Below are 108,507 nucleotides of genomic sequence, written 5' to 3'. Positions count from 1 at the left end.
GGTGATATCGGAAGAACAGCGCCGGCTGGACACGCTGACCATGTCGCGCGAGGCGCTGATCGGCGAATGCGTGGCCATCGTAAGGCGGCGCCTCGAGGATCCCGACATTGACGTGCGCAGCGTCGCCCGCATCGCGTTGGCGATCCAGGGCATCACCGATACCGAGGCCCGGGCGATGCTGTGGTCGCCGATCACGCCGCAGACCGACATCGCCTTCGCCGACATACTCGAAGCCGAGTTCGGCATCCCCGCCACCATGGAAAACGACTGCAACATGATGGCGGTGGCGCTGCGCAGGCGCGATCCCGAGCGCTACCGCGACGACTTCATCGCCATCCTGCTTTCGCACGGCATCGGCATGGGGCTGGTGCTGAAGGGCGAGCTGTTCACCGGCACCCATTCCTCGGGCGGCGAGTTCGGCCACATGATCCATCGGCCCGGCGGCGCGCTCTGCCGCTGCGGGCGGCGCGGCTGTGTCGAGGCCTATGCCGGCAATTACGCCATCTGGCGCAATGCCAGGCAGCTCGGCGAGGACACCGAGCCGGTGGCCGATGTCAGCGACGCGCAGATGCGGGCGCTGGCCGCGACGGCACGGGAACGGGACGGGCCCGAGCGCGAAGCCTATCGCAAGGCCGGCGAGGCACTGGGTTACGGCCTCGGCAGCCTGTTCGCGCTGATCGATCCGGCGCCCGTTGCCATGGTCGGCGTCAGCGCCGCCGCCTTCGATCTGATCGAGCCGGCATTGCGCGAGGCGATCGCCCAGACCGCCGGTGGTCAGCACTCGGAATCGATCTCCTTCGACACCGAACCGAACGAACTGCCGCTGATCCGCGAAGGTTGCGCCATGCGCGCGCTGACCTTCGTCGACCAGGAGATTTTCGCGCCGGGCGTGCAGGCAAGAACGGGTGCCGGAAAGAACGTTGCCTGACGGTCAGGGCGAAACTCGATCATTCTGAACGACCGCGTTCGGCCCGTTGCGACATCAATTGGCAATGTGTCTGCCTGTATGATCTGCTGATGTCCCGTTCGTTGGTGATCAACTTCAACATAGATCAGGCCGAGTTTTACGGCCTCGTCCATCGTGTTCGCAACTTCGGCGAGGACGTCTACCGCTTCCTGCGAACCAACGGCTGGGGCGAAATTATTATCGGCGAGGTCGACGCGGCCACTACGCAGCTGATCATTCGAGACATCAAACATTCAAAGCTCCAGCGCGTTGCTGTATGGGTCGAAGAGGAGATGAGGCGGCAACATCTGTTGGGAGAAGTCGAAGTCCGCTGATCACCCTCTTCACGGCATTGGCGACTACCTGCTGATTGGAGTTTCGATCTTGGAGCCTCATCCCGATTTTATCGGGATGAGGCAAGCTCTAGTCTTCCCGGATCGCGTAGCCCGCCCCACGAATGGTACGGATGACATCCGGCATGCGACCATTGTTGACCGCCTTGCGCAACCGGCCGACATGCACGTCCACGGTACGCTCGTCGATGTAGATCGTCTCGCCCCAGACATTGTCGAGCAGCTGGCTGCGCGAGAACACGCGGCCAGGATGGCGCATCATGAATTCGAGCAGGCGGAATTCGGTCGGCCCGAGCCGGATCTCGCTCTTCTTGCGGTAGACCCGGTGCGATTCACGGTCGAGCACGATATCGCCGACCTTGAGCACGCTGGACAGCACTTCCGGCTTGGCGCGGCGCAGCAGCGCCTTGATGCGGGCCATGAATTCCGGCGTCGAGAACGGCTTGACCAGATAGTCGTCGGCGCCGGTGGAAAGCCCGCGTACACGGTCGCTTTCCTCGCCCCGCGCGGTCAGCATGATGATCGGCAGCCGCTCGGTCTCGGGCCGCATCCGCAATCGCCGGCAGAGTTCGATGCCGGATACCGCCGGCACCATCCAGTCGAGCACGAGCAGGTCGGGCACGTTCTCCTGCAGGCGGATTTCGGCTTCGTCGCCGCGTGTCACCACCTCGACCTGGTAACCCTCCGATTCCAGATTGTAGCGGAGGAGCACGCCGAGCGGCTCCTCGTCCTCCACCACCATGATGCGTGGTGCGATCATCGGTTGGTTACCCCTGCGCTCAGGCCGCCGGCGCCGACATCGCCGTCTCGTCCTGTTTTGGACGGTTGGCGGGCAGCTGCGTGCCGGTCAGGACATAGTACGCATTCTCGGCGATATTGGTCACGTGGTCGCCGATGCGTTCGAGATTCTTGGCGCAGAACAACAGATGCGTGCAAGCCGTGATGTTGCGCGGATCTTCCATCATATAGGTCAGCAGTTCGCGGAAGACGGAGGTGTATTTGACGTCGATGCGCTCATCGTCGGCGCGCAGCTTCGCCAGTGCCGCGGCATCGCGCGCCGCATACTCCTCGATGACGCCCTGCACCTGGATCAGCACCAGCTGCGCCATGGCGTCGATGGAATGCGACAGGTCGCGCGGCGTGGCGCTGAGGCCGACAGTACCGACGCGCTTGGCGATGTTCTTGGCAAGGTCGCCAATGCGTTCGAGGTCGCCGGCCATGCGGATCGAGCCGACGACATGGCGCAGATCGTCGGCCATCGGCTGGCGCTTGGCGATCAGCGTGATGGCGCGGTCGTCGAGTTCGCGCTGGCGCGCATCCATGATGGCGTCGTCGGAGACGACGCGCTGGGCGAGCGCATTGTCGGAGTTCAGCAGCGCCTTGGTGGCGCCGCCGACCATCGAGCCGGCGAGATCGCCCATGTCGCTGATCAGCCTGCTGATCTGTCCGAGATCCTCGTCGAAGGCTGCGACTGTGTGTTCGGCCATGATCCTGGTCCTCGTATGCGTGCGATCAGCCGAAGCGGCCGGTTATGTAGTCTTGCGTGCGCTTCTCGCGGGGCGACGTGAAGATCTTCTCGGTGCGGTCGAATTCGACCAGTTCGCCCAGATACATGAAGGCGGTCTGCTTCGAGACGCGCGCCGCCTGCTGCATGTTGTGGGTGACGATGACGATCGTATAGTCGGCCTGCAGCTCGTCGATCAGCTCCTCGATCTTGGCGGTCGACAGCGGGTCGAGCGCCGAGGCAGGCTCGTCGAGCAGGATGACTTCTGGCTTCACCGCCACGGTGCGGGCGATGCACAGCCGCTGCTGCTGGCCGCCCGACAGGCTGAGGCCGCTAGCATTGAGCTTGTCCTTGACCTCGGTCCACAGTGCCGCGCGCTTGAGCGCCTGCTCGACGCGGCCGTCCATCTCGGCCTTGCTGATCTTCTCGTAGAGCCTGACGCCGAAAGCGATGTTCTCGTAGATCGACATCGGGAACGGCGTCGGCTTCTGGAACACCATGCCGATCTTGGTGCGCAGCAGGTTGAGGTCCTGCGAGCGGTCGAGAACGTTCTGGCCGTCGAGCAGCACCTGGCCCTCGGCGGTCTGCTTGGGATAAAGCTCGTAGATGCGGTTGAAGACGCGCAGCAGCGTCGACTTTCCGCAACCCGACGGGCCGATGAAGGCGGTGACGCTGCGCTCGGGCAGCGACAGCGTGATGTCCTTCAGCGCCTTCGACTGGCCGTAGTAGAAATTGAGGTTCTTGACCTCGATCTTGGCCTTGGTCGCCGCCTCTGCGGCGATCGTCATGTCTGGAGACAACATCTGGCTCATTTGTCCTCTCTGCGTCCGGTCAGGCTGCGCGCAAAGATGCTGAGCGCGAGAACCGTCAATGTGATTATGAGTGCACCGGTCCAGGCCAGCTGCTGCCATTCCTCATAGGGGCTGAGAGCGAACTGGAAGATGGTGACAGGCAGGCTGGCCATCGGCGCGTTGAGATTGCTCGACCAGAACTGGTTGTTCAGCGCCGTGAAAAGAAGCGGTGCGGTTTCGCCGGAGATGCGGGCGATGGCCAGCAATATGCCGGTGACGATGCCCGAAAGCGCGGCACGATAGGCAACCGAGCGGATGACCACCCAGCGCGGCGCGCCGATCGCGGTGCCGGCTTCGCGCAAGGCGTTGGGCACCAGGTTGAGCATGTCCTCGGTGGTGCGCACGACGACGGGGATGACCAGGATGGCGAGTGCCACGGCACCGGCGATCGCCGAGAAATGCCCCATCGGCCGCACCATCAGCTCATAGACGAACAGGCCGATGATGATCGACGGCGCCGACAGAAGGATGTCGTTGATGAAGCGGACCACCGTGGTGAGCTTCGAGAAGCGGCCATATTCGGCCATATAGGTGCCGGCCAGCACGCCGATCGGCGTGCCGACGATGATGCCGATGATGGTCATCACGATGCTGCCGTAGATGGCATTGAGCAGGCCGCCGGCGTCGCCGGGCGGCGGCGTCATTTCCGTGAAGACCGAGAGGGAGACGCCGGCCAGGCCCTTGTAGAGCAAGGCGCCAAGGATCAACGCCAGCCAGGCAAGGCCGATGCAGGCGGCGATGACGCACAGCGCCATCATCACGCCATTCTTGCGCTTGCGGCTCTGGTGAAGCGATGCGGCTGTCGACATCGGTCAGGCTCCCGTGCGGGCGTCGATGCGCATCAGCATGTAGCGGGCGATGGCAAGGATCAGGAAGGTGATAACGAACAGGATGAGGCCGAGCGCGACCAGCGAGGAAGTGTAGAGGTCGCCGACCGCTTCGGTGAATTCGTTGGCGATGGTCGCCGAGATGGTCGTTGCCGGCGCAAACAGCGACGTCGAGATGCGGTGCGCGTTGCCGATGACGAAGGTCACCGCCATCGTTTCACCGAGGGCGCGGCCGAGGGCGAGCATGACGCCGCCCATGATGCCGATGCGGGTGTAGGGAATAACGACCCGGCGCGTGACCTCCCAGGTCGTGCAGCCGATGCCATAGGCCGATTCCTTCAGCACCGACGGCACCGTATCGAAGACGTCCTTGGTGATCGAGGTGATGAAAGGCAGAATCATGATGGCCAGGATCATCGCCGAGGTCAGCAGGCCGATGCCGTAAGGAGGGCCTGCGAACAGGCTGTTGAGGCCCGGAATGCCGTGGAACACGCTGATGATGAAGGGCTGCACCGTCGTCTGCAGAAACGGCGCCAGCACGAACAGGCCCCAGATGCCGTAGATGATCGAAGGGATGCCCGCCAGCAGTTCAACCGCCATGCCGATCGGACGCCGCAGCGGGCGTGGGCAAAGCTCGGTGAGGAAGATGGCAATGCCGATGCCGAGCGGCACGGCGATCAGGATGGCGATGGCCGAGGTGATGATGGTGCCGTAGATCGGTGCCAGGGCGCCGAACTTCTCCGTCACCGGGTTCCAGCTTTCGCTGGTCAGGAAGGAAAAGCCGAAGGTCGACAGGGCTTGCCAGGAACCGGCAAACAGCGAGATCGCAACGCCGCCGAGCAGGACCAGCACCAATATCGCGGCGGCGCGGGTTGTCGCGTGGAAGATTGCGTCGGTCAGTGCGAACCGTCGAACGGTGGCATCGCGCGAACTTCTAACGGCTGGCAAGGCTTCCTGGACAGCGCTCATGTCAAGCTCGGCTCTTTCGGTTGAAGGAAAAGGAGCGCCGCGGGCGCGGCGCTCCTTTGGAGGATGTTACTCGCCAACGTAGACGGGCTTGCCGCCGGCCTGGATGTCGGCCTTCCACGAAGCCTTGACCAGGTCGACGACGCTGTCGGGGATCGAGACGTAGTCGAGCGCCTTGGCGGTTTCCTTGCCGTCCTTGTAGGCCCATGCAAAGAACTTCAGGGCTTCGCCGGTGGCAGCGGCATCATCCGGAGCCTTGTGGATCAGGACCCAGGTCGAGGCAGCGATCGGCCAGGTGGTGTCGCCGGGCTCGTTGGTGATGATGACGTTGAAGTTCTTGGCGCCCTTGAAGTCGGCATTCGAAGCGGCAGCGCCGAAGGATTCGAGCGACGGCTCGACGACCTTGCCGGCTGCGTTCAGCATCTTGGAGTAGGACAGGTTGTTCTGCTTGGCATAGGCGTATTCGACGTAGCCGATGCCGCCGTCCGTCTGCTTGACAGTGTTGGCAACGCCTTCGCTGCCCTTGGCGCCGACGCCCGTCGGCCATTCGACGGCGGAGTCCGAACCGACCTTGTCCTTCCAGTCGGGCGAGAGCTTCACCAGATAGTTGGTGAAGTTGAAGGTGGTGCCCGAGCCGTCCGAACGATGCACGACGGCGATCGCGGTCGACGGCAGGGTGAGACCGGGGTTCAGCGCCTTGATCGCGGCATCGTCCCAGGTGGTGATGGCGCCGAGATAGATCTGGGCGAGCGTCTTGCCGTCGAGGACGAGTTCGCCCGGCTTGACGCCGGTCAGGTTGATGATCGGCACGATGCCGCCCATCACCATCGGGAACTGCACGAGGCCGTTCTTTTCCAGATCGGCGTCGGACATCGGCTTGTCGGTGGCGCCGAAGGTCACGGTCTTGGCGATGACCTGCTTGATGCCGCCGCCCGAACCGATCGACTGATAGTTGAGGCCGATGCCGGTGTCCTTCTTGTAGGTGTCGGCCCACTTGGCGAACACCGGATAGATGAAGGTCGAGCCAGCGCCGGAAAGATCAGCTGCGATGGCTGCGGAAAGGGTGAAGGTAGACGCTGTAGCCATTGCGATCGCAACGGCCGCCGAGCGGATGAAATGTCTCATGTGGCCTGCTCCTGTTCGGAAGATGGTCTCTCGGCGCCATTCCAAACCAGCGCCCGCTGAGGCCAATAGCCTTGGATTATTACAGTCGCATGACAGTTTCGTGTCAGCCCGGTAACGCGTCGCCGGCTGTGCAAAAGGCGGTCGCGTCGGATGGCCGTGGCCTGATCCGGGTTTGCGCCCGGAATCAGGGACTTGAGCCATCCACCGGCCGGAGCCGCCGCCGGATTCGACGGGGCTTTCTCGGATGAAGAAAATCCGGACGGGAGCGCGTTGCTCAAGGCCAGAGCGTGTCATGGCCGGGCCATCGCCAAAAACAGGTCCGTTGGGGTAGGTTGACGCTGTTTGTTGCCGGCGGTCGCTGCTCCCGCCCGTAACTGCAAGGGCGGAATTCGATTTTGCCATTGTCCCGGCTCGGCGCCGGCTTTGGTATGGTGCGATCGCACCATAGGCATTGCACGCAGGGGTAGCAGCATCATCCGCGATTGATTCGGATCCTTGGAACCGGGCGACGCCGGGCTATCCCGCGTTGCGCTGGACCTGGCGGCCGGCGCCGAGCCAGCGCTCGACTTTGTCCAGCAGGGCCCTGGGGCTGATCGGCTTGGGCAGATAGTCGTCCATGCCCGCCTCCAGGCAGCGTTCGCGATCGCCCTTGAGCGCATGCGCGGTCACGCCGATGATCGGCACATGCGTGCCGGTTTCCTGCTCCAGCCGGCGGATCGCGGCGGTCGCTTCGAGCCCGCTCATCTCCGGCATCGAGACATCCATCAGGATCATGCATGGATTGAGCTTGCCGAAAGCCTCGAGCGCCTTGCGGCCATTGCCGACGATCTCGAAACCATGGCCGGTCTCGCCAAGGATCTGGGTGAAGACCATCTGGTTCACCTCATTGTCCTCGGCCACCAGTATATCCAGCCTGTGTCCATCACCGCCAGTGACGGGCAGCCGAGGCCGAACCGGCGGCGGCTGCAATTGCGCGCGTTGTTCGGACAGCGCCAGCGGCGGCGGCTGGGGAGCATTGGGCCTTTCGGCTGCGAGCGGCTGGACGGCCTGGCTGTCCGTGGCGTGGCGATGACGCTGGATAGTCGCCACCAGCGTCTCCAGAAGCACCGAGGAGCGCGCCGGCTTGATCAGCTGGGCGTCGATGCCGAGATCGCGGTAGCTGGTGTTGGCGAGCGACTGGTCGACCGAGGTCAGCATGATGATGGGCGTGTCGGCTAGGCCTTCGGTGCTGCGCACGACACGCGCCATTTCGGCGCCGCTCATCTCGGGCATCTGGTAGTCGAGCACGACGCAATCCACACGCACGCCATAGGCGGCGGCCGCGATCAGCACCTTGAGGCCCTCCGCGCCGCTTTCGGCCGCGCAGGAATCGAACGTCCACGAGGTCATCTGCTCGGTCAGGATGGCCCGGTTGACGGCATTGTCGTCGACGATCAGCACGCGTGCGCCCGTCACATCCACCGGCATGATGCGCTGCCCGCTCTGTTCGGCCCTGGGCAGCGTCACGGTGAACCAGAAGGTCGAGCCCTTTCCCTCGGCGCTCTCGACGCCGATGGTGCCGCCCATCAGTTCGACCAGCCGTGAGGTGATGGCAAGGCCAAGCCCGGTGCCCTCGTGCCGCCGTGTCGAGGAGGTGTCGACCTGGCTGAATTTTTCGAACACCAGCTTCAGTTTTTCCTCGGGGATGCCGATCCCGGTGTCGGTGACCGAGATCGTCAGCCTGGTTCCGGTCGGAACCCTCTCACCGGTCACGTCGACCAGCACATGGCCTTCGTCGGTGAATTTCACCGCATTGCCGACCAGATTGGTGACGATCTGCCGGATGCGGCCGACATCGCCGATGAACAGGCTTTCGAGCCTCGGCTCGACACGCACGATGAGTTCGAGATCCTTTTCCTTGGCGCGTGTCGACACCAGCGTCGCCACGTCCTCGATCGCCTCGGCAAGGTTGAAGGGCGCCGGATCGAGCACCATCTGGCCGGCATCGATCTTGGAGAAATCCAGGATGTCGTTGATGATCGTCAACAGCGCGTTGCCCGACTTGACGATGATGTCGGTGAACGTTTTCTGCTTGGGATCGAGATTGGATTTGGCCAGGAGTTCAGCCATGCCCAGCACACCGTTCATCGGCGTGCGGATCTCATGGCTCATATTGGCGAGGAATTCCGACTTGGCGCGGTCGGCGAGCACGGCACGCTGGCGCGCCTCGCTGAGCTCCGCCTCGCGCATTTTCAGTTCCGTGATGTCGGTGGTCGATCCGATCAGGTAGAGCGAACCGTCCGACGCGATCATCGCGCCCTTGCGCGCGAACTGATGCCTGACGCTGCCGTCGGCAAGCCGCACCGTCTCCTCGACCTCCTGGGTGTCGCCGGTGCGCAGCACGGCGAGATCGCCGGCCACGAAAGCCTCGCCGTCCTCCCCGAAAATCTCGATGTCGGTCTTGCCGATCGCATCTTCCCTGCTGAGACCGGTCAGATCGCACCAGCCCTTGTTGACATAGAACTGCCTAAGATCGGAGCGCTTGGCGTAGATCGACACCGGTACATTGTCGATCAGGCTGCGGAACACCTCGTTCTCGCGCATGCTCTCTTCCAGAGCCTTCTCGCGCGCCTTGACGTCGGTGATATCGGTGCTGGAGCCGACCAGATGCACCGATCCGTCTGTCGCCACCAGGCGGCTCTTGCGCGTCATCAACTGCCGCACCGTGCCGTCGCTATGGGTGACAGGTTCTTCGACCTCGAGGCCCTTGCCGGTTACGACGACCTGGGTGTCGTCATGGCTGTAGCCTTCCGCGTCTTGTGTGCCGAACAGCTCACGGTCGGTCCGGCCGATGACGTCTTCCTTGGCGATGCCGGTCAGCGCACACCAAGCCTTGTTGACGAATTCGATGCTCAGGTCCTGCGCCTTGATGAAGGCGGCCACCGGCAACTCGTCCATCACGTGGCGGAAGAGATCGATCTGGCGCATCGAGTCGCGCAGCGCCGCCTCGCGGCTCTTGATGTCGGTGATGTCGACGCGCACGCCGATGAACGTCCCGTCATCGGTGCGCATGTCGTAGACCTGGTACCAGCGTCCATCGGCATTGAGGCGCTCGTAGGAAGAATTCGGCAGGTGGTAGCGGGCCAGTATGCTGTCGAGCCAGCGTTCGGGTTCGACCCCGTACAGCCTGTCGATCCCGGCATCGCCGCTCGAGCGGAAATAGCCGACCGACTGGCCGAATTCCAGCGCCTCGCGGAAGCTGCAGCCAGGCTGCCAGAAGGGCTTCAGCGCCGGCAGCGTGTCCTGCAGTTTGCGGTTGGCGAAGACGAACTTGTCGTCGCGGTCGTAGATGATGACGCCGGCCGGCAGCGATTCCAGCACGCTGGCTAGGTACTTGCGCGCGTCCTGTGCCTCGGTCTCACGCCCCTTCATGTCGGTGACGTCGACATAGGAGATGAGCCGCTTGCCGCCGGGCAGCGGTGCCAGCGACGCGACAAGCGTGCGCCCGTCATTGTGCGGCAATTGTCTGGAGCCGGCGACGCCGGCCCTGATTTCGGCTTCGCGCTCGGCGGTATGACGTTGCCAGGCAGCGTCATCGGCGCCGTAAGGGTCAATGGCGCGGCTGGCTTCCATGAGTTCGCGAAAGGCCGAGCCGATCCCGGCGCGGCCTGGATCGATCCTCCAGAAGTCGTAGAAGGCGCGATTGATGACTTCGGCGCGCATATCGGCATCCAGCACGAGAACACCGATCGGCATCTCATCGACCATGGTGCGGAGATTGACGAAGGTCTCGGCGATTTTGGCGTTGGCGCCTTCGATCTCGGCGTCGCGACGCTTGAGTTCGGTAACCTCATAGTAGGTCAAGAGCCGCTTGCCGCCGGACAGCGCCGTCACCGAGAACATCATCGTCCTGCCGCCGGCATGGACAAATTCGCGAGGCGCGACGGAGCCGGCGCGAATCTCCTCGATACGGCCGGCGAGGTAGCGCTGCCACTGCTGTTCGTCGATATCGCCATAGATGCCGTTGCGGCGGTTGAGTTCCATCAACTGGCTGAAGGGAGCGCCAACGGTTACAACCCCGTCCGGAATGCTGGACAGGTCGCGATAGGCCTTGTTGACGATCAGCGTGTCGAGCTTGCCATCGAGCAGCACGACGCCCATGTGCATGGCGTCCATCGTCCGTTCGAGGTCGGCAAGATGCCGGTCGGGATCGCTGCCCGACGACCGGTTTTGCTCCATGGTCTCGAAGGCGCCGGCCAATGCGGTGACGTTGCGGCCTATGCCGCGGTAGCCGGCAAATTTTCCTTCGTTGTCGAACCGTGGGAAGCCTGACGTCAGCACCCAGCGGCAGGCGGCGCCGCCTCCCTTCAGTTCATAGACGAAGTCGCGGAACGGCCGGCGCGCCTGCAGGTCCTCCAGATGCGCCGTCGCGCTGTGGTTACCCTTCAGGACCTGATTGAGGAAATCGAAGCGGAACCGACCCAGCACATCAGCCGGATCGATGCCGGTGGCCGCCTGGTAGGTGGGTGAAAGCCAGGAGAACCGCAGTTCGGCATCGGTCTCCCAGACCCAGTCCGAGCCTGCATCGAGCAGTTGGCGAAGCGCGTCGGGCGAATCCATGTCCGCGCGTGGCGGCGCGTCGCCGCGATGCACTGGCTTTTCGGGCCCACGCTTGCCGCGCGCGCCGACTTCGTCCGCTTCCGCCATCCTGTCCCCACCCCGAAAATCAAGGCCGAACCCTCCCTCCGCGGTTCGTCGGCGGAATGTGCCCGAGAAGCATTAACGATCCGCTAACCTTAACGGCGCAACCGGCACACTCTTCCTGCGTTATTCCGTCCGGTTGTCGGGCGGCCCGAGGCCGCGTTATAAGCCGCGCAGGGGTGTTGCTAATGTATCGACGGATAGGGCCTTTCTTGCTGGGCGTGGCGCTGCTTTTCGGCAGTGGCTGTGCGCGCAGCTATGACGGCACGGTCATCATCCCGCGGCCGCTCGACGCCAGGCGCTTCTGGGACCGGCCGCCACCCAATGTCGACTACACGCCGCCGGCCGACAACGGCGCCTTTCCGGTGCCGCCACAGCCGCCCGGACAATTTGCCGAACGCAAGGTTTCGAAACCTGCCGGGCACAGACGGCATCAGACGCGATATTCACCGCCGCCTCCCCCGCCGTCGAGCCCGGAAAAACAACTGGCATGCAGGAACGTGAGCGCACCAGGCGAGCGCGTTCGCATGGTTTGCGAATAGGCGCAATTCGGGGAGAGTTCCCCGCAGCCTTACAGCGATGCCGCGCCCTTCTTCGGTTGCTTCGCGCCAAGCTTGTCGAGCGCAAGGCGAACCTGGCGCAAATCGTCCTGCCAGCCGTCATCATCACCCATGGAACTCTCCGACGCGGCCCGTTGCAGGCCGCGCGCCTCGGATTCGATCTTACGCAGTTCGGCGACCTTCTCGTCATGGGTCAGGGAGCCGTCTTCGACGATCTCCAGAACCCGCATTTCCCTGAACGTGGCCATGGTTTTTCTCCCGACTGATGTCGATCACAACGCCGTGAGCGCCCCTCCGTTCCAGACGGGCCCCATAGCCGGCTTCATCATGACGGCGCGCTGCAGCGCCTATCCCGGGCCGGCGACTATCGGAATTGCCGGGCCGTGGGCTGCCCGAGCGAACGATCAATCCGATGTTACCGAAGCTTGACGCTGAACCTTTGCCTGACTGCCGCGTTCAAGGCATAGGGAGAACGCAGATGTCGATCCACTTCACGGTATCGGAACTGACAAGAGACCTTCTTCATTCTCTCGGGCTGGACCACGAGCGCGCGCCACGACCGCTCAATCCCGAGGAAAACCTGTTGCTTGAGTGCTATCTGGCCGGGCACATCCCGGAATCGGCCTGGAGCGACTATGTCTTCGAGACCCCGGATCTGGCGCGGCACGCCAAGGCACGGCGCCGGAGCCACTGAGCAATTGGCTCCGAAGCGGCCGCGCCAGCCGCTATTTCTTTGGGGAAACCAGTTGCAACGTGAAGACGTTGCCACCAATGCCTTGCGCCAAAGCCGGTGAAAAACTCAGAGGCGTGCAATTCTTGACGGCGGCGATGGCCGCGTCGATGAACGCTTTTCGCGCCTTGTCATCGCCGGTCACCTTGGCGGCGGTCGGCCGCGGCGGACCGATCAGCGAGCCGTCGCGCTTGAAGCTGAAACTCAGGGTTACTGTGGAATTACCCGCGTCCGCCGGCGGCGTCCAGCATGCCTGGATCGCGTCCCCGACATCATCCATTGTGTTGAGCACTGCTGCTTGTGCAGGCAGGAGCGTCCCAGCCAGCATTCCACCGGCGATCGTCAGCATTGCCGCCACGCATTTCATCGCAAGCCCTCATCTTATTCCAAGCCGGATCCGCTCAACGGGATGTTAGAGGCAACGTCGGCGATGACAATATCCCGACGCGAAAAGTTGACGTTCCGGCGCGGCCCTATCATCGCCGCGCGAGGTCCCGGCATGGGGTCCGAAAAAGCAAAAAAGGCCGGCACGGAGCCGACCTTTCCTTCCACCGATAATGCGCCAGTACATCCGTGGTCGCGCGGTGAATTCCCGCCAGTAGACAGGGCTTTGGTTAACGAATCCTTAAGCTGAAGCCTTCGCCTGCGACCGCACATAGGCGATATAGCCGCGCACGTCGCCGGCCGGCTCGGCATAGGCCTTGCCGAGCTTCTTCTCGATGGCCGCCATGTACTCCTGCGCCCATTTGGGCAGCGGGTAGTCGATGACCGCCAGGAATTCGAGAGTCGCCGCCAGCCTTATGTCGGCGATCGACGGGTTCGTACCGCCGATGAACGGCTTGCCGTCCCTGAAGAAGCTGTGGAAGACCTCCAGCGGCTCAGCGATCGCCGCCATCGCGGCCTTCTGCGCTTCCGACTTCTTGTCGGGATGGGCATCGCTGTGGCCGACCTCGCCGGCATATTGCGGGAAACCCAGCGCCGGATAGGTGGCGCGCGCCACATAGGGGTAGAGCGTGCCGATCAGATAGAACATGGCGCTGTCGATCATCGCCCGTCTGGCCGGCGCCTTGGGATAGAATTTCTCCAGCCCGTGCTTGTTGGCGAGATACTGCATGATGGCGCAGCTTTCCCAGAGCACGCCCCTGGGCAACCCCTTGTCCTCGATCATCGGCGTCAGATGCGCCGGATTGCGCGCCAGATATTCAGGCGAACGCGTGTGGCCCCAGGCGTCGGTCTCGGCGGCGTCGAAGCCGGCCGCGCGAGCAAACACCCGCACCGTCATGTTGTTGACGCTCGGCTTCAGCATGCTGAGCTTCAACGCCGGCTTTTTCGCCGACTTGGCCTTGGCGGTCTTGGCCGCCGACTTTTGCGTCGCCGGTTTTGCCGCGGCTTTCGCGGCCACCTTCGGCGCAGCCTTTGCGGCTGCCTTCACCGCCGGCTTCGCCTTTGCCTTTGCCTTGGCAGCCGATTTCCCAGCACTTTTGGTCACTGTCTTTGCCATTTTTTGTCCTCCCTTTGTTTCGTTGGCCGTCAGTATGGATTCTTCGGCGCCCGGTCATCCGACAAGGTCGCGCGGGAGCTCTCGACAAGCGCCTGGATCGCGTCCGCAAGATGCACCTCGGCGATATTGTAGTCGCCGCGCCCGACACGCAGCCTGTGCGCCTGCATCAGCACATCGGCATGAGTGAAACCCGCCGGCGGTTCGAAGCGGTAGGACGCGAGTTCGATCAAAAGGCCAAGCGGATCCTCGAAATAGATCGAATCCATGAAGCCGCGATCCTTGACGCCGCTGTGCTTGATGCCGCGCTCGTCGAGCCGGGCGACCGCCTGCAGGAAGGTGACCCGCGACACCGCGAACGCGATGTGGTGGACGCAGCCCGGATCGGTCGGCGTGCGCCGCTTCAGCGGCACGCGGCTTTCATCGGTGAAGATGGTGATCAGCCGGCCGTCGCCCGGATCGAAATAGAGATGGCTCTCGCTGGCCTTGTCGAGGTTGGGCTGCTCGAAGACGAAAGGCATGCCGAGCACGCCTTCCCAGAAATCGATCGAGGTCTGGCGCCCGGCGCCGACAAGGGTGATGTGGTGGACGCCTTGTGCTTGCAGTTTCTGCATAGGCCTTCTCCCCGCGGCATCGATTGGTCGTCAGGATCTGCCTGGCACCAGGCGTTCTGCGCGCCGCCTGAGCCGTGCCCTCGAAATCCATGACGTGATGCTAATGCAATCGGCCCCGCCGCGCCAGAAGCCGCAGGTCCCATCGTTGCAGGACGGCGATATCGCCTTGAAATTTGGATAAGGCTGTTTCCTTCATCTATTCGGCCGATGCGGCATCTCATCTTGAGGACTACATTGAAAAATGATCCTACGGATCTATGAGTAGTCCGAAGCCAGTCCCCTTTTGCGGCTACTCCAAGGGCCCCGCTTGACTCCCGGTCGGCGGGGCTTTTCCGTGCATTCGCCTGCACGACCTTGCGGCGCAAAAGCCGATGGTCGAGCAGCCCGGAATGAGCCCCCCGATCAAGGATTGAAGACGTGCGAAGCGGTCAGCCCGGCAAGCAGCACGCCCGCAAGGAGAGCGATGATCGAGGCGAGGAACCAGCGCAGCGTGACCTGATAGACCGGCTCGTCGTCGTCGCGCGGGAGCAGCGAACGCCACAATGCGACGAGTTGGAGGACGATGGCCAGGGCGAGCAGGAGCGTCGCCAGGATCGAGGCCGTCGTCCATCCGCCATCAGCTTCGAAATTCCAATAGCGCAGGAAAAGAAGCGAAAACCCGAGCAATACGGTGATGGCGGAGATCACACCCTGTCGGTAGCCGACCGGCAAGGGAACTCTGCGCGCCTCGGTCGCCTGGAAACCCGGCTCGTTGGTCTCATCGGGATCCTGACGCTTGGGTGTGTCGATCATGGAGGCAACATCTATTTTGACAGGCCCTTGGAAGTCGGCGCAGGTCTTGTTCGATCGATACGACCGGGGAAGCGCTGCGGGCTGTCATCATCATCCCTGTGCCTTCCTCGCGCAAGGTGAGCGACGTGATGGAGGCGATTCACCTGGAACCTACTGAACATAAGGAAAGGAACGATTCGACCGGCGTTCGCGTTATTTACGATCGAACCGATGGAGGTAACCGTGAGGAAGCTGATACTCGTATCCGTGCTCGCGTTTGCTACCACAGCAGCCGTCGCTTCTCCGACCCAGGCGCAGTTCCTCTTCTCGCCCTTTGGCGGCTATTATGGTGGTTTCGGAGGGTTCCCTTTCCCCTATCGCTATAGCGGTCCGTACTACGATGACCCGTACTACGAGCCATATCGCCCATACTACCGATACCACCACAGGTACTACCACCGCTACTACTACCCGCAACGGTACTATTACCACCATAGACACTACTATCACCATAGGCACTATTACCACCACCACCACAGGTACTATTAGAGGTAGTCCATTGGGCATATGCCCGCTTCACCGTCGGCCGGCTTAAGCGCCAGGTTAGGCGCGTGGCCGACTTGTGTTTCCAGTATCAGCCGCGAGAAGGTCGGACCTCACCTCACGGGCATGAGCTATGTCTTTGCGGGGATCGCCCTCATCAGCTTGCCGGCTGCCATCCAGGTCGGAGTAGCGACGCTGATCGCCTGGATCGCGCAGACATTTTTGCAGCTGGTGCTGCTGTCGGTAATCATGGTTGGCCAAAAGGCTTCGGTCGCCGCCTCAGACAAGCAGGCGCCGCAGACCTACAAGGATGCCGAAGCGCTCTTGAAAATCCAGGATGAGGTGCACCGGCTCGTCGAGGTCAACAACAGCCTGACCGAGGAAATCCATCGCGCCGTTACGGCGAAGGGGACGCCGGCCGCTAGCCGCCACCCGCAGTTCCCACCTGGGCAACCCCCTGAGCGGTATCGACCAGACAGCATATTTGACCGTTACTTGACGGTCTTGATCCACATTCAGCTAAATCATTGAGTCTCTTGGTACGCCCAAGGGGAATCGAACCCCTGTTCCCGCCGTGAGAGAGCCGTGTTCGGAGCCGATTTTGGGCGCCCGTGCACGACGCTGGAAAAGTTAACCATCTGATTCTATTGAAAATATTTATTTTGCCGTCCATATGGGCTTAGTGTGGCTGACTGTCGTATAGCTCCGCATATTACACAGAAGTTACACAAGAGACCAAACGGAGGCATCAATGGCAAAGGCAGTTCGCGACTCAAAACTGGACAGCAGAGCGGCGCGCGAGAAGCTAGTTCCGAGGGGCGACCCCTACTACCGCAACGTCGATAAGGGGCTCCACGTTGGCTATCGCAAAGGCACACGCGGCGCCGTATGGGTGATGCGCACCTACGACGGAAAGAAATACGTGGTCGAGTCGATCGGCCAACCTGACGATCTGCTTGAGGCAGACGGGGTGAACGTACTCAACTGGTGGGAGGCGGTTGAGAAGGCTCGTCGCATCATCGCGCAGAAGGGGAGCGCAGAGCCGAAGCCTGCTTACACTGTGGGCGCTGCGCTGGATGACTATCTCGCGCACGCCAAGCAGAGGCAGAAGTCCTACAGGGACACCGAGCTAACGGTTGAGAAGCTCATCCGACCAGTCTTTGGTGAAATTGAAATCGCCAAACTGACGAAGCGCGATATCAGCAACTGGCACAACAAGCTCGCTTCGACGCCCCGCCGACTCCGCACCAAAAAGGGCGAGGAGCAAAAGTTCGCCCAAGGCGAGATGGACGACTCGACTAAGCGCCAGCGCAAGAGTACCGCGAACAGAGTGCTCACCGTGCTAAAAGCCGCTCTCAACCTCGCGTTCCACGATGAACATGTGGTCGACGACAAAGCCTGGCGTCGAGTTGAGGCATTTGAGGATGTCGACAGCGCTCGCCAACGCTTCCTGTCCATCGGCGAAGCGCAGCGCTTGATCAACGCCAGCGCGGCCGACTTGCGCAAGCTCGTCCAAGCTGCATTGCAGACAGGGTGCCGGTATGGGGAGCTGTGCCGCCTGCATGTCCACGACTTCAATGCCGCAGCTGAAACGCTGGCGATCCATGTGAGCAAGACCCGGAAGCCGCGACACATCAATTTAACCGACGAAGGGGTAGAGTTCTTCAAGTCCATCACGGCGGGCAGGGAAGGCTCGGAACTGATGCTAACCAAGGCGGACGGAACGGCGTGGCGCGAGTCGCACCAGTCACGTCCTATGGCCGAAGCATGCAAGCAGGGGAAGATCACTCCTCGTGTGAAGTTCCACGAGCTGCGCCACACGTGGGCAAGCTTGTCGGTTATGAACGGAATGCCGCTCATGGTCGTGGCGAACAATCTTGGGCACGTCGACACGCGCATGGTCGAGAAGCACTATGGCCACCTAGCACCCTCGTACGTGAAAGAGGCAATCAAGGCCGGCGCCCCGCGCTTCGGTTTGGTGGAGAAGTCGAATGTCGAAGCGATCGCTTAGCGAGGAGCTACTGCAGCTCGTTCAGGATGACGGCATTCGGTTTTGGCTCGGGCGTGACAGCGCCGAGGTGAAGCGGCGTTTCAAAGCGAAGGATGAGTTACTGGACAAAGGGCTCCACTACCAGTTTCTCAGCAAAGGCAAGGCATTCGTCTTCCCACCAAAGCCACCCCCTGGACGACCGAAAAAGAAGAACCCGCTTCTTATCTCCACAATGGAGAGACGGAAGCGTGAGGCAATGAGACATTATTTCGACTCGCGTCGCTGGTTGAAAGATAACGGACATTGGAAGCACGGTATCAAAGCCGCGCTCATCATTTTCATCGCCGATAAGCACGGCATTGCGAAGGACTACGTGCGAAGTGAAGTCGAACGTGGCCCTGGAAAAGTCCGCAAATAATTCGACGAAAACGCTGAGATTCATTGCTGTAGTTTCAAGGTCCAACAGCGTGCACAGTCATGCGTGTCCACTGAGGAAACGCTATGACAAACCACTTCAAACGCGGTTCAATTGACGACTTCTGCGCCCGGCGCGGGTTCTGTCGTTCGACCTTTTACAATCACCTCGCCACCATGCCAACGATCACCAAAGTCGGTCGACGCGTGATCATTCTCGAAGAGGATGAGGCCGCATGGGTTGAGAAGCGGCGCGAAGCCGAACCGGCTCTGGAAGCAGCATAGACATCAGACTGCCACGGCGCGCGTGAGCGAGGGGTTTTGGTGCTGTTCCCCTTGCAAGGTCAGCGACGTGGCGCAGGCGCCCGCTCTCGGGTTTGTCCTGGCCCTTGGAGAGCGGGCGCCGCTCAAAAAAACCGCCGCGAACTGGTTCGAACGCGGCGGGCTAAGCTAAGGAGCTTGCGGGGTCCTTGTTGGGACAATAGCCGCGAAAAATAACCATAACAAGGACTTGCGGCACATGGGCCAATATAGCGACGACACCATTCTGCGCTTGTCGAAGCGTTTCGAAGGCTATGACAAAGCCTTCGGGCGCTACGAGATCAATCGCGTCAACGACAAGGGCAAAAATGAGGGCAAGGCTGTCACGTACAGCGCGCCGCCAACGGTTGACCTTTGGAAAACCCATGTCGAGGGCAGTGGGGCAGGTCTTGGTATCATCCCACTCCGCTCAGACAACAAGCTTCTGTTTGGCTGCATCGACATCGATGTGATCAATATTGACCACAAGCAGCTTGAGACGAAGTGCAAGGGGCTGAAACTACCTCTCGTCATCTGCCGCTCGAAGTCTGGGGGCGCGCATTGTTTCCTGTTTCTGAAGGAGCCAATTGATGCCACCATCGTTGTCAGCGCCCTCTCTGTGTGGTCGGCAGCCCTTGGATACGGCGGGTGCGAGATCTTCCCAAAGCAGACCACGCGCTATGACACGGGCGACGGTACGCAGAAAGACATCGGCAACTGGCTCAACATGCCATACTTCTACGCCGACAAGACCAACCGCTACGCCATCAGGGAGGGCGAGACTCTTTCGCTACCCGAGTTCCTCGACCACGCGTCGGATATGAGCGTCAACGAAGCGGAACTCACAGCGATTGAAGTATTGCCTCCCGACACGCCCGGAGGCTTACTTGCTGACGCGCCCCCTTGCCTCCAGCTCATTCACTCCAGCGGCGGCTTCCCTGACGGCACACGGAACGACGGCATGTACAATGTCGGCGTCTACCTCAAGAAGCGCTTCCCCGACGACTGGAAGGACAAGCTTACCGTCTACAATGCAGAAATGTGTGACCCGCCGCTCACGTTGGATGAAGTCAACGTCATAGCGAAGAGCGTCGGGAACAAGGATTATTTCTACCGATGCCGAAAGCCACCGATCGCTGCGCATTGCAACCGCGCCGTATGCGTGACGCGTGCATGCGGGATTGGCGACAACGGGCCTGCGTTCGGGCATCTGACCAAGTACGTGAGTGATCCCGTCCTGTGGTTTCTAGGGGTCGATGACAAGCGCATAATGCTTGAGACACGGGAACTGACCAACCAGCGCATGTTTCAGGAGAAAGTCAGCGCGGTGATTAACCGCTACCCTCGCACCATGAAGCAGCCCGATTGGGAACAGTGGCTCGACGAGAGCATGCGCAACTGCACCGAAGTGGCTGTGCCCGAAGACGCTTCGGTATTCGGCCAGTTCAAAAGCGTTGTCCACATGTACTGCCGGGGGCAAGCGCGTACGACGACAAAGGCCCAACTCGCCGAGAGCAATTCACCCTTCTTGGATGAAAACGGCGATGTTTGGTTTAAGGCGATTGGACTGCAGAAGTTTCTGAACAACCAAGGCTTCAAGTTCAAGTCGATGGTTCATGTTTACGACATGCTCCGCGACATGGGTTGCAGGCACGATACTGTGAGGGTGAAGCCCGGCCCCAAGGGGACAGTCAATGTATGGGTGATCAAAGCGGAAGCGATGCCCCCTGAGTCCGAGGACGAACCAAATCCGAAGTTCGGAGTGACAGAGGAGTTCTAGTGGTTGTGACGGTTGTCGCGGTTGCGGTGTTAATGCGCACGTATAGCAAAAAATAATTTTTATTTTTGCAGCGTGTTTTTGCGATAGCAGGATAGCCGATACCGTCTAAGCTTTTGTGTTTCCAGTGCTTTCAGTGGTTATAGCAGTTGGCTATCCAGGGCCTTGTATCCATAGCTGCCATAACCTGAACCCATATCCAGCGTGTGCAGGGAATTGTTTCTGAAGATGCTTCCCCTGTGTGCGCATTATGGGAGCGGCGCTGCGCAGCGACGTATCCCTCTGGAATGCCGGTGGCTTGCCGCCTAGGCGGGCGCTACACCGTGGAACAGCACATTGCCCGAGTACTGCACTGGAGGCCAGCGAAACGCGCTGTAGGGCGGCTGCAAATTCGAAGACGAAAGATGCTCGATGAATCGGCACTTTTTCTTGCGGATCAGTTTCACCCCTTGGCGCTATGCGCTGCTCCCCTCGACATCAGCCCCGAAAGGCCAGCTTACCGCTATAGCAAAGCCGTAACTTGGACGCTGCTGGACGCCAATATACCAATAAAAACAATGCTTTAGTCCGCGCGTTGGGCTATGCTTTGCGCGACTTGTCAAACGTTTGTGCGATATGGCGTCCCAAACATCGGCAAAACAAGCAGGCAGATAGCTAAGCGATAGGACATGAATAGGAACGGGAAAGCTATCAGGAAGCCGATGGCGCGTGCTGCCACGACGAATGGTGCGGTCATCCTGCCCAACACTGACGGACGCACCGTCTGGGTGCGTCGCCTCGCAGACTTGATGGCACTCATCACCCTCGACTTGGGCGGCGAGGACGCGATAAGCGAGATGGAGCGTGGTCTTGTCCGCCGCATCGCCACCCAGCAGGTAGCTATCGAGAAGCTTGAAGCAGCGTTCGCACAGGACGGCGCGGCGGACGACAAGGCCCTTGATCTGCACCAGCGCCTGTCCAACACGCTGCGACGCAATCAGGAGGCGCTGGGACTGAAGCGCCGGTCGAAGGACATCACCCCGACACTCGACGCCTATCTCGCTCGACAGGGGCAGGCATGAACATCCTGCAAGCGTGCGACGACCCCAACCTGTTCGCCCCATGGTTCAGGAGGCGCGAGTCGTACGCGGCATGGTTCGTCTTCCTCGCCGCGCTCTTCGCCCTGCCTCTGGACGCGTCGCAACTCGCTCTCTACCGCGAGCACACAGGCAGGAGCGAGCCGCCCTCCCAAGCGTCGGATGAGGCATGGCTCATCGTCGGGCGGCGCGGCGGCAAGTCGTTCATGATGGCGCTTATCGCCGTCTACTTGGCGTGCTTCAAATCCTATCGCGAGTACCTGGCCCCCGGCGAACGAGCGACAGTGCTCGTCATTGCCGCCGACAGGAAGCAGGCGCGCATCATCGTCCGCTACGTGCGTGCGATGCTTGAATCCATCCCCCTGCTAGCCAAGCTCTTGGTCACTGCGAACGCCGAAAGCTTCGACTTGTCCAACAGCGTTTCCATTGAGATCGGCACCGCCAGCTTTAGAAGCACAAGGGGGTACACGTTCTGCGCCGTGCTGGGTGACGAACTTGCGTTTTGGCGGACGGGTGATGATTCCGCCAATCCTGACTTTGAAATCCTTGCCGCTGTGCGCCCCGGACTGGCGACGATACCCGGCAGCATGTTGATCTGTGCCAGTTCACCCTATGCGCGCCGTGGTGCCCTGTTTGACGCGTGGAAACGCTTCTGGAGCAAAGACGGCGCTCCCCTTGTCTGGAAAGCACCAACGCGGGCGATGAATCCGACGCTGCCGCAGCGTGTCGTCGATGAGGCGATGGAGCGCGACGCCGCCAGTGCTAAAGCTGAATATCTGGCGGAATGGCGCGAGGACATCGAGGCCTTCGTCAGCCTTGACGTTGTGGAGCGGTGCATACGGACCGACGCGCAAGTGCGAAAGCCTGAAAGCGCGCTGCTGGGAAGCTATGTCGCGTTTGTCGATCCAAGCGGCGGCAGTTCTGACGCCATGACGCTGGGTATCGCCCATCTGGATTCCGACATGGCAATCCTTGACGCACTGCTTGAGGAGAAACCGCCATTCTCGCCCGAAAGTGTGGTGAAGAAGTTTGCCGACTTCCTCAAGACGTATGACATCAGCAGTGTTGAGGGTGACCGATACGCTGGCGAATGGCCCCGTGAAGCGTTCCGCAAGCAGGGCATCGAGTACCGGCTGGCGGATAAAACGCGCTCCGAACTGTATCTCGATCTGCTCCCTGTCCTGAACAACGAAACCGTCGATCTTCTGGATAACCCGAAGCTTGTGAATCAGCTGGTGGGTCTTGAGCGACGCGTGGCGCGAGGGGGGCGCGAAAGCATCGACCATCCGCCGGGGGGACACGACGACATCGCCAATGCGGCGGCGGGCGTCATCAACATGGTTGCGCGTCCCAGCCGCAGCACCATCACCCGCACTCTAGCGATTCCGATGTGAGGGCAACTATGCGCATTGGTGACTACGTGAAATCAAATTCAGGCAAGACGTGGGTCGTCGCCTTTGTCATTCCTGAGGGCATGTTCCCCTGTCTGGGCGACGGCAGGCATGTGTTCCTAATCCGTGACGAGAAGAACGCTGATGGGGACATCGATCTCGTTGCGACGATGCAGGACGAGGATGACATCTACATGGGTTGGCGCACCGGACCGGCCTTCGAGAAAGGGCAGCGGTTCATAGTCGAGGGCGAGCGGGTCGAGGTGCACAGCGCCACTCCCCTGTTCGTCTTCTTCCGTTTGGCAGACCAGTCGTTCACTGCCCTGTGGCGCTGGCAAGCGTCGCTCCTCGTGCAGCGCAAAAAGACGATGAGCTTTGAGACGGCAGACATGACAACGCTTGAGGGGGCAATCTGATGGTAGCTGTTGGCGATGTCGTCCTGTTGAGTACCGGACTGAGATATTGCGTCCTTGAATTTCTAGGAAACGCCCGAGGCGGCAGGGATGCAAGGCTGATCCGCAAAAACGCGGATGGAACATACTCAAGCTTTCAGAAAAATGCCGAAATGCTGATCCCGGCAGAGACCCCGGTCTTCAACCCGGGTGACGCAGTGACCATCGACGGCTTGAAGGGAACGTACATGTCCCGCGAAGCTGACGGCGATGTCGTTCGCATCATGCTGGAGCCACGCCGACGCCAACTATCCGGCGGCGGCTTCGTCCAAATCGAAGCCGGGATTGCTCGCGCAAGCTACGCCCTACTCGTCCTCCAAAACCGCAAAGTCTAATCTGAAGGAGAAGAACATGGCACTGAACGTCCCAATTGACCTTGATGAGCGCATGATCGACCAGTTTGCTGAGACTGACCCGCTGACTGGCAAGCCTGTCGCCGACCCTGTGGTTTCCGGGTTGTCGGACGCCGTGCGCCTCGCCCGTGAACAGGCAAAAAGCCTGGCTGCTCTTGAAGCGGCTGCGCTCGCCGACAAGACGACGGCATTTGAAGCCAGCATTCTGCGCGTGGCGAGTGCCGCTGAGAAGTCAGGCGGACGCGTCGCAACGCAACTGGACGCGGCGCGGACGAAGGCAATGACTGAGATCGCCAACATCGAGCGGCGCACCGGCTCCCCGCCGCCACCGAAGGACAGCATTGCACTGGGTATCGAGGCTGAAATCAGGGCTCGCCTCGCAAGCATGACGCCCAAGGACAGGGACGCAGCTATCTCGAAGGCAAAGGCCGAAGGCAACGAAGTGATCATTGCTGCCGTGCTGCGTGGGCCAGCTATGCTCGTCGGGCTGAGTGAGGCTGAGCAAAATCTGATGAGGCACGCCTATCGTGAGCGCTTTCACAAGGCCGATTACGCCCGCCTTACCCGCTTGAACAAGGCGCTGGAAGCCACGGACAGGTCGGGGCGCCTCTTCGTCAAGATTGTGCGCACCGCCATCGACTCGCCAGCTGCAATACTGGCCGCCACCAACCGGGCGCGGCTTGAGGAATTAGCCGCCGCCCATGCAAGGGAGGCATGAATATGGACAAACGTGCGCTGCATCTTGAAGATGGGACGTTCGCCTTCCCGCTCTACGTCAAGAGCATTGTGGACGTGCCGGAAACCCACCGCGATTGGTACAACCCCCAGGCCGATGGGGACTACAAGCTGAAAGACCCTTACTGGACCGAACTGCGCCTGCCGTTCGAACGCGAAATCGAGCGGCTTGAAAAAGCGCAAGCCGACCTAGCCGCAAAGCATGAAGCTGACATGGCGCAGGAGAAGCAAGCGAGGAAGCAGGAGCGGATCAATGCCACTCTGCTAAGCACCTGCGAGGCTGCTGGGATCCCCTCTGGGTTGATCGAGGGCGCTATCGCTATGTTGTCGAAGCAAGCGACGTTCGATGTTGATGATTCATATGCGTTTGGCAGTGCTCCTGTCATCGCCAATAGCGGCGGTACGCTGAATTCGATTGAGACGCTGGTGGAGAACTTCCTCGACAGCGATAGTGGCGCAGCGTTCCGTGGAAAGCGCCGTGCCGCTCCGTCTGATGGCTATTTCAGTTCGCTTCTGGCGGATTTGAAGGCGCGTCGCTAGACGCCAGTTCACGGGATTTTTGCAGGGACAAGGCCAGAAAGCCAAGTTACGTCTACCGCATTATAAAGTGACGCAATTGCAAGAATTCCGAGAAAGACGGGCAATACTCCGTCAATCGCATAGAGTCTGAACATGTACAACATGTGGACAGAGTAAAGCCACGGCATCATCCTAATTCTGTGTATACGAGCGCGAAAACCAAATCTAAGTATTGTGTCAAAGCAAAATTCTTCCATCTTGGAAAACTTATCCGGATCCTCGGTCTTTGTGATCCATGCCCCTGACGTTGCATTCGGGGCAGTATATAGAAGCTGGATGATGTCACCGCTATAAGGGCCCGTAGCGAATGCTGCTGACTTGTCCAACTTTCGAGGCCACATAGCATCTGCCTTGGACAAAACAGAACTGAAAATCTCACTAAGAACGACTCGATATCCTGCACCTAGCGTCGCATTAATGATGTTAGCCAAGCGCCCAATCTCTGCGCTCCGGAAACGAGCGACCTTTTCGGCATATAGTTTGTCCGTCACCGCGAGGTGATTTGGAACCTCAAAATCCTTCAGGTCTATGATATAGTACAATAGAAAAACGATGATGAAATACACCGTGCTTATCATCAGAAGAAACGAAAAAACACCTGGTGAAAAATGCATGGACAACCCAGCCACCGGAATGGTGTCTACAACTATACTGAAGGCCCTTGACGTAATCGCGATGGTAGAAACTGCCAGTAGATTGCGACGCTCAACTCGAGTTGTGTTGGAGAGCGGATCGATTGCCATCTGCGCGCCTTCTGCGAATCATCCACTTTAAATGAAAGAGAATAGTACAACGGGAAGGTGCCCTCACATAGGGTGACTTAGCGCGTCGCCCCAAGTGTGCGGGCGCGCATGCTTGTCGCCCTAAAGGCGGCGGCTTTGGCCGCGCTTCCCCACGTAATGGCCGATTAACTGCCCGGCGGTAGGGTGCTTAAAACGGAGCGCGCTATGCCATGGCCAAAATGAGCGATGATCAGCGGACGGAAAAAGTGATCAAGAAGCTCCAAGCGGCCGTCGCTGAGCTTAAGACCGTCCAGAGCCTATTTCATTCGCAAAGGCGGGAATTGAGGCAAGCTGTCCTTGAGATAGAGGATCAACTAAAAAGCATCCACGGCCTGTGGGACGAGGATGACAATCACTAAGCACTGTCCACGCACGTATATTAGACAAAAGTTCCACAAAATCGGGTTAGACAGCGCTAAGTGCTTGATTTTGTTGGTACGCCCAAGGGGAATCGAACCCCTGTTCCCGCCGTGAGAGGGCGGTGTCCTGACCGCTAGACGATGGGCGCGTTCAAGAACCGGCGATATAGGCTGATGGCTGGGAAAAAGCAACTGGGGTTTGGCCAGCTTTACCACATCCAAGAAAAGCTGGCCGCAAGCCTAGCGTTTCGGCTCGATCAGGTCCCAGAGATTGCCGTGCAGATCGGCGAAAACCGCGACCGTGCCATAGGGTTCGAAACGCGGCGCCTCGCGGAATTCGACACCCTTTTCCAGCATCGCCGCATGGTCGCGCGCAAAGTCGTCGGTTTCGAGGAACAGGAAGACCCGGCCGCCTGTCTGGTTGCCAATGCTTTGCCTTTGCGCCTCATCCGCGGCCTCGGCCAGCAGCAGCCGGGCGCCCTGCCCGTTGGCCGGCGCTACCGTAACCCAGCGCTTGCCGCCGCCGAGATCGACATCCTCGAGGAGCAGGAAACCCAGCCGCCCGACATACCAGGCGATCGCCTCGTCATAATTGGCGACGATCAGCGCCACGGTCGCGACGCGACGATGTCCGGCGGAGCCTGTCATGCCAGAGGTCCATTCATTGGTTGCGGCCGGCCTATTTGTTGCGAATTGCGAACTGCCCGATCAGGCGGCGCTCGGCGATATCATAGACGAAGATCGCACGGCCGCCGTCGGCAAGCTCGGCGTCGATCGAGACGCGATTGCCGGACAGCGACTGGCTGACCACTTTCGCCCCGACCGGCAGCACGATGTCGCCGCTGAGCGGTTCGCCGGCCGGTACCTGGATGTCACCGGCCAGCGGCGGGTTTGCCGGCGGTGCCTTGCGGGCTTTGTAGACAATCGCCGCGATCACCACCATAAGAGCCAGCAACAGCAGGCCGAGATTGATGGCCATGAAGCGGACGAGTTTGCCACGCATCTTTTCGACCTCGGGGTCGAGCGGCTTTTCCTGATCTTCGTCGGCATCGGGCCGGGCCATGGCAAATATTCCGGAACGGTTTTCGATGAGCGCTCATAACGAACAGGCCCCCGAATTGATAGAGGATCGATTCATCGCGGCCGAGCCGACGGTGCTGGTGGTGGGCGCGGATGCGGCCGGCCAGCGCCTCGACCAGTGGCTGGCGGCCAGCCTCGGCCCTGACATGTCGCGCAGCCGCGTGCAGATGCTGATCAGGCAAGGCGCCGTCAGCGTCGACGGCGAGCCGGCCGACGAGACCAAGCGCAGGATGATCGCGGGCGAACGCGTGTCGGTCGCCATGCCGGAACCGGAGCCGGCCGCGCCGCAGGGCGAGGCCATCGCGCTCGACGTGCTTTATGAGGACGACGCGCTGATCGTCATCAACAAGCCGGCGGGACTGGTCGTGCATCCCGGCGCCGGCAACTGGACCGGCACGCTGGTCAACGCGTTGATCCATCATTGCGGTGACAGCCTGTCGGGCATTGGCGGGGTGCGCCGGCCGGGAATCGTCCACCGCCTCGACAAGGAGACCAGCGGCGTCATGGTGGTGGCCAAGACCGACCGCGCCCATAAGGCGCTGTCGGAAGCCTTCGCCGATCACGGCCGGACCGGCGATCTCGAACGCGCCTATCTGGCGTTGGTCTGGGGCATACCGCAGCGGCCGACCGGAACGGTCGATGCGCCGCTTGGCCGCGCCGCCGACCGGGTGCGCCGCGCCGTGGTGCCGGAAGGCCGCGACGATGCCCGCCACGCCGTCACCCACTTTGCCGTTCAGGAGCGTTTCGGCGAAAGACAGCAGGAATTCGCCACCGCCAGCCTGGTCGAATGCCGGCTGGAAACCGGCCGGACCCACCAGATCCGTGTCCATATGGCCCATATCGGCCACCCGGTCATCGGCGACCCCGACTACGGCCAGGCCTTCCGCACCAAGGCCAACCGGCTGCCGGAACCCCTGAAAAGTCAGGTCAGGGCATTTTCCCGGCAGGCTTTGCATGCCTGGCTCCTTGCATTTCGCCATCCCGATACCCATCTGACGATGAGGTTCGAGGCGCCGATACCGAGGGACATGGAGGAACTCGTCGGCGGCTTTCGCCATCTCTGACCCGCCATCAACAAGCTCGAAATCGACCATCAAAAAACTTGACTGGCATTGTTCACTTCAGCGTGACACACTGTTTCGTGTTGAACAAATGCCTGTCGTTTCTGGTTTTGTTCCTGTATAAGACCTTTATGTCGCGAGCGAGCCTTTTGGTGTTCGCGTCACATGCCCGCCGCGTTTCGGGGGCATCACTCCAATAGAGAGGGGGCGCTATCATGGCCCAGTCACTACCTAGCATTGTTTCCGGCGAAGGCGGCCTCAGCCGCTACCTGGAAGAAATCCGCCGCTTTCCCATGCTTCAGCCGCAGGAAGAGTACATGCTCGCCAAGCGTTATGCCGAGCATGAAGACACGTCCGCCGCGCACAAGCTCGTCACCAGCCATTTGCGGCTCGTCGCCAAGATCGCCATGGGCTATCGCGGCTACGGCCTGCCGATCGGCGAGGTGATCTCGGAAGGCAATGTCGGCCTGATGCAGGCCGTCAAGAAATTCGAACCCGAGCGCGGTTTCCGCCTGGCGACCTACGCCATGTGGTGGATCAAGGCCTCGATCCAGGAGTACATCCTGCGCTCGTGGAGCCTGGTCAAGATGGGCACGACCGCCAACCAGAAGCGTCTGTTCTTCAACCTGCGCAAGGTGAAGGGCAAGATCCAGGCGCTGGATGACGGCGACCTCAAGCCCGACCAGATCACCGAGATCGCGACGCGGCTGAACGTTACCGAGGCAGAGGTGGTGTCGATGAACCGCCGCCTGTCGGGCGACGCTTCGCTCAACGCGCCGATCCGGGCGACGGAAGGCGAATCCGGCGAATGGCAGGACTGGCTGGTCGATGACCACGAAAGCCAGGAAGAGATGCTGATCGAGCAGGACGAGCTGGAAAACCGGCGCGGCATGCTGTCAGGCGCTCTTGCCGTGCTCAACGAGCGCGAGCGGCGCATCTTCGAGGCCCGTCGCCTCGCCGAGGAGCCGCTGACGCTGGAAGAGCTGTCGGCCGAGTTCGACATCAGCCGCGAGCGCGTGCGTCAGATCGAGGTGCGCGCCTTCGAGAAGGTGCAGGATGCGGTCAAGGCCGCCGCCAAGCGCCAGACCCAGGCGCTGCGCACCATCGAGGCACAGCCGGCGGCTTAAAGTCGGCTACGGCAATAAACACAAAGGCGGCGCCGGGAGACTGGCGCCGCCTTTTGTCGATCTGCCGGGCTCGAAGCCCTGCGAGTTGCAGGCTCGCGCTTCTGACCTTGGGGGGGCATAATATAACGGGCTTCCTTGTGTCAGGGAGTGCTCCTATAAGCACCATCATAGATGGAGCTGATCATGCGTTTTGCTATCGATTCGGTTAGGCAACTTCTCGGATCATTGGTGGTCGTCATTGGCTGGTCTGAAACAGGAAGGCCGGTCCTTTTAGTCAATGGCACCGAGCACCAAGGCGCGTCGGTTCCCATGCCCCGCCCGGACGTCGTCGATGTGTTTGGTGAATCCGCCCGGGAATGGAGCTGGATGGCCACTTTTCATGTGCCGGAATCCATTGACCTTGCAGATGGCACTGCCGTCGCAATTAGGGACGGCGAGCAACTCCATATCGTCGAACTCACGACGCTCCCGGTCGAGCAGCAAATGCAGCCGTCATCCATCTTTGCTGATTTCATGCAGATCATTCAGGACACCCAGGAAGGTCGAGCAATTCTGGAAATCGGAAGCCGCGCCCGAAGTGGAATATCGCGGCGCGATATGTTCGAGCCCAAACTGAAATATGTTGGGCTGGATATCATGGCTGGCCCGAACGTCGATGTTGTCGGCGATGCTCATAGTATGCCGGTCGAATTGAACAATCGATTCGATTTTGCGTTTTCTGCCTCGACCTTCGAACATTTGCTAATGCCTTGGAAGGCGGCACTGGAACTGAACCGGGCGCTCAAGCCAGGTGGCATCGCCTATATCCAAAGCCACCAGACGTGGCCCGTTCACGAGGAGCCTTGGGACTTCTTCCGGTTCTCCAAGTATGCTTGGACCGGACTGTTTAACGTCCACACCGGATTCGAAATGGTTCGCGCCGATCATTGGCACAACGCCTCTGTAATTCCCCGCCTTCCTATCGGCGCACCGCTCAAGGGGTTGGGAGATCAGCCGGCCTTTATGTTGAGCGCGTGCATTGTTCGTAAGATTGGCGATCCCTTGGTCATCTGGGCAGGTAATCCCGCTGAAATTACCGACCTGAACTACGACCACGCGCTACCAGTCGCCGCAGCGTAAGCGCCAGTACCGTCACGCAGGTCAACTGCGGCAGAAACAAAATCAGGATTAGGCTACCAAACTCAAAGCGCATCCAGCGGAAATTTCAGATACCGCCGGCCATTGGCTTCCGGTTCCGGCAGCCGGCCGCCATTCATGTTGACCTGCAGCGCGTGCAGGATCAGCCGCGGCATCGGCAATGTCTTGTCGCGAGCCTCGCGCAGCGCCACGAATTCGGCTTCGCTGCGCGCGGCAACGAGATGGATATTGCTGGCTCTCTGCTGGCCAACCGTGCTTTCCCACAAGGGCTCGCGGCCACCGGCCTGATAGTCATGGCCGACGAAGACGCGCGTCTCATCGGGCAGCGCCAGTATGTCCTGGATCGAGCGCCACAGCCGCGCGGCACTGCCGCCGGGGAAATCCGCTCGCGCCGTGCCGCTGTCGGGCATGAACAGCGTGTCGTGCACGAAGGCGGCGTCGCCGACCACATAGGTGATCGAGGCCAGCGTATGTCCGGGTGAGAACAGCACCTTGACCGGGACTGTCCCGACCAGGAAGGTCTCGCCTTCCCTGAACAGCCTGTCCCACTGCGAACCGTCGGCGGGAAAATCCGGCCAGTTGTAGATCGCCTTCCACAGGTTCTGGACGTCGACGATCCTGTTACCGATCGCCGTCGGCGCCCCGGTCTTCCGTTTCAGATAATGCGCTGCCGAGAAATGATCGGCATGCGGGTGGGTATCGAGGATCCACTCGATCTCTAGCCCGTTCTCCCCGACGAAATCGAGCAGGGCATCCGCGCTCTTCGTTCCCGTCGCGCCGGATTTCTCATCGAAGTCGAGGATCGGATCGATGATGGCGCATCGCCTTGTCGCCGGATCGGTGACGACATACTGAATGGCTCCGGTCGGCTTGTCGTAAAAGCCCCTGACCCCAGGTTTTGCCAAAGCCAAGTCCAACCCGAACTCCCCAACCCAGCCAGCAGGAACGATTTTCTCCGCCCAGCTCCAACAGGAGCATGGTTGTCCACCCTTGCATGCCAGTCAAGCATGACTTGGCCCGCCTGGGTGGAAAAGGCAAAAACCGTTCCGGCGCCCCGTTTCAGGCGGACGGCTGTTTGGTCTTCCTGAGATAAGGCAGGATGGTGTCAAAGGCGCCAAAGCGCTTGATCGCATCCTCGTTGGAAACGGCGGCGGTGATGATGACGTCCTCACCCTGCTTCCAGTTTGCCGGCGTCGCTACCTGGTGCTTGGCGGTGAGCTGCATGGAATCGACCGCGCGCAGGATCTCATCGAAGTTGCGGCCGGTGGTCATCGGATAGGTCAGCACCAGCTTGATCTTCTTGTCCGGCCCTATGACATAGACCGAGCGCACCGTGGCGTTGTCGGCGGGTGTGCGGCCTTCCGAGGTCTCGCCGGCGCCGGCGGGCAGCATGTCGTAGAGCTTGGCGACCTTGAGGTCCTTGTCGCCGATCAGCGGATAGTGCACCGTTTGGCCGGTCGCCGTCTTGATGTCGGCCTGCCATTTGTCGTGGCTGGCAACCGGATCGACGGAGATGCCGATGATCTTGACGTTGCGTTTCTTGAACTCGCCTTCCAGCCCGGCCATCGTGCCGAGCTCGGTGGTGCAGACCGGTGTGAAATTCTTCGGGTGGCTGAAGAGGATCGCCCAGCCGTCACCGATCCAGTCGTGAAAGCTGATCGTCCCCTGCGTGGTCTCGGCCGTGAAATCCGGCGCGATGTCGTTGATACGAAGGCTCATGGTTCCTACCCCTGTGAATGCCGCCTGTTGGCGGGCTGCCACCCTTTTATCACTCCATCGGCGACGTTCAAAACGGTCAGGTCGCCGCCAGTGATGCAGGCCGCGAAAAATTTTCGCCTTTTCCTGGGGAATGTGGAAATTTCGCTGTCGGCGTCGCTAAAGTCTAGGATTTCACCGCCAGCGACGTGGCGAGATCTTCCATCCGCTGCGCCAGCGCGCCAAGCGCGTTGGTCAGCACGCTGTCGCTCTTGTCGGCCTTGGTCAGCGCCTCGTCGCGCGTCTTGCGCAAGGTCAGCACTTCGCTTTCCATGCCCTTGACGCGCTTCTGCAGTTCCGAGAGTTCGTCCATCACCATGATGCCGGCCATGACGGTCAGCCGCTGGTCGCCGATCTCGCCGAAAGAATCCTTCAGATGCGAGACATAACGGTCGAAGCGTTCGGCGAGGTCGATCAGATGCTCTTCCTGGCCTTCGTCGCAGGCCATCCGATACTGTTTGCCGTCGATTGAAACCGTGACCTGTGCCATGGGCCAGCTCCTATCTGTCCAACACGGCGCGGATGGTTTCCATGGCGGTCACCAGCCGTCGCGATACTTCCTTGTTGGCGTCCTCCAGCCGTTCGGCGCGCGCTTCGGAATTGTCGAGTTCCTGCGCCAGCCGGGAGCGGTCGGCATTCATCCGCTGCACCTCGGCCTCGGCTTCCGAGTAATCGCGTTCATGCTCCAGCTTGGCCGCGACGGCGTTTTCCAGCCCCTCGATGGCCTTGCCGAGCCTGGCGATGACTTCCTTGAGTGTGGTTTCCCCGGTCATGGCCTTCGTCCTGTGCCCTGCCCATCACCGAATCGTTCGCGTTCAGAACGCGTTATCCCTGAAACATTAGGCACCGGGTGAAGGCAACGTCAACAAAGCTCTCACGACTGTCCCCTGCTAACGCTAATGTAGGGCCGCGGCCAGCATCACAAGACCGGCAAATCTGCGCCCGATTTGTTGACTAAAAGCCCGCGCCTGCTATGTGTCGCGCACCTTTTCAAGGGCGCTCCCAAGCCCCCAAACCCCCACCTTTGGAGGAACCATGACGTCGCGTGAACAACATGACCGGATGGCCAATGCGATCCGCTTTCTCTCCATGGATGCCGTCGAGAAGGCCAATTCCGGCCATCCCGGCCTGCCCATGGGCTGCGCCGACATTGCCACGGTGCTGTTCACCCGCTTCCTGAAATTTGACGCCAAGGCCCCGCACTGGGCCGACCGCGACCGCTTCATCCTGTCGGCCGGCCATGGTTCGATGCTGCTCTACTCGCTGCTCTATCTGACCGGCTACGAGGACATGACCCTCGACCAGATCAAGAATTTCCGCCAGCTCGGCTCCAAGACCGCCGGCCATCCCGAATACGGCCACGCCGCCGGCATCGAGACGACGACCGGCCCGCTCGGCCAGGGCCTTGCCAATTCGGTCGGCTTCGCGCTCGGCGAGCGCATCATGAACGCCGCTTTCGGCAACGACCTCGTCAGCCACTACACCTATGTGCTGGCCGGCGACGGCTGCCTGATGGAAGGCGTTTCCCAGGAGGCCATCGCACTGGCCGGGCACCTCAAGCTCAACAAGCTGATCGTCTTCTGGGACAACAACAACATCTCGATCGACGGCCCGGTTTCGCTCGCCGACAACACCGACCAGGTCGCCCGCTTCCAGGCCTCCGGCTGGAACGCCAGCCATATCGACGGCACCGATCCGGAAGCCATCGCCTATGCCATCGAGGCCGCCCGCCATTCCGACAAGCCGACGATGATCGCCTGCAAGACGACCATCGGCTTCGGCGCCCCGACCAAGGCCGGTACCAACAAGGCGCACGGTTCGCCGCTCGGCGCCGACGAGATCGCCGGCGCGCGCAAATTCTTCAACTGGGGCTCGCCGCCCTTCGAGATTCCGGCCGACATCCTCGATGCCTGGCGCGCCGCCGGCAAGGCCGGCGCCAAGCCGCGGGCTGACTGGGAGGGCCGTCTCGCCAAGGCAGAGCCGAAGCTGAAGGCCGAGTTCGAGCGCCGCCTCGCCGGCAAGCTGCCGTCCAATTTCGACGCCGTCATCGCCGACTACAAGAAGAAGCTCTCGGTCGACAAGCCGAAGGTCGCCACCCGCAAATCGTCGGAAATGGCGCTTGAGGTCATCAACGGCGCCGTGCCGGAAACCATCGGCGGCTCCGCCGACCTGACCGGCTCCAACAACACCAAGACCAGCCAGACCAAGAACATCACGCCGGACGATTATGGCCAGCGCTATGTCCACTACGGCATCCGCGAGCATGGCATGGCGGCGGCCATCAACGGCCTGACGCTGCATGGCGGCCTCATCGCCTATGGCGGCACCTTCATGTGCTTCTCCGACTATGCCCGCCCGTCGATGCGGCTGTCATCGCTGATGGGCATCCGCTCGATCTTCGTCATGACCCATGATTCCATCGGTCTGGGCGAAGACGGCCCGACCCACCAGCCGGTCGAGCATCTGGCGGCCCTGCGCGCCATTCCCAACCACAATGTTTTCCGTCCAGCCGACGCCGTGGAAACCGCGGAATGCTGGCAGATCGCGCTCGAATCCGAAAAGACGCCGTCGACGCTGGCGCTGACCCGCCAGAACCTGCCGACCGTGCGCACCGAGCATTCGGCCAAGAACCTGAGCAGCCAGGGCGCTTACGAACTGGCCGCGGCCAGCGGCGAGGCGGCGGTGACGATCTTCGCCACCGGCTCCGAGGTCGAGATCGCGCTCGGCGCCCGCGACCTGCTCGAGAAGCACGGTCACCCGACCCGCGTCGTGTCGGTGCCTTGCTTCGAGCTGTTCGACAAGCAGAGCGACGACTACCGCAAGAAGACGATCGGCAACGCGCCGATCAAGATGGCGATCGAGGCCGGCATCCGCCAGGGCTGGGATCATCTCATCGGCTCGGACGGCATCTTCGTCGGCATGACCGGCTTCGGCGCCTCCGGCACGATCGAGCAGCTCTACCCGCATTTCGGCATCACCGCCGAGGCAGCGGCCAAGGCGGTGGAAGCCCGCCTGCACGCCAAGTAAGGCTGTGCAGGCCGCCCAAAACTGTGTCGCGGTTTGGGATGACGGCAGGCACCAAACAAAAACGCCCCGGCGAAACCGCGCAAAGCGATTTCGCCGGACTGGCCCAACCTAATCGATTTAAATCTACATCGCTTTGGCTGGATTCTTTGCCCGTCCGCCGCTATGAAGCTGCGGACCCATCGTCAGCCTTCCAGCTCCCAGGGAGAGAAAAATGACCGTCAGAGTTGCCATCAACGGATTCGGCCGCATCGGCCGCAACATCCTGCGCGCCATCCATGAATCCGGCCGCAAGGACATCGACGTCGTCGCCGTCAACGATCTCGGCCCGGTCGAGACCAATGCGCACCTGCTGCGCTACGACAGCGTGCATGGCCGCTTCCCGCATGAAGTGTCGGTGTCCGGCGACCAGATCACCGTCGGCAGGGAAAAGTTCAAGGTCACCGCCATCAAGGACCCGACGCAGCTGCCGTGGAAGGAGCTCGGCGTCGACATCGCGCTCGAATGCACCGGCATCTTCACCGCCCGTGACAAGGCCGCCGCGCACCTGACCGCCGGCGCCAAGCGCGTGCTGGTCTCCGCACCTGCCGATGGCGCTGACCTGACCGTGGTCTACGGCATCAACCACGACAAGCTGACCAAGGACCACATCGTCATCTCGAACGCGTCGTGCACCACCAACTGCCTGGCGCCGCTGGCCGCCGTGCTGCACGAGACGGTCGGCATCGAAAAAGGCATGATGACGACCATCCATTCCTACACTGGCGACCAGCCGACGCTGGACACCATGCACAAGGATCTCTACCGCGCCCGTGCAGCGGCGCTGTCGCAGATCCCGACCTCGACCGGTGCGGCCAAGGCGATCGGCCTCGTGCTCCCCGACCTCAAGGGCAAGCTCGACGGCATCTCGATCCGCGTGCCGACCCCGAACGTCTCGGTCGTCGACTTCAAGTTCATCGCCAAGCGCGCCACCACGGTGCAGGAAATCAACGAAGCGGTCATCGCCTCCTCCAACGGCAAGCTGAAAGGCATCCTCGGCGTCACCCATCACCCGAACGTGTCGATCGACTTCAACCATGATCCGCACTCCTCGATCATGGCGCTCGACCAGACCAAGGTGATGGACGGCAACTTCGTTTCGGTGCTGTCGTGGTACGACAATGAGTGGGGCTTCTCCAACCGCATGGGCGACACCGCCGTCGCCTTCGGCAAGACCATCGCCTGATCGCGGGGCTCCGTCTCGCGACATCGAAACGCCCGGCTTTGACCGGGCGTTTTTCGTTTGCCGAAGCAGCAATCGCAAAACCGTCGAAAATCAGCGGCATAGGGTAAAAAACCACCCCCGCGCCTTGCACTGGCCATGCCTTCGCCCCACTCTCGCGTAATCGGGAAGACAGAGGAATTCGAGGGGCAAGTCACGGATGGAGCATGCGATCTATCTCGTCACGCTGGTCGGCACGGCGCTCGTTGTCGCCGCCGCGTTTTCGAGCCTGATCGCCTTCCGCTTCGGCGCCCCCCTCCTGCTGCTCTTTCTCTGCATCGGGCTCGCCACCGGAACCGACGGCCTCGGCATCGAATTCGACAATGCCCGCATCGCCTATTTTGCCGGCTCACTGGCGCTGGCGGTCATCCTGTTCGATTCCGGCTTCGGTACACCGCTCAACGCCTTGCGGCAGGCGGCAGGCCCGGCGCTCTCGCTGGCGACCTTCGGCGTGCTTCTCACCACCGGCCTGTTCGGCGCGGCCGCCTACTATCTGCTTGACCTCAGCTGGCTGGAATCCTTCCTGCTCGGCGCCGCCGTCGCTTCGACCGACGCCGCGGCGGTGTTCTTCCTGCTGCGCGCCGGCGAGATCAATCTGCGCGAGCGCGTCCGCTCGACGCTCGAAGTGGAATCCGGCACCAACGACCCGATCGCCATCTTCCTGACCATCACCCTGGTCGAGGTCATCGCCGCCCACGCCAACCCCGAAACCAATGTCCTGGTCACCAGCCTGATCCTCGGCTTCCTCGTCAATATGGGCCTTGGCGCCATCATCGGCGCACTCGGCGGTCTTGCCATCGTGCGTCTCGTCGACCGGCTCAATCTCGACCACGGCCTGCTGCCGATCTTCGTGCTGACGCTGTCGCTGATGGTCTTCGCCGCCGCCGGCGCCGTCGGCGGCTCCGGTTTCTTGGCGGTCTATATCGCCGGCCTCATTGCCGGTAATTCCGACATCCGCGCCGTCACCATCCTCAAGCGTTTCCAGGACGGCATGTCATGGCTGGCGCAGATCATCATGTTCCTGATCCTTGGCCTGTTCGCCACCCCTTCGCAATTTCCGGCGATCATGGTGCCGGCGATAGCGCTTGGCCTTTTCCTGATGTTCGTCGCCCGCCCGATCGCTGTCTGGCTCTGCCTGATCCCGTTCCGCCTGCCGCGCCCCGAAGTCGCCTTCGTCTCCTGGGTCGGCCTGCGCGGCGCCGTCTCGATCCTGCTCGCCATCACCCCATTGCTTGGCGGGCTTGAGAACGGCCGCACCATCTTCAACGCCGCCTTCATCATCGTGCTGGTGTCGCTCGTCATCCAGGGCTGGACGGTCGGCCCGCTGGCGCGTCGCCTCGGCCTCATCGTGCCGGCGCGCCTCGGACCGCTGGACAAGGTCGAACTCGAACTCCCCGGCTCCGCCCACCACGAGCTCCTCGCCTATCGCGTGGCGCATGGCAGCCCGGTGGCGCGCGGCGAGCGCATTCCGCGCTGGGCGCGGCCCTCGCTGGTGCTGCGCGACGGCCGCTCGATGCGCTTTCAGGACATGGGCCGGCTCGCCGCCGGCGACCAGGTCTACATCTTCGTGCCGGACCGCTATCCGCGCCTGCTCGACAAGCTTTTCGCCAGCCGCGCGGTGGTCGACCCGGAAGACGCCGATTTCTTCGGCGCCTTCGCCGTCGACCCGGCGCGCTCCGCCGCCGAGCTTGAGGCAGCCTACGCGCCGGGCCTGACCGAGGCGGAGCAGAAGCTCACCGTCGGCGCTCTGGTCACGGCGCGGCTTGGCGGCCATGCCGAATATGCCGATCGGGTGCTGATCGGCTCGATCGAGCTGATCGTCAGGGATGTCGACGACAAGGGCAGGATCACGGGTCTCGGTCTTTCCTTCGAGCCGACCGCGCCGGTGGCGCGGGTGCCGGTGTTCCTGAGCGCCGGCGAGATGGGCGACCGTCTCAGCGCCTTCATCCGCAATTGGCGCAAGCCGACCGAGACGCAGGAGGCGGCAGCCCAAAAAGATGAGCCGCCCGAGCCCGCCGGTTGAAAAGGCCACGACAGGGAGCTGAAAAGAGCGATCGTTTGCCTTGCCCCGGCATCATGGGGCGATCTTCACGGACTATGTTCGCGCCCGCCTCAAAATTTCGCACCGCGCCGCGGCCAAAGCCTTGCATCGGCACCGATGCGGGGTATGGTCCCGGCGATTTTTCGAGGAAAGGAATCCGCATGGCCGCCTTCAAGACACTGGACGATATCGGCAACATCAGCGGTAAGCGCGTGCTGGTGCGCGTCGACCTCAACGTTCCCGTCGCCGACGGCAAGGTCACCGACACCACCCGCATCGAACGCATCGCGCCGACCATCGCCGAACTGTCGGGCAAGGGCGCCAAGGTCATCCTGCTCGCCCATTTCGGCCGGCCCAAGGATGGGCCATCGCCGGAATTCTCGCTGGAGCCGATCGCCAGGGCAACCGCCGAGGTGCTCGGCCGCCCCGTCGGCTTTGCCTCGGATTGCGTCGGCGACACGGCGGGAAGTGCCGTCGCGGCCATGAACAAGGGCGACGTGCTGCTCTTCGAAAACACCCGTTTCTACAAGGCCGAGGAGAAGAACGACCCGGCCTTCAGCGAGCGGCTCGCCGCCAATGGCGACATTTTCGTCAACGACGCCTTTTCCGCGGCGCACCGCGCCCACTCTTCCACTGAAGGGCTGGCGCATCTGCTGCCTTCCTTTGCCGGCCGCACCATGCAGGCCGAGCTCGAAGCGCTGGAGAAGGGGCTGGGCAATCCGGTCCGCCCGGTCGTCGCCATCGTCGGCGGCGCCAAGGTCTCGACCAAGATCGACCTGTTGATGAACCTGGTGAAGAAGGTCGACGCGCTGGTGATCGGCGGCGGCATGGCCAACACCTTCCTTGCCGCGCGCGGCACCGATGTCGGCAAGTCGCTGTGCGAGCATGACCTTGCCGCCACCGCCAAGCAGATCATGATCGAGGCGGCCGAGGCCGGCTGCGCCATCATCCTGCCGGTCGACGGCGTCGTCGCCAAGGAATTCAAGGCCGGCGCCGCTTGCGAGACTGTTGCCATCGCCGACGTGCCGGCCGACGGCATGATTCTGGATGTCGGCGAAAAGACCGTGAAGACGATCGGCGAATGGATCGACCGCGCCGCGACCCTGGTCTGGAACGGCCCGCTCGGCGCTTTCGAGATCGCGCCGTTCGATCACGCCACGGTGGCGGCGGCAAAACACGCGGCCGCGCGCACCAAGGCCGGCAAGCTGGTTTCGGTCGCCGGTGGCGGCGATACGGTGGCGGCGCTCAACCACGCCGGCGTCGCCGATGACTTCACCTATGTCTCGACCGCCGGCGGCGCCTTCCTGGAATGGATGGAAGGCAAGCCGCTGCCAGGCGTCGACGTGCTGAAGCGCTAAGCAATTCCAGCAAAAGCGTGAGACGGTTTTCCCGGGAAAAAGCGCGTAGAGCTTTCCCTTGGGAATTGCGTCGAGACTCAAGCGCATTTTGCAGCCAAGCCGAAACGCCTGGCGCCGCGGACATGCGGCTGGAACAAGCAAGGCGATCGACACAAAGAGACGCCCGGGACTTTCAATCGATTCGAGCTTTCCGATGCCATTCCTTTGGCGGTAGACTTCCGTTAAGCGCGGAACGAACCCCTCTCAGGAGAAGCATGATGAGCGAACGTCTCGAAGACATAGCCGCCGCGATCGTGGCCAACGGCAAGGGCCTGCTGGCCGCCGACGAAAGTTCCGGCACCATCAAGAAGCGTTTCGATGTCATCGGCGTCGAATCGACCGCCGACAGCCGCCGCGACTATCGCGAGATGATGTTTCGCGCCAAGGACGCGATGACCAAGTACATCTCCGGCGTCATCCTCTATGACGAGACCATCCGCCAGACGGCCGCCGATGGCACGCCCCTGGTCGACATCATCAAGGCGTCAGGCGCCATCCCCGGCATCAAGGTCGATGCCGGCGCCAAGCCGCTCGCCGGCTTTCCCGGCGACACCGTTACCGAGGGCCTCGACGGCCTGCGTGAGCGCCTTGCCGACTACTACAAGCTCGGCGCCCGCTTCGCCAAATGGCGCGCGGTGATCGACATCGATACCGGCAAGGGCGTGCCTTCGGCCACTTCGATGAGCGCGAACACCCATGCGCTCGCCCGCTATGCCGCCCTTTGCCAGGAAGCCGGCATCGTGCCGATCGTCGAGCCGGAAGTGCTGATGGACGGCGCCCACGACATCGGCACCTGCTACGAGGTCTCGAAGGCGACGCTGATCAAGCTCTATGATGAACTCCATGCGGCGCGCGTCGTGCTCGAAGGCACGATCCTCAAGCCCAACATGGTCCTGTCGGGCAAGAAGTCGGGCACTGTGGACAGTCCCGAAAAGGTCGCCGAGATGACCATAAAACTGTTCCGCGAGACGGTGCCGGCGGCGGTCCCGGGCATCGCCTTCCTCTCCGGCGGCCAGGAGGACGAGGAGGCAACCGCCAACCTCAACGCCATCAATGCCATCGGTCCGCATCCGTGGAAGCTGACCTTCTCCTATGGCCGTGCGCTGCAGGCTGCCCCGCAGAAGGCATGGAGCGGCAAGGCGTCGAACGTCGCCGCCGGCCAGGCCGCCTTCACCCATCGCGCCCATATGAACTATCTGGCTGCGCTCGGAAAATGGAAGCCTGGCCTCGAACAGGCCGCCTGAGCCCAGCTTTTCCATCCCCGTTCAGACCCGGGCCAACGCGCCCGGGTTTTTCCTATCCGCGATTTGGGGGAAGACCTCCTCATCCCTATTTCCTCTGGGCGTTGCCGGCGGTGTCGGTTTGCGCTCGTCCCGAACGTCCTTGGGATGAGAGACAGGGAGAGGTTCATGCATCGCAACAAGGTCGTTTCACGCGAAGACTGGTTCCAGGCGCACAAGGCGCATCTGGCGCGTGAGAAGGAACTGACGCGGTTGCGCGAGCGTGTCGCGGCCGAGCGGCGGGAACTGCCCTGGCTGAAAGTAAGGAAGGACTACGTCTTCGAGACGGAGCAAGGGCCGAAGAAACTGGCCAATCTTTTCGCCGACCGCAGCCAGTTGATCGTCTATCACTTCGTGTTCGCGCCGGGCTCCACCCATCACTGCGAAAGCTGTGCCTTCGTCGCCGACCATATGGACGGCGCCAACCGGCATCTCAGGCATCATGACGTGTCGCTTGTCTCCATATCGCGGGCGCCGCTGGCCGAGCTGCAGCCCTACAAGCAGCGCATGGGCTGGACGTTCGACTGGGTCTCTTCCTATGCGTCGGACTTCAACTTCGATATGCAAGTGTCCTTCACCGACAAGCAGATCGCGTCCGGCGAAGCGGTCTACAATTTCGAAACACCGGTGCTGACGTCGAAGGACCTGCCCGGCACCACTGTCTTCTACAAGGGCGAAACCGGTGACATTTTCCTGACCTTCATGTCGCGCGCCCGCGGCAGCGAGCAGTTCATCGGCGCCTATCAGTATCTCGACATTGCACCGAAAGGTCGTGACGAGACCGGTCCTTACGGGACCTTCATGGACTGGGTGCGACTGCACGATGAATACGGGAACAGGTCGCTGCGGGGCGATGAATGCCCTTAGGGTACCGGCCGGCGATGCAAGGATCCGTTCACCTCGGCCCAAACATGCGCTAAGCCTGCCGCAGATCATTCCACGGTTCCGCCATGCGCTTCCCGGCCTCTCTCACCTGGCTCGCCTTCCCCGTCTATGTCTGGCAGGGGCTCGGCGTGCGCCGCCGCACAACGCGCATGCTGCCGGCACAGGGACCGGTCATGCACGAACTCGCCGGCAAGGCGCCCGGTATCTCGCTTCTGGTGCTGGGCGACTCCTCGGCCGCCTCGGTCGGCATCGGCAATTCCGAGGACGGGCTTGCCGCGCAGCTCGCCGTGCTGATCTCGCAGCGCACCGGCCGCGCCGTGCGCTGGCGCGCCGCCGGCTTCAATTCGGCGACATCGGGCCAGATCCGCGACCATGTCCTGCCCAACCTGTCGGCCGATCCGTGGACGCATATCGTGCTTGCCATCGGCACCAACGATACCAAGAATTTTCATTCGGTGCCGCGCTTCAAGAAGGAGTTCGGCGGCTTGCTCTACGGCCTGCGCGCCAAATGGCCGGAGGCACGCGTCGTGTGGTCGCCGGTGCTGGATTTCACGCGGGCGCCGGCCATGCCGCCGCTGCTCGGCAAGATCCTCGAGATCCGCGCCACCGCAATGAACCGGATGGGTGAACGGCTCTGCCTTGAACGCGGCGCGGTGCCGGCCCCGCGCTTGCCGATCACCAATCCCGAACAGGGTTTCGCCTCGGACGGCTTCCACGCCTCGGAGGCGGGCTACCGCGCCTGGCCGAGCATCTCGTCGGTCTGGTGCTCGCCAGCTGAACACCGACGGCCGAGGCGGCCCGCAGACCTATGTCAAATGCCCGAGCACGGCCGCCAGCGAGATCGCCGCCATGGCCAGCAGCGCCAGCTTCCAGAAATCGCCGCGGCGCTTGAGCCCTGGCCAGCCGATCGGTTTGATCAGCTGGATGACCATGAAGCCGACGATGACAAGGGCGAGAAGTTTCGTCATGCCGCCTTTGACCAGCAACGCGGCCCGCTGTCAAAGCCGAGAAGGAACGGGCGCCGCGTTCCCCAACCGGACCGCGGCGCCCTCCGTTTTGGGAGGACGACCTACTTCAGCGGCTTGAGGCCGGCTTCGATCGAGGCGCGCTTCGGTTCGAGGAACGGCGGCAGGGCCAGGCTTTCGCCCAGCGTCTCCAGCGGCTCGTCGGCGGTGAAGCCCGGCCCGTCCGTGGCGATCTCGAATAGGATGCCGTTGGGCTCACGGAAATAGAGTGAGCGGAAGTAATAGCGCTCGACCTCGCCGCTCGACGGCAGGCGGAATTCGGCCAGGCGGGCGGTCCATTGATGCAGCGTCTCCTGGTCTGGCGCCCTAAAGGCAACATGATGAACCGCACCGGCGCCCTGCCTTGCGGGAGCCAGCGCGGGCTGCACGGCGACATGAAGCTCCGCCGCCGGCCCGCCAGCGCCCATTTCGAAGACATGGACCTGGCCTTCGCCATCCGGCGAAGCATAGTCGCGGCCCTTGCGCATGTTCATCACCCTGGTCAGCACCGCCTCGGTGTTGGTGATGTCGGGGACGCTGATGACGATCGGCCCGAGCCCGCGGATCTGATGCTCGGCCGGCACCGGGCTTTGCGCCCAGGGATGGCTGCCGCCCTTGCCGCCATCGCTGACGAGCCGCAGACGCTGGCCTTCGGGATCCTCGAAATCGAACGACGGGTAGCCGCTGATGTCGGCAATCTCTCCTGTCGCGATGTTTTCGCCGGCCAGGTGCTGTTTCCACCAGGCCAGGCTCTCCGGGCTGCCGACCCTGAGGCTGGTCCGCGCGATGCTGTGGGTGCCGCGCCGCTCGCGGCCAACCGGCCAGTCGAAGAAGGTGAGGTCGGTGCCCGGCGTCGCTTCGCCGTCGGCATAGAAAAGGTGATAGGCTGACGTGTCGTCCTGGTTCACCGTCTTCTTGACCAGCCGCAAGCCCAGCACCTTCGTATAGAAATGAAGATTGCCCGCTGCGTTGGCGGTGATGGCCGTCAGATGGTGGATTCCTGTCAGTTGCAGGCTCATGGTCGTCTCCCTGGTTTTGGGGAAGAATTTTCTCCCTTCATATCAGAACTGCGGTCACCTCGCTGAAGGCCGCTTATCCTGACAGTTCGTCGCCGTGAATTGAACAGTGTTGGCTCCATAGGCACCCCGGCGGTGAACAATCCCTCATCCGCAAGGCTGGGTCGAAGATCACGGCCGGGGACAATTTCCGCCAGCCGGAACGATCGCCGCGCGCCCTGCCATCCTCCTGACAGACTGCTGTCAGGAGGGGTGTGCGATACTGCATCCAGTTAGAGAGAGGAGAATAGCCATGAACGGTTTCACCATCCTGCGCGGCATGCAGCACTATGTCGGCAAGGTTCGCACCATGCGCAACGAAATTCGCACGCAGCGTTTCATGAACGCGCTGCCCGCGGACATCCGCAAGGATATCGGCTGGCCCGATGTGTATGTGGAACGTCGCTCTCGAGGCAATTGAGGCGAATTTTTCGACATCGATATTGGACATGGGCGCGCCAATGCCCAGATATAGCTGCGGCGCGCTGGGGGACGGAGCGAGCTTATGCCTGATCAGAAGACAATCGGCTTCGTCTTCATCGAAGGTTTTGCCGACTGGGAATATGGATTGCTGGCCGCCTCGGCGGTTGAGTGGTTCGGTGCTCGTGCCGTGTCATTGACCCCTGGAGGCAAGCCGGTGACCGGGATAAGCGGCTTTCGGCTGACGCCCGACCGCTCGGCCGGCATCGACGAGAATGCCGATCTTGACGCAGTCGCCGTCATCGGTTCCGACCAGTGGGCGGGCAAAACACCTCCGGATATCGCTCAATTGCTCAATGCCGTTGCAACGCGCGGCGGCGTCGTCGGCGGCATCTGCGCTGGCACGCTGGCGCTGGCCCGCGCCGGCATGTTCGAACAAGCCAAACATACCAGCAATGGCCGCGACTGGATCAACGGACACGAAGCCGGTTATGCCGGCGACAACAACTATCAGGACGTGCCGCACGCGGTCGCCGATGGCAAAATCGTCTCCGCTCCGGGTTCGGCGCCCGGCACCTTTGCCCTTGCCTTTCTGAAGACGCTCTATCCCGAGCGAGGCGCCGATCTCGCGCGGATGCGGACGCTGTTTGCCAGGGAATATGCTGAAGCCTCCTGACAGTATGCTGTCAGGAGGGATGTGCAACGATGAGATAATGCGCATGGCCGGCCGAGAGAACGACCGATGAAAAGCTGGAACGACAGGCTGAACACGCCTGGCACCAACGGCGTGAAACCAACGCCGCGCACGGTGGGTGACGTGGTCGAGGGCCAGCCGATGCTGGTGCCGACCGCGCGCCAGGTCGACGCTTTCATCCGGTCGATTCCCGAAGGCGTCGAGATGGATGTCCGTGCGCTGCGCACGGCGCTCGCCATCGAACACGGCGCCGAAGTGACATGTCCGGTGACCATTGGCTATCATCTGCGCACGGTCGCCGAAGCCGCCAGGGAAGACCTCGATCGCGGCATGACTACGAGCGACATCGCGCCCTTCTGGCGCGTGCTCGATGCGAGGACGCCGACAACGAAGAAACTGTCCTTTGGCGCGGAATTCATCGCCGCGCAGCGCAAGCGCGAAGGACTGAAACCGTAATGAATGTCGTCAGGAGCGGCTCCGGTCCAGGAGCCGCCCTAGCAACAACACTGGGGAAGCAAACGATGCGCCGCGCCGACAGGCTCTTTCAGATCGTGCAGCATCTGCGGGGTGGCCGTCTGGTCACCGCCCAGAAGCTCGGCACGTGGCTCGAGGTTTCCGAGCGAACGATCTATCGCGACATTGCCGACCTGCAGTCGACCGGGGTGCCGATCGACGGCGAGGCCGGCGTCGGCTACATGATGAGGGAGGGCTTCGACCTTCCGCCGCTGATGTTCACGCGTGACGAGATCGTGGCGCTGGTTGCCGGCGCGCGCATGGTGCGCGCCTTTGGCGGCGCCGCAATGGCACGCGCCGCCGACGAGGCATTGGTCAAGATCGGCGCGGTGCTGCCCGATGCCGAGAAGGACCGCATCGCCCGCACCGAGATCCACACGCCGATGTGGGTGGTCAGCGACGCCGCCCGCGAGGCGATCGACCTGATCGAGCGTGCGGTCGAAAAGCGCCAGGTGCTGACCATCGACTATTGCGACGAGGCCGGGCGCGGCACCGCGCGCGACATCAGGCCGCTCGGCCTGTGGTTCTGGGGCAAGGTGTGGACGCTGGTCGCCTGGTGCGAGATGCGCGACGACTTCCGCGCCTTCCGCATCGACCGCATCGCCTCGGTGGTGATCGCCGGCCGCATCTTCAAGCCGGAGCGCGGCAAGCAGCTTGCCGACTTCTACCGGGCCGTGGAGCGCAGCGAGGATTACGGCATGGCGCCCGACCGCGTGGCGCGAAGCTGAGATTGCATATGGAACAAAAAAGCCCGCTCGAAGCGGGCTTTTTTCATGAACTGTCGCAGACCTTACTCGTCGTCAGCGTCTTCGTTCTTCGACTTCAGCGCCGAGAGCTTGGCGAACACGGCGTTGGCGTCGAGTTCGGCATCCTCGTCCCTCGGCTTTTCGGGGGCCGGCACCAGCCGCTCGGTCAGGGCCGCCGGCAGCAGCGTGTCGCCGACCGGCTGCGCCTGTTCGCGGCCGCGCGAGGCGCGGTTGACTTCCATGTCGAGGTCGATCTGCGAGGCGAGACCCAGCGTCACCGGATCCATCGGCTGCAGATTGGCCGAATTCCAGTGCTTGCGTTCGCGGATCTGCTCGATCGTCGACTTGGTGGTGCCGACGAGACGCGAAATCTGCGCGTCCTTGAGTTCGGGATGGTTGCGCACCAGCCACAGGATGGCGTTCGGCCGGTCCTGGCGCTTCGACAGCGGCGTGTAGCGCGGGCCCCTGCGCTTGGATTCCGGCACCCGCACCTTGGGGTCGGAAAGCTTCAGGCGCTGGTTCGGGTCCTTCTCGGCGCGCGCGATCTCGTCGCGGGTCAGCTGGCCGGTCATGATCGGGTCCATGCCCTTGATGCCTTGCGCCGATTCGCCGTCGGCGATTGCCTTGACCTCGAGCGGATGCAGCCCGCAGAACTGGGCGATCTGCTCGAAGGAGAGCGCGGTGTTGTCGACCAGCCAGACGGCGGTCGCCTTGGGCATCAACAGCGTATTGGCCATTAGAAAAATCCTTCTCGTTCGCCCGCGTTCCCGCGCGGGCGGTGGTTTAGAGCCACCAAAATGGGAAATTCGCGGCCTGTATAACCGTTCCCTTGCCGTTTCGCAATGTTTTTGGAAGCGCGGCCGCCCCGATGGGTTCGGGAGCCGGTAAGCGCGTAGGGGACAGGTACTTTTGAGCGGCCGCACAAGTGCCGCGCGCTCCTGCAATTGCCATGGCAATTGCACTGGCCCCAAAAAGACAAAACCCGCTGGACAAGGTCCAGCGGGTTCGGAACCGGAAACGGGGAACGTCTGCGACGGCTCTACTTCTCAACATGAGCCGGCCCTGCGGCCGGATCATGCTTGCAATCAGATCGCCTGGCGGGCGATCCGCTCGATGTCGGCGCGGTTGATGCCGAGATCGCTGAGCTGACGTGCGTTGAGACGGTTCAGTTCGCGCACGGTCTCGTTGTACATGCGCCAGTTACGGAAAGCGCGGATCGGGTTCATGGTAGTCCTCCTGGATGGGGTGTTCGTTTCGATGCTGCACAGATAGTGATCATCGATGAGGACTTGAACGGCCGATTTTGCATAGCAATGATGCAAATGCTGCATTGCACCATTAAGCCTCTGTTCATCTTGTAGGCAGGGACGAAAGGCGCCGTCCCAGGCCGTGTCGAGATTCCGGTCAGGCCGAGTCGGAGTCGAAGACGGGGGTTGATACCGAGAACCGGAGCGGAGCGTACTTTTCGTAGGCGAGCACCGGCCTACGCCGGCCATAGCCTTGGCTGCCACGACCGCCCACATGCGTGCTTCGGCCGGCGAAGGCCGGAAGCGCAGGAAGCCATCATTTGCAGGCCGGCCTTGCCTGAATATCGCCGTCCTAGCCGACGTCGAGCACGATCTTGCCGATATGCTCGCCCTCCTCCATCCGCTCATGCGCGCGCCAGGCATCGGTCAGCGGATAGATCATGTCCATGACGGGTGCGACCTTGCGCGTGCCGAGCAGTGGCCACACCTGTGCCTCCAGAGCCGCCGCGATCGCCGCCTTGAACTCGACGGTGCGCGGCCTGAGCGTCGACCCCGTATGGGTCAGCCGCTTGACCATGATCTTGGAAAAATCGGCGCTGGCGACGGCACCAGCCTGCACGGCGATCTGGACGATGCGGCCCTCGACCGCCGCCGCTTCGTAGTTTCGCTGGACATAGTCGCCGCCTACCATGTCGAGGATGACATTGGCCCCCTTGCCATCCGTCGCCTCCTTGACCGCCGTGACGAAATCCTCCTCGCGGTAATTGATCGCCCGGTCGGCGCCGAGCTTCAGGCAGGCGTCGCATTTCTCCCCGGATCCGGCGGTGGTGATGACATAGGCGCCGAAGGCCGAAGCCAGCTGGATCGCCGTCGTGCCGATGCCGGACGAGCCGCCATGCACCAGCAGCGTCTCGCCTTTCTTCAGGCCGCCGCGTTCGAACACATTGTGCCAGACGGTGAAATAGTTTTCCGGCACGGCCGCTGCTTCCGTATGGGTGAAGCCGGCGGGCAGCGGCAGCACGCTGCCGGCATGAACCTTGACATATTCGGCATAGCCGCCGCCGGGGGTCAGCGCGCACACCCGGTCGCCGATGCGCCAGCGCGATATCTCGTCGCCAAGGGCAGCCACTTCGCCAGATACTTCGAGGCCCGGCAGGTCCGATGCACCGGGCGGCGGCGGATAGGCGCCCTTGCGCTGCTGCACGTCGGGCCGGTTGACGCCGGCGGCATGCACCTTGATCAGGATCTCGCCGGGGCCGGGCAAGGGGACATCGCGCGTTTCCGGTTTTAGCACCCGTGGGCCACCCGGTTCCGAGATCGCGATTGCCGTCATCCTCGCCGGAATTTTCTGTCCGCTCGCCATGGAGTTTCCCGTCTTCCTCGCCGCATTCTTACCGGCTGTTTGCATCGACGCCCTTGCCCTATGTATGCTGATTGCCAAATCAGGCAAATGGCCAATCTGGTGTGGCGGAGGAGGAGCAACGATGGCGATCTTCGACGACGAACCCAAGAAGAAGGCACGGCCGCACGAGATCGGGCAGGATCTGTCGCTGCTTTCCGTCGGCGAACTGTCGGAGCGCATCGGCATCCTGCGCGACGAAATCGCAAGGCTGGAGGCTGAGCTCAAGGCCAAGGACAACACCAAATCGGCCGCCGAGGCACTGTTCCGCCGCGGATAGGCAGACGGGCGCAACAGCCCGCCGCCGAAAAGCCCGAATGCGACTGTCTTCAGACCTTGTCCCTCCAGAGTCCAGCCGGATCAATAAATGCTCGCATCCTACAGACCGATCCTCTCCCTGCTTCGCGGCACTGCCTTCCTGCTGGCGGCATCCGGTCTACATGGGCTGCTGCTCCCCCTGCGCGGCCAGGTGGAAGGGTTCTCCACCGCATCGCTTGGCCTGATGGGCACGGCATGGGCCGGTGGCTTCGTCACCGGCTGCTTCTTTGCCCCGCGCATCGTACGCCGCGCCGGGCATGTGCGCGCCTTCGGCGCCTTCGCCGCGTCCGGCGCCATCGTGGCCCTGCTCACCGGCCTGATCATCGATGAATATGTCTGGATCCTGCTGCGCGCCTTTACTGGTTTCACCATGGCCGGCGCCTTCATGGTCATCGAAAGCTGGCTGAACGAGAAGGCCACCAACGAGAACCGCGGCACCGTCTTCGGCCTCTATATGATGGTCACCTACGCCTCGATCATGGGCGGCCAGATGATTGTCGCCGGCGGCGACGTGAAATCGGCGTCGCTGTTCATGATCACCGGCATCCTGTTCTGCCTGTCGCTGATCCCGACCGCGGTTTCGACGGCGTCGCACCCCAAGCCGCTGCAGGACGTCAAACTCGACGTCAAGGGGCTCTACGCCAACTCGCCGGTGTCGGCGATCGCCTGCGTTTTGATCGGCATCGCCAATGGCGCCTGGGGCACGCTGGGTGCGGTCTATGGCGCGCGCATCGGCATTCCCACCGCGGAGATCGCCTTGATGATGAGCCTCGTCGTCGTCGCGGGCGCTGCCATGCAGCTACCGGCCGGGCGTCTCTCCGACAAGACCGACCGGCGTTTCGTGCTGGCCGGCGCCGCTTTCGGCGCGGCCCTGTTCGCGCTCCTGATCTTCCTGTTCCAACCGCGCTCCGGCGTTTTCGTCATCGTCTTCACCGCCGCTTACGGCGCTTTTGCCTATACGCTGTATTCGATAGCCGTGGCGCATGCCAACGACCACGCCCGTGCCGAGGACTTCGTCAAGGTGTCGGGCGGACTGCTGCTGCTTTACGGCTTCGGCACCATGATCGGGCCCTTGCTGGCGGCAGCGCTGATGGGCTGGATGCGCCCGGAGGGCCTGTTCCTGGCCACCGCCTTCGCGCATCTGTCATTGGCAGGCTACACGCTGCTGCGCATCAGCCGCCGCGCTCCGGTGCCGATCGGCGATCGCGACGCCTTCAAGACGCAGCCGGCCGACCGCTCGGTGACGCCGGAAGCATTGCGGCTTGACCCAAGAAGAAAAGCAGAAGCAGACAGTTGAGATTCGAAAAACTTTGCCTCACAAATGAGGCATGATGTTTTCCGACGCCTTCATGGCGATCGCCGACCCCAATCGGCGCCACCTTCTGGAAGAACTTCGACGCGGTCCGAAGACCGTCAACGAGCTGGCGGCCGGGCTTCCAGTCTCACGCCCGGCCGTATCACAGCATCTGAAAGTGTTGCTCGACGCCGGATTGGTCAACGCCAAGGCTGAAGGCACGCGGCGTGTGTACACGGTAAGCAATTCCGGCTTCCTGCGACTCAACATCTGGCTCGATCAATTCTGGGAAGGCTGACCGTTTCTGGCCGGCGACCGATCCGCCCTTTCAGGTCTTCTCCTTCAGAAAAGCGCCGAGCAAATCGAGCAACACCCCCGTCCCGTGCTCGCGTGACGACGATGTGTCTTGGCCATCGAGGAAAGCGCCCTGCTCGGTCAGCACCAGCCGCGTGCCCTTGCCCTCGGCAAACAGTTCGATCGTGGCCAGCGACACGGAGATGCGAGTTGCGCCAAACAGCATGTCATAGCTGTAGACGATGCGCTGGTCCGGCACGATGTCCTGATAGGTGGCTGTGTAGACGTGGATCGGGCCATCTTTCGGTCCACCCGCATTGAGCTCCTTGCCGCCGACGCGAAAGTCCATTTCAAAACGGCCGGGCATCGGATTGTCGGGATCGGTGAACCAGCGCCGCTTGGCGTCCGCGTTGCTGAGCGCGAAGAAGACTTTCGACGGCGTCGCCGGATAGAGACGCTCGATGATGAAGGTGGAATGGACGACGGATCGTTCGGTCATGTTGGTCTCCTTCAGTTTTCGTCGTCGGTCTGCGCCAGAAAATCGCCGAGCCGATCCAGCCGGCGCTCCCAGGAGAGGCGCCGCTCGTTGATCCAGTGTTCGGCTGCTCTCAACGCCTTCGGCTCGATCTGGCAGGTACGCACGCGCCCCAGTTTTTCCGAGCGCACCAGACCGCTTGCCTCCAGCACATTGAGATGCTGGACGACAGCCGACAGCGACATTGCCAGCGGCTCGGCCAGCTGGCTGACCGAGGCCGGACCGCGCGACAGCCGGTCGACCATCTGCCGCCGCGCCGGATCGGCAAGCGCCTGGAACATCAGGTCGAGCTGGGCGGGATCGTGCAGCATCGCTGTCAGCCATTATTGTAGGGGAAGAACTTGAAGTAGGGCTGCGCCTCCTCGATCACCCTGGCAAAGGCAGGGCGCTGCAGCAGGCGGTCGTGATAGCGCTTCACGGCGGGATATTTGTCGCCGAACGGCTCGACCTTGTTGGCGTAGAAGAGTGCCGGAGACGCCGCGCAATCGGCCAGGCTGAAGGCGTCGCCCACCGCCCAGGTCGTCGACTGCATCTCCTGTTCGACGATGGCGTAGGAATTGCGCAGCTGGCCGCGCGCCTGCTCGACGCCGAGCGGATCGGTTTTGTCCTGCGGCCGCAAACGGTCGCCGACGATCTTCTGCATCGGCTCCTGCACATAGAAATCATAGAAGCGGTCGGCCTGGCGGACCGCCAGCGCCAGGTCGATGTCGGCGGGAACGAGTTCGACCGGCCCCGGATAGTGCGCAGCCAGATATTCCACGACGATGGTCGATTCCAGCACCGTGCGGCCGCGCGCATCGTCGCGCAGCGCCGGCATCTTGCCGCTCGGCGATATCTTCAGGAACGCCGCGCGCGAGTGCTCGTCGCCGAGATCGACGATGACCGGGTTGAAGGCGGTGGCGTTCTCGTAGAGCGCGATCAGCGGCTTCCAGCAGAAAGAGGCCAGCGGATGGAAATGCAGCGTCAGGGACATTCTTTGCTCTTCCGTTTCAGGGATCGTCGGTCAGCGGGAAATCGACACTGAAGCATTTACTTAACTATTGCGCCGTGCCTTGCCCGTCAAGACCACTCGCGAAGGCTCAATTGGATCGGATATGCGCGACGATCCCGGCTGATATCGCCGGCCAGTCTTGCGGATGCAGCTCATGGCCTCCGCCCGCGATGCGAAGGAGTTTCGCGCCGGCGACCGTTTTGGCCAGCGCCTCGCCATGTTCGACCGGAAAGATCGGATCTGATGTGCCATGGATGACCAGCAGTGGCGCCGCCATCTGCGGCAGCCGCCCCTTCCAGGTATCGCCACCCTTGAGTGAAAAATGATTGGTCGCGCTCAAGAACCCACCGGATCGGTCGTAATCCTTTTCGATGAAAGCTCTCATCTGGACCTCGTCGAACGGATGTGTGGTGCTGGCGATCGCCCGCGCATCCTTGACCACGAAATCGATCGCCTGGCCGCGGTCCGACCAGTCGACATCGGCGCCCGCGGCCGAATGCTCGACATAGGCGCCGGTTGTCTGCGGCAGATGCGACGTGTCCATCCCCACCGGCGAACTGCTGATCACCGTCAGCGACGCGACGCGGGAGGGATGCTTGAGCGCCACGATTTGCGCGATCATGCCGCCCATCGACATGCCGGCGACATGGGCCTTGCCGATGCCATGGCTGTCGAGCACGCCAATGGCATCGTCCGCCATGTCGTCGAATGTGTAAGGCGGCTTGCCCGGCGGATATTTGGTCGAACGGCCGGTATCGCGATTGTCGTAGCGGATCACATACAGGCCGGCATCCGCCAACTCCCGGCAAAACGCCTCCGGCCACCACAGCATCGAGGCCATCGCGCCCATGATTAAAAGCAGCGCGGGATTTTCAGGATCACCGAAGGCTTCGGATTTGATCTCGGGACGATTGATCGTCGTCATCACTCAGTTTCCTATTCTGATTGCATTTTGCAATCGGTTGCACCATAATAAAACTGATATGATAATGCAACTGGTTTTGTGGAGAGAATCGAATGAGCCTCGATCGCCGGTCCGGCTGCCCGATCAACCTTTCGCTGGAAGTGTTCGGCGACCGTTGGAGCCTGATCATCCTTCGCGACATGATTTTTGGCGGCAGGCGGCATTTCCGCGAACTGCTCAACGGATCGATTGAAGGCATTGCCTCCAACATCCTTGCCGACCGGCTGAAGCGGCTGATGGAGTTGGGCATGCTGACCAAGGCCGACGATCCCAGTCACAAGCAGAAGGCGATCTACAGCCTGACCGAGATGGCCATCACGCTGGTGCCGATCCTGGCCCATCTCGGCGCCTGGGGCCGCGTTTGGCTGCCGACGAGCGAGGAACTATCGATCCGCGCCGAGTTGCTGGAAAAGGGCGGACCGCCAATGTGGGAGAAATTCATGGACGAGTTGCGCCATGAGCATCTGGGCATGCCGCTCGACACGGCATCCGGTCCTTCTGTCCGCGCGACCCTGCAGGCCGCCTATCAAGCCGTGGTCGCCGGCAAGGCTCTCGGCGCCAGCCCAGCCGCCTAACCAACTATTTTCCCCGTTTGGAGGCCGGCTCTGCTAGAACAAGCGGAAACCACAATTCACGGGATTGGATAAGCTCTTGGTTGAGAACTCTCGGGATGCCGCCCGCGCGCGCGCCGATCTGCGTTTCAAGAAGCAGGAAGAGGCGGCCACCGTCCGCCAGAAGGCGATGGCTGAGTATGCCGCCGAGAGCGACGCCCGCAAGGCCAAGACCGACAAGCTACGGGCTCTGCGGCTGGCCAAGGAAGCCGAAGACCTCGCCAACGCGCCGGCGGTGCCCGCCAAGAAACCTGTCCGCGCCAAGAAGAAATAGCCGCACGGCCGTCGGCAACCCGGCCTGACCAGCGGCACCGTTCGCCTGTCGATTCAGCCGCTCGCCGACGCGGTCCTGGCGACAGCGGCCCCCCATCCCGCCGCTTCACAAGAAGCAATTTCAACCGAAACCGGGATTGCTTCGGCCGGCTGGCCATCGATGATTGTCCCTTTCCCAACAGGAGATTGCCATGACCGCACTGCCGCTCGAAAAAGCCCGGCAAATCATCGATGCCGCCTTCGCCAAGGGCGCCGAACTCAAGTTCAAGCCGCTCGGCGTCTCGGTTCTTGACGCCGGCGGCCATCTGGTCGCCTTCGAGCGCCAGGACGGCGCCTCGTTCCTGCGCCCGCAAATGTCGGCGGGCAAGGCCTATGGCGCGTTGGCCATTGGCATGGGCTCGCGCAAGGTCGAGGCCTTCGCCAAGGAGCGCCCGCATCTGGTCGCCGGCATCTCCGACGTGTCGGGTGGACGTGTGCTGCCGGTCGTCGGCGGGGTGCTGATCCGCGACAAGGCCGGCACCATCATCGGCGCCGTCGGCATTTCTGGCGACACGTCGGACAATGACGAGGCCGCGGCCATCGCCGGCATCGAGGCCGCCGGCTTCACCGCGGATCCGGGCTGAGTACTTAGTTGAGGTTGATGTCCCGGCTCGCCGACCGCATCGACACGGCGAACCCGGCCAGCACATCGAACAGCGCGATGATCATCAGCGTGAAGAAGATGGAATGCGCCGCGCCCTTGACCAGCAGGAACTCGACCAGGAAGGCGACGAAGACCAGCGTCGACAGGAGATGGTCCATGATCGAGGCGCTGGTCGTGCGCGCCGACTTCACCATTTCGAGGAACAGGAAGATCAGGCCGATCAGTATCATCAGGTCGCCGAGCGTCATCGAGAACACCCCGCCCGACATCATGCGGAACGAGAAGATCTCGCTCGCCCACGGGTCATCGCCGCCGCCGAAGATTCCGAGCAGGCCAAGATTGTAGAGAATGAAAGGCACGATCAAAAGCGGGACGGCACCGAACATCTGGCGTCTCCATATGGGGGCACCTTCTGTAGAATGCGCCACAGCCACGCCGTCAAGATTTTTCGTGCCAAGCCGCAAACACGGTCGAAGACCGAATGCAACAACCATGTCAGCCGACACGGAGCGAGCGTAGGAAAGAGGCTCAGCGCTTGAAGGAGCCGGCGCGCGCTACCCGCCAGTGGGATGGCAGTCTGGGCCTCGGCCGTCAGGTTCGCCAAACGCAAAAAGACCGGCCTGAGGCCGGTCCTTTGCAACTCAACCCTTCAAAAAAGCTGGTCTCAGCTTTCCTTGGGGGTCAGCACCTGGCGACCGCGATACATGCCGGTCTTCAGGTCGATGTGATGCGGGCGGCGCATTTCGCCGGAATTCTTGTCCTCGACATAGGTCGGGGCCTTGAGGGCGTCGGCCGAGCGGCGCATGCCGCGCTTGGACGGAGAGGTTTTGCGTTTCGGAACGGCCATGGATATGCTCCATTACATGGTCAAAAGCCCCGCCCGCCCTCGTGAAAGGGCCATGTCGGGGCCTAAATCTGAGAAAGTCGGCTGCCTATACACGCCTGACACCGTTTTGGCCAGCACTGCCATGAATTTTTTTGAGTCGGTTACTCCAGACAGCCGACATAGGCGCCTGAGCGACCGGCACGCCGTTCGATCAGATTGGCCAACCTTCTCAAGCCCGGCCCGGGTTTGGCCGGATTGCGGGCGATGGGGTTGGGCAAGGCGACGGCGAGAAGTGCGGCCTGCCGGCGCGACAGCTGTTTTGCCGGAATGCCGAAATGGTGCTGCGCCGCCGCCTCGATGCCGTAGATGCCCGGCCCCCATTCGGCGATGTTGAGATAGATCTCCATGATACGGCGTTTCGACATCACCGCGTCGAAATAGACGGCCAGCGGCAGTTCGACGACCTTGCGCACCGAGCCCAGCGGACGGGACCAGAGAAAAAGGTTCTTCACCGTCTGCATGGTGATGGTCGAGGCACCGCGCGTCGCCTCGCCGGCCAGCGCATCGTCGACTACCCCTCTGAGTTCGCCGAGATCGACGCCACGGTGGAAGCAGAACTGCCCGTCCTCCGACATGATGACGGAGTGAGCCAGCACCGGCGCGACATCGTCGATCGACACCCAGCGCCGGTCATAGCCGGAGAAGGTCGCCAGATCCTTCAGCATCAGCGTCGACACCGGGTGCACGAAGGACGGCAGGTAAAGGAAGGTCAGCACGGTCGGGATCAACGCCAGTACGGCGGCCACGACAAGGCCGCGCCGGACCCGGCGCCTGAGACCGCGACGGTTCACGCCGCGCGATCTCGTCGCCATGTCCAGCTTTTCGGTTTCATGATCGACGATCGGTTCCGCCAAGCCGCCCAACCCGTGCTTCTCCTCGCTCCGGCATAATGGCGCTTGCCTTCTTGCGCAACGTCTGAGTGTCGGCTACCGGTCCCGACCATGACGAATGACGACGAAATGGCGTTCGAAATGGCGCTCATCAGGCGAGCAGCGGCCGTCGAGGTGCTGTTGCGGCGCTTGCTCGACGATCGCCCGCTTTCGGGTGAGATCGCGCGGCCCGATCGGCTGATGGCGGCGATGCGCCATGGCGTGCTGAACGGCGGCAAGCGCCTGCGCCCCTTCCTGGCCATGGAAAGTGCCGCCCTTTTCTCCGCCGACGGCGAAGCAGCACTGCGCGTCGCGGCGGCACTCGAATGCGTGCATTGCTATTCGCTGATCCATGACGATTTGCCGGCGATGGATGACGATGATCTGCGCCGTGGCCAGCCGACAGTGCACAGGGCCTTCGACGAGGCAACCGCGATCCTGGCCGGCGACGCATTGCTGACCCTGGCCTTCGACATCATCGCCGGCGAGGCGACCGTACTGCCGGCGGAGCGGCGAGCGGCCTTGGTGCTGGCGCTTGCCCGTGCGGCCGGAGCCGGCGGCATGGTCGGTGGCCAGAAGCTCGACCTCGAAGCCGAGCAGACGCCGCCCGACGAGGCGGGCATCATAACGCTGCAGGCAATGAAGACCGGCGCGCTGATCCGCTTCGCCTGCGAGGCCGGCGCCATCATCGCCGGCGCTGCGGCCGAGGACCGCGAAAGACTGGCTGAGTTCGGCTCGGCCATTGGCCTTGCCTTCCAGCTTGCCGACGACCTGCTCGACCTGACCGCCGACGCCAGCCAGATGGGCAAGGCGACCGGCAAGGACGCCGCCGCCGGCAAGGGAACGCTGGTGGCGCTGCACGGTGCGAATTGGGCGCGCAGCCAGCTGCACGGCCTTGTCGGGCAGGCCCACGCGCTGCTCGATCCCTTTGGTGACAAGGCGGCGCTGCTGAAGGAGGCTGCGACCTTCATCGCGACGCGCAACAGCTGAGTGCCCACCGATGTCGGTGCGGGTTCAGAGACAAATGGGAGATCAGCTTCGATGTCGGCCAATCTGTTCGATCTCAGCGGGCGCCGGGCGCTCGTAACCGGCTCGTCGCAAGGCATTGGGCTCGCTCTGGCCAAGGGCCTGGCGCAAGCCGGCGCAAGCGTGATCCTCAACGGCCGTGACGCGGCCAAGCTCGGCGCCGCGGCGGCACAGATCCCCGGGGCGCAAACGCTTGTCTTCGACGCGACCGACCATGACGCGGTTCGCGCCGCGATCGACAATTTCGAGCTGTCCGGCGGACCCATCGACATATTGGTCAACAATGCCGGCATGCAGTTCCGCACGCCGCTCGAGGATTTTCCCGCCGATGCGTTCGAGCGCCTGCTGCAGACCAATGTCGCCAGCGTCTTCCATGTCGGCCAGGCGGCTGCGCGCCACATGATCAGCCGCGGCCGTGGCAAGATCATCAACATCGCTTCCGTGCAGACCGCCCTTGCCCGCCCTGGCATCGCCCCCTACACGGCGACGAAGGGCGCGGTCGGCAACCTGACCAAGGGCATGGCAACCGACTGGGCCAAACATGGCCTGCAATGCAACGCCATCGCCCCCGGCTATTTCGACACGCCGCTCAATGCAGCCCTCGTCGCCGATCCGGCTTTCACCGGCTGGCTCGAAAAGCGCACCCCGGCGGGCCGTTGGGGCAAGGTGGAGGAACTGGTCGGAGCCTGCGTGTTCCTGGCCTCCGACGCCTCGTCCTTCGTCAACGGCCATATCCTCTATGTCGACGGCGGCATCACCGCATCGCTCTGATCTTCCCGCCGCGCGGACGAGCAATCGCGCTGGTCGCGCGAACGAAATCTTAATGTAAATGAAGCGTAATCCCGGTCGTTAAAATAATGCGTATGTGTTGGGGTTGCGCATGCCGGAATATTCTTCCTTCATCCGGTTTGTCCGGATTCGCTATCTTTCAGGATTGCTGATTTTCGCGCTGGCTTCCACGGCCATCATGGTTGCGCTCAACCGTGTCAATTCCTTCCGCCATGAGGTTGACGCGCTGAGCAGCAACCTCGTCGTCTTCACCCGCGACCTGCGCAACGCGACCAGCTTCGCCGAGACGACGGGTTCCGCCTGGCGCAACGAAACACGCGACGCGTTGACCGCCTCGGCCCGCGACCATTCCGAACGCCTGACCAACGAAATCGACACGCTGACCGCCCAGTTCGCCGCGCTTCGCTCGCGCCTGTCGGCCAAGACCCTCAACGAGCTCGAAACCGCCTCGGTCAACGGCGACCTGTTCTGGTCGGCGCATGACATGGTGCGCAACTTCAATCTGATGTCGGTGGCGCAGAAGGCCGATGAATGGAGCTATCGGGAAATCCGCAACCAGAACGACCTGTTCGTCCAGCCGATGCTGGTCCGCGTCCGCACCGCCATGGACGAAGAGCGCCATCTGGCCGATGCGTCCAGCGACCGGTTGCTGCTGTGGGCGAGCGGCCTGTTGTTCGGCGTCCTGGCCATCGTCGCCTTCTGGATCTTCCGGCCGATGGAGCAGGCGATCCGCCGCGCCTTTGCCCAGTCGGCCGAATCCCTTTTCAAGGCAGAGGCCGCCGATCGCGCCAAGTCGGAATTCCTGGCCAATATGAGTCACGAGATCCGCACGCCGATGAACGGCGTGCTCGGCATGGCCGAACTCTTGGCCAAGACCGAACTCACCCCACGCCAGAAGACCTTCACCGACGTCATCGTCAAATCCGGCAATGCGCTGCTCACCATCATCAACGACATCCTCGATTTCTCCAAGATCAACGCCGGACAGCTCACCCTGGACCCTGCCCCCTTCCGTCTCACCGAAGCGGTCGAGGACGTGGCGACACTGGTCTCGGCGCGCGTCGCCGAAAAGAACCTCGAACTGATCGTGCGCGTCGATCCGCGCCTGCCGGCCCATGTCGTCGGCGACGCCGGCCGCTTCCGGCAGATCGTCACCAATCTGGTCGGCAATGCGGTGAAGTTCACCGAGAAGGGCCATGTGCTGATCGATGTCGGCGGCGAAACCGTCAACGATGTCGTCCAGCTCAGGCTGCGGGTCGAGGACACCGGCATCGGCATCCCGGCCGAGAAACTGCAGAACGTGTTCGAGAAATTCGCGCAGGTCGACGGCTCCTCGACCCGGCGTCACGAAGGCACCGGCCTTGGCCTTGCCATCGCCGCCCGCCTCGTCGACCTGATGGCCGGCAAGATCGGCGTCGAGAGCGAGATCGGGCGCGGCTCCGTCTTCTGGTTCGCGGTGCCGCTGCCTGTGCATCATGCCGAGGCACGCGAAGCGATCGTGCCTGTCGACGTCACCGGCGCGCGCGTGCTGGTCATCGACGACAATCCGGTCAACCGCGAAATCCTGCTCGAGCAGCTCAGAAGCTGGAGCTTCGACTGCGCCGCCGCCGAAAGCGGCGCGGTGGGGCTGGCCTTCCTCGATCGCGCCTGCCAGCTGGGCGCCAGCGTCGACTGCATCATCCTGGACTACCAGATGCCCGGCATGAATGGCGCCGATGTCGCCCGGGCCATCGCCGCCGACAGCCGGCTGTCGGCCATCCCGATCGTCATCCTGACCTCGGTCGACCAGGTCGATTTCGGCAAGATGATCATCGATTTCGGCATATCGGCGCATCTGACCAAGCCGGCGCGTTCGGCGGTCCTGCTCGGCACGGTCATCTCGGTCATCCAGAAGGCTCGCTCGCAGGTCGGCAAGGCGCAGTTCATCCGCGAACCGGTCCAGCCGAAGCCGGTTCCGCAGGCGGCTCCGCCCGCCTTCACCGTCATCCGTGGCCCGGCCATGCCGGTCATGGCGGTGCCGGAATCGACCGCCACGCCGAACGGCCCGATCGACATCCTCATCGCCGAGGACAATGAGGTGAACCAGCTGGTGTTCGGCCAGATCCTCAACGGGCTCGGTCTGAGTTACCGCATCGCCGGCAACGGCCGCACGGCGGTCGAGATGTACCGGTCGCTGCATCCGAAACTGATCCTGATGGATGTCTCTATGCCCGAGATGAACGGCTACGAGGCAACCCGGGCCATCCGGGCGATCGAGACCTCGTCGGGCGGTCACATCCCGATCATCGGCGTCACCGCGCATGCGCTGAAGGGCGACCGCGACAAGTGCATCGAGGCCGGCATGGACGACTATCTGCCGAAGCCGGTTTCGCCCGACCGGCTGGGGACGAAAATCGGCACTTGGCTCAGCGAGACGGTGGTGGCCAAGACGGCGTGAGATACGTCCGGTCGGGCTGGCTGATCAGCGCAGCCGACCGACCGGGATGATTTCCGGAGAGGTGTCCGCATAGGGTTCGCCCTGCCAGTCGCCGAGCCATTGCTCCACCAGCAGGCCAGCGTCATCCAGCATCCCGGCAATATCTTCCTTCTTCGGAAACGCTATTTTCGATTCAGCGCCCAGAATGGGTCTGCCGCCCGGAATTTCATAGAAGGTCGAATAGGTGACCACCGCACTGGCGGCATTCCAGTCGGCATCATACCAAGCCCTGACCGTGCCAAGACTGGGATGCTCCACAATCCTTTCCGAGCGCTGCGGGGTCCATTCCAGCCACGCCTCCACGGCGGGATTTCGCGTGTCGAAGATAAAGCGCCCACCAGGACCGAGATGTTCGGCGATGGTGCACAGCACTGCCCGCTGATCCTGTTCGGTCAGGAAAACCTGGAAAACGTGACCGGTCAGCAGCACCAGATCGAACCGTTTTCCGAGCCGCACCGTTCGCGCGTCGGCAACAACCCAGTCGACCTTGTCACCGCCGGTCCTGCGTCGCGCGATATCGAGCATGGCCGATGCGGGATCGACACCGGTGACGTGGCGCCCTTGGGCCATTTCGGCGGTCAGTTGACCGGTGCCGCAACCAAGATCGAGAACCGAGCCGCCATCCCGGGCAAGACCGACGCAATAGTCAAAATCGGCGCGGCCATCCTGATTCTCGATGTCGTAGAACTGAACGAAGTCGGGATCATTGTAGATCGGATCGGTCATGCCGCCGCCTATAGCCCAAATGCTTGCCATGCGCGACAGGCGCAATCTACGTCGTCGATTAGGTTGCGACCTTGCTCGGCCTTCATACTCAGCCGGCCGCATCCAGACGATAGCGGCGCATCCAGTCGAGGCTTGTCTCGTCGGCGAGCTTTGCGACGCCCGGCCGGATGTCCCCGGCATTCGGCGGCGGAACGCCGAGGGCCTCGCAGATGCGCAGCAAGGCCGCCGCGGGATCGGCGGAGAGACGATCATAGCCGACGCGCAGCGGCGTCAGGCCTTGCGCCGCGAACCAGATGTTCCACGCCGTGTCATAGGCTTCGAGCTTGGCGAGTTCCCCTTTGATCCGTTCGAAATCATATCGGGGTTCTTGCGCCGGTGCGACCCTTTCGATCTCGGTGCCGTCCGGCGCAATATGCCAAAGGCCGGTCTGCTGTGCCTTGATCAGCGAGATCGCCTGCGCAAGCTTGTTCTCACGCGACAGGTGGATGTAGAGGATGCGGCCAAAGGCCTTTTCGAAGCGCGTCGTGTCTGACGCCAGCCCTGGGAAAATCCGGTCGAGGATCGCCGAAAGTTCATCCAGGTTTTCGCGCATCAGGCGCAGGCCGAAGATGCCTGTCCCGCCCTTGCCGGCGGTGATTGCCGCATCGAGATAGGCAACCTCGAATTCAAGCTCGCGCATCGTATCGCGGGCCGGCAGTTTCCACTCGTCAGCCCATTCCGACAGGTCCTGCCGCCGATAGAAGGAGTGCGGATCGCCTGATGTCCCGGTGGAGGCCAGGAGCTTACACAGCAGCGTGCTGCCGGTTCTCGGCGTGCCGCAGATAATGTAGGCGTCGAACATCCTGCTGCCCTCGTCGTTCATCACAGGCAGGGCAACCCGGCCGACCCACCGCCGCGAACTACCGGTTGCGTACCACCACGCATGCCCCGCCGACGCTCTGCAATTTCTGGCAGATGACATTAGCGGCGGCACGATCGTCGATCCCGATCCTGACGGCGTAGATACCACGCCGGCCGATCGGCGTGCGCACCCGGCTCACCACCGGATCATGCCCCCCGAGCAAGGCCGGAAACCGGCTCCTGACCCTCAGCCACTGGCTGATGGCAGCACTGCGGCGGAAATTGCCGGCCACCTGGACGCCCCATGGTTTGACGTTGATCGAGGCCATCGCCACGGTCCGCGACATGATGACAGGCAGTTTGCGGCAAGCGACGGCAAAATCCGTCTTGGCATCGAGCGGCTCGATTTTTCCGGCATAGGCGGGGTCGGTGAACTTGTCGACCGGCTCGCCCATGACGTCGAAGACATAGCTCTCGGTCTCCATCGGCAGGAAGCCGCCCGAGCCCAACCAGCGCGAAACCCGGCTTTCGCCGGCATTGTAGGCGGCCGCCGCCAGGCCAAGATTGCCGTAGCTGCTTTTCATTTCGGCAAGATATTTCGCCGAAGCCGGGATCGCCTGGTTGATGTCGAAGGAGTTTTCGAGCCCGCGCATCTTGGCGGTGCCCGGCATGAACTGGGCGATGCCTTCGGCGCCGACGGGGCTGACGGCATTGGGGTCGAAACGGCTTTCCTTCCAGATCAGCCTGGCGAAGAAATCCCGCGGCAGGCCGTTCTGGTCGGCATGGGCCTGGATCAGGTTGCAGACCTTGTCGATCAGTCGTTGCTTGGCCGATTGCGGCGGATCCGCCTGAACCGATGTCGACCACCCCAGGGCGCAAAGCAGAACCAGCGTCACCCTGAGGAAACGCTGCATTTCGTCTACTCCGCCGCGGCTTTGCCGCCGCGCCCAAACCTCTGCTCGATATAGTCGGCGACCATTTTCTCGAAATCCGCCGCGATCGACGGTCCGCGCAGCGTCGCCGCCTTCTTGCCGTCGACGAAGACGGGCGCCGTCGGCGTCTCGCCGGTGCCGGGCAGCGAAATGCCGATATCGGCATGCTTGGATTCGCCCGGGCCGTTGACGATGCAGCCCATCACCGCGACCTTCAGGTTCTCGACGCCTGGATATTTTTCGCGCCACACCGGCATGTTCTTGCGCAGGTCGGCCTGGATGTTCTGGGCAAGCTCCTGGAACACGGTGGAGGTCGTGCGGCCGCAGCCGGGGCAAGCCGCGACGATCGGCACGAACTGGCGGAACCCCATGGTCTGCAGCAGTTCCTGCGCCACCTGCACTTCGCGCGTTCGATCGCCATTCGGCTCCGGCGTCAGCGAGATGCGGATGGTGTCGCCAATGCCTTGCTGCAAGAGGATGCCCATGGCGGCGGACGAGGCGACGATGCCTTTCGAGCCCATGCCGGCCTCGGTGAGGCCGAGATGCAGCGCATGGTCGGAGCGGGTGGCAAGTTCGGTGTAGACGGCAACCAGGTCCTGCACGCCGCTGACCTTGGCCGACAGGATGATCTTGTCGCGGCCAAGGCCGATCTCTTCGGCCATCTCGGCCGACAGGATCGCCGACTGCACGATCGCCTCGCGCATCACTTCCTGCGCCGTCAGCGGGAACCCCTTGTCCTGATTATCGTCCATCAGCCGCGTCAGAAGCTCCTGGTCGAGCGAGCCCCAATTGACGCCGATGCGCACCGGCTTGTCGTGCTTGATCGCCATTTCGACGATATCGGTGAACTGCCGGTCCTTCTTGTCCTTGAAGCCGACATTGCCCGGATTGATGCGGTATTTGGCCAGTGCCTCGGCGCAGGCCGGATGATCAGCCAGAAGCTTGTGGCCGATATAGTGGAAGTCGCCGACCAGCGGCACATTGATGCCGAGGCGCTGGAGCCGTTCGTGAATGCGCGGAACGGCGGCGGCGCTCTCGTCGCGGTCGACGGTTATGCGCACGATCTCGGAGCCGGCGCGGTGCAGTGCCGCGACCTGCGCGACGGTCTGATCGATGTCGGCCGTGTCGGTGTTGGTCATCGACTGCACCACGACAGGCGCACCGCCGCCGACGACCACGCCGCCGACATCGACGCCGACCGAGGTGCGGCGGGGGAAGGGAAAGGAAAAATATCCGGTCATGCCGGCAGCCTTTTGTCTCTGGAGCCCCATGCGTCCGCTCGGACGTACAAGCACTCCCCGGGGCCGATGCGCTCAGGTTCGGGCATGAGGTGGAGGAGCAAAGATGGCTTGTCAATGGCGACAGGTCGCCACTGGCAGCAATTGATCCCAGCATGCGAGCTGAAACAGGACACCGCCCGGCGACGGCCGAGGCGTAAAATAGGGATCGGAGGGTATATTAGCTGCGGCTTATGACTTAGCGCTGAAAATCAAAACGACAGCACCGGCGGCGGTTGCCGCCGGCAAGGAAGACCGCATAGTGGCGGCTATGTCAGTCGGGCATCAATGCGTGGTCGGTTGCGCTTTCAGTTTCTCAATCGCATCCTTGAGTGCCAGCTTGCGTCGCTTGAGATTCACGATTTCGAGGTCGTCCACCGACGGGTGGTTCATCGCGTCATCGATTTCGCGTTCGATGTCGCCGTGTTTCCGCTGCAACTCATCAAGATGGGATGCAAGAGACATGATTGGTTCTCCCTTTCATGGTTTCCTCGATTGCAGCCGTCACGGCGCGTCCACCGCAGGTCGCTTCTGTGACGGCACAATGACACTTTGCCACCTTCCGACTGCGATGTCGAATGCTGCGTGGTAGCATTCCACGACAAGGTGAAATGTGATATGGCCTGCGCGCCGGTGGCAGAAATTGCCACCCCCGCCCAATCAGGCCCAGTTTTTGGGCGCTGCAGACGTGCAGACGGTAGAGAATGTCCGATCAGGAACAGGCCGATATTCGCCTCGAATTTTCCCGGCTGAAGCAGGAACACGCCGATTTCGATGCCGCGATCAACGCGATGATCGCCACCAATTGCGACCCGCTGCAAATCCAGCGCATGAAGAAGAAGAAGCTGGCGCTCAAGGACCGGCTGATGAAGCTGGAAGACAAGATCATTCCAGACATCATCGCCTGAACGCTTTCCCCTATCCGCCGATCGAAAGCCTGGCCGCGCGATCGCGCAGCAGGCCGATGAGACTGCCGGTGCGCTCGTCGGACGTATCGATGGGAACCACCAGGCACATCGTCGCCTCGACCTTGCCCGGTGCTGAAAAGACCGGCACGGCAAGGCACTTCGTATAGGCATCGACCAGGCCCGAGGTGACGCAGTAGCCGGTCACCCCAGCCTTGGCGATGTCGTCGATGAAATCGTCGAGCCGCAGCTTGCGGCCGTCGGGCAGCACGAGATCGTCTTCCGACACCATGGCTTCGACCTCGGCCCGCTCCAGCCCCGCCAGAAGCAGCCGGCCAGAGGCGGTCCAGGGCAGCGGTATCTGCAGGCCGGTGGCGGAGCTGATGCGGAACGGCCTGGTGCCTGGGCTGGAGTGGACGATGGTGTAGCGGCCGCTCTGCAGCATGCACAGTTCCGACGTCTCGCCGGTCTCGCGCGACAGATGGTCGACCTCCTGGCGCCCGCGCCGCAGCAGGTCGTTGCCGCGCACATAATCCATTCCATAGAGATAGAGCTTCTTGCCGAAATAGACGCGGTTGCCGTCGCCCGCCATCTCCAGCAGGCCGGCGTCGACCAGCGACCGCACCAGCGTGTAGGTCGTCGAGCGGGGAGCATTCACCCCCTTGGCAAGGTCGCCAATGCCGATCGCCCGCTGCGTCGTGTGCAGGAAGTCCAGGATCTCGAGCACCCGGTTGAGGCCCTTCTCGCGGGAGGCCGTCGTCTTTTCGTCGGCCGAAACGGCCAAGGCATTGCCATCTTGCATTGTCGATTCCTGGTGTTAGTATCTGTCTTGTACAGGATACATGCGTCTCTTGTAAGAGACAATCGCTTTGAAATCATCGACGTGTGTCTTTGCCTGTGCATGGGGAACACAACACGAAAGGAGGTCGCCGTGAACGACACATCCGGAAGACGTGATTTTCTGAAATTGGGAATGGCGGGCCTGGCCGCCACCGGCGTGCTGGCAACCGTCGATGCGCAGAAGGCGGCCGCCCAGGCGGCATCCGACAGCCTGCTGCGCACCGTGCTCGACCGCGGCAAGCTTATCGTCGGCACCGGCAGCACGAACGCGCCCTGGCATTTCGAGAACGATGCCGGCGAACTGGTCGGCATGGACATCACCATGGGACGCATCCTGGCCAAGGGTCTGTTCGACGATCCGACCAAGGTCGAATTCGTCATGCAGGATCCGGCGCAGCGCATTCCCAACGTCACCACCAACAAGGTCGACATCACCATCCAGTTCATGACGATGACGGCGCAGCGCTCGCAGCTGATCAACTTCTCCCGGCCGTACTATGTCGAAGGCGTCGCCTTGCTGACGCTGCCCACCGCCGAGAACAAGACCTTCGACAAGCTGCTTGCCGGCGGTTCGGCGACGCGCATCTCCATCCTGCAGAATGTCGATGCCGAAAGCTCCGTCCACTTTGCCCTGCCACAGGCGCAGGTGCTGCAGATCGACACCCAGGCCAACGTGCTGCAGGCGCTGGAATCCAAGCGCGCCGACGCTGCCGCGGTCGACCTGTCCACCGTGCGCTGGCTCGCCTCGCGCAATCCGGACAAATATTTCGACGCCGGCAAGAGCTGGTATTCGATGCTATACGGCGCTGCCTTGCGGCAGGGCGACCTCGACTGGCTGACCTTCGTCAACCAGACCTTCACCATCGCCATGTTCGGCCATGAATCGGCACTCTACGACGCCGCCTTCAAGGATTATTTCGGTCAGGAACCGCCGGCACGCCATCCCGGCTTCCCGGTCATCTGATCCCGGATCGCGGAAGGGCGGCATTCCAGCCCTTCCGCGATCCATTCGACGGCCTTCACACCGAGGCGCACGCATGGGCTATGCCCTCAATTTCAACCTGATCTGGCGGCATTTCGACAAGCTGTGGGGCGGTCTGCTGCTCAGCCTCGAGCTTGCGGTGATCTCGATCGCCATCGGCACCGTCATCGGCCTGGTGCTCGCGGTCTGGTACGTCTCGGCCGGACGCGTGGTACGGGCCATCATCGCCGCCTATGTCGAATTCATCCGCAACGTGCCGCTGATCCTGCTCGTCTATCTCGTCTTCTACGGGGTGCCGACCGTGGTCGACCTGGCCTACAGCGCGCAGACCTCGTTCGTCCTGACGCTGTCGGTCTATAGCGGCGCCTATCTGGTCGAGGTGTTTCGCTCGGGCCTCGAGGCCGTCCCGCGCGGCCAGCTCGATGCCGGCAAGGCGATCGGCCTGACGCCCTGGCAAAGGCTCATCCATGTGCGCCTGCCGACCATGCTGCGCATCACGCTGCCGGCGCTGTCCAACACCTTCATCTCGCTGTTCAAGGACACCTCGATAGCCTCGGTCATCTCGGTGCCCGAGCTCACCTTCGGCGCCCAGTGGATCAACTTCAACACCTTCCGCATCGTCGAGGTCTATCTGGTGACGACGGCGATGTATCTGGTGACCGGCTACATCCTGCTCTTCGGGCTCAGGCTCGTCGAGCGCCGGTTCAGGGCGGCGCGCTGACATGGCGAGCCAGATCCTCTACGCCCTGCCCTTCCTCGCCAAAGGCTTCGCCTTGACCCTTTGGGTGTCGCTCCTGGTCGTCACCCTGTCGCTCGTCGCCGGCGTCCTGCTTGGCGTTGGCCTGGTCTATGGCCCCGCCCCGCTGCGCTGGGCGGTGCGCATCTTCTCCGACACCATTCGCGGCATTCCGATCCTGGTGCTGATGTTCTTCGTCTACTACGGCCTGCCGGCGGTCGGGCTGCATCTGCCGTCCTTCTGGGCGGCTGTGCTGGCGCTCACCCTGTTCAAGACCGCGCAGGTCATCGAATATCTTAGGGGCGCGGTCGCCTCGATCCCGAAAGGCCAGTCCGAGGCGGCGATGGCGATCGGGCTGACCTTCCGCCAGCGGCTCACCTCCGTCATCTTCCCGCAGGCCTTCAGGCGCTTCCTGCCGCCCTGGATCAACGGCGTCACCGATGCGGTCAAGGGCAGCGCGCTGGTTTCGCTGCTCGGCATCACCGATCTGATGCAGGCCATCAACCAGGTCATCGGCCGCACCTATGAGGCGATGCCGCTCTATATCCTCGGCGCGCTCATCTATTTCGCGGTCAACTATGCGCTCTCGCTCGCCAGCCGGCGGCTCGAGCGGCGCTTTGCCTTCATTCGGGAATAGCACGATGTCCGACGCCACAAACGCCAGTCCCGCGCTGCTCGACGTGCGCGATGTCTCCAAGGCCTTCGGCGCCGTCGAGGTGCTGCGTTCCGTCAGCCTTCAGGTGAAACGTGGCGAAGTGGTCACCGTTATCGGCCCCTCGGGCAGCGGCAAGACCACGTTGCTGCGCTGCGTCAACTTCCTCGAAAGCTACGACTCAGGCTCGATCCGCATCGACGGCAAGGAGGTCGGCTATCGCGAGGCCGGAACGCGCCAGCGCCGCAGCGAACGCGACTTGGCTGCGATGCGCGCCGAGACCGGCATGGTGTTCCAGAGCTTCAACCTGTTTCCGCACCTCACCGCGGCCGGCAACATCATGCTCGGGCTCACCAAGGTGCGGGGAAAGAGCCAGACCGAGGCGCGCCAGATCGCCGAGCATTGGCTCGGCCGCGTCGGCCTCGCACACAAGGCCGACAGCCTGCCGGCCGAGCTCTCCGGCGGCCAGCAGCAGCGCGTCGGCATCGCGCGCGCCGTGGCGATGGAGCCGAAAATCCTTTTGCTCGACGAGATCACCTCGGCGCTCGACCCCGAACTGGTCGGCGAGGTGCTGGCCGTGGTGCGCAGCCTGGCCGAAGATGGCATGACCATGCTGATGGTGACGCATGAAATGGCCTTCGCCCGCGACGCTTCGAGCCGCATCGTCTTCATGGCCGATGGCGGCGTCAGCGCCGTCGGCCCGCCCAAGGAAATCCTGGCGGCGGAAACCAGCAATGAGCGCCTCCGCACCTTCCTGGCGCGCTTCCGCGCCTCGCATTTCTGACATTGGACGGCCGGTGCCGTCCCAAGGAGCCTGCTTCCATGACGCCTTACATCCGGCTCGCCGAACTCGGCCTGACGCTGCCCGAGCCGCCGACGCCCATCGCCAACTTCGTTACCCATGCCGAGAGCGGGCGATTGATCTTCCTGTCGGGCCAGGGGCCGCTGCGCGCCGACGGCACGCTCTGCACCGGCAAGGTCGGCGAGGACGTGACCGTCGAGCAGGCCTATGAGCATGCTCGCCTGACCGGGCTTAATCTGCTGGCCGTCATGCATGCCGCCGCCGGCGATCTCGGCCGCATCGTGCGCGTGGTCAAGCTGCTCGGCTTCGTCAACGCGACGCCGACCTTCAGCGACCATCCGAAAGTGGTCAATGGCTGCTCGGACCTGTTCGCCGATGTCTTCGACAAGATCGGCGGCCATGCCCGCTCGGCGATCGGCGTCGGCTCGCTGCCTGGAAACATCACTGTCGAAATCGAGGCGGTCGTCGAGATCGCCGCCTGACCTGCTACTCACGGGATCCGCTCACATGAAAACCTATTCCGACACCGGCTCCAACACCACCATTCGCGAACGGCTGGGTTTGCGGCCGATCATCAATGTCTCCGGCACCATGACCGCGCTCGGCGCATCGATCATCGTTCCGGAGGCGATCGGCGCCATGGCGGAGATGGCCTCGCAATGGGTGGAGATGGATGATCTGCAGCGCGCCGCGAGCACGGTGGTGGCGCGCCTCACCGGTGGCGAGGCCGGCTTCATCACCGCCTGCTGCGCCAGCGGCATCACCATGGCGGTCGCCGGTGCAATGACAGGAACCAGCCTGCTCGCCATCGAGCGCCTGCCTGATGACACCGGCGACCTCAAATCGGAGGTCGTCATCCAGCTTGGCCACATCGTCAATTACGGCGCCCCGATCGACCAGTCGATCCGCGTCGCCGGCGCCAGGGTGGTGCCCGCCGGCACGGTCAGCGTCACCCAGGACTACCATGTGCGCGAAGCGATCAACGAGCACACGGCGGCCGGCCTCTATGTCGTCGCCCACCACACGGTGCAGTACGGCATGCTGTCGCTGGAGGAATTCTGCGAGATCTGCCACGCCAAGGGCGTGCCGGTGATCGTCGATGCGGCGTCCGAATATGATCTGCGCGGTTTTCTCGCCCGCGGCGCCGACGTCGTCATCTATAGCGGCCACAAATTCCTCTCAGGTCCGACCAGCGGCATCGTCACCGGTCGCAAGGATCTGGTGCGGGCAGCCTATCTGCAGAACCGCGGCGTGGCGCGGGCCATGAAAATCGGCAAGGAAAGCATCGCCGGCACCATGGCGGCACTGGAAGCCTGGGAGAAGCGCGATCACGCCGGCATCCGCCGGCGCGAGGAGGCAGCGCTCAACCTCTGGAAGGATGCTCTGCAGGGACTGCCGGGCATCCTTGCCAAGATCATCCCGGACCCGACAGCCAATCCGCTCGACCGGCTGCAGATCTTCGTATCATCGGAGAGCCGCTTCAGTGCCGCCGGCCTCGCCTCGGCGCTGGCGGCCGGCACGCCGCCCATCATCGTGCGCAACCACGAAGTCGAGCGCGGCCACTTCTTCCTCGACCCCTGCAATCTGCATCCCGGCGAGGCCGAGATCGTCGCTGAGCGGTTGCGTGCCGTGCTGACCGCGAAGGATCGTCCCGCCGATGCGATGAAGACCGCGCGGAAGGATTCTTCTGGCGCACTGCGCTGGCCGGATTGAGCGCCAGGCCAACCATCCCAAACCACCCGCGATCACGCGACTGTGAACAGCCGGATCGCGGGCTTTGGGAATAAATCGGCGCCGCGACAAGTCTCCTCAGCATACGCCACCACTGGCGTTGAGGAGACCGGCATGCCCCATCATTGCAAGGACAGCGAACACGGCGTCGGCCGTGGCGATGCGCTGGCAAGCATGATGATCGTCAGGCTCTCCTTCGTGGCGCTTGACAGCGGTGACGCGGATGAATTCAGTTTCGGCAAGGCAGGCGGCTCTGCCTGCTTCCGGGGGCTTTGCCCCTGCGAGCAGGGCAAGGTCGCCGTCGCATCTTGAGGCGGCACGGCCTGGAGTATCGGATCATGGTGCCGCTTTGAGCGAGAGGGCCCTGGCAGAACGCTTCAACGAAGTGGTGCTGCCGCATCTCGGCGACGCGCTGGCGCTGGCCCGATGGCTGACCGGCAATGCCGCCGATGCCGAGGATGTGGTGCAGGACGCCTGCATCAAGGCGCATGCCGGCATATCAGGCTACGCCGGCGGCAACGCCCGCGCCTGGCTGCTGACCATCGTGCGCAACACCTCCTACACCTGGATGGCGCGCAACCGGCCGCGTGTCATGATGGCCGTCGGCGATCTGGGCGACCTCGATGACATGGCGGCGGCGCACGGCACCAGCATGCCCGACGAGGACGGCCCGGAGGCGAGCCTGATCGCCAAGGCGGATAGTGCAGCTCTCGAGGCGGCGATCGCGGCTCTGCCGCAGCCATTTCGCGAGACATTGGTGCTGCGTGATATCAACGGCCTGAGCTATCGCGAGATATCTGCCATGCTTGCCGTGCCGATCGGCACGGTGATGTCCAGGCTGGCCCGCGCCCGTGGCCTGCTCGCGTCAGAATTGGGGAGAGCGTCATGACGCACGACGACGGACTGCCCAACGATCCCGAAGGTATCAGACTGATGATCCATGCCCTTGTCGATGGCGAGCTTGATGCGGCGGCCGCTCTTGCAGTGGAGCGTCGCATCGCCGCCGACCCCAGGCTTGCCGCCGAGCATGCCCGCATTGTCGCCCTGCAAGGCGCCGTCAGCCGCTTGCCGCGCCCCGATGTCAGCGATGCATTCCGGGCCCGCATCGCGTCGATCGGCATGGCCGGCGCCGAACGGCAGGCGCCGGTCGAGGCGGAGCCGCAGCACGGTACGCCATCGACGCTGCCGGGGTTGATCGCCGGCGCTGGCGGCGGCCAGAGACGGGAAGCCGGGACACGTCCTTCTGAGGCGCGGCCATCACCGAGAGCGCGCCGCTTCGGCTCGTTCGACTGGCGCGCCATGGCCGCGTCGATCATGATCAGCGCAGTGCTGGCCAGCGGGGCGACGCAATGGGTGATGCAGAGCGGCGTCGATGATGGCTTTGCCGCCGCGGTCGCCAGCGGCCATCGCCGCAGCCTACTTGCCGCGAGCCCAATCGACATCGTCTCGTCCGACCGCCATACGGTCAAGCCCTGGCTCGACGCCCGCATCGGCGTCTCGCCGCCGGCCCCCGACCTTGCCCAGGACGGCTACGCGCTGATCGGCGGCCGGGTCGAGGTGATATCCGGACGGCCGGTGCCGGCCCTGGTCTACCGCCACCGCGAGCATCTGATCACGCTGGTCGCCGAACCGCAGCAGGGCGGCAAGACCACGCAGCCGGGCGACCTTTCCTCCGGCGGCTTCTCGATGGTGCACTGGAGCGACGGCGCCTTCTCCTATTGGGCGATCTCCGACATGGAGCGCCCCGAACTTGACGACTTCGTCGCCCGCTTCCGCAAAGCGGCGGTTTAGGCTGGATTATGGCCACCGGCCTTGCCGGTGGCCTGATATCCTTGCCGTCGCTGCCGAATTCCGCTAAGGCGCGCCTTTGTCGCCGGGGAGCAACAAGCTTGAACGACCAACGCGCCGACGTCGCCATCATCATGGGCAGCCAGTCCGACTGGGCGACGATGCGCCAGGCGGCCGAAACGCTGGAGGCGCTGGGCGTCCCGCACAAACGCCTGATCATCTCAGCGCATCGCACGCCCGACCGGCTCTATGAGTTCGCCAAGGGTGCCAAGGCCGCCGGCTACAAGGTGATCATCGCCGGCGCCGGCGGCGCGGCGCACTTGCCCGGCATGACGGCGGCGATGACGCCGCTGCCGGTGTTCGGCGTGCCGGTGGAATCGAAGGCGCTGTCGGGGCAGGATTCGCTGCTCTCCATCGTCCAGATGCCGGCCGGCATTCCTGTCGGGACACTGGCCATCGGCAAGGCGGGCGCGGCCAATGCGGCCCTGTTGGCAGCCGCCGTTCTGGCGCTGAACGACGACAAGCTTGCCCAGCGCCTCGACGCCTGGCGCGCCTCGCAGACCGCCAAGGTCGCCGACGAACCGACGGACACGCCGTGAGCCTGCCCGCCGGATCGACCATCGGCATCATCGGCGGCGGCCAGCTTGGCCGCATGCTGGCGATGGCCGCCGCCCGCCTCGGCTACCGCACCATCGTGCTGGAGCCGCAGCCGGATTGCCCGGCGGCACAAGTCGCCAACCGGCAGATTACGTCAGCCTATGACGACCCGGCCGCCCTTGCCGAGCTGGCGGCGGCAAGTGCCGTCGTCACCTACGAGTTCGAGAATGTTCCCGTTGCCGCGGCAGAAGCGCTTGCCGCCAGGGTTGCGGTCTATCCGCCGGCGCGCGCGCTCGACGTAGCGCAGGACCGGGTGAGCGAAAAGACATTCCTCAACGGCATCGGCATTGCCACCGCCGATTTTCGTCCGGTCGACACCGACGAGGACCTGACGGGGGCGCTGAAGACATTCGGCGGCAGCGGCATATTGAAGACGCGGCGCATGGGCTATGACGGCAAGGGCCAGCGTGTCTTTCGCAACATGGAGGCGGGCGGCTTCGCCGGCACCTGCGAGGCGATGGGCAATGTGCCGCTGATCCTGGAAAGCTTCGTGCCCTTCGAGCGTGAGATCTCGGTGATTGCAGCGCGTGGCCTGGATGGCGCAGTGGCAGCCTACGACCCGGCCGAGAATGTCCACCGCAACGGCATTCTCCACACCTCGACGGTGCCAGCCGGCGTCAAACGTGAGACGGCTGAAGCGGCGCGGACGGCGGCGGCAAAAATCCTGTCGGCGCTCGATTATGTCGGCGTCATCGGCGTCGAGTTCTTCGTGCTTTCCGACGGTTCGCTGCTGGCCAATGAGATTGCGCCGCGCGTCCACAATTCGGGCCACTGGACCGAGGCGGCCTGCATCGTTTCGCAGTTCGAGCAGCATATCCGCGCCGTTGCCGGCCTGCCACTCGGCAGCCCGGAGCGCCACTCCGATTGCGTGATGGAGAACCTGATCGGCGACGACGTGCTGCGCGCCCCTCAACTGCTCGCCGAGCCCGATCTGATGCTGCATCTCTATGGCAAGGCCGAGGCGCGGCCCGGCCGCAAGATGGGCCATTTCATCCGCGTCAGCCGTCGCGTTCAATAGCCGGAAGCGAACCTATTGCAGCTCGTCGCTGTCCTCGTTGGGGCTGGCGCAGCTCGCATCGCCTTCCTCGCAATTGGCCGAGGCCGCAAGCTGCTTGATGCGGTCATTGGTCAGCCTGGCCAGGCACTGCGAAACCTCCATCGCGTGGATGGAACCGCCCACGCTGGCGGCCGTGCTGTGCGCGCACTCGGCGTCGCGGAAGGTGATCCAGGCGCGTTGCGCCGCCTGCAGCAATCTTTTACCGTTGGCATCATCGGAGCTGATCAGGTCCTGATAGGCCGCATTGAGCTTGGCGTCGGCGGCCTGGTAGTCCTCGCCGGCGCAGATGTTCATCATCTGCTGGCTGTCGTCGGAGCGGTCGCATTCCTGTGCGCGCACGATCGACGTTCCCGCCAGGACGACAAGGCAGGCGGACAGCAATATTCGGCGCATGATCGTCCCCAAATCACTTGAAACACTCCGCATCATCCCAGCCGGCCCACGGCCGCGCAATGCCGCAAGGCCGACATGGCGGATATTTGATGATATGGAGGTATGGCGCATGCTTGCGGTTGACACGGACAAGGCTCCTCGTTTATGAGCCACCCACCGTTGAAAAGGCGCGTCTTCTGGCGCGCCTTAAAATTTCGACCCGGAACCGGGTCCACACCGACAGGCAAGACCATGAAGATCAAGAATTCGCTCAAGGCGCTGAAGGCGCGTCACCGCGACAACCAGCTGGTTCGCCGCAAGGGCCGCGTTTACATCATCAACAAGACCGCCCCGCGCTACAAGGCGCGTCAGGGCTGAGCTTTCGGCCGGAGGCATTTCGCCTCCGCCCCTTGATGCGTGTCGGCCTGCCGACCTTCTCACGCTAAAATCACTTTGCTGTTCCGCCGCCCGGGACTAGGATCGGGCGATGCGGATTCTTTTTGCATTTTTGACAGCTCTGCTTGTTTCCGGCGCCATAAGCTTGCCAACCAGGGCCGCGGACGATCAGCCGGCAGTGCCGGCTGCCCCGGAGGCTCCGGCTGCGCCGATGACGAAACAGGCCCGGCTCGACAAGCTGTTTTCCGACCTCAAGCGCGAACGCAACGAGAAGGCCGCCGAACGCATCGCCGGCAACATCTGGAGCGAATGGTTCCAGTCCGGCAGTGCCTCGATCGACCTGATGATGCTGTGGTCGCAAAAGGCGATGGACAACCAGAAATTCGACGTCGCGCTCGATTTGCTTGATCAGGTTGTGACCTTGCAGCCGACCTATGCCGAAGGCTGGAACCGGCGCGCCACGGTGCATTTCATGATGAAAAACTACGGCAAGTCGATGTCCGACATCGATCACACGCTGCAACTCGAGCCGCGCCATTTCGGCGCGCTGTCGGGCCTGGCGCAGATCATGGCGCTGACCGGCCACAAGCAGTCGGCGCTCGAAGCCTGGCAGAAGGTGCTGGCCATCTATCCGATGATGCGCAGCGCCCAGGACCAGGTCGCCACGCTTTCGGAAGAGCTTGCCGGCGAAGGAATTTAGTACAGGCAGTATGGAATAGGCAGTAGGCAGTAGGGAGAAAGATTGAGCGGCAAACACCAACCTACTGCCTACTGCCTACTGCCTATTCCCTACCCAAACTTATCCCACCCCACCCCCGTATATCCCCGCATGAACCTGATCTACGCCGCGTTCGCCTTCTTCTTTGCACTCGTCTTTGTCCTGATCGGCGTTACCCGCGTCGGCTCATGGCTGATCGAACGCCGTGATCCGGCCATTGGCGAATTCGCTGATATAGGCGGCGCCCGCATCCACTATGTCCACATTCCCGCCCCCGCCAATGCGGAGTTGCCGCCGATCGTCTTCATCCATGGCGCCAGCGCCAATCTCGGGGATCAGATGCTGCCGCTCAGGCCGCTGCTGGCGGGACGCGCCGAAATGCTGTTCTTCGACCGGCCGGGTCACGGCTGGTCGGGACGCGGGCCCGGCAACAATGAGGATCCGTCGGCGCAGGCCAATACCCTCGCTGCCCTGATGGACCGCCTTGGCATCAGGAAGGCAATCATCGTCGGCCATTCCTTCGGCGGCGTGGTGACGGCGGCTTTCGGCCGCGAGCATGCCGACAGGACGCTCGGCCTCGTCTTCCTGGCGCCGGCGACCCATCCCTGGCCGGGCGGCGCGACATCCTGGTATTACGACCTGACCACCGTGTCGGTGATCGGCCGGCTCTTCTCCGAAACACTCACCTATCCGGCCGGCACGTTTCAGATGGCCGATGCAACGACCTGCGTATTCTCGCCCAACAAGGTGCCGGACGACTATCTCGGCACGGCCGCGATCCCGCTGGTGTTGCGGCCGTCGGCCTTTCGCGCCAACGCCACCGACGTCGCCGGCCTCTATCGCTATACGCTTGGCGCCGCACCGCACTACAAAGCGATCAGCGCGCCGACCGTGGTCATTTCGGGCGACCGCGACAAGGTCGTCTATGCCCATATCCACTCCGTCGGCCTGGCGCGCGATATCCCGGGCGCCGAGCTCGTCTGGGTGCACAATCTCGGCCACAAGCCGGACTGGATCGCCTCGGACCTCGTCGTCGGCGCGATCGAGAAGGTAGCCGGCAAGGATATCGATCTGGAAGCGATGGCCAGAACGGTCGAGGCACGAATTGCCGGCGATGCCTATGGTGTGGGCAAGTGCGCCGACATCAAGGAGCCCCGGGCCGAACTCGCACCGACCTGAGATGTATGTCCTCAAGCACGGCATCAAGAAAAACCCGGAAAGGCGATGGGCGCTGCCGGATCGCATCTTCTTCGGCTACGGCGCGTGCCACATTCTTGCAGGCACTTTCCTCGAGCATCCCCCGCTTGCAGGATTTCATGCCGAGCGGATCATCCCGGCCGAGGGCTTTTCGGGAAACCATATTTATGTGACGAACGGCATCATCGCATTCGATTACCACGGCTACTCCAGCCGCGAGCGCCTCCTGGAGCACCATCGCAGGGGCTGGTCCTCCCACAGGACCGGTTGGCACTGCACGATCGAGAAGGTCGATTTCGACCTGCTCGACACAACAGAATTGAACCGGCGAAAGATGCTGGGCCCGGATCAGTATCTGTATGACGCAGGTCTCCGTGCGCGTCGGTTTCTCCAGCGCATGGACCACGCGGAGGCTGCCGCAAAAGCGCTTGGGATCGCAACGGCTGGAGGCTAGGTGAAGGCGGAGATCACTGTCCCGCGCCTTTGCTGTATCCCAGCCACGGCGAGCCGCACGAAACCGCGCGACACGCTTCAGTCACGAAATCAGCTGCCGCGGCCGCCCTGCGCTTCCGAGCCGACATAGGCGATGCGCAGCATGTTGGTCGAGCCGGGCGTCCTCAGCGGCACGCCAGCGGTGATGATGACGCGGTCGCCCGGCTTGCCGAACTCTTCTTCCAGCGCAATGCGGCAGGCGCGGTTGACCATGTCGTCGAGATCGGTGGCATCGGGCGAGACGACGCAGTGCGTGCCCCACAGAAGCGACAGCCGCCGCGCGGTGTTGAGGATCGGCGACAGTGCGATGATCGGCACTTGTGGCCGTTCGCGCGCGGCGCGCAGCCCGGTGGTGCCGGATGCCGTGTAAGTGATGATCGCCGACAGTTTCAGCGTCTCGGCGATCTCGCGGGCAGCCAGAGAGATGGCGTCGGCGCCGGTCGCTTCCGGCTCGGAGCGCTGGGCGTTGATGATGCCGGCATAGGTCGGGTCCGTTTCGACCTTGGTGGCGATGCGGTTCATCATCGCCACGGCTTCGACGGGATAGGCACCCGCCGCCGATTCCGCCGACAGCATGATGGCGTCGGCGCCCTCGAACACGGCGGTCGAAACGTCGGAGACTTCGGCGCGGGTCGGTACCGGTGCGGTGATCATCGATTCCAGCATCTGCGTGGCGACCACCACCGGCTTGCCGGCGCGGCGCGCGGCGCGCGTGATCTGCTTCTGGATGCCGGGAACGGCTTCCAGCGGCATCTCGACGCCGAGATCGCCGCGCGCGACCATCAGCGCGTCGGACAGTTCGATGATCTCGGCCAGCCGGGCGACGGCCTGCGGCTTTTCGATCTTGGCCATGATCAGCGCGCGGCCGCGCGCGATCTTGCGCGCTTCGGCCAGATCCTCGGGCCGCTGCACGAAGGACAGCGCGATCCAGTCGACACCCGTGGCGAGCACCGCGTCGAGGTCCTTGCGGTCCTTCTCGGTCAGCGCGCCGACCGGCAGGTCGGTATCGGGCAGGCTGACGCCCTTCTTGTCGGAAATCGTGGTGCCGGCGACGACCGTGCAGACGATCGACTTGCCGTCGCTCTTCACCGCTTTCAGCTCGAGCTTGCCGTCGTCGATCAAAAGACGGTGACCGGGCTCGACCGAGCTCAGGATCTCCGGATGCGGCAGATAGACCCTGGTCGAGGTGCCGGGCTCGGGATTGTCGTCGAGCGTGAAGCTCTGGCCAGGCGTCAGCACTTCCTTGCCATTGGCGAACTTGCCGACGCGCAGCTTGGGCCCTTGCAGGTCGGCGAGGATGCCGATCGGCCGGCCGACCTTTTCCTCGACGGCGCGGATGCGGCCGACCAGCGTGCGCATCAGTTCGTGGTCGGTATGGCTCATATTGATGCGGAACACGTCGGCGCCCGCTTCGAACAATTTCTGCAGCATCTCCTCGGAGGAGGATGCCGGACCGATTGTGGCTAGGATCTTGACCTTGCGGCTGCGTCTCATTGACTATTGGTTCCCGGGGCGGCTGGTGCGCCTCCCGTTGCGGGTTCATCGGTCAGCTGGACCATCCAGCTTGCCTGTTCGCCCGTGTCATATTCCTGGAATCCGGCGCGCTGGAAGCCCCGGGCGACGCAGTCGTTTACGCCGGCGATCTTGAACTCTTTTTCAGCCACGCACATGTTGATCGGGCCGTCCCAGCGTCCACCGCGCTCGGCGTCTTCTGCATAAAGATAGTAAAACCTTGATGACAGCGGCCCTTCGATCAACGTCTTGCAGCTCGATCCTTCAATGTGCCACCAGCCTTCGGTGATCCAGCCGGCCTTGGCACGATAGCCGATGCCGACGCCGACCAGGTTCTGCGTGGCGTTGCAGACGCGGAAATCGGCGCGCGCCGGCGAGGCCATGACCATCGCCGACAAGCCAACGGCCACGGTCAGGAGCGGCATGGCAAAGGCAGAGCGCATGCGCTGCCTGCCGGCGGAACCCATCCGAAAACCCCTCAAGAACCACATCAGCATCTCTCTGCGCCCCTTTTCGGAAAAGTCCGGGCGCATGTCAACGCGCCGTTTTGATCAATTCCAATCGATTTAGGAAGGCTCCCGGCGCGCTATCCGTCGCCCTTTGCCAGATTTCCCGATAAACCTTGGCCAAACAACGGCATTGCGCACGCGTCGTCTTCGTGGAATGACGATAGCACCCTCCCCGGAAGCCAGCGAACAGACCATTTCCCGCCAATGACCCGATCCACAGTTTTCGCGCCTTTCGACGTTGTCGAGGGCGACCGCAAGCGAGGCATCGTTCTTCTGGCCGATCATGCCCGCCGCGACCTGCCCGACGAGTATGGCAGCCTCGGTCTGCCCGCGGCGGAATTCGATCGGCACATCGCCTATGACATTGGCGTCGAAGCGGTGACGCGCGAGCTCGCCGGCCTGCTCGACGTGCCGGCGGTCATCGCCAATTTTTCGCGGCTCTTGATCGATCCCAATCGCGGCGAGGACGATCCGACGCTCATCCGCCAGCTCTATGACGGCACGGTGGTGCCGGGAAACTATCCCATCGCGCCGCAAGAGCGCGAGAGGCGGCTCGACCGCTTCTACCGGCCCTACCACGACGCCGTCGGCGCGGTGATCGCCTCGGTCGCGCAGGCTTCCGGCCGGGCGCCCTTCATCTTCTCGGTGCATTCCTTCACGCCGGTGATGCAGGGCAGGCAACGGCCCTGGCATGTCGGCATCCTATGGGATCGGGACGACCGGGTGGCGCGGCCGCTGATCGATATGCTGGCGCAGGACAAGAACCTGATCGTCGGCGACAATGAGCCCTATGACGGCGCGCTGCGTGGCGACACCATGTTCAGGCATGCCATCGTCAACGGCTATGCGCACGCGCTGATCGAAATCCGCCAGGACCTGATAGCGGACCAGAAAGGCGCGCTTGCCTGGGCCGAGCGCCTGGCGCCGATCGTTGACGCGATAGACCGCCGTCCCGATATACATGCGGTAAAGATATTCGGCTCGCGCACCGGGCCGTTATGACGGAGGTTCCGATGACCGAACTCAGCGACGAGCAGAAGCGTGATTTCGAAGCCGCCGCCTTTCGCCGGCTGGTCGAGCACCTCAGGGAACGCAGCGACGTCCAGAACATCGACCTGATGAACCTCGCCGGCTTCTGTCGCAACTGCCTGTCGAACTGGTATCGCGAGGCGGCCGATGCCGGGGGCGTCGACCTCTCCAAGGATCAGTCGCGCGAGATCGTCTACGGCATGCCCTATGCCGAATGGCAGGCTCTCAACCAGACCGAAGCATCGGACGCCAAGAAGGCTGAATTCGAGGCCAGGCGGCCGAAAGATCACTGAAGACGGCGAGCGGCCTCCGGCTAAGGTATCTGCGAAGGGAGAGGCGTTTTTCGCTAATCTCCGACGTACGGAAGTTCGCCAAGAACGATGTCGGTTCCATTTCGGCCTTTGGTCCAAACGCTTCCTCCAACCCGGTGCTTGACTGAATATTGAATCGATCTAATTTGCCGCGCAAAGCCATTTTCTGACCGGATTCGCCTATGAACGCGTCGAACGCCATGCAGACTGCCATTCGCGGGCGATGGGCCGTAGCGGCCATTTTCCTTGCCAATGGCTTCCTGACCGGCAGCTGGGCGCCGCAGATTCCGGTGTTCCTGACCCGGCTCGACATTTCGAAATTCACGCTTGGCCTGCTGATCCTTTTGTTCGGCGCCGGCGCGGTCGCCGCCATGACCTGGTGCGGCCACCTGATCTCGAAACATGGCTCGCGCACCGTTCTGCGCTGGTTCGGTCTTTGCGGCAGCCTCGGCCTGCTGGTCGTGGCGCTGGCGCCAAACGTGCCGCTGGCGGCCATCGCCATGTTCATCTTCGGCGGCTCGATCGGCGGCATGGACGTCGCCATGAACGCCAATGCGGTGGTGGTGGAGCGAAAGATGTCCCGCGCCATCATGTCCTCCTCGCACGGCTTCTGGAGCCTCGGTGGTTTCGCCGGCGGCGGCCTCGGCGGCTTTGCCATCCAGCACTATGGCCACCTCGCCCATGCCGCGGCCGTGACCGTGCTTGCCTTCGCGGCGATCGCGATGGCGGTCGGTTATCTCGTCGCCGAGGACAGGCCACAGGCGGCCGGGCATCACAAGTTCACGCTGCCGGCAAACCCGCTGGTATACCTGATCGGCCTGATGGCTCTGCTGACGATGATCTCCGAGGGCGCGGTGCTCGATTGGGCGGCGCTGTATCTGCGACAAGAACTCGGCGCCGACCTTGCCGTCGCCGGTCTTGCCTATGCCGCCTTTTCCGGCGTCATGGCGATCATGCGCTTCTTCGGTGATGGCGTGCGCAACCGCTTCGGCGCGGTGACGACGCTGCGCGGCTCGGCGGTCGTCGCCGCCGCGGGCATGCTGGTCGCCGGCCTGTCGCCCTCGCCCTGGCTCGCCATCGCGGCCTTTGCGCTGTGCGGCTTCGGCATCGCCAACATGGTGCCGATCATCTTTTCGGCCGGCGGCAACCAGGAAGGCATGTCATCGGGCACCGGCATGAGCGTCGTCACCACCATGGGCTATTCCGGCATTCTGGTGGCGCCGTCGGCGATCGGCTTCGTCGCCGAGCATTCCAGTTTCGGACCGATCTTCATCGCCATGTCGGTGCTGCTGATCGTCGTCCTGCTGATGGCGGGCCTCGCTCACCGCGCCGAATTCGCCCCAGCGCCCGCCGAATAGCGCTTCAACTCCTCGTGGAGAAAATCCGCCACGCGGCGGATGCGCACGCTGCTGCGCACATCGCGATGCATGGCCAGCCATACCGGCAGGCTTGGCAGCGGCAGGCCGGGCAGCACCTTCTCCACCAGCGGATCGCGATCGGCCAGCGGCTCCTGACCGAGGCCAATGCCGTTTCCCGTCCGCACCGCCTCCCACAGGACCATCTGGTTGTCGGCCCTGAAGCGGAAACTGCTTCGGGTGACCGGGAGGCCGAATTGCGTAAAGCCCCGGATCATCTCCTCGCTGCGATCGAAGCCGATCAAGGGATGATCGGTAAGGTCGGCCGGCCCGAGCGGGCGGCCGCGCCGGTCGAGATAGGAAATGGCCGCACAGGCGCAGAGCGGGATGTCACAGACCTTGCGCGCCACCAGTTCGTTCTGCGACGGCTTGACCATGCGGATGGCGATGTCGGCGTCCCGGCGCAGCAGGTTCTCGACCTGGTTCGAGGCAACGATCTCGACCTCGATTCCGGGTTCCTCGATGCCGAGCCGTGCGGTCATCTCGGGCAGCACATAGGCCGCCACCACTTCGCTGGCGGCGATGCGCACCGTGCCTTCGATTGCCTCGACCGAACCCAGCGCCAGGCGTGAAAACGCGCTCGCCTGTTCGCTGACCGCCTTGCCGCGCTCGAACAGCGTAGCGCCGGCTTCCGTCAGCGCGTAGCCGCGCCGCCCGCGCCGGAACAGCGTCACACCGAGCGCCTGTTCCAACTCGCCGATGTGGCGGCCAAGCGTCGGCTGGCTGGCCGACAGCTTGCGCGCGGCGGCCGACAGGCTGCCGGTTTCCGCGACCGTGACGAAGCTCTTGATCAGGTTCCAGTCGATGTCAGCCATTCAAGAATGAATATCAGAACTGCATTCATGGTCAATTTCAATTCATCGATGAGGCAATCATATTCGCCCTGCAAACACCGATACGGACTGCAACCACCAACCAAGGAGAATTCAAATGACCAAGATCGCAATTCTCGGCGCCAATGGCCGGCTCGGCCGCGTGGTTGCCAAGGCCTTCATCGACGCCGGCTTCGACGTCCGCACCGTCACCCGCACCGGCAAGGTGCCGGCCGAACTCGAAGGCGCCACGGCGGTTGCCGGCGATGCGCTGGACCGTCAATCGCTGATCCGCGCCACCGAAGGCGTCGATATCATCTTCAACGGCCTCAACCCGATCTACACCGATTGGGGCAAATGCCTGCCGATGGCCGAGAACGTCATGGCCGCCTGCCATGCCAACAACGCGCTGCATCTGTTCCCCGGCACCGTCTACAATTACGGCTCGCCCATGCCGGCGGTGATCACGGAAGACACGCCGTTCCATCCGACGACCGAGAAGGGCCGCATCCGCTGCGCCATGGAGGAGCTGTTCCGCCGCGAAGCCGACGCCGGCCATGTCCGCACCATTGTCTTGCGGGCCGGCGACTTCTTCGGCGGCACCGGCAGCGGCTCCTGGTTCGACCTGGTCGTCGCCGCCAAGATCAGCAAGGGCGTCTACACCGCGCCCGGTCCGGCCGACCTCGTGCATGAATGGGCGTATCTGCCGGACTTCGCCGCGGGCTTCGTCGCACTGGCCAAGAATCTCGACAAGCTCGGCTCCTATGAGGCGCTGAACTTTCCAGGCCATGCGGTCACCGATGTTGAGATCAAGGCCGCTGCGGAGAAGGCGCTTGGCCGACCGCTCAAGATGACCTCGATGCCCTGGTGGGTGCTGCGCGCCGGCGGCCCGTTCGTGGCGATGTGGCGCGAGATCGTCTCGATGTCCTATCTGCGCTTCGAGCCGCACCGTCTGGCCTCGACCCGGCTGCAGGGCATCATCGGCGAAATCCCGCACACGCCGCTCGATCAGGCCGTCGCCCAAGCCCTCGAGGACATCGGCATCGCCACCGTGAAGGCCACGAAAGCCGCCTAAATTGAGCCGGCGGGCCATACCCGCCCCTCTTCTTCACACCGAAAGCCTCCTCCCGGACAGCAAAGGCGGCTCAGAGCCGCCCCATCAGCAGCAGCACCAGAACCACCACCAGCACCACACCGACGATGCCAGAGGGTCCGTAACCCCAGGAGCGTGAATGCGGCCATGCCGGCACCGCGCCGATCAGGACAAGGATCAGGATGACGATGACAAGGGTGCTGATCGGCATGGGAAATTCCCCGCATTGAGTTCGCTCGAGGACGATGTCTTCGCATCCCCCCACAGGGGAACAATGCAAAAGGCCGCCCGGTTGTTCCGGGCGGCCTTTGCCGTTCAGATTGGGAAGCGTGCCTACTCGGCGGCTTTTGGAAAGGCGGTCGCGGGTTCCGCGCCGTCGTCCACCGTCGGCGCGTCCGACGAGATCTCGCCCCTGCCGCGCCGGAACAGCCGGCTGATCAAGCCGCGCCGTGCACCAGGCTTGACCTTGGCGCGGGTGAACACCATCAGCATCGACGGCGTCACCACCAGTGTCAGCACCGTCGCGAAGGACAGGCCGAAGACGATCGCTGAGGACAGCGAAATCCACCATTGCGTCGACGGCGCGTTGATCGTCGTCTCGTGATGGAAGATCTCCAGCCCAAGGCCGAAGGCGATCGGCAGCACGCCGAGGATGGCCGACACCGCCGTCAGCACCACCGGGCGCGCGCGCTCGCGGCAGGTCTGCAACACGGCATCCATCTTGTCCCAGCCCTCTTCGCGCAGCCGGTCGTAGGTGTCGATCAGCACGATGTTGTTGTTCACCACCACGCCGGCCAGCGCGATGACGCCGATGCCCGACATGACGATGCCGAACGTTTCGCCGGTGATCAGCAGCCCGAGGAACACGCCGATCGTCGCCATGACCACGCAGGACAGCACCAGCCAGACGCTGGTGAACTTGTTGAATTGCGCCAGCAGCACCAGGAAGATCAGGAAGATCGCCGCACCGAAGGCCTTGCCCAGGAAGGCGCTGGCTTCCGCGCTGTCCTCGTTCGAGCCGGCCAGCTTCCAGCGGATGCCACTGCCGAGATTCATGTCGGCGACGGCCTGGGTAACCTCCTGCTGCACGGCGGCGACCTGCTTGCCGGCGGCGACGTTGGCCTGCACCACAACGGTGCGGGCGCCGTCGATGCGGTTGAGGATGCCGACCGTCGGCTCGGGTTTGCGCACGACGAAGTTCGAGATCGGCACCGACCCTTGCGAGGTCTGCACCCTGAGCTCGTCCAGCGTCGACAGCGTGCGCCGGTCTTCCGGAAGACGCAGGCGGATGTCGACGGCGTCATCGGCGCCAGCGGGCCGGTATTCGGATAGCTTCAGTCCGTTCGTCACCAGCTGCACCACGGTGCCGACGGAAGTCGGGCTGATGCCGTATTGCGCGGCCTTGGCGCGGTCGACCTCGAGAGCCCAGTCGACGCCGGGCGGCGGCAGGCCATCGGAAACGTCGATGACGCCCGGCACATTGGCGATACGCGCCGCGACGGCGCGCGCCTTCTCGTCCAATCCCTTGGGGTCGACTGCCGAAAGCCTGATCTGGATCGGCTTGCCGGTCGGCGGGCCGGCTTCCGGCACGCGAACCTCGACATCGACGCCTGGTATGCCGGCCATGACGCCGCGCAGATCGTTCAGGATATCGTTCGCCGATTTGCGTTCGCGCCAGTCGATGAATTCGTACTGGATGACGCCGACGACGTCCTCGGGCACATCCTGGCCGCCGCCCTGCGTCTTGCCGACGCGGGTATAGACCGACTTCACGCCCGGCCAGCCGAGCAGCCGGTTTTCGGCGATCTTGGTCGCGGTATCCATTTCGGCCAGCGAGAGGTTGCCGCGGGCATGCACATAAAGCAGGCCGTAGTCGGGTTCGACGCTCGGGAAGAATTCGACGCCGGCGCCGTACTTCGAATAGCCAACGAAGATGCCGGCCAGCAAGACCACTGTAAGCACCAGCACTGTGATGGGGAAGCGCACCGCCTGCTTGACGACCGCCATGTACCAGCCGTCGCGATTGTCGTCGGCGTGATGTTCCGGCGCCTTGGCGAAGATAGCGCCCAGCGTCGGCGCGAAGACCAGCGCATAGAGCATCGAGGCCGACAGCGTGACGATCAGCGTGATCGGCATGTACTTCATGAAGTCGCCGATGATGCCCGGCCAGAACAGCAGCGGCGAGAAGGCGGCGATGCGCGTCATCGTCGCCGCGATGACCGGACCAGCCATGCGCTTGGCGGCAAGCGCGAAGGCTTCCTGCTTCGGCATGCCTTCGCTCATCCGCCGTTCGGCAAATTCGGTGACGATGATGGCGTCGTCGACCAGCATGCCGACCGCCAGGATAAGGCTGAACAGCACGATCATGTTGATCGTGTAGCCCATCATCGCCAGGAGCAGGATGCCGATCAGGAAGGACGACGGGATGGCGAGGCCGATGAGCAGCGACGCACGGCCGGACAGCGCGTAGAGGATGACGATGAACACCAGGATGACGGCGATCATCACGTGGTTCTGCAAGTCGCCCAGCAGCTGGTTGACGAAAACCGACTTGTCCTGCGTGTAGGTGACGTGCATGCCCTCGGGCATCGTCTTGACGAAGGCGTCGGACACCTCCCTCACCTTGGTGAGCGTGTCGATCAGATTGGCGCCGATGCGCTTCTTGACTTCGATGGCGATGGCCGGCTTGCCGTTGAGGCGTGTGATTGTCGTCGCGTCGGCGAAGGTCGAGCGTATCGTCGCGATGTCCTTGGCCTGCACCACGGCATTGGGCCCGGCGACCACGGGCAGCGCCGCCACATCCTCGGGCGTCTCGATCAGCGACGGCACCTTGACGGCATATTTGCCTTCCGAGCCCTCGATGTTGCCGGCGGCGACCAGGCTGTTGGAAGCACCGACAGCGCCGATCAGCTGGTCGAGCTGCAGCCCATAGGACGACAGCTTCATCGGATCGATGACGACTTCGACGAGGTCGTCGCGCGCGCCTTGTATAGTGCCTTCGAGAACGCCGGGCACTTCCTCGATGCGGTCGCGCAGTTCGCGCGCCGCCGCCGTCAGCACACGCTCGGGCAAATCGCCGGACAGCGTCACAACTAGGACGGGAAACTCGGAAATGTTGACCTCGGTAACAACCGGTTCTTCTGCCGCCTGGGGCAGGTCAGCCTTCGCGTCCTGAACTTTCGAGCGTGTATCAGTCACCGCGGTGTCGACTTTTATAGACGGCAGAAACTCAAGAAAGACAAAGGCGCCGCCCTGATAGGCGGATGACTTCATCTCCTTTAACCCTTTGAGACTCTTAAGCTTTGCCTCCAGGGGCCTAAGCAGAAGTCTTTCAGCGTCCTCGGGCGCAATGCCTTGATAGGCGACATTTATGTAAACATAAGGGGTAGGAACGTCGGGTTCCGCTTCCTTCGGCGTCGACTGATAGGCGACCCAACCTGCAATCAGCAGGAAGACCAGGACCGAGATGGTCAGGCGAGCATTGTTGATTGCGAGTCTGACGATATCCATGACTTATGCCTGTTGCTTTCGGGAGTGGCGAACGACTGACGTCGCCGGGCACGGCCCAGCGCCGGCGTCGCTGCGCTACTGCGTCCCGGCGGTGGCTTCGCCGATCAGCTTGTTGATGGTCGCCTGGTCGGCCTCGACCGGCTTGACCTCATCGCCTTCCTTCACCAGTTCCTGGCCGGCGACGATGATGCGCGCATCGGCCGGGATGCCGCCAAGCACGAGGCCGGTCGGGGTGTCGTCGACCAGGTCGATCGGGAAGAACGCAACCTTGTTGTCCTTGCCGACGGCGCGGATGCCCAGATCGCCCTTGTCGCCGAGCGTCACCACCGAGCGCGGCAGCAGGACCGCGTCGGTCGGCAGCGCGCTGAGCTGGATTTCCGCCGTCATGCCGGCCGGCACCGAGCCATCGGCATTGGGGATGGCGACCTCGACGCGGAAGGTGCGGGTCGCCGACGACGCGTCGCGGCTGATGTAGCGCACGGTGCCTTCGACGGTCTGGCCGCTGACCAGCCGGACGCTGGCCTTGTCGCCGATCTTGAGATAGCCGAGGTCGCGCTCGCTGATCTCGCCGCGGGCGATCACCGGATCGAGCTTGAGGATGGTCGCCACCTCGCCGCCCTGCATGACCGAGCTGCCAAGCTCGACAGGCACCCGGTCGATGACGCCATCGAACGGTGCCTTGACCTCGTTGCGGTCGAGCTCGGCCTGCGCTGTATCCAGCTGGGATTGCGCCTGGGTCAGGTTGGAGCGCGCGGTGTCGAGCTGCAGCTTGGGCAGGTTGCCGGTCCTGGCGAGCCGTTCGGCGGCATCGAGCTCGGCCTTGCGCTGCACCAGCAACTGCCTGGCATTGTCGACGCTCGAGATCTTTTCTTCCGCCGCCAGCATCAGCACCAGGTCGCCTGTCTTGACATGATCGCCTTGCTTGACCGGCAGCTTGTCGATGACGCCGGCGACGCGGGTTGCCAGAACCGCGCGCTTGTCGGCCTCGGTCAGGCCGGAAATGCGGATGGCGCGCGCGTAGGTCTTTCGTGGTGGCGTCACGACGGCAACGGTGCGCAGCGGCGCCTTCGGTTCGGCTTCCGCGGTCTTCGGCTTGCCAGCGTCCGGCGCCTTGCCCTGTTCGACTTCGGCCGCCTTGGCCTTGTTGGCCGCTACGCTGCCGACCGATGAGAATTCGCCTGTCGCCATCCACGCCGCGAAACCGATGAGCACAACAATGGCTGCAAGCTTGTGAAACCTGATTTTAGGCATCGTCATTTTTCCACTGCGGGTTCAGCCAGCACCGCGCCTTCATGACGCGGGCGCGTCGCCGATATGGGTGCGCGCCTGACCGTGTTCAAATTGCCGTGATAGGCGAGCGCGCTTCTACATCAAAGTTGCACTGCAATATAGCCTTAAAGTTGCAAGACCATTACGGCATCGGGCAAGGTGAACCCGCCGCCATCCAGTTTTCGATTGCTTGATAGGTCGCTTCGGCCGAGCCCGGAGCCGGCTCTCGATCCGAGCCCGGCGCCCAGCCCCAGGCGACAAGTTTATCGTCGCGGACATGCAGCGCGATATCGGCCAATTTGCGGTCACCATTGCGCGCCGGATCCTTGATCTGGGTGCAGATTTCGGCCGAGGACTTACCGAACCAGGCCATCTCGGTCGGCGCCAAATGCCAGCCCTCGGCGCCGGGTGGTCCGTGCAATGCCTTGGAATTACTGGAGAAATGGCAGGTCGTGCAGCGCAGGCCCGGATTGCCGAAGCCCGATCCGTCGGTTCCGCGCTGGACGTTGAAGGCGTGCACAAATGTGGCGCCATAATGCGCACCCGACCAACGCGGCCGGTCGTCCGCGACATGACAATCGGCGCAGCGCGGATGTGAGAACACCGCATAGATCTTGTCCCATTCGGACAGACCCTTGGCCATGCCGACCGTCGGGCTCGGTGATGTCTGGCTCTCCTGCGCGGTTGCAGAAGGCGCCGCCGAAAACAAGATGGCAGCAGGCGTCAGCATGATGAGAAGCTTCTTCATGCGAAGGCCACCCTTGTCGACAGCGGCAGGGTGCGGATGCGCTTGCCGGTAAGCGCGAAGATGGCATTGGCCAGCGCCGGTGCCGCCGGCGGTGTGCCAACCTCGCCGACGCCGCCCATCTTGTGGAAGTTTTCCAGGATGGCGACTTCGAAGACCGGGCACTGGAAGATCCGCATGGCGTCGAAATCGTGGAAGTTCGACTGTTCGACCATGCCGTCGGCGAAGGTGATCTGCTGTCCCATTGCCGCCGACAGGCCGTAGATGGCGGCGGAAATCAGCTGTGCCTCGACGATGCCCGGATCGAGGGCGGTGCCGACATCGGCGGCGATCCATACCTTCTCGATGCGGATGCCGGCCGGCGTGTCCGCCACCTGGACGATCTCGCCGACCCAGCTGCCGAAAGACAGCGTGAAGGCCACGCCCTTGGCCTTGCCGGCGGGCAGCGGCTCGCCCCATTTCGCCATCGCCGCGACCTTCTCCACCACCTTCACCGCTGCGGGATAGGCGGCCATCAGCTTCTTGCGCAGCTCGACCGGGTCGATTTTGCCGGCGGTGGCGATCTCGTCCATGAACCCTTCATGGAAGAAGCCATTGATGGAACTGCCGACCGAGCGCCAGAAGCCGACCGGAATCGAGACGGGCGCCGCGACGCCGCTCACCCGATAGTTCGCAATGGTGTAGGGCTGGTCATAGGCACCATCGACAATGGACTTGTCGGGACCGACCGGCGATATCGAGGGAAACAGCCTGCGCAAGGTGCTGGCGATCACCGATGGCGAGGCGATTCTCATGTCGACGGCGACCGGCATGCCGTCGTCGCCAAGCCGTGCCTGGAACTTGCCGACCGCAGCAGGCCGGTAGGCGTCGTGACGCATGTCCTCTTCGCGCGTCCAGGTCACCTTGATTGGGCGCCCGCCCGTCTCCTTCGCCATCAACGCTGCGCAAAGCGAGAAGTCCATCTCGGTACGGCGGCCAAAGCCGCCGCCCATGAAGGTGCTGTGGACAGTGACCTTGTCCTGCTCGATACCGACCGCATTGGCGCAGAGCTGGCGCACCAACGTCGGCGCCTGGTTGCCGCACCAGATGTCGAGGGCGCCATCCTTGAAGCGCGCCGTGGCATTCATCGGCTCCATGGTCGCATGCGCCAAATAGGGCACCGCATAGTCCGCCTCGACTATCTTTTCGCGCGGCGCGTCGGCGAAGGCGGTATCGACATCGCCATTGTCGCGCATCGCCGAGCCCTTGGTGCCGAGCGCCTGCTTCAGCACATCCAAAATGGCGGCGCTGCTAAGCGGATATTCGGGATCCGCCCACTGGGCGTCGATGGCGTCGGCCGCCTTGAAGGCCGCCCAGGTATTTTGCGCGATGATGCCGAAGCCGTGGCCGTAATTCGTCTCGAGCGGCACGATCTTGATCACGCCCGGCATTTTCTCGGCTTTGGCGAGATCCACCTTGACTGGCTTGGCCCAGAAGCGCGGGCTCATCTTGACCGTGCCGTAGAGCATGTCCGGCAGCCTGACATCGATGCCGAAGATCGGCGCCCCGGTGACCTTGGCCAGCATGTCGATACGCTTCTGCGGCTTTCCCAGCAGTTTCCAGTCGGCTCTGTCCTTGAGCTTGACTTCCGTCGGCGGCGCGATTGCTGCGGCAGCCGCCGCAACCGCGCCATAAGTCAGCGACTTGCCCGATGCCTTGTGCAGGATCGAACCATTGGCCGTTTCCAGATCGGCGGCGGCAACGCCGAGTTTCTGCGCAGCCGCCGCGATCAGCAGATGCCGGGCTGCGGCGCCCGCCTGGCGCATCTTGTCGAAACCGTCGCGCGTCGAAGCCGAGCCGCCGGTGACCTGGAGAGCAAGGAGTTTGCCGACCACACCGAGACCTGAGCGCACCGCCTGCGCGGTCATGCTCTCGTCGAAGAAGGCGAACGGACCACCCTCTTCGAGGATCGCCGCGTTGTAATAGGCGTAGGAGGCCGGGCCGTGCTCGACCTTGATCTGGTCGAGACCTACATCGAGTTCTTCGGCGACCATGATGGCGAGCGTCGTCGAAATGCCTTGCCCCATCTCGGCGCGCGGCGCGACGATGGTGATGGTGTTGTCGGCGGCGATCTTCACATAGGGGTTGAAGGTCGCCTCGCCCTTGCCGAGGTCGGTCTCGAGCGGATTCGCAAACGGTTTGCGATAATAATAGTAGCCGACGGCAACGCCGCCCGCGACAGCGGCCGCGCCGATCAGAAACGTGCGGCGGGCGATCTTTCCGACACTGGCCATGGTCAGAGCCCCGCCGTCTTGAGCGCCGCAGCCTTCCGGATGGCTGAGCGGATCTTGGGATAGGTGCCGCAGCGGCAGAGATTGCCACCCATGGCGTTGTCGATATCGGCGTCGCTCGGGTCGGCGACCTCGTCAAGCAGCGCCACCGCGCTCATGATCTGGCCGGCCTGGCAGTAGCCGCATTGCGCGACCTGTTCCTCCAGCCATGCCTGCTGCACAGGATGCGGCCTGTCCGCCGTGCCGATGCCTTCGATGGTGGTGACAGCGCCGTCGACCTGGCCGACCGGAAGCGAGCAGGAGCGCACCGGCTGACCATCGACATGCACCGTGCAGGCGCCGCATGCGGCAATGCCGCAGCCGAACTTCGGTCCTGTCTTGCCGATGAGATCGCGCAGTGCCCACAGCAGCGGCATGTCCGGATCGACGTCGATGTCGAATGACTGCCCGTCGACGGTGAGGCGCATGGGGATACCCTTTGTTGTCGTCCACGGCCCGAGGGCGAAGAGCCTTGGGTCGCTTTCCCTTCAAACAGATTGACAAATTACGTCATTTTGTCAATTGAGATTTTGCAGGATAGTGTTGCTCCATGAATCAGAACGAAGACATCGCCGCCGCCGACCCCAAACGCGTCCGTATCCTGGATGGCGCAATGAAGGTGTTTTTGGCCTATGGCTTCACCCGCACCACCATGGACGACATCGCCCGCGCCGCCGACATGTCCCGTCCGGCGCTTTATCTTCAGTTCAAGAACAAGACCGACATTTTCCGTGCCATCGCCATGATGGTGCTGTCGCGCTCGGTCGCGGCGGCAAAAATGGCTCTGGCCGGCGATGGTGTTTTCACCGAGCGCATCATGCGAGCCATCGACGAAGCTTTCATCTCGATGATGAGCGCCGTCGTTGCTTCGCCGCATGGCGCCGAATTGCTGGACATGAAATCGAGCCTCGGCGATCTGGTCGGCTGCTGGCGCGGCGCTCTTGTCGAACATATCGCCGCCGCTATCCATGGCGAGGCGGCCAGGAACGGCGTCGATCTGGCGGCCAGGGGCCTGTCGACGCAACTGCTTGCCGACATGCTGCTCGATGGGCTGGAAGGCATGAAAGCGCGGATCAGCGATCCCGAGGGGCAGCGGCAGGCGGCCGCCGCCCTGGTCAAGGTGATCGACCTGGCGCTGAAAGCCGGATGAAGCCGAGATGTGTCGGGGTTCCGCTCAGGCCCGGCGGCGCTCCGCCTCGGGGTTCTTGCGCGCTGCAAGAAATTCCTTGACCCGCCGGCCGGGTGCGGGGCCGCGCACCGGCTTGAAGCCGTCATCGAGTTCACCGGAGAGATCGAGCGTCGGCCGCTTGCCGACGGCATCGTAGTTTTCTTCCAGCCAGTCGCTGGCGGCGGTGCGGCCGAGATCGCGCAGATAGGTCAGGAAAGCCCATTCGGCATTGACCTTCGATGACGCCGACAGGTCCTTGAACGCCTCGTCGGCATCGATGCGGTGCATCCGGATGTCGCGATACTCGCCATGCGGCAGCCGGCCGGCGGCGATCAGTTCCTTGACGAAGGCGATCGAGCGGAATTCGCGCAGCAGCCCGGCATTGAAGGTGATTTCGTCGATGCGGTTCTGGATCTCGTTGGCGCTTCTGGGCGTTCCTTCGCGCACCACCGGATTGATCTGCACCAGCAGCACATCCTCGGTCGCCGCCGTCTTGAAGAACGGATAGAGCGCCGGGTTGCCGCCATAGCCGCCATCCCAATAGGGCACGCCCTTGATCTCGACGGCGCGGAACAATTGCGGCAGGCAGGCCGAGGCCATCACCGTGTCGAGGTCGATCTCGCCATCGGAAAAGACCCGCAGCTGCCCGGTCTCGACATTGGTGGCGGAGATGAACAGCTCCATCGACTTGCAGGCGCGGACATTTTTGAAGTCGATCTCCTGCGCCACCACGTCGCGCAGCGGATTGAGGCCCAGCGGATTGGCGACATAGGGCGAGAATACCCGCGACATGGTGTCGAAGAACACATAGCCCGGCGTGTTCTCGATCGACCAATTGCCCCAGGCGACGTCCCACGGCATGCGCTGCACCGGGCTGAACCGGCCCTTTGCCGCCACCGCACGCCAGAAATCGTCGAGCTTCTTGCGCGCGCCCTCGACCCCGCCACGCACGAATCCATCGGCCAGCGCCACCGCGTTCATGGCGCCGGCGCTGGTGCCGGAAACCGCCGATATCTCCAGCCTGCTGTCCTCCAGCAGCCGGTCGAGCACGCCCCAGGAAAAGGCGCCATGCGAGCCGCCACCCTGAAGCGCGATGTTGATCTTCTTGCTTTCCTCCGCCTTGCCGTTCTTCGTCATGGCGTTCCTGTCGTCCTTATGCGCCAACCTGCCCCTACGTCACGGAAGGAAGCAGCTATCGGCGGCCCATGTTGCAGTGCAGCATATAAGGACGGACCAAGGCAAGAACACGAACACGGTCGCGTGATCACATGAAATTTCCGCCATGAGAGAAAGGCCCCTCCGCTTGAAGCGGAGAGGCTGTGTCCTCAGGTCAGGGATGCCTAGGCGACCAAATCGGGCACCGGGCCGACATAACGCGATTGCGGACGGATCAGCCGTCCGGTCGTCTGCTGCTCGCGCGCATGCGCGATCCAGCCGGCAACGCGACCGGCGGCGAAGACATTGCTGAAGGCCTGTGGCGGGAAACCCGCCGCTTCGAGCACCAGCGCGGTGTAGAATTCGACATTGGTCTGCAGCGAGCGCTGCGGCTTGGCGATCCGCAACACCTCGAGCGCCGTCTTTTCGACCTCCTCGGCGAAAGCCAGCCGGCGGCCGGTCTCGCCCTCGCCGCCAAGCTGTCGCACGACCGCTTTCAGCACATCGGCGCGCGGATCGCGCACACGGTAGATGCGATGGCCGAACCCCATGATCCGCCTGCCATGCGCGATCTCGTTGCGCAGCCAGCCGGCCGCGTCGCCATGTGCCTCGATCGCATCGAGCATCTCGATCACCGGGCCGGGCGCGCCGCCATGCAGCGGCCCCTTGAGCGCGCCGAGCCCGGCCAGCACCGACGAGGTCAGGCCGGCCAATGTCGAAGCAACGACGCGCGTGGCGAAGGTCGAGGCGTTGAGGCCGTGGTCGCAGACGGTCACCAGATAGGTGTCGAGCGCTTTTGCCAATGCCGGCGACGGAGCGGAACCCCGGAGCATGCGCAACATGTCGGCGGCATGGCCGGCCTTGCCATCCGGCGCGACTGGCTGCTCGCCGCGCTGCAGGCGCAGCAAGGCAGGCGTCAGCACGGCGGGCGCCGCGATCAGCCGCAGCGCGTCCGCCAATGTTTCGCCGTCTGGCAGCAGAGCCATGCCGGCGCGCATGGCGCTGTAGATTTCGAGTGGTGCCAGCAGCGACAGCGAAGGAAGGGTCCGCTCGAACACCTCGACACGCGCCTCGCCCAGTTGCGCCGCCAGTTCGGTATCGCCAGGCAGATCCTCGAAGAAGTCGTCGAGCAACAGCCGGACGACCTGCGGAAAGTTCCATCGTCCGGCCAGTTCCGCCAGCGAATGACCACGGATCGTCAGTCGGCCTCCCAGACCATCCACGTCGGACATCACGGTTTCGGCCGCCACCACATCATCGAGCCCATTCGCCATGACCTTGTCTCCTTGAAGCTTTTCCCGATCGCAGATAAGGCTGGTCAACCCAAGCATCAATCTTGATCAATAGAATCAATACCAGAGCCGAAAATGTCGGAATGGTTATCGCGGGAAGAGGCGTTGGACAGGCTGCGGGTAAGGCCGCAGACGCTCTATGCCTATGTCAGCCGCGGGCGCATCGGCATGCGTCCCGACCGCGCCGATCCACGCCGCAGCCAGTATCGCGCCGACGACATCGCGGCGCTGGCAACACGCCGGGCGCGCGGACGCAGCCCCTCGGCCATCGCCGAAAGCGCGATTGCCTGGGGCGAGCCGTCGATCGCAACGGCGATTTCGACCGTCTGGCACGGTCGCCTCATCTATCGGGGCCAGGACGCCGCCCTGCTGTCCGACCATGCCACGCTGGAAGAAACCGCCGCTGTGCTTTGGGCTCTGCCTGAACCGGTCCGCTTCGAAGCGCCGCTGCCGGATGCGCCACGCCACTCCGGCCGCGCCCCGGCCTTCGCGCAACTTGCCTTGCTGGCCGGCCAGGCTCGGCCTTCGCTTGGACGCAGCGCCGCCTCGCTATGTGCCGACGCCGCGCGCGCAATCGGCGTGCTGGCCGGCGCCCTCGGTGCCGAAGCGGGGCCGGATCCGGTGCACCGGCGATTGGCACGGGGCTGGTCGGTCGATGAGGGTGGCGCCGATGCGATCCGGCGCGCCCTTGTGCTGCTCGCCGATCACGAGCTGAATGCATCGACCTTCACGGCCCGCGTCGCGGCCTCCACCGGCGCCTCGCCCGCCGCTTGCCTGCTGGCGGGCCTGGCAACACTCTCCGGTCCGCGCCATGGCGGTGCCGGCGAAGCGGTGATGCAGCTTGCTGAAGATGCGGCGCGGCACGGCGCCGACGCCGCGGTCCGGCGCTGGCTCGGCCACGACCGGCCGCTGCCTGGCTTCGGCCACCAACTCTATCCCGAGGGCGATCCGCGGGCCACGGCGCTCCTGGCAGCCATCGGCAACACCGATGAGACCTTGCGGTTGCTGGAGATCGCCGCCATCGCAGCGACCGGCGCCCAGCCGAATATCGATTTTGCCCTGGCCGTGCTGACGCGCGGCCTCGGGCTGCCGCCCGATGCGCCGTTCCATCTGTTCGCGCTCGGGCGCAGCGTCGGCTGGGCAGCCCATATGGTCGAACAGATCATGGGCGGCAGCATCATCAGGCCACGCGGCCGCTATGAAGGGCTGTTGCCCTGACAGCGTTTTGCCTGATGCGGTTTCGACCCGGGCTCAACTTTGTCAGCCGTCAAGCGGAGTTGGTCCCGAACCGCGCCCGGTACGCAGCGGGCGTCGTGGCGAATTGCCGGCGGAAATGATGCCGCAGCGTCGCCGCCGCGCCAAAGCCGGCGGTCTCGGCAATCCGCTCGATCGGCATGCTCGTGTCTTCCAGCAAAGTGCGCGCCCGCGAAAGCCGCTCCGAAAGCAGCCAGCGCGCCGGTGTGACACCGGTCGCGGCCGCGAACCGGCGCAAAAATGTCCGCTCGCTCATCCCGGCAAGACTGGCCAGGGTGGCAACGGGGTAGTCGGCGGAAATATCCGCGCGCATTCTGTCAATCAACGGTCCAAGCCGGCCGCGTTCGTGCGGCTCGGGAACCGAACTTTCGACATATTGCGCCTGGCCGCCGTCGCGATGCGGCGGCACGACCAGGCGGCGTGCCACCATATTGGCCGCCTTGGTGCCGAAGTCGCGCCGCACCAGATGCAGGCAAAGGTCGATGCCCGCAGCACTGCCGGCCGATGTCAGCACGTTTCCCTCATCGATGTACAAAACGTCAGGGACCACGGTGATGTCGGGATACATCTCCCTCAGCCTGTCGCTGTAGCGCCAATGCGTGGTTGCCTTCTTGCCTGACAGCAGGCCGGCCGCGGCCAGCACGAAGACTCCCGAGCAGATGGACAGGATGCGTGCGCCCCGCTCGCTGGCCTTGCGAAGCGCCTCGATCAGCAATGGCGGCACCGGACAGTCCACACCGCGCCATCCCGGCACGATCACCGTGCCGGCCTCACCGATCAGATCGGGTCCGCCATCGGCGACGATGCGCACGCCGCCCATCGCACGCATTTCGCCCGCATCGATGCCGGCGACGGCAAAACGGTACCAATCCGCGCCCATCTCGGGTCTGGGCAAGGCGAACATCTCGGCCGCCACGCCAAACTCGAACGTGCACAGCCCGTCATAGGCGACGGCAACGACCAGTGGGTTGGCAGGAGGCATGTTTGGCATGATCTTGACGATATATGGCAAAGCTGCCAGCTGCAATCGCCAGGCCCGGTGCGCTACCTCAACTCCATCAGCGATGGAGACAAGCTCCATCCGAAAACGATGGAGGCCAGCTCCATCGGCGATGGAGATCCTTGATGAGCTATGTGACAGACGTTCCAGCGGCCTCGCCGGAGATTGCGCGCGACCATTTCCTGCGCCGGCTTTCGGTCGAGACCGACTGTTCGGACGTTGCCGCGGCAATGCGCGGCGGAGAGCCGGACTTCGTGCTTTTGCACGTGGTCGGTTCGCCTGATGCCTATGAGCGCCGCCATGTGCCGGGCGCACTGCACCTGCCGCACCGCGAAATATCGGCCGAGCGGATGGCAGAGTGGCCGGCAGGCACGCTGTTCGTGGTCTATTGCGCCGGGCCGCATTGCAATGGCGCGGACCGGGCGGCCTTCAAACTGGCCAGCCTCGGCCTGCCGGTCAAGATCATGATCGGCGGCATTTCAGGCTGGCAGGACGAAGAGCTTCCTTTCGCCTCGGGCAGGGAACCTGGTGTTCTGCGGTCATGATCCTAACTCGAAGCCTGGCGCGACTGATATCGTCCGTCCATTCGAGCGGCGAATGTCGGCGCCTGCGAAACGTGGGAATTGCGGCGCCCCGACGATCGATGGGCAACGCACAGCCGGATCTGGCCTAAGCCTTGCCGGCTTGCCGGCTCACGACATCGTGTCGAGCTTGCGCTGCATGGCCGCGATCTGGTCCTTCAGCTGCTGCAGATCGTCTGATTTCTCCGGCGGTGCGTCCTTCCTGACCGGTTCGGCGGGGGCCGCGGCCGGGGCCGAGCCCGCGGGCGGGAAAGGCGTGAATAGCCGCATCGCGTTCTGGAACATTTCCATATTGCGGCGGGTCTGCTCTTCCAGCGCCTTGATCGGCGTGGCCATCTTCATCACATCGAGCGGCGACTTGCCGATGGCGCCCTTCATCTGCTCGCGAAAGCGCTCCTGCTCCTTGGAGAAGGCGATCATCGACTGTTCAAGGAAGCTCGGCACTATCATCTGCATCTGGTCGCCGTAGAAGGCGATCAGCTGGCGCAGGAACGGGATCGGCAGCATGTTCTGCCCATCCTTGTTCTCCAGCTCGAAAATGATCTGGGTCAGCACCGGATGCGTGATGTCGTCGCCGGTCTTGGCGTCCTGGACGGTGAACTCCTCGCCCTTCTTGACCATGTCGGCCAGATCCTCGAGCGTCACATAGGTGCTCGTCCCCGTATTATAGAGGCGGCGATTGGCGTATTTCTTGATAATGATCGGGTCGTCTTTTGCGGCCATCTGCATCCTCCCCGGACACCGGCACGCCTGAGTAAGCAGCCGGTAACGATTGCGCCCTTTTTGAGGATATGCGCAAAAGCCTCATAATTCCAAGCAGTTTGTGCAGTGCGGGATCATATAATGCTGCATAGCAGGCGAAATATGCTGCGCAGCAGCGGCCAGTCCGCCGGCGCGGCGGCGCGCGACCTGCTTGGCGTGCATGGGCGCCATGCCGATTTCCGGTTTGACTTGGGTCATGGAAAGGGCAAGAAAAGTTGCCAACAATGCCTGAAAACACGACAGCTCGAAGTCTGGAGAAGAAAATGTCCTCTGCCAATTCCATCGTTGTCGCCAGTGCCGCGCGCACGGCCGTCGGCTCCTTCAACGGTGCTTTCGCGGCCACGCCGGCGCATGAACTCGGTGCTGTCGTCATCAAGGAGCTTTTGTCGCGCGCGGGTGTCGAGGCAGCCGAGGTCGACGAGGTCATCCTCGGCCAGGTGCTGACCGCGGCCCAGGGCCAGAACCCGGCCCGCCAGGCCTCGATCATTGCCGGCCTGCCCAAGGAGACCACTGCCTGGGGCCTCAACCAGGTTTGCGGCTCGGGCCTGCGCGCCATCGCGCTCGGCATGCAGCAGATCGCCACCGGCGACGCCAAGGTGATCGTTGCCGGCGGACAGGAATCGATGTCGCTGTCGCCGCACGCCGAGCACCTGCGCGCCGGCGTCAAGATGGGCGACTACAAGATGATCGACACCATGATCAAGGACGGCCTGTGGGACGCTTTCAACGGCTACCACATGGGCAACACCGCCGAAAACGTCGCCCGCCAGTTCCAGATCACCCGGGACGATCAGGACCAGTTCGCGCTGGCCTCGCAGAACAAGGCCGAGGCCGCGCAGAAGGCCGGCAAATTCAAGGACGAAATCGTCGCCTTCACCATCAAGGGCAAGAAGGGCGACACCATTGTCGACCAGGACGAATACATCCGCCACGGCGCCACGCTTGACGCTATGACCAAGCTGAAGCCGGCCTTCGACAAGGACGGCACGGTGACCGCCGCCAACGCCTCCGGCATCAATGACGGAGCGGCCGGCGCGCTGCTGATGAGCGAAGCGGAGGCCGCAAGGCGCGGCATCACCCCGCTGGCGCGCATCGCGTCCTGGGCAACCGCCGGCGTCGATCCGGCGATCATGGGCACCGGCCCGATCCCCGCCTCGCGCAAGGCTTTGGAGAAGGCCGGCTGGTCGGTCGGCGATCTCGACCTTGTTGAGGCCAACGAGGCATTTGCCGCGCAGGCCTGCGCCGTCAACAAGGGCATGGGCTGGGATCCCTCGATCGTCAACGTCAATGGCGGCGCCATCGCCATCGGCCATCCGATCGGCGCCTCGGGCGCCCGCGTCTTCAACACGCTGGTCCACGAGATGCGCCGCCGCGGCGCCAGGAAGGGCCTCGCGACGCTGTGCATCGGCGGCGGCATGGGCGTCGCCATGTGCGTTGAAGCGCTCTGAGAAAACGATGACCGGGCGGCGCGAGCCGCCCGTTCAATATCGAGTGCCTGCCAAGCCCGAAAACAGGGCGATATCAAAAAGGGGAAATGCATGACCAAGGTTGCAATCGTCACGGGCGGATCGCGCGGCATCGGCGCGGCGATCTCGATCGCTTTGAAGACCGCAGGCTATTCGGTTGCCGCGAACTACGCCGGCAACGACGAAGCGGCGGCGAAATTCAAGGCCGAGACCGGCATTCCGGTCTACAAATGGTCGGTCGCCGAGTATGACGCTTGCGCCGCCGGCATCAAACAGGTCGAGGCCGACCTCGGCCCGGTCTCGGTGCTGGTCAACAACGCCGGCATCACCCGCGATGCCATGTTCCACAAGATCACCCGCGACCAGTGGAAAGAAGTCATCGACACCAACCTGTCGGGTGTTTTCAACATGACGCATCCGCTGTGGAACGGCATGCGCGAGCGCAAATTCGGCCGCGTCATCACCATCTCCTCGATCAACGGCCAGAAGGGCCAGGCCGGCCAGGTCAATTATTCCGCCGCCAAGGCCGGCGACATCGGCTTCTCGAAGGCGCTCGCCCAAGAGGGTGCTCGCGCGGGCATCACCGTCAACGTCATCTGCCCCGGCTACATCGCCACCGAAATGGTCAAGGCCATCGACGAGAAGGTGCTCAACGAGCGCATCCTGCCGCAGATCCCTGTCGGCCGGCTCGGCGAGCCGGAAGAGATCGCGCGCTGCGTCGTCTTCCTCGCCTCGCAGGATGCCGGCTTCATCACCGGCTCGACCATCACCGCCAATGGCGGCCAGTACTTCGCCTGAGACGTCTGACGGCGGCTCACATCCCGCGACGAACGGACCGGGAAACCGGTCCGTTTTCAATGGATGCCTGGAGCCCAGGACGCCCCGCTGCGGCGCAATGCCCAATCCGGCACGCAAAGGTTAATGGCGGCAGCGCCGCCTGTGCGAACCCTGTGGGCAAGCTGTGAATCCTCGGTGGATAAGCTGTTCACAACACAAGATATTGACGGAACAAACCGGGAAAATGCCGCCGGCGCTGATTTGTCGCCGATTCGTTCCGGCTTTGGGCGGAAGTTAACGTTAATGCCCGGGATTCAGCCGTGTTTCATTAACGACAAATTCAGAAAGATTAACAATTTCATAATGTTGAGCGACAGCCATCGAGATGCTTCGTTCATTTGCCGGCAAAAGTTAAGGACAAGGCCCGCCAGCATAAAACGGGCCAGTTCGATGATTCAGCATGTGGTGAGACTCGGGCTCACAAAATCCATATGTAGCCGTGAACAAAAGCTGAATCTGAGCGAGTCGCCGATTCGTCGCCGATTCGTTCCAGACTCGTTCCATCAGTTAAGCTGCAGCCAATTTAGCGCCAGACAGAGTTGCATTCGAGCCGCCGGTGGAACATTCCGCTTTCGCTTCGCGCCCGAAATCCCTATGTGTCGCCTGTCATACGCGCCAGTTGAGGCACGCTCCCGACAACCAGAGGCCAGAAAGCCTTATTTCCAGGTCGATGAACATCCAGCCGAAACACACTGAGCCGCTGATCCTGTCGGGCCGCGACGTGACCGCCGTGCTTGGGCCGACCAACACCGGCAAGACCCATCTCGCCATCGAGCGCATGGTGGCGCACGAAACCGGCGTCATCGGCCTGCCGCTCAGGCTGCTGGCCCGCGAAGTCTACACACGCGTCTGCGAAAAGGTCGGCGCACACAAGGTCGCGCTGATCACCGGCGAGGAGAAGATCCAGCCGCCGGGCGCCAAATATTCGGTCTGCACCGTCGAGGCGATGCCGCGCGAGACGGATGCCGCCTTCGTCGCCATCGACGAGGTGCAGCTCGCCGGCGACCTCGAGCGCGGCCACATCTTCACCGACCGCATCCTGCATTTGCGCGGCCGCCAGGAGACGCTGCTGCTGGGTGCCGCCACCATGCACGGCATCCTGCAGCGCCTGCTGAAGGGCGTCTCGGTGGTGACGCGGCCGCGGCTGTCGCATCTGGCCTATGCCGGTTCGAAGAAACTGACCCGCTTGCCGCGCCGTACCGCGATCGTCGCCTTTTCCGCCGACGAGGTCTACGCCATCGCCGAGCTGATCCGCCGCCAGCAGGGCGGTGCCGCCGTCGTGCTCGGCGCGCTATCGCCGCGCACTCGCAACGCCCAGGTGGCGCTGTTCCAGTCCGGCGATGTCGACTATCTCGTCGCCACCGACGCCATCGGCATGGGTCTCAATCTCGATCTCGACCATGTCGCCTTCGCCCAGAACCGTAAATTCGACGGCTACCAGTACCGCAACTTGACGGCGGCCGAGCTTGGCCAGATCGCCGGCCGCGCCGGCCGACATCTGCGCGACGGCACGTTCGGCGTCACTGGCCAGGTCGACCCGCTCGACGAAGAACTGGTCAAGAAGATCGAGGGCCACGACTTCGATCCGGTCAAGGTGCTGCAGTGGCGCACCGCGCATTTCGACTTCGGCAGCCTCGATACGCTCAAGCGCTCGATCGAGACCAACGCCCCGGTCGAGGGCTTGACGCGCGCCCTGCCGGCGGTCGACGCACAGGCGCTCGAATATCTCTCCCGCGACGATGACATCCGCGCGCTCGCCACCGATGCAAAGCGCGTCGCGCTGCTGTGGGAAGCCTGCGCACTGCCCGACTACAGGAAGATCGCGCCTGCCCAGCACGCCGACCTGATCGCCTCCATCTACATGGACCTTGCCCGTCATGGCCATGTCGACGAGAACTACATGGCCGAGCAGGTGCGCCGCGCCGACACCACCGAGGGCGACATCGACACGCTGTCGCACCGTATTGCCCAGATCCGCACCTGGACATTCGTGTCGAACCGGCCCGGCTGGCTGGCCGATCAGGCACACTGGCAGGAAAAGACGCGCGAAATCGAAGACAGATTGTCGGATGCGCTGCATGAGCGGTTGACGAAACGCTTCGTAGACCGCAGGACTTCCGTCCTCATGCGGCGCCTTAGAGAAAATACCATGCCTGAAGCCGAAATCAGTCCTACCGGAACCGTCCTTGTCGAAGGCCACCATGTCGGCGAGTTGCAAGGGTTCCGCTTCACCGCCGACCAGACCGCCGGCGGCGAAGACGCCAAGGCCGTGCGCACGGCCGCGCAAAAGGCGCTGGCCGCCGAGTTCGAGGCGCGCGCCGAACGCTTCGGCGCCTGCGCCAATGGCGACCTGGCGCTTGGCTCGGACGGCACGCTGCGCTGGATCGGCGCGCCGATCGGCACGCTGGTTTCCGGCGAAGACGCGCTGAAGCCGCGCCTCGTGCTGCTGGCCGACGAACAGCTGACCGGCCCGGCACGCGACAAGGTCGCCGCGCGCGCCGAACGCTTCGTCAACTTCCAGATCGAAACGCTGCTGAAGCCACTGGTCGACCTGAAGAACGCCGAGCAGATTTCCGGCATCGGCCGAGGCATCGCTTTCCAGCTGGTCGAGAATTTCGGCCTCATCAACCGCCGCGATATCGCCGAGGAGATGAAGTCGCTTGACCAGGAGGGCCGCGCGGCCCTTCGCCGGCTCGGTGTGCGCTTCGGCGCCTACCATGTCTTCGTGCCGGCACTGATCAAGCCGGCCCCCGCCGGGCTGGTGACCTTGCTGTGGGCGCTGAAGAACGACGGCAAGGACAAGCCTGGTTTCGGCGACGTCGTCCACGCGCTGGCGTCCGGCCGCACCTCCGTGGTCATCGATCCTGCCTTCGACAAGGCTTTCTACAAGCTGGCCGGCTATCGCAATCTCGGCCGCCGCGCCGTGCGCGTCGACATATTGGAGCGGCTGGCGGACCTCATCCGACCGGCAACCAACTGGAAGCCCGGCCTCGGCCAGCGCCCGGACGGCGCCTATGACGGCCATTCCTTCATGGTGACGCCGCCGATGATGTCGATCCTCGGTGCCACCGCCGACGACATGGAAGAGATCCTCAAGGGCCTCGGCTACCGCGCCGAGCCGAAGCCGGCGGCGGAGGTCAAAGCACGGCTCGAGGCGCAGGACACCGCCGCGCGGGAAGCTGCCGCCGCGAAACTCGCGGCGGAAGAAGCCGCGCGCGCCGAGCAGGCCAAGGCAGCCGAAGCCGGAGCTACGGACGCGGCCGCGGAGGCGGCGGTCGAGGGTTCGGAACCGGCTGTTGCCGAGACCGCGCTCGAAACTCCCGCCGAGATCATCGCGGAAACGATAGCGGAGCCGATCGCGGAAGCGCAACCCGAAGTTCCAGCCGAAGCCGTGGAAGAACCCGCTACAGAGGTCGCTGTCGCCGAAGCGGTTGCTGAACCTGTTGCCGCGCGGGAAGCGGGAGCCGCATCGGTCGATGCGACGTCGGTGGAGCCAGTTTCCGAAGCTGCACCGGCGACGGAAGCGGTTTCGGACGAGCCTGCCGTGGTGGCCGAAGCGGCCACCGGCGAGCCCATCGCCGAAGCCGAAGCGCCCAAGCCCATCCTGCTGTGGCGCCAGGGCCGTTTCGAACAGCGCCCCCGCCATCACGAAGGCCGCAACAACCGCCAGCGCAACGGACAAGCGCGCGGCCGTGGCAATGCGCCGGCCGAGGCCGTCGCTGCTCAAACCACCGGCGCGCCCGGCGAACGTCCCGCTCATGAGGGGCGTCGCGATGGCGCCGGCAAGCCGCGCTTCGACCGTTCGAAGTTCAAGCCCAAACCACAGGGTGAAGGCGAACAGCGCCGTGACGGCCGCCCGCAGGGCGAGCGTCGCGAAGGCCGACCCGACTGGAAGGGTGGCCGGCCCGAGGGCAAGGGCGGTCCCGATCGCGGCAAGGGGGGCGCAAAGCCTGCTTTCCAGCCGAAGCCGCGCGAGGAACGTCCGGTGCGCTTCGATCCGGATTCGCCGTTCGCCAAGCTCGCCGCCTTGCGCGACCAGTTGAAGAAGTAGGCTCGGTAGGGTCCGATGGTTGCCGAAGGCCGCCAGCGCATCGACAAATGGCTGTTCTTCTCGCGCGCGGTGAAATCGCGCTCGCTCGCGGCGAAGCTCGTCGTCGCCGGGCGCGTGCGCATCAATCGCGACAAAGCAGCGCAGGCCTCCGATCTGGTCAAGCCGGGCGATGTGCTGACCATCACGCTCGACCGGCGCATTTTCGTCTGGAAGGTGCTTGGCGCTGGTGTCCGGCGCGGCCCCGCGGAGGAAGCCCGCACCCTCTATGAGGATATGTCGCCGCCGCCGACACCGAAGGGCGAGGCGCTTCCCGACGCCATGCCGGCGCTGCGCGAGGCCGGCAGCGGCCGTCCGACCAAAAGAGAGCGCCGCCAGACCGACCGCCTGCTTGGCGAAGATTGAAGCTTGCCGGCCAGATCGCGGGCCGCGATCCCGGGGCAATGGCGGACGCAGGGCAGAACGGAACCCGGCAAACAAGATGCTCCCGGGACATCAGCCGCCCTTGCCGCGCCTGCCGCCTGGAATTCCATTCCGCAAACGCCGGGGCGGCCGCGCATGGCAACCCTTGCAAGCGAGAGACAAAGGCGTTACCTCACGGAAAAAGCCCAAGAAAACTGGCCCATTAAGCTGGGACGTCCCGGAGCCGACCGATGACCTATGTCGTGACCGACAATTGCATCAAGTGCAAATATATGGACTGCATCGAGGTCTGTCCGGTCGACTGTTTCTATGAAGGCGAGAACATGCTCGTCATCCATCCCGACGAGTGCATCGACTGCGGCGTCTGCGAGCCCGAATGCCCGGCCGACGCGATCAAGCCCGACACCGAGCCAGGTCTCGACAAATGGCTGCAGATCAACACCGAATATGCCGAGAAATGGCCCAACATCACCGCCAAGAAGGAGCCGCCGGCAGACGCCAAGACCTTCGACGGCGAGGCCGGCAAGTTCGAGAAATACTTCTCCGCCGAGCCCGGCGAAGGCGATTGACAATGCGGCCGTAAAGGCTTGTATGACGCAGGGTAACAGGCAGATCGGATTAACCGCCTTGACAGGCGGCGATTGGTTGTGGCCTTCGCTTACGCAGCAAAACCTTGATTCTTCCGACTTTTTGTGCTACATCAGCGAAACATGCCGGTGACACAACGTCGATTTATGGCGCAGACGCCCCAAATCACTGAAAGGTGAAAATCCCAGTCCGGACCAGAGCGATCTGGGGTCAGGCGGTCGCAGTTCGTGCGGTTTGCCGGTCCCGACCTTTCCGGTGGGTTCATCTGTTGTGCGGCTAACGATCGGGTTCTCCGGTCGCACGAGTTCAGCCGGCACCGCCGCCGGCCCATAACAAGGAGTTCAGGGCGTAATGGCAACGATCACCCCGCAGAAGAAGTCCACTGGTGCGCGTCACGGTTTCAAGACCGGCGAGTACATCGTCTATCCGGCGCATGGCGTTGGCCAGATCGTGTCGATCGACGAGCAGGAAGTGGCCGGCCATAAGCTGGAACTGTTCGTCATCGACTTCCAAAAGGACAAGATGCGCCTGAAGGTGCCGGTCGCCAAGGCGACCTCCATTGGCATGCGCAAGCTGTCGGAAGAGGATTATGTCGAGCGCGCGTTGAAGGTCGTGCAGGGCCGCGCCCGCGTCAAGCGCACCATGTGGTCGCGCCGCGCCCAGGAATATGATGCCAAGATCAATTCCGGCGACCTGATCTCCATCTCGGAAGTCGTGCGCGACCTCTACCGCGCCGACAACCAGCCGGAGCAGTCCTATTCCGAGCGTCAGCTTTACGAGGCGGCACTCGACCGCATGGCCCGCGAGATCGCGGCCGTCAACCGCATGTCGGAAACCGAAGCCGTGCGCCTGATCGAGGTCAACCTCAATAAGGGCCCTAAGCGCGGCGCCAAGGCCGACAATGAGGAAGCCGAGCAGGAAGAAGCTGCCTGAGATCTTGTGCCTTTAAGTTCACGAAAAACCCGGCCTCGTGAACTGACCCCCGAAAGTTGGACACAACCTTCGGGGGTTTTGCATGTCCAAACACAGTGCGCGCTTCAAGCGGTCA

At 63.2% G+C, this 108,507-nt stretch carries 117 protein-coding genes, 2 tRNA genes and 1 pseudogene (1 of these 120 only partly in view); 68 read left to right on the top strand and 52 right to left on the bottom strand.

Annotation, left to right across the window (positions count from 1 at the left end; all coding sequences use genetic code 11):
- Both FJV83_RS24300 and FJV83_RS24295 read left to right on the top strand, forming a co-directional pair.
- On the top strand, positions 1 to 928 hold the 3' portion of the coding sequence (locus tag FJV83_RS24300) for an ROK family protein (protein ID WP_095772152.1). It extends 317 nt beyond the left edge of the window; 928 of the gene's 1,245 nt are visible here — the last part of the coding sequence; its start codon lies off the left edge, out of view; its stop codon occupies positions 926 to 928.
- Between the two features lie 89 nt (positions 929 to 1,017).
- On the top strand, positions 1,018 to 1,281 hold the full coding sequence (locus FJV83_RS24295; protein WP_095772151.1) for a hypothetical protein: 264 nt from the start codon (positions 1,018 to 1,020) through the stop codon (positions 1,279 to 1,281).
- 88 nt (positions 1,282 to 1,369) lie between these two features.
- Here the strand turns inward: FJV83_RS24295 and phoB are convergent, their stop codons facing one another.
- The 7 genes from phoB to FJV83_RS24260 form a co-directional block, all read right to left on the bottom strand.
- Positions 1,370 to 2,059: a phosphate regulon transcriptional regulator PhoB gene (phoB, locus tag FJV83_RS24290; RefSeq protein ID WP_006328038.1), complete on the bottom strand. Its 690-nt coding sequence runs from the start codon at positions 2,057 to 2,059 to the stop codon at positions 1,370 to 1,372.
- Positions 2,060 to 2,078: 19 nt separating this feature from the next.
- Entirely contained in the window at positions 2,079 to 2,786 is a 708-nt protein-coding gene (gene phoU, locus FJV83_RS24285; protein ID WP_010911897.1) for a phosphate signaling complex protein PhoU, read from the bottom strand.
- 25 nt (positions 2,787 to 2,811) lie between these two features.
- A complete protein-coding gene (gene pstB / locus FJV83_RS24280; RefSeq protein WP_095772150.1) occupies positions 2,812 to 3,615 on the bottom strand; it encodes a phosphate ABC transporter ATP-binding protein PstB in 804 nt (267 codons plus the stop codon).
- On the bottom strand, positions 3,612 to 4,463 hold the full coding sequence (gene pstA, locus FJV83_RS24275) for a phosphate ABC transporter permease PstA (RefSeq protein WP_095772149.1): 852 nt from the start codon (positions 4,461 to 4,463) through the stop codon (positions 3,612 to 3,614). Before pstA ends, pstB begins: the two co-directional genes overlap by 4 nt.
- A gap of 3 nt (positions 4,464 to 4,466) precedes the next feature.
- The gene (gene pstC / locus FJV83_RS24270) at positions 4,467 to 5,450 is read right to left on the bottom strand and encodes a phosphate ABC transporter permease subunit PstC (RefSeq protein ID WP_095772148.1); all 984 of its coding nucleotides are present in this window, start codon (positions 5,448 to 5,450) and stop codon (positions 4,467 to 4,469) included.
- A gap of 66 nt (positions 5,451 to 5,516) precedes the next feature.
- Positions 5,517 to 6,572: a phosphate ABC transporter substrate-binding protein PstS gene (gene pstS / locus FJV83_RS24265; RefSeq protein ID WP_095772147.1), complete on the bottom strand. Its 1,056-nt coding sequence runs from the start codon at positions 6,570 to 6,572 to the stop codon at positions 5,517 to 5,519.
- A gap of 516 nt (positions 6,573 to 7,088) precedes the next feature.
- Complete coding sequence (locus tag FJV83_RS24260; RefSeq protein ID WP_142885702.1) at positions 7,089 to 11,258, bottom strand: PAS domain-containing protein; 4,170 nt, start codon at positions 11,256 to 11,258, stop codon at positions 7,089 to 7,091.
- 182 nt (positions 11,259 to 11,440) lie between these two features.
- On the opposite strand from FJV83_RS24260, the gene FJV83_RS24255 reads away from it, so the two are divergent.
- The gene (locus FJV83_RS24255) at positions 11,441 to 11,794 is read left to right on the top strand and encodes a hypothetical protein (protein WP_246691912.1); all 354 of its coding nucleotides are present in this window, start codon (positions 11,441 to 11,443) and stop codon (positions 11,792 to 11,794) included.
- Positions 11,795 to 11,823: 29 nt separating this feature from the next.
- Here FJV83_RS24255 and FJV83_RS24250 read toward each other — a convergent pair whose 3' ends face one another.
- Complete coding sequence (locus FJV83_RS24250; protein ID WP_095772144.1) at positions 11,824 to 12,060, bottom strand: hypothetical protein; 237 nt, start codon at positions 12,058 to 12,060, stop codon at positions 11,824 to 11,826.
- Positions 12,061 to 12,290: 230 nt separating this feature from the next.
- On the opposite strand from FJV83_RS24250, the gene FJV83_RS24245 reads away from it, so the two are divergent.
- Positions 12,291 to 12,506 carry a hypothetical protein gene (locus tag FJV83_RS24245; protein WP_142885704.1) on the top strand — a complete coding sequence of 72 codons (216 nt, stop codon included), beginning with the start codon at positions 12,291 to 12,293 and terminating at the stop codon, positions 12,504 to 12,506.
- Positions 12,507 to 12,537: 31 nt separating this feature from the next.
- Here the strand turns inward: FJV83_RS24245 and FJV83_RS24240 are convergent, their stop codons facing one another.
- The 4 genes from FJV83_RS24240 to FJV83_RS24225 all read right to left on the bottom strand — a co-directional run bounded on the left by FJV83_RS24240 (position 12,538) and on the right by FJV83_RS24225 (position 15,446).
- Positions 12,538 to 12,909: a hypothetical protein gene (locus FJV83_RS24240; protein ID WP_095772143.1), complete on the bottom strand. Its 372-nt coding sequence runs from the start codon at positions 12,907 to 12,909 to the stop codon at positions 12,538 to 12,540.
- Between the two features lie 258 nt (positions 12,910 to 13,167).
- Positions 13,168 to 14,043, bottom strand: coding sequence for a glutathione S-transferase family protein (locus FJV83_RS24235; RefSeq protein ID WP_142885705.1), 876 nt, complete (start codon positions 14,041 to 14,043; stop codon positions 13,168 to 13,170).
- A 29-nt stretch (positions 14,044 to 14,072) separates the two neighbouring features.
- Complete coding sequence (locus tag FJV83_RS24230; RefSeq protein WP_095772141.1) at positions 14,073 to 14,654, bottom strand: VOC family protein; 582 nt, start codon at positions 14,652 to 14,654, stop codon at positions 14,073 to 14,075.
- Between the two features lie 402 nt (positions 14,655 to 15,056).
- Positions 15,057 to 15,446 carry a hypothetical protein gene (locus FJV83_RS24225; protein WP_210202252.1) on the bottom strand — a complete coding sequence of 130 codons (390 nt, stop codon included), beginning with the start codon at positions 15,444 to 15,446 and terminating at the stop codon, positions 15,057 to 15,059.
- A 648-nt stretch (positions 15,447 to 16,094) separates the two neighbouring features.
- On the opposite strand from FJV83_RS24225, the gene FJV83_RS24215 reads away from it, so the two are divergent.
- Entirely contained in the window at positions 16,095 to 16,499 is a 405-nt protein-coding gene (locus FJV83_RS24215) for a hypothetical protein (RefSeq protein WP_142885706.1), read from the top strand.
- A gap of 6 nt (positions 16,500 to 16,505) precedes the next feature.
- On the opposite strand, the gene FJV83_RS36515 is transcribed toward FJV83_RS24215, so the two are convergent.
- Positions 16,506 to 16,577 (bottom strand) — tRNA-OTHER (locus FJV83_RS36515).
- 142 nt (positions 16,578 to 16,719) lie between these two features.
- On the opposite strand from FJV83_RS36515, the gene FJV83_RS24210 reads away from it, so the two are divergent.
- The 10 genes from FJV83_RS24210 to FJV83_RS24165 all read left to right on the top strand — a co-directional run bounded on the left by FJV83_RS24210 (position 16,720) and on the right by FJV83_RS24165 (position 24,996).
- Positions 16,720 to 17,979 (top strand): site-specific integrase, encoded by a 1,260-nt coding sequence (locus FJV83_RS24210; RefSeq protein ID WP_142885707.1) that lies wholly within the window; start codon positions 16,720 to 16,722, stop codon positions 17,977 to 17,979.
- A complete protein-coding gene (locus FJV83_RS24205; protein ID WP_142885708.1) occupies positions 17,960 to 18,376 on the top strand; it encodes a hypothetical protein in 417 nt (138 codons plus the stop codon). The genes FJV83_RS24210 and FJV83_RS24205 overlap by 20 nt, the downstream gene beginning before the upstream one ends.
- Before the next feature lie 83 nt (positions 18,377 to 18,459).
- Complete coding sequence (locus FJV83_RS24200) at positions 18,460 to 18,657, top strand: hypothetical protein (protein ID WP_142885709.1); 198 nt, start codon at positions 18,460 to 18,462, stop codon at positions 18,655 to 18,657.
- A gap of 235 nt (positions 18,658 to 18,892) precedes the next feature.
- On the top strand, positions 18,893 to 20,452 hold the full coding sequence (locus tag FJV83_RS24195) for a hypothetical protein (RefSeq protein WP_142885710.1): 1,560 nt from the start codon (positions 18,893 to 18,895) through the stop codon (positions 20,450 to 20,452).
- A 665-nt stretch (positions 20,453 to 21,117) separates the two neighbouring features.
- Positions 21,118 to 21,510 (top strand): hypothetical protein, encoded by a 393-nt coding sequence (locus FJV83_RS24190; protein ID WP_246691911.1) that lies wholly within the window; start codon positions 21,118 to 21,120, stop codon positions 21,508 to 21,510.
- The gene (locus tag FJV83_RS24185) at positions 21,507 to 22,919 is read left to right on the top strand and encodes a hypothetical protein (RefSeq protein ID WP_142885712.1); all 1,413 of its coding nucleotides are present in this window, start codon (positions 21,507 to 21,509) and stop codon (positions 22,917 to 22,919) included. Before FJV83_RS24190 ends, FJV83_RS24185 begins: the two co-directional genes overlap by 4 nt.
- Before the next feature lie 8 nt (positions 22,920 to 22,927).
- Positions 22,928 to 23,332 carry a hypothetical protein gene (locus tag FJV83_RS24180; protein WP_142885713.1) on the top strand — a complete coding sequence of 135 codons (405 nt, stop codon included), beginning with the start codon at positions 22,928 to 22,930 and terminating at the stop codon, positions 23,330 to 23,332.
- Positions 23,332 to 23,703: a hypothetical protein gene (locus FJV83_RS24175; protein WP_142885714.1), complete on the top strand. Its 372-nt coding sequence runs from the start codon at positions 23,332 to 23,334 to the stop codon at positions 23,701 to 23,703. Before FJV83_RS24180 ends, FJV83_RS24175 begins: the two co-directional genes overlap by 1 nt.
- A 16-nt stretch (positions 23,704 to 23,719) precedes the next feature.
- Positions 23,720 to 24,439 (top strand): hypothetical protein, encoded by a 720-nt coding sequence (locus FJV83_RS24170; RefSeq protein ID WP_142885715.1) that lies wholly within the window; start codon positions 23,720 to 23,722, stop codon positions 24,437 to 24,439.
- Positions 24,440 to 24,441: 2 nt separating this feature from the next.
- The gene (locus FJV83_RS24165) at positions 24,442 to 24,996 is read left to right on the top strand and encodes a hypothetical protein (RefSeq protein WP_142885716.1); all 555 of its coding nucleotides are present in this window, start codon (positions 24,442 to 24,444) and stop codon (positions 24,994 to 24,996) included.
- An 8-nt stretch (positions 24,997 to 25,004) separates the two neighbouring features.
- Here FJV83_RS24165 and FJV83_RS24160 read toward each other — a convergent pair whose 3' ends face one another.
- Positions 25,005 to 25,778 (bottom strand): hypothetical protein, encoded by a 774-nt coding sequence (locus FJV83_RS24160; RefSeq protein WP_142885717.1) that lies wholly within the window; start codon positions 25,776 to 25,778, stop codon positions 25,005 to 25,007.
- 209 nt (positions 25,779 to 25,987) lie between these two features.
- Here FJV83_RS24160 and FJV83_RS24155 point away from each other — a divergent pair, with 209 nt between their 5' ends.
- Positions 25,988 to 26,176 carry a hypothetical protein gene (locus FJV83_RS24155; RefSeq protein ID WP_142885718.1) on the top strand — a complete coding sequence of 63 codons (189 nt, stop codon included), beginning with the start codon at positions 25,988 to 25,990 and terminating at the stop codon, positions 26,174 to 26,176.
- 74 nt (positions 26,177 to 26,250) lie between these two features.
- Here FJV83_RS24155 and FJV83_RS24150 read toward each other — a convergent pair.
- The 3 genes from FJV83_RS24150 to FJV83_RS24140 all read right to left on the bottom strand — a co-directional run bounded on the left by FJV83_RS24150 (position 26,251) and on the right by FJV83_RS24140 (position 27,239).
- Positions 26,251 to 26,325: transfer RNA gene (locus FJV83_RS24150), tRNA-Glu, on the bottom strand.
- Positions 26,326 to 26,416: 91 nt separating this feature from the next.
- Entirely contained in the window at positions 26,417 to 26,824 is a 408-nt protein-coding gene (locus FJV83_RS24145; RefSeq protein ID WP_095772139.1) for a VOC family protein, read from the bottom strand.
- 31 nt (positions 26,825 to 26,855) lie between these two features.
- Positions 26,856 to 27,239: a fimbrial protein gene (locus FJV83_RS24140; protein ID WP_095772138.1), complete on the bottom strand. Its 384-nt coding sequence runs from the start codon at positions 27,237 to 27,239 to the stop codon at positions 26,856 to 26,858.
- Between the two features lie 25 nt (positions 27,240 to 27,264).
- Between FJV83_RS24140 and FJV83_RS24135 the strand changes: the two genes are divergently transcribed.
- The 3 genes from FJV83_RS24135 to FJV83_RS24125 all read left to right on the top strand — a co-directional run bounded on the left by FJV83_RS24135 (position 27,265) and on the right by FJV83_RS24125 (position 30,563).
- Positions 27,265 to 28,320, top strand: a complete 1,056-nt coding sequence (locus tag FJV83_RS24135; RefSeq protein WP_142885719.1) for an RluA family pseudouridine synthase — start codon at positions 27,265 to 27,267, stop codon at positions 28,318 to 28,320.
- A 212-nt stretch (positions 28,321 to 28,532) separates the two neighbouring features.
- The gene (gene rpoH / locus FJV83_RS24130; protein ID WP_095772137.1) at positions 28,533 to 29,444 is read left to right on the top strand and encodes an RNA polymerase sigma factor RpoH; all 912 of its coding nucleotides are present in this window, start codon (positions 28,533 to 28,535) and stop codon (positions 29,442 to 29,444) included.
- 183 nt (positions 29,445 to 29,627) lie between these two features.
- Positions 29,628 to 30,563 (top strand): class I SAM-dependent methyltransferase, encoded by a 936-nt coding sequence (locus FJV83_RS24125; RefSeq protein WP_185973361.1) that lies wholly within the window; start codon positions 29,628 to 29,630, stop codon positions 30,561 to 30,563.
- Positions 30,564 to 30,625: 62 nt separating this feature from the next.
- Here the strand turns inward: FJV83_RS24125 and FJV83_RS24120 are convergent, their stop codons facing one another.
- The 4 genes from FJV83_RS24120 to FJV83_RS24105 form a co-directional block, all read right to left on the bottom strand.
- Entirely contained in the window at positions 30,626 to 31,492 is an 867-nt protein-coding gene (locus FJV83_RS24120; RefSeq protein WP_246691910.1) for an MBL fold metallo-hydrolase, read from the bottom strand.
- A gap of 148 nt (positions 31,493 to 31,640) precedes the next feature.
- On the bottom strand, positions 31,641 to 32,300 hold the full coding sequence (locus FJV83_RS24115) for a peroxiredoxin (protein WP_010911916.1): 660 nt from the start codon (positions 32,298 to 32,300) through the stop codon (positions 31,641 to 31,643).
- Positions 32,301 to 32,463: 163 nt separating this feature from the next.
- Positions 32,464 to 32,826 carry a cell division protein ZapA gene (locus FJV83_RS24110; RefSeq protein WP_010911917.1) on the bottom strand — a complete coding sequence of 121 codons (363 nt, stop codon included), beginning with the start codon at positions 32,824 to 32,826 and terminating at the stop codon, positions 32,464 to 32,466.
- 10 nt (positions 32,827 to 32,836) lie between these two features.
- Positions 32,837 to 33,109 (bottom strand): DUF4164 domain-containing protein, encoded by a 273-nt coding sequence (locus FJV83_RS24105; RefSeq protein ID WP_006200774.1) that lies wholly within the window; start codon positions 33,107 to 33,109, stop codon positions 32,837 to 32,839.
- A gap of 262 nt (positions 33,110 to 33,371) precedes the next feature.
- Between FJV83_RS24105 and tkt the strand changes: the two genes are divergently transcribed.
- From tkt to FJV83_RS24070, 7 genes and pseudogenes are all read left to right on the top strand, one after another.
- Positions 33,372 to 35,363 carry a transketolase gene (gene tkt, locus FJV83_RS24100; RefSeq protein WP_095772135.1) on the top strand — a complete coding sequence of 664 codons (1,992 nt, stop codon included), beginning with the start codon at positions 33,372 to 33,374 and terminating at the stop codon, positions 35,361 to 35,363.
- Positions 35,364 to 35,574: 211 nt separating this feature from the next.
- A complete protein-coding gene (gene gap / locus FJV83_RS24095) occupies positions 35,575 to 36,585 on the top strand; it encodes a type I glyceraldehyde-3-phosphate dehydrogenase (RefSeq protein ID WP_142885722.1) in 1,011 nt (336 codons plus the stop codon).
- Positions 36,586 to 36,781: 196 nt separating this feature from the next.
- Entirely contained in the window at positions 36,782 to 38,644 is a 1,863-nt protein-coding gene (locus FJV83_RS24090; RefSeq protein ID WP_142885723.1) for a potassium/proton antiporter, read from the top strand.
- Between the two features lie 179 nt (positions 38,645 to 38,823).
- A complete protein-coding gene (locus tag FJV83_RS24085) occupies positions 38,824 to 40,020 on the top strand; it encodes a phosphoglycerate kinase (RefSeq protein WP_142885724.1) in 1,197 nt (398 codons plus the stop codon).
- A gap of 257 nt (positions 40,021 to 40,277) precedes the next feature.
- Positions 40,278 to 41,303: a class I fructose-bisphosphate aldolase gene (locus tag FJV83_RS24080; protein WP_142885725.1), complete on the top strand. Its 1,026-nt coding sequence runs from the start codon at positions 40,278 to 40,280 to the stop codon at positions 41,301 to 41,303.
- 165 nt (positions 41,304 to 41,468) lie between these two features.
- Positions 41,469 to 42,206 (top strand): thioredoxin family protein, encoded by a 738-nt coding sequence (locus FJV83_RS24075; RefSeq protein WP_142885726.1) that lies wholly within the window; start codon positions 41,469 to 41,471, stop codon positions 42,204 to 42,206.
- Between the two features lie 83 nt (positions 42,207 to 42,289).
- A pseudogene (locus tag FJV83_RS24070) lies at positions 42,290 to 43,002 on the top strand (SGNH/GDSL hydrolase family protein).
- A gap of 291 nt (positions 43,003 to 43,293) precedes the next feature.
- Here FJV83_RS24070 and FJV83_RS24060 read toward each other — a convergent pair.
- Entirely contained in the window at positions 43,294 to 44,247 is a 954-nt protein-coding gene (locus tag FJV83_RS24060) for a ring-cleaving dioxygenase (protein WP_142885727.1), read from the bottom strand.
- Positions 44,248 to 44,536: 289 nt separating this feature from the next.
- Here FJV83_RS24060 and FJV83_RS24055 point away from each other — a divergent pair, with 289 nt between their 5' ends.
- From FJV83_RS24055 to FJV83_RS24040, 4 genes are all read left to right on the top strand, one after another.
- Complete coding sequence (locus tag FJV83_RS24055; protein WP_142885728.1) at positions 44,537 to 44,704, top strand: hypothetical protein; 168 nt, start codon at positions 44,537 to 44,539, stop codon at positions 44,702 to 44,704.
- A gap of 84 nt (positions 44,705 to 44,788) precedes the next feature.
- A complete protein-coding gene (locus FJV83_RS24050) occupies positions 44,789 to 45,379 on the top strand; it encodes a type 1 glutamine amidotransferase family protein (RefSeq protein ID WP_142885729.1) in 591 nt (196 codons plus the stop codon).
- Positions 45,380 to 45,445: 66 nt separating this feature from the next.
- Complete coding sequence (locus FJV83_RS24045; RefSeq protein ID WP_095787988.1) at positions 45,446 to 45,853, top strand: hypothetical protein; 408 nt, start codon at positions 45,446 to 45,448, stop codon at positions 45,851 to 45,853.
- A gap of 65 nt (positions 45,854 to 45,918) precedes the next feature.
- Positions 45,919 to 46,638: a YafY family protein gene (locus FJV83_RS24040; protein WP_095201249.1), complete on the top strand. Its 720-nt coding sequence runs from the start codon at positions 45,919 to 45,921 to the stop codon at positions 46,636 to 46,638.
- 62 nt (positions 46,639 to 46,700) lie between these two features.
- Here FJV83_RS24040 and FJV83_RS24035 read toward each other — a convergent pair whose 3' ends face one another.
- From FJV83_RS24035 to FJV83_RS24025, 3 genes are all read right to left on the bottom strand, one after another.
- The gene (locus FJV83_RS24035; RefSeq protein ID WP_142885730.1) at positions 46,701 to 47,393 is read right to left on the bottom strand and encodes a DUF1013 domain-containing protein; all 693 of its coding nucleotides are present in this window, start codon (positions 47,391 to 47,393) and stop codon (positions 46,701 to 46,703) included.
- A gap of 348 nt (positions 47,394 to 47,741) precedes the next feature.
- Entirely contained in the window at positions 47,742 to 47,882 is a 141-nt protein-coding gene (locus FJV83_RS24030) for a DUF1127 domain-containing protein (RefSeq protein WP_064987068.1), read from the bottom strand.
- 373 nt (positions 47,883 to 48,255) lie between these two features.
- Positions 48,256 to 49,266, bottom strand: coding sequence for an NAD(P)H-quinone oxidoreductase (locus FJV83_RS24025; protein ID WP_142885731.1), 1,011 nt, complete (start codon positions 49,264 to 49,266; stop codon positions 48,256 to 48,258).
- 121 nt (positions 49,267 to 49,387) lie between these two features.
- Here FJV83_RS24025 and FJV83_RS24020 point away from each other — a divergent pair, with 121 nt between their 5' ends.
- From FJV83_RS24020 to FJV83_RS24010, 3 genes are all read left to right on the top strand, one after another.
- A complete protein-coding gene (locus FJV83_RS24020; RefSeq protein ID WP_027047479.1) occupies positions 49,388 to 49,582 on the top strand; it encodes a DUF1192 domain-containing protein in 195 nt (64 codons plus the stop codon).
- Between the two features lie 87 nt (positions 49,583 to 49,669).
- A complete protein-coding gene (locus FJV83_RS24015; RefSeq protein WP_142885732.1) occupies positions 49,670 to 50,917 on the top strand; it encodes an MFS transporter in 1,248 nt (415 codons plus the stop codon).
- A gap of 31 nt (positions 50,918 to 50,948) precedes the next feature.
- Positions 50,949 to 51,212 (top strand): metalloregulator ArsR/SmtB family transcription factor, encoded by a 264-nt coding sequence (locus tag FJV83_RS24010; RefSeq protein ID WP_142885733.1) that lies wholly within the window; start codon positions 50,949 to 50,951, stop codon positions 51,210 to 51,212.
- A 30-nt stretch (positions 51,213 to 51,242) separates the two neighbouring features.
- Here the strand turns inward: FJV83_RS24010 and FJV83_RS24005 are convergent, their stop codons facing one another.
- The 4 genes from FJV83_RS24005 to FJV83_RS23990 form a co-directional block, all read right to left on the bottom strand.
- A complete protein-coding gene (locus FJV83_RS24005) occupies positions 51,243 to 51,707 on the bottom strand; it encodes an SRPBCC family protein (protein WP_142885734.1) in 465 nt (154 codons plus the stop codon).
- Positions 51,708 to 51,718: 11 nt separating this feature from the next.
- Positions 51,719 to 52,054, bottom strand: coding sequence for a metalloregulator ArsR/SmtB family transcription factor (locus FJV83_RS24000; protein ID WP_095772122.1), 336 nt, complete (start codon positions 52,052 to 52,054; stop codon positions 51,719 to 51,721).
- A gap of 5 nt (positions 52,055 to 52,059) precedes the next feature.
- Complete coding sequence (locus FJV83_RS23995) at positions 52,060 to 52,716, bottom strand: glutathione S-transferase family protein (RefSeq protein WP_095793137.1); 657 nt, start codon at positions 52,714 to 52,716, stop codon at positions 52,060 to 52,062.
- Between the two features lie 106 nt (positions 52,717 to 52,822).
- On the bottom strand, positions 52,823 to 53,659 hold the full coding sequence (locus FJV83_RS23990) for an alpha/beta hydrolase (RefSeq protein WP_142885735.1): 837 nt from the start codon (positions 53,657 to 53,659) through the stop codon (positions 52,823 to 52,825).
- A gap of 92 nt (positions 53,660 to 53,751) precedes the next feature.
- Here FJV83_RS23990 and FJV83_RS23985 point away from each other — a divergent pair, with 92 nt between their 5' ends.
- From FJV83_RS23985 to FJV83_RS23975, 3 genes are all read left to right on the top strand, one after another.
- The gene (locus FJV83_RS23985; RefSeq protein ID WP_095787995.1) at positions 53,752 to 54,273 is read left to right on the top strand and encodes a helix-turn-helix domain-containing protein; all 522 of its coding nucleotides are present in this window, start codon (positions 53,752 to 53,754) and stop codon (positions 54,271 to 54,273) included.
- A gap of 76 nt (positions 54,274 to 54,349) precedes the next feature.
- Positions 54,350 to 54,583 (top strand): hypothetical protein, encoded by a 234-nt coding sequence (locus FJV83_RS23980; protein WP_142885736.1) that lies wholly within the window; start codon positions 54,350 to 54,352, stop codon positions 54,581 to 54,583.
- A 190-nt stretch (positions 54,584 to 54,773) separates the two neighbouring features.
- The gene (locus tag FJV83_RS23975) at positions 54,774 to 55,205 is read left to right on the top strand and encodes a heme-binding protein (protein WP_095787996.1); all 432 of its coding nucleotides are present in this window, start codon (positions 54,774 to 54,776) and stop codon (positions 55,203 to 55,205) included.
- A gap of 4 nt (positions 55,206 to 55,209) precedes the next feature.
- On the opposite strand, the gene FJV83_RS23970 is transcribed toward FJV83_RS23975, so the two are convergent.
- The 3 genes from FJV83_RS23970 to FJV83_RS23960 all read right to left on the bottom strand — a co-directional run bounded on the left by FJV83_RS23970 (position 55,210) and on the right by FJV83_RS23960 (position 56,974).
- Entirely contained in the window at positions 55,210 to 55,611 is a 402-nt protein-coding gene (locus FJV83_RS23970; protein WP_095787997.1) for a hypothetical protein, read from the bottom strand.
- Positions 55,612 to 55,889: 278 nt separating this feature from the next.
- The gene (gene rpmF, locus FJV83_RS23965; protein WP_008834724.1) at positions 55,890 to 56,072 is read right to left on the bottom strand and encodes a 50S ribosomal protein L32; all 183 of its coding nucleotides are present in this window, start codon (positions 56,070 to 56,072) and stop codon (positions 55,890 to 55,892) included.
- A gap of 140 nt (positions 56,073 to 56,212) precedes the next feature.
- A complete protein-coding gene (locus FJV83_RS23960) occupies positions 56,213 to 56,974 on the bottom strand; it encodes a transglycosylase domain-containing protein (protein ID WP_095772116.1) in 762 nt (253 codons plus the stop codon).
- Between the two features lie 78 nt (positions 56,975 to 57,052).
- Here FJV83_RS23960 and FJV83_RS23955 point away from each other — a divergent pair, with 78 nt between their 5' ends.
- The 3 genes from FJV83_RS23955 to FJV83_RS23945 all read left to right on the top strand — a co-directional run bounded on the left by FJV83_RS23955 (position 57,053) and on the right by FJV83_RS23945 (position 61,232).
- The gene (locus tag FJV83_RS23955; protein ID WP_095787998.1) at positions 57,053 to 57,970 is read left to right on the top strand and encodes a polyprenyl synthetase family protein; all 918 of its coding nucleotides are present in this window, start codon (positions 57,053 to 57,055) and stop codon (positions 57,968 to 57,970) included.
- Between the two features lie 51 nt (positions 57,971 to 58,021).
- The gene (locus tag FJV83_RS23950) at positions 58,022 to 58,777 is read left to right on the top strand and encodes an SDR family oxidoreductase (protein WP_095793135.1); all 756 of its coding nucleotides are present in this window, start codon (positions 58,022 to 58,024) and stop codon (positions 58,775 to 58,777) included.
- A gap of 109 nt (positions 58,778 to 58,886) precedes the next feature.
- Entirely contained in the window at positions 58,887 to 61,232 is a 2,346-nt protein-coding gene (locus tag FJV83_RS23945; RefSeq protein WP_142885737.1) for a response regulator, read from the top strand.
- Between the two features lie 24 nt (positions 61,233 to 61,256).
- On the opposite strand, the gene FJV83_RS23940 is transcribed toward FJV83_RS23945, so the two are convergent.
- The 5 genes from FJV83_RS23940 to FJV83_RS23920 form a co-directional block, all read right to left on the bottom strand.
- Positions 61,257 to 61,997 (bottom strand): class I SAM-dependent methyltransferase, encoded by a 741-nt coding sequence (locus tag FJV83_RS23940; protein ID WP_142885738.1) that lies wholly within the window; start codon positions 61,995 to 61,997, stop codon positions 61,257 to 61,259.
- Positions 61,998 to 62,085: 88 nt separating this feature from the next.
- Positions 62,086 to 62,838, bottom strand: coding sequence for a Stf0 family sulfotransferase (locus FJV83_RS23935; protein WP_246691909.1), 753 nt, complete (start codon positions 62,836 to 62,838; stop codon positions 62,086 to 62,088).
- A gap of 58 nt (positions 62,839 to 62,896) precedes the next feature.
- Positions 62,897 to 63,751, bottom strand: coding sequence for a lytic transglycosylase domain-containing protein (locus FJV83_RS23930; RefSeq protein ID WP_142885740.1), 855 nt, complete (start codon positions 63,749 to 63,751; stop codon positions 62,897 to 62,899).
- A 5-nt stretch (positions 63,752 to 63,756) separates the two neighbouring features.
- Positions 63,757 to 65,010 carry a flavodoxin-dependent (E)-4-hydroxy-3-methylbut-2-enyl-diphosphate synthase gene (gene ispG, locus FJV83_RS23925; RefSeq protein WP_095793263.1) on the bottom strand — a complete coding sequence of 418 codons (1,254 nt, stop codon included), beginning with the start codon at positions 65,008 to 65,010 and terminating at the stop codon, positions 63,757 to 63,759.
- Positions 65,011 to 65,331: 321 nt separating this feature from the next.
- Positions 65,332 to 65,511: a YdcH family protein gene (locus FJV83_RS23920; RefSeq protein ID WP_010911953.1), complete on the bottom strand. Its 180-nt coding sequence runs from the start codon at positions 65,509 to 65,511 to the stop codon at positions 65,332 to 65,334.
- A 239-nt stretch (positions 65,512 to 65,750) separates the two neighbouring features.
- Here FJV83_RS23920 and FJV83_RS23915 point away from each other — a divergent pair, with 239 nt between their 5' ends.
- Positions 65,751 to 65,954, top strand: a complete 204-nt coding sequence (locus FJV83_RS23915) for a YdcH family protein (RefSeq protein WP_010911954.1) — start codon at positions 65,751 to 65,753, stop codon at positions 65,952 to 65,954.
- A 10-nt stretch (positions 65,955 to 65,964) separates the two neighbouring features.
- On the opposite strand, the gene FJV83_RS23910 is transcribed toward FJV83_RS23915, so the two are convergent.
- The gene (locus FJV83_RS23910; protein WP_095772110.1) at positions 65,965 to 66,753 is read right to left on the bottom strand and encodes an IclR family transcriptional regulator; all 789 of its coding nucleotides are present in this window, start codon (positions 66,751 to 66,753) and stop codon (positions 65,965 to 65,967) included.
- Positions 66,754 to 66,924: 171 nt separating this feature from the next.
- On the opposite strand from FJV83_RS23910, the gene FJV83_RS23905 reads away from it, so the two are divergent.
- The 11 genes from FJV83_RS23905 to FJV83_RS23855 all read left to right on the top strand — a co-directional run bounded on the left by FJV83_RS23905 (position 66,925) and on the right by FJV83_RS23855 (position 75,157).
- Positions 66,925 to 67,755, top strand: a complete 831-nt coding sequence (locus FJV83_RS23905) for a transporter substrate-binding domain-containing protein (protein WP_179295887.1) — start codon at positions 66,925 to 66,927, stop codon at positions 67,753 to 67,755.
- 73 nt (positions 67,756 to 67,828) lie between these two features.
- Entirely contained in the window at positions 67,829 to 68,494 is a 666-nt protein-coding gene (locus FJV83_RS23900; RefSeq protein ID WP_142885741.1) for an amino acid ABC transporter permease, read from the top strand.
- Between the two features lies 1 nt (position 68,495).
- Positions 68,496 to 69,146: an amino acid ABC transporter permease gene (locus FJV83_RS23895; protein ID WP_095793133.1), complete on the top strand. Its 651-nt coding sequence runs from the start codon at positions 68,496 to 68,498 to the stop codon at positions 69,144 to 69,146.
- Positions 69,147 to 69,150: 4 nt separating this feature from the next.
- Positions 69,151 to 69,945: an amino acid ABC transporter ATP-binding protein gene (locus tag FJV83_RS23890; protein ID WP_095793132.1), complete on the top strand. Its 795-nt coding sequence runs from the start codon at positions 69,151 to 69,153 to the stop codon at positions 69,943 to 69,945.
- A 38-nt stretch (positions 69,946 to 69,983) separates the two neighbouring features.
- Positions 69,984 to 70,445, top strand: a complete 462-nt coding sequence (locus FJV83_RS23885) for a RidA family protein (protein ID WP_010911960.1) — start codon at positions 69,984 to 69,986, stop codon at positions 70,443 to 70,445.
- Between the two features lie 25 nt (positions 70,446 to 70,470).
- Positions 70,471 to 71,676: an aminotransferase class V-fold PLP-dependent enzyme gene (locus tag FJV83_RS23880; protein WP_142885742.1), complete on the top strand. Its 1,206-nt coding sequence runs from the start codon at positions 70,471 to 70,473 to the stop codon at positions 71,674 to 71,676.
- A gap of 132 nt (positions 71,677 to 71,808) precedes the next feature.
- On the top strand, positions 71,809 to 72,006 hold the full coding sequence (locus FJV83_RS23875; RefSeq protein WP_095788005.1) for a hypothetical protein: 198 nt from the start codon (positions 71,809 to 71,811) through the stop codon (positions 72,004 to 72,006).
- Positions 72,007 to 72,043: 37 nt separating this feature from the next.
- Positions 72,044 to 72,583, top strand: coding sequence for a sigma-70 family RNA polymerase sigma factor (locus tag FJV83_RS23870; protein ID WP_095772104.1), 540 nt, complete (start codon positions 72,044 to 72,046; stop codon positions 72,581 to 72,583).
- Entirely contained in the window at positions 72,580 to 73,485 is a 906-nt protein-coding gene (locus FJV83_RS23865; RefSeq protein ID WP_142885743.1) for an anti-sigma factor, read from the top strand. The genes FJV83_RS23870 and FJV83_RS23865 overlap by 4 nt, the downstream gene beginning before the upstream one ends.
- A 98-nt stretch (positions 73,486 to 73,583) precedes the next feature.
- Positions 73,584 to 74,081 carry a 5-(carboxyamino)imidazole ribonucleotide mutase gene (gene purE / locus FJV83_RS23860; protein WP_010911966.1) on the top strand — a complete coding sequence of 166 codons (498 nt, stop codon included), beginning with the start codon at positions 73,584 to 73,586 and terminating at the stop codon, positions 74,079 to 74,081.
- Positions 74,078 to 75,157 (top strand): 5-(carboxyamino)imidazole ribonucleotide synthase, encoded by a 1,080-nt coding sequence (locus FJV83_RS23855; protein ID WP_142885744.1) that lies wholly within the window; start codon positions 74,078 to 74,080, stop codon positions 75,155 to 75,157. The genes purE and FJV83_RS23855 overlap by 4 nt, the downstream gene beginning before the upstream one ends.
- A 12-nt stretch (positions 75,158 to 75,169) precedes the next feature.
- On the opposite strand, the gene FJV83_RS23850 is transcribed toward FJV83_RS23855, so the two are convergent.
- A complete protein-coding gene (locus tag FJV83_RS23850) occupies positions 75,170 to 75,589 on the bottom strand; it encodes a lysozyme inhibitor LprI family protein (protein WP_095788008.1) in 420 nt (139 codons plus the stop codon).
- A 231-nt stretch (positions 75,590 to 75,820) separates the two neighbouring features.
- Between FJV83_RS23850 and ykgO the strand changes: the two genes are divergently transcribed.
- The 4 genes from ykgO to FJV83_RS23830 all read left to right on the top strand — a co-directional run bounded on the left by ykgO (position 75,821) and on the right by FJV83_RS23830 (position 78,333).
- Positions 75,821 to 75,946, top strand: coding sequence for a type B 50S ribosomal protein L36 (ykgO, locus tag FJV83_RS23845; RefSeq protein WP_006327841.1), 126 nt, complete (start codon positions 75,821 to 75,823; stop codon positions 75,944 to 75,946).
- 109 nt (positions 75,947 to 76,055) lie between these two features.
- Complete coding sequence (locus FJV83_RS23840) at positions 76,056 to 76,664, top strand: hypothetical protein (protein WP_142885745.1); 609 nt, start codon at positions 76,056 to 76,058, stop codon at positions 76,662 to 76,664.
- A gap of 129 nt (positions 76,665 to 76,793) precedes the next feature.
- Positions 76,794 to 77,861, top strand: a complete 1,068-nt coding sequence (locus FJV83_RS23835; RefSeq protein WP_095772098.1) for an alpha/beta hydrolase — start codon at positions 76,794 to 76,796, stop codon at positions 77,859 to 77,861.
- Between the two features lies 1 nt (position 77,862).
- Positions 77,863 to 78,333: a hypothetical protein gene (locus FJV83_RS23830; protein ID WP_095772097.1), complete on the top strand. Its 471-nt coding sequence runs from the start codon at positions 77,863 to 77,865 to the stop codon at positions 78,331 to 78,333.
- A gap of 89 nt (positions 78,334 to 78,422) precedes the next feature.
- On the opposite strand, the gene pyk is transcribed toward FJV83_RS23830, so the two are convergent.
- On the bottom strand, positions 78,423 to 79,865 hold the full coding sequence (gene pyk, locus FJV83_RS23825; RefSeq protein WP_095788011.1) for a pyruvate kinase: 1,443 nt from the start codon (positions 79,863 to 79,865) through the stop codon (positions 78,423 to 78,425).
- On the bottom strand, positions 79,862 to 80,326 hold the full coding sequence (locus tag FJV83_RS23820; RefSeq protein ID WP_179296400.1) for a DUF1036 domain-containing protein: 465 nt from the start codon (positions 80,324 to 80,326) through the stop codon (positions 79,862 to 79,864). Before FJV83_RS23820 ends, pyk begins: the two co-directional genes overlap by 4 nt.
- 270 nt (positions 80,327 to 80,596) lie before the next feature.
- Between FJV83_RS23820 and FJV83_RS23815 the strand changes: the two genes are divergently transcribed.
- The 3 genes from FJV83_RS23815 (at position 80,597) to FJV83_RS23805 (ending at position 83,090) form a co-directional block, all read left to right on the top strand.
- Positions 80,597 to 81,394: an N-formylglutamate amidohydrolase gene (locus FJV83_RS23815; RefSeq protein ID WP_142876962.1), complete on the top strand. Its 798-nt coding sequence runs from the start codon at positions 80,597 to 80,599 to the stop codon at positions 81,392 to 81,394.
- 11 nt (positions 81,395 to 81,405) lie between these two features.
- Complete coding sequence (locus FJV83_RS23810; protein ID WP_095772340.1) at positions 81,406 to 81,714, top strand: DUF1244 domain-containing protein; 309 nt, start codon at positions 81,406 to 81,408, stop codon at positions 81,712 to 81,714.
- A gap of 200 nt (positions 81,715 to 81,914) precedes the next feature.
- Positions 81,915 to 83,090 carry an MFS transporter gene (locus tag FJV83_RS23805; RefSeq protein ID WP_095772094.1) on the top strand — a complete coding sequence of 392 codons (1,176 nt, stop codon included), beginning with the start codon at positions 81,915 to 81,917 and terminating at the stop codon, positions 83,088 to 83,090.
- On the opposite strand, the gene FJV83_RS23800 is transcribed toward FJV83_RS23805, so the two are convergent.
- On the bottom strand, positions 83,054 to 83,962 hold the full coding sequence (locus FJV83_RS23800) for a LysR family transcriptional regulator (RefSeq protein ID WP_142885746.1): 909 nt from the start codon (positions 83,960 to 83,962) through the stop codon (positions 83,054 to 83,056). The two genes, FJV83_RS23805 and FJV83_RS23800, sit on opposite strands and share 37 nt — an antisense overlap.
- A gap of 115 nt (positions 83,963 to 84,077) precedes the next feature.
- Between FJV83_RS23800 and FJV83_RS23795 the strand changes: the two genes are divergently transcribed.
- Positions 84,078 to 85,034 (top strand): SDR family oxidoreductase, encoded by a 957-nt coding sequence (locus FJV83_RS23795; protein ID WP_142885747.1) that lies wholly within the window; start codon positions 84,078 to 84,080, stop codon positions 85,032 to 85,034.
- A 70-nt stretch (positions 85,035 to 85,104) separates the two neighbouring features.
- Here the strand turns inward: FJV83_RS23795 and FJV83_RS23790 are convergent, their stop codons facing one another.
- The 6 genes from FJV83_RS23790 to FJV83_RS23765 all read right to left on the bottom strand — a co-directional run bounded on the left by FJV83_RS23790 (position 85,105) and on the right by FJV83_RS23765 (position 93,313).
- Positions 85,105 to 85,263 carry a DUF3309 family protein gene (locus tag FJV83_RS23790; protein WP_095793432.1) on the bottom strand — a complete coding sequence of 53 codons (159 nt, stop codon included), beginning with the start codon at positions 85,261 to 85,263 and terminating at the stop codon, positions 85,105 to 85,107.
- A 122-nt stretch (positions 85,264 to 85,385) separates the two neighbouring features.
- Positions 85,386 to 88,562 carry an efflux RND transporter permease subunit gene (locus FJV83_RS23785; RefSeq protein ID WP_142885748.1) on the bottom strand — a complete coding sequence of 1,059 codons (3,177 nt, stop codon included), beginning with the start codon at positions 88,560 to 88,562 and terminating at the stop codon, positions 85,386 to 85,388.
- A 75-nt stretch (positions 88,563 to 88,637) separates the two neighbouring features.
- On the bottom strand, positions 88,638 to 89,813 hold the full coding sequence (locus FJV83_RS23780) for an efflux RND transporter periplasmic adaptor subunit (RefSeq protein WP_142885749.1): 1,176 nt from the start codon (positions 89,811 to 89,813) through the stop codon (positions 88,638 to 88,640).
- Between the two features lie 160 nt (positions 89,814 to 89,973).
- The gene (locus FJV83_RS23775; protein WP_142885750.1) at positions 89,974 to 90,579 is read right to left on the bottom strand and encodes a hypothetical protein; all 606 of its coding nucleotides are present in this window, start codon (positions 90,577 to 90,579) and stop codon (positions 89,974 to 89,976) included.
- Positions 90,576 to 92,849, bottom strand: a complete 2,274-nt coding sequence (locus FJV83_RS23770; protein ID WP_142885751.1) for a xanthine dehydrogenase family protein molybdopterin-binding subunit — start codon at positions 92,847 to 92,849, stop codon at positions 90,576 to 90,578. Before FJV83_RS23770 ends, FJV83_RS23775 begins: the two co-directional genes overlap by 4 nt.
- A 2-nt stretch (positions 92,850 to 92,851) precedes the next feature.
- Complete coding sequence (locus FJV83_RS23765) at positions 92,852 to 93,313, bottom strand: (2Fe-2S)-binding protein (RefSeq protein ID WP_142885752.1); 462 nt, start codon at positions 93,311 to 93,313, stop codon at positions 92,852 to 92,854.
- A 122-nt stretch (positions 93,314 to 93,435) separates the two neighbouring features.
- Between FJV83_RS23765 and FJV83_RS23760 the strand changes: the two genes are divergently transcribed.
- Complete coding sequence (locus FJV83_RS23760) at positions 93,436 to 94,035, top strand: TetR/AcrR family transcriptional regulator (protein ID WP_095772086.1); 600 nt, start codon at positions 93,436 to 93,438, stop codon at positions 94,033 to 94,035.
- A 24-nt stretch (positions 94,036 to 94,059) separates the two neighbouring features.
- On the opposite strand, the gene FJV83_RS23755 is transcribed toward FJV83_RS23760, so the two are convergent.
- On the bottom strand, positions 94,060 to 95,190 hold the full coding sequence (locus tag FJV83_RS23755; RefSeq protein WP_142885753.1) for a patatin-like phospholipase family protein: 1,131 nt from the start codon (positions 95,188 to 95,190) through the stop codon (positions 94,060 to 94,062).
- Between the two features lie 203 nt (positions 95,191 to 95,393).
- Entirely contained in the window at positions 95,394 to 96,482 is a 1,089-nt protein-coding gene (locus FJV83_RS23750) for a citrate synthase/methylcitrate synthase (protein ID WP_142885754.1), read from the bottom strand.
- 93 nt (positions 96,483 to 96,575) lie between these two features.
- Between FJV83_RS23750 and FJV83_RS23745 the strand changes: the two genes are divergently transcribed.
- Entirely contained in the window at positions 96,576 to 97,718 is a 1,143-nt protein-coding gene (locus tag FJV83_RS23745; RefSeq protein ID WP_095772084.1) for a citrate synthase, read from the top strand.
- Positions 97,719 to 97,767: 49 nt separating this feature from the next.
- On the opposite strand, the gene ftrA is transcribed toward FJV83_RS23745, so the two are convergent.
- Positions 97,768 to 98,745 (bottom strand): transcriptional regulator FtrA, encoded by a 978-nt coding sequence (gene ftrA, locus FJV83_RS23740; RefSeq protein ID WP_095772336.1) that lies wholly within the window; start codon positions 98,743 to 98,745, stop codon positions 97,768 to 97,770.
- A 134-nt stretch (positions 98,746 to 98,879) separates the two neighbouring features.
- Between ftrA and FJV83_RS23735 the strand changes: the two genes are divergently transcribed.
- Positions 98,880 to 99,299 (top strand): rhodanese-like domain-containing protein, encoded by a 420-nt coding sequence (locus FJV83_RS23735; protein ID WP_095772083.1) that lies wholly within the window; start codon positions 98,880 to 98,882, stop codon positions 99,297 to 99,299.
- 147 nt (positions 99,300 to 99,446) lie between these two features.
- Here the strand turns inward: FJV83_RS23735 and phaR are convergent, their stop codons facing one another.
- On the bottom strand, positions 99,447 to 100,058 hold the full coding sequence (phaR, locus tag FJV83_RS23730) for a polyhydroxyalkanoate synthesis repressor PhaR (protein ID WP_095772082.1): 612 nt from the start codon (positions 100,056 to 100,058) through the stop codon (positions 99,447 to 99,449).
- Between the two features lie 302 nt (positions 100,059 to 100,360).
- Between phaR and FJV83_RS23725 the strand changes: the two genes are divergently transcribed.
- From FJV83_RS23725 to FJV83_RS23700, 6 genes are all read left to right on the top strand, one after another.
- Entirely contained in the window at positions 100,361 to 101,545 is a 1,185-nt protein-coding gene (locus tag FJV83_RS23725; protein ID WP_142885755.1) for an acetyl-CoA C-acetyltransferase, read from the top strand.
- Positions 101,546 to 101,635: 90 nt separating this feature from the next.
- Complete coding sequence (gene phbB / locus FJV83_RS23720) at positions 101,636 to 102,361, top strand: acetoacetyl-CoA reductase (RefSeq protein WP_095772080.1); 726 nt, start codon at positions 101,636 to 101,638, stop codon at positions 102,359 to 102,361.
- A 709-nt stretch (positions 102,362 to 103,070) separates the two neighbouring features.
- Positions 103,071 to 106,451, top strand: a complete 3,381-nt coding sequence (locus FJV83_RS23715; RefSeq protein WP_142885756.1) for a helicase-related protein — start codon at positions 103,071 to 103,073, stop codon at positions 106,449 to 106,451.
- Between the two features lie 15 nt (positions 106,452 to 106,466).
- Entirely contained in the window at positions 106,467 to 106,853 is a 387-nt protein-coding gene (locus FJV83_RS23710; RefSeq protein ID WP_095772078.1) for an RNA-binding S4 domain-containing protein, read from the top strand.
- A 248-nt stretch (positions 106,854 to 107,101) separates the two neighbouring features.
- A complete protein-coding gene (gene fdxA, locus FJV83_RS23705; RefSeq protein ID WP_008873823.1) occupies positions 107,102 to 107,440 on the top strand; it encodes a ferredoxin FdxA in 339 nt (112 codons plus the stop codon).
- Positions 107,441 to 107,810: 370 nt separating this feature from the next.
- Entirely contained in the window at positions 107,811 to 108,392 is a 582-nt protein-coding gene (locus FJV83_RS23700) for a CarD family transcriptional regulator (RefSeq protein WP_010911999.1), read from the top strand.
- Positions 108,393 to 108,507 lie beyond the last annotated feature (115 nt).

The organism is Mesorhizobium sp. WSM4307 (assembly GCF_007003945.1).
Lineage (GTDB): Bacteria > Pseudomonadota > Alphaproteobacteria > Rhizobiales > Rhizobiaceae > Mesorhizobium.
This window is presented reverse-complemented; position numbering and strand designations above follow the sequence as displayed.

What these genes read in the sequence shown, in the direction of transcription:
- FJV83_RS24295 (WP_095772151.1), top strand. Translation starts at nt 1,018, where the DNA reads ATGTCCCGTTCGTTGGTGATCAACTTCAACATAGATCAGGCCGAGTTT.
- phoB (WP_006328038.1), bottom strand. Translation starts at nt 2,059, where the DNA reads ATGATCGCACCACGCATCATGGTGGTGGAGGACGAGGAGCCGCTCGGC.
- phoU (WP_010911897.1), bottom strand. Translation starts at nt 2,786, where the DNA reads ATGGCCGAACACACAGTCGCAGCCTTCGACGAGGATCTCGGACAGATC.
- pstB (WP_095772150.1), bottom strand. Translation starts at nt 3,615, where the DNA reads ATGAGCCAGATGTTGTCTCCAGACATGACGATCGCCGCAGAGGCGGCG.
- pstA (WP_095772149.1), bottom strand. Translation starts at nt 4,463, where the DNA reads ATGTCGACAGCCGCATCGCTTCACCAGAGCCGCAAGCGCAAGAATGGC.
- pstC (WP_095772148.1), bottom strand. Translation starts at nt 5,450, where the DNA reads ATGAGCGCTGTCCAGGAAGCCTTGCCAGCCGTTAGAAGTTCGCGCGAT.
- pstS (WP_095772147.1), bottom strand. Translation starts at nt 6,572, where the DNA reads ATGAGACATTTCATCCGCTCGGCGGCCGTTGCGATCGCAATGGCTACA.
- FJV83_RS24260 (WP_142885702.1), bottom strand. Translation starts at nt 11,258, where the DNA reads ATGGCGGAAGCGGACGAAGTCGGCGCGCGCGGCAAGCGTGGGCCCGAA.
- FJV83_RS24255 (WP_246691912.1), top strand. Translation starts at nt 11,441, where the DNA reads ATGTATCGACGGATAGGGCCTTTCTTGCTGGGCGTGGCGCTGCTTTTC.
- FJV83_RS24250 (WP_095772144.1), bottom strand. Translation starts at nt 12,060, where the DNA reads ATGGCCACGTTCAGGGAAATGCGGGTTCTGGAGATCGTCGAAGACGGC.
- FJV83_RS24245 (WP_142885704.1), top strand. Translation starts at nt 12,291, where the DNA reads ATGTCGATCCACTTCACGGTATCGGAACTGACAAGAGACCTTCTTCAT.
- FJV83_RS24240 (WP_095772143.1), bottom strand. Translation starts at nt 12,909, where the DNA reads ATGAAATGCGTGGCGGCAATGCTGACGATCGCCGGTGGAATGCTGGCT.
- FJV83_RS24235 (WP_142885705.1), bottom strand. Translation starts at nt 14,043, where the DNA reads ATGGCAAAGACAGTGACCAAAAGTGCTGGGAAATCGGCTGCCAAGGCA.
- FJV83_RS24230 (WP_095772141.1), bottom strand. Translation starts at nt 14,654, where the DNA reads ATGCAGAAACTGCAAGCACAAGGCGTCCACCACATCACCCTTGTCGGC.
- FJV83_RS24225 (WP_210202252.1), bottom strand. Translation starts at nt 15,446, where the DNA reads ATGATCGACACACCCAAGCGTCAGGATCCCGATGAGACCAACGAGCCG.
- FJV83_RS24215 (WP_142885706.1), top strand. Translation starts at nt 16,095, where the DNA reads ATGAGCTATGTCTTTGCGGGGATCGCCCTCATCAGCTTGCCGGCTGCC.
- FJV83_RS24210 (WP_142885707.1), top strand. Translation starts at nt 16,720, where the DNA reads ATGGCAAAGGCAGTTCGCGACTCAAAACTGGACAGCAGAGCGGCGCGC.
- FJV83_RS24205 (WP_142885708.1), top strand. Translation starts at nt 17,960, where the DNA reads ATGTCGAAGCGATCGCTTAGCGAGGAGCTACTGCAGCTCGTTCAGGAT.
- FJV83_RS24200 (WP_142885709.1), top strand. Translation starts at nt 18,460, where the DNA reads ATGACAAACCACTTCAAACGCGGTTCAATTGACGACTTCTGCGCCCGG.
- FJV83_RS24195 (WP_142885710.1), top strand. Translation starts at nt 18,893, where the DNA reads ATGGGCCAATATAGCGACGACACCATTCTGCGCTTGTCGAAGCGTTTC.
- FJV83_RS24190 (WP_246691911.1), top strand. Translation starts at nt 21,118, where the DNA reads ATGAATAGGAACGGGAAAGCTATCAGGAAGCCGATGGCGCGTGCTGCC.
- FJV83_RS24185 (WP_142885712.1), top strand. Translation starts at nt 21,507, where the DNA reads ATGAACATCCTGCAAGCGTGCGACGACCCCAACCTGTTCGCCCCATGG.
- FJV83_RS24180 (WP_142885713.1), top strand. Translation starts at nt 22,928, where the DNA reads ATGCGCATTGGTGACTACGTGAAATCAAATTCAGGCAAGACGTGGGTC.
- FJV83_RS24175 (WP_142885714.1), top strand. Translation starts at nt 23,332, where the DNA reads ATGGTAGCTGTTGGCGATGTCGTCCTGTTGAGTACCGGACTGAGATAT.
- FJV83_RS24170 (WP_142885715.1), top strand. Translation starts at nt 23,720, where the DNA reads ATGGCACTGAACGTCCCAATTGACCTTGATGAGCGCATGATCGACCAG.
- FJV83_RS24165 (WP_142885716.1), top strand. Translation starts at nt 24,442, where the DNA reads ATGGACAAACGTGCGCTGCATCTTGAAGATGGGACGTTCGCCTTCCCG.
- FJV83_RS24160 (WP_142885717.1), bottom strand. Translation starts at nt 25,778, where the DNA reads ATGGCAATCGATCCGCTCTCCAACACAACTCGAGTTGAGCGTCGCAAT.
- FJV83_RS24155 (WP_142885718.1), top strand. Translation starts at nt 25,988, where the DNA reads ATGGCCAAAATGAGCGATGATCAGCGGACGGAAAAAGTGATCAAGAAG.
- FJV83_RS24145 (WP_095772139.1), bottom strand. Translation starts at nt 26,824, where the DNA reads ATGACAGGCTCCGCCGGACATCGTCGCGTCGCGACCGTGGCGCTGATC.
- FJV83_RS24140 (WP_095772138.1), bottom strand. Translation starts at nt 27,239, where the DNA reads ATGGCCCGGCCCGATGCCGACGAAGATCAGGAAAAGCCGCTCGACCCC.
- FJV83_RS24135 (WP_142885719.1), top strand. Translation starts at nt 27,265, where the DNA reads ATGAGCGCTCATAACGAACAGGCCCCCGAATTGATAGAGGATCGATTC.
- rpoH (WP_095772137.1), top strand. Translation starts at nt 28,533, where the DNA reads ATGGCCCAGTCACTACCTAGCATTGTTTCCGGCGAAGGCGGCCTCAGC.
- FJV83_RS24125 (WP_185973361.1), top strand. Translation starts at nt 29,628, where the DNA reads ATGCGTTTTGCTATCGATTCGGTTAGGCAACTTCTCGGATCATTGGTG.
- FJV83_RS24115 (WP_010911916.1), bottom strand. Translation starts at nt 32,300, where the DNA reads ATGAGCCTTCGTATCAACGACATCGCGCCGGATTTCACGGCCGAGACC.
- FJV83_RS24110 (WP_010911917.1), bottom strand. Translation starts at nt 32,826, where the DNA reads ATGGCACAGGTCACGGTTTCAATCGACGGCAAACAGTATCGGATGGCC.
- FJV83_RS24105 (WP_006200774.1), bottom strand. Translation starts at nt 33,109, where the DNA reads ATGACCGGGGAAACCACACTCAAGGAAGTCATCGCCAGGCTCGGCAAG.
- tkt (WP_095772135.1), top strand. Translation starts at nt 33,372, where the DNA reads ATGACGTCGCGTGAACAACATGACCGGATGGCCAATGCGATCCGCTTT.
- gap (WP_142885722.1), top strand. Translation starts at nt 35,575, where the DNA reads ATGACCGTCAGAGTTGCCATCAACGGATTCGGCCGCATCGGCCGCAAC.
- FJV83_RS24090 (WP_142885723.1), top strand. Translation starts at nt 36,782, where the DNA reads ATGGAGCATGCGATCTATCTCGTCACGCTGGTCGGCACGGCGCTCGTT.
- FJV83_RS24085 (WP_142885724.1), top strand. Translation starts at nt 38,824, where the DNA reads ATGGCCGCCTTCAAGACACTGGACGATATCGGCAACATCAGCGGTAAG.
- FJV83_RS24080 (WP_142885725.1), top strand. Translation starts at nt 40,278, where the DNA reads ATGAGCGAACGTCTCGAAGACATAGCCGCCGCGATCGTGGCCAACGGC.
- FJV83_RS24075 (WP_142885726.1), top strand. Translation starts at nt 41,469, where the DNA reads ATGCATCGCAACAAGGTCGTTTCACGCGAAGACTGGTTCCAGGCGCAC.
- FJV83_RS24060 (WP_142885727.1), bottom strand. Translation starts at nt 44,247, where the DNA reads ATGAGCCTGCAACTGACAGGAATCCACCATCTGACGGCCATCACCGCC.
- FJV83_RS24055 (WP_142885728.1), top strand. Translation starts at nt 44,537, where the DNA reads ATGAACGGTTTCACCATCCTGCGCGGCATGCAGCACTATGTCGGCAAG.
- FJV83_RS24050 (WP_142885729.1), top strand. Translation starts at nt 44,789, where the DNA reads ATGCCTGATCAGAAGACAATCGGCTTCGTCTTCATCGAAGGTTTTGCC.
- FJV83_RS24045 (WP_095787988.1), top strand. Translation starts at nt 45,446, where the DNA reads ATGAAAAGCTGGAACGACAGGCTGAACACGCCTGGCACCAACGGCGTG.
- FJV83_RS24040 (WP_095201249.1), top strand. Translation starts at nt 45,919, where the DNA reads ATGCGCCGCGCCGACAGGCTCTTTCAGATCGTGCAGCATCTGCGGGGT.
- FJV83_RS24035 (WP_142885730.1), bottom strand. Translation starts at nt 47,393, where the DNA reads ATGGCCAATACGCTGTTGATGCCCAAGGCGACCGCCGTCTGGCTGGTC.
- FJV83_RS24030 (WP_064987068.1), bottom strand. Translation starts at nt 47,882, where the DNA reads ATGAACCCGATCCGCGCTTTCCGTAACTGGCGCATGTACAACGAGACC.
- FJV83_RS24025 (WP_142885731.1), bottom strand. Translation starts at nt 49,266, where the DNA reads ATGGCGAGCGGACAGAAAATTCCGGCGAGGATGACGGCAATCGCGATC.
- FJV83_RS24020 (WP_027047479.1), top strand. Translation starts at nt 49,388, where the DNA reads ATGGCGATCTTCGACGACGAACCCAAGAAGAAGGCACGGCCGCACGAG.
- FJV83_RS24015 (WP_142885732.1), top strand. Translation starts at nt 49,670, where the DNA reads ATGCTCGCATCCTACAGACCGATCCTCTCCCTGCTTCGCGGCACTGCC.
- FJV83_RS24010 (WP_142885733.1), top strand. Translation starts at nt 50,949, where the DNA reads ATGATGTTTTCCGACGCCTTCATGGCGATCGCCGACCCCAATCGGCGC.
- FJV83_RS24005 (WP_142885734.1), bottom strand. Translation starts at nt 51,707, where the DNA reads ATGACCGAACGATCCGTCGTCCATTCCACCTTCATCATCGAGCGTCTC.
- FJV83_RS24000 (WP_095772122.1), bottom strand. Translation starts at nt 52,054, where the DNA reads ATGCTGCACGATCCCGCCCAGCTCGACCTGATGTTCCAGGCGCTTGCC.
- FJV83_RS23995 (WP_095793137.1), bottom strand. Translation starts at nt 52,716, where the DNA reads ATGTCCCTGACGCTGCATTTCCATCCGCTGGCCTCTTTCTGCTGGAAG.
- FJV83_RS23990 (WP_142885735.1), bottom strand. Translation starts at nt 53,659, where the DNA reads ATGACGACGATCAATCGTCCCGAGATCAAATCCGAAGCCTTCGGTGAT.
- FJV83_RS23985 (WP_095787995.1), top strand. Translation starts at nt 53,752, where the DNA reads ATGAGCCTCGATCGCCGGTCCGGCTGCCCGATCAACCTTTCGCTGGAA.
- FJV83_RS23975 (WP_095787996.1), top strand. Translation starts at nt 54,774, where the DNA reads ATGACCGCACTGCCGCTCGAAAAAGCCCGGCAAATCATCGATGCCGCC.
- FJV83_RS23970 (WP_095787997.1), bottom strand. Translation starts at nt 55,611, where the DNA reads ATGTTCGGTGCCGTCCCGCTTTTGATCGTGCCTTTCATTCTCTACAAT.
- rpmF (WP_008834724.1), bottom strand. Translation starts at nt 56,072, where the DNA reads ATGGCCGTTCCGAAACGCAAAACCTCTCCGTCCAAGCGCGGCATGCGC.
- FJV83_RS23955 (WP_095787998.1), top strand. Translation starts at nt 57,053, where the DNA reads ATGACGAATGACGACGAAATGGCGTTCGAAATGGCGCTCATCAGGCGA.
- FJV83_RS23950 (WP_095793135.1), top strand. Translation starts at nt 58,022, where the DNA reads ATGTCGGCCAATCTGTTCGATCTCAGCGGGCGCCGGGCGCTCGTAACC.
- FJV83_RS23945 (WP_142885737.1), top strand. Translation starts at nt 58,887, where the DNA reads ATGCCGGAATATTCTTCCTTCATCCGGTTTGTCCGGATTCGCTATCTT.
- FJV83_RS23940 (WP_142885738.1), bottom strand. Translation starts at nt 61,997, where the DNA reads ATGACCGATCCGATCTACAATGATCCCGACTTCGTTCAGTTCTACGAC.
- FJV83_RS23935 (WP_246691909.1), bottom strand. Translation starts at nt 62,838, where the DNA reads ATGTTCGACGCCTACATTATCTGCGGCACGCCGAGAACCGGCAGCACG.
- FJV83_RS23930 (WP_142885740.1), bottom strand. Translation starts at nt 63,751, where the DNA reads ATGCAGCGTTTCCTCAGGGTGACGCTGGTTCTGCTTTGCGCCCTGGGG.
- ispG (WP_095793263.1), bottom strand. Translation starts at nt 65,010, where the DNA reads ATGACCGGATATTTTTCCTTTCCCTTCCCCCGCCGCACCTCGGTCGGC.
- FJV83_RS23920 (WP_010911953.1), bottom strand. Translation starts at nt 65,511, where the DNA reads ATGTCTCTTGCATCCCATCTTGATGAGTTGCAGCGGAAACACGGCGAC.
- FJV83_RS23915 (WP_010911954.1), top strand. Translation starts at nt 65,751, where the DNA reads ATGTCCGATCAGGAACAGGCCGATATTCGCCTCGAATTTTCCCGGCTG.
- FJV83_RS23910 (WP_095772110.1), bottom strand. Translation starts at nt 66,753, where the DNA reads ATGCAAGATGGCAATGCCTTGGCCGTTTCGGCCGACGAAAAGACGACG.
- FJV83_RS23905 (WP_179295887.1), top strand. Translation starts at nt 66,925, where the DNA reads ATGGCGGGCCTGGCCGCCACCGGCGTGCTGGCAACCGTCGATGCGCAG.
- FJV83_RS23900 (WP_142885741.1), top strand. Translation starts at nt 67,829, where the DNA reads ATGGGCTATGCCCTCAATTTCAACCTGATCTGGCGGCATTTCGACAAG.
- FJV83_RS23895 (WP_095793133.1), top strand. Translation starts at nt 68,496, where the DNA reads ATGGCGAGCCAGATCCTCTACGCCCTGCCCTTCCTCGCCAAAGGCTTC.
- FJV83_RS23890 (WP_095793132.1), top strand. Translation starts at nt 69,151, where the DNA reads ATGTCCGACGCCACAAACGCCAGTCCCGCGCTGCTCGACGTGCGCGAT.
- FJV83_RS23885 (WP_010911960.1), top strand. Translation starts at nt 69,984, where the DNA reads ATGACGCCTTACATCCGGCTCGCCGAACTCGGCCTGACGCTGCCCGAG.
- FJV83_RS23880 (WP_142885742.1), top strand. Translation starts at nt 70,471, where the DNA reads ATGAAAACCTATTCCGACACCGGCTCCAACACCACCATTCGCGAACGG.
- FJV83_RS23875 (WP_095788005.1), top strand. Translation starts at nt 71,809, where the DNA reads ATGCCCCATCATTGCAAGGACAGCGAACACGGCGTCGGCCGTGGCGAT.
- FJV83_RS23865 (WP_142885743.1), top strand. Translation starts at nt 72,580, where the DNA reads ATGACGCACGACGACGGACTGCCCAACGATCCCGAAGGTATCAGACTG.
- FJV83_RS23850 (WP_095788008.1), bottom strand. Translation starts at nt 75,589, where the DNA reads ATGCGCCGAATATTGCTGTCCGCCTGCCTTGTCGTCCTGGCGGGAACG.
- ykgO (WP_006327841.1), top strand. Translation starts at nt 75,821, where the DNA reads ATGAAGATCAAGAATTCGCTCAAGGCGCTGAAGGCGCGTCACCGCGAC.
- FJV83_RS23840 (WP_142885745.1), top strand. Translation starts at nt 76,056, where the DNA reads ATGCGGATTCTTTTTGCATTTTTGACAGCTCTGCTTGTTTCCGGCGCC.
- FJV83_RS23835 (WP_095772098.1), top strand. Translation starts at nt 76,794, where the DNA reads ATGAACCTGATCTACGCCGCGTTCGCCTTCTTCTTTGCACTCGTCTTT.
- FJV83_RS23830 (WP_095772097.1), top strand. Translation starts at nt 77,863, where the DNA reads ATGTATGTCCTCAAGCACGGCATCAAGAAAAACCCGGAAAGGCGATGG.
- pyk (WP_095788011.1), bottom strand. Translation starts at nt 79,865, where the DNA reads ATGAGACGCAGCCGCAAGGTCAAGATCCTAGCCACAATCGGTCCGGCA.
- FJV83_RS23820 (WP_179296400.1), bottom strand. Translation starts at nt 80,326, where the DNA reads ATGCGCTCTGCCTTTGCCATGCCGCTCCTGACCGTGGCCGTTGGCTTG.
- FJV83_RS23815 (WP_142876962.1), top strand. Translation starts at nt 80,597, where the DNA reads ATGACCCGATCCACAGTTTTCGCGCCTTTCGACGTTGTCGAGGGCGAC.
- FJV83_RS23810 (WP_095772340.1), top strand. Translation starts at nt 81,406, where the DNA reads ATGACCGAACTCAGCGACGAGCAGAAGCGTGATTTCGAAGCCGCCGCC.
- FJV83_RS23805 (WP_095772094.1), top strand. Translation starts at nt 81,915, where the DNA reads ATGAACGCGTCGAACGCCATGCAGACTGCCATTCGCGGGCGATGGGCC.
- FJV83_RS23800 (WP_142885746.1), bottom strand. Translation starts at nt 83,962, where the DNA reads ATGGCTGACATCGACTGGAACCTGATCAAGAGCTTCGTCACGGTCGCG.
- FJV83_RS23795 (WP_142885747.1), top strand. Translation starts at nt 84,078, where the DNA reads ATGACCAAGATCGCAATTCTCGGCGCCAATGGCCGGCTCGGCCGCGTG.
- FJV83_RS23790 (WP_095793432.1), bottom strand. Translation starts at nt 85,263, where the DNA reads ATGCCGATCAGCACCCTTGTCATCGTCATCCTGATCCTTGTCCTGATC.
- FJV83_RS23785 (WP_142885748.1), bottom strand. Translation starts at nt 88,562, where the DNA reads ATGGATATCGTCAGACTCGCAATCAACAATGCTCGCCTGACCATCTCG.
- FJV83_RS23780 (WP_142885749.1), bottom strand. Translation starts at nt 89,813, where the DNA reads ATGCCTAAAATCAGGTTTCACAAGCTTGCAGCCATTGTTGTGCTCATC.
- FJV83_RS23775 (WP_142885750.1), bottom strand. Translation starts at nt 90,579, where the DNA reads ATGAAGAAGCTTCTCATCATGCTGACGCCTGCTGCCATCTTGTTTTCG.
- FJV83_RS23770 (WP_142885751.1), bottom strand. Translation starts at nt 92,849, where the DNA reads ATGGCCAGTGTCGGAAAGATCGCCCGCCGCACGTTTCTGATCGGCGCG.
- FJV83_RS23765 (WP_142885752.1), bottom strand. Translation starts at nt 93,313, where the DNA reads ATGCGCCTCACCGTCGACGGGCAGTCATTCGACATCGACGTCGATCCG.
- FJV83_RS23760 (WP_095772086.1), top strand. Translation starts at nt 93,436, where the DNA reads ATGAATCAGAACGAAGACATCGCCGCCGCCGACCCCAAACGCGTCCGT.
- FJV83_RS23755 (WP_142885753.1), bottom strand. Translation starts at nt 95,190, where the DNA reads ATGACGAAGAACGGCAAGGCGGAGGAAAGCAAGAAGATCAACATCGCG.
- FJV83_RS23750 (WP_142885754.1), bottom strand. Translation starts at nt 96,482, where the DNA reads ATGGCGAATGGGCTCGATGATGTGGTGGCGGCCGAAACCGTGATGTCC.
- FJV83_RS23745 (WP_095772084.1), top strand. Translation starts at nt 96,576, where the DNA reads ATGTCGGAATGGTTATCGCGGGAAGAGGCGTTGGACAGGCTGCGGGTA.
- ftrA (WP_095772336.1), bottom strand. Translation starts at nt 98,745, where the DNA reads ATGCCAAACATGCCTCCTGCCAACCCACTGGTCGTTGCCGTCGCCTAT.
- FJV83_RS23735 (WP_095772083.1), top strand. Translation starts at nt 98,880, where the DNA reads ATGAGCTATGTGACAGACGTTCCAGCGGCCTCGCCGGAGATTGCGCGC.
- phaR (WP_095772082.1), bottom strand. Translation starts at nt 100,058, where the DNA reads ATGGCCGCAAAAGACGACCCGATCATTATCAAGAAATACGCCAATCGC.
- FJV83_RS23725 (WP_142885755.1), top strand. Translation starts at nt 100,361, where the DNA reads ATGTCCTCTGCCAATTCCATCGTTGTCGCCAGTGCCGCGCGCACGGCC.
- phbB (WP_095772080.1), top strand. Translation starts at nt 101,636, where the DNA reads ATGACCAAGGTTGCAATCGTCACGGGCGGATCGCGCGGCATCGGCGCG.
- FJV83_RS23715 (WP_142885756.1), top strand. Translation starts at nt 103,071, where the DNA reads ATGAACATCCAGCCGAAACACACTGAGCCGCTGATCCTGTCGGGCCGC.
- FJV83_RS23710 (WP_095772078.1), top strand. Translation starts at nt 106,467, where the DNA reads ATGGTTGCCGAAGGCCGCCAGCGCATCGACAAATGGCTGTTCTTCTCG.
- fdxA (WP_008873823.1), top strand. Translation starts at nt 107,102, where the DNA reads ATGACCTATGTCGTGACCGACAATTGCATCAAGTGCAAATATATGGAC.
- FJV83_RS23700 (WP_010911999.1), top strand. Translation starts at nt 107,811, where the DNA reads ATGGCAACGATCACCCCGCAGAAGAAGTCCACTGGTGCGCGTCACGGT.